Source organism: Yersinia similis (genome assembly GCF_001053095.1).
GTDB lineage: Bacteria > Pseudomonadota > Gammaproteobacteria > Enterobacterales > Enterobacteriaceae > Yersinia > Yersinia similis.
The window spans coordinates 57,672-140,436 of the sequence record NZ_CGBP01000011.1; the positions used below are offsets into that span (position 1 = coordinate 57,672).

An 82,765-nucleotide genomic window follows, 5' to 3' on the forward strand; every position below is an offset into this window, starting at 1 on the left:
GTTAGCAAAGCGAAGCGCCAACAGGTTTAATACCGTTTCTTTCCCTAAATAGTGGTCAATACGGTAAACCTGACATTCGTTGAAATACTCGGCTACCTGATCGTTAATCACCCGTGAGGACGCTAAATCGGTTCCCAGTGGTTTTTCCATTACCACCCGGCTAGGCTCTTTGTTTAACCCGGCTTCTCCCAGCCCTTTGCAAATAGCGCCAAATGTACTCGGCGGCATAGCAAAGTAGTTAATCGTGGTGCGATGTTTTTGATCGAGCATTTTGCCTAATTTAGCGAAATGCTTACTGTCATTCACGTCCAGATTGCAGAAGTCAAGGCGCGAGCTGAGTTTTTGCCATAGCTCGTCATCCAGCGGCTCTTTCATAAAGGTATCGAGGGCTTCCTTTACCACAGCGGTGTACGCATCTTTATCCCACTCAGCACGGCCAACACCGATTATCCGAGTATCTGGGTGGATATGACCCGCTTTTTCTAATTGGTAAAGAGAAGGCAGCAGTTTCCGGCGAGCCAAATCACCTTTAGCGCCGAAAATCACCAGGTCACACGCCTGGGCTACCTGGACTGTATTCATTACTGCCATGCTATTCTCCTCGTTGCAGGATATTTGTAATTTTCTTACATTACTAATGTACTCTCTTTGACTATAGCCAGTAAACCCAGATAAAAATGAGTCAAAAAAGGTCAAAAAACATCCATTCGAGCGTGAAGCCGCGCCAAATCAGGCCAAGCGACGTTAAAATGTAATTTTATGACGTTTTTGATAACCATTTACCATTATGAAAATTAGACACAGGTCATATTATGGTGAAAAAGGCTTACTTCTCACCCTATGCCACTGCCAACGGGTACCAGCTCGTAGTATATTTTCATTAAACCGGCATAGATTTCTCCTTTATATGAAATCGGTAAAACCCATGGGTGGCTCTCGTTATATGAATACGCTGGAAAATATCCAAAATAGTATGGACCTTCTGAGCAAATCAGAAAGGAAAGTCGCCGAGGTGATCCTCGCTTCTCCGCAAACGGCCATCCATTCTAGTATCGCTACACTTGCCAAAATGGCGAATGTCAGCGAACCGACAGTCAACCGTTTTTGCCGTCGTCTGGAGACCAAAGGTTTCCCTGATTTTAAACTGCATTTGGCGCAAAGTCTGGCGAACGGTACCCCCTATGTGAACCGTAACGTCGAAGAAGATGATAGTGTAGCTGCGTACACCGGAAAAATTTTTGAATCGACGATGGCCAGCCTGGACCGCGTAAAAAATAATTTGGATATCGCCGCTATTAACCGGGCTGTCGATTTATTGACTCAAGCGAAAAAAATCTCGTTCTTTGGTTTGGGTTCCTCCGCTGCCGTTGCTCACGATGCGATGAATAAATTTTTCCGCTTTAATATCCCGGTAATTTATTTCGATGATATCGTTATGCAACGCATGAGTTGTATGAACTCAAGTGAAGGCGATGTGGTAGTGTTGATCTCCCACACAGGGCGAACTAAAAGCCTGGTGGAACTGGCACAGTTGGCTCGTGAAAATGATGCTGCCGTGATTGCCATAACTTCATGTGATACGCCACTGGCCAACGAGGCAACCTTATCGCTGTTGCTGGATGTACCGGAAGATACCGATGTGTATATGCCAATGGTGTCACGCATCGCCCAGCTCACTTTGATTGATGTGCTGGCAACGGGCTTCACCCTACGGCGTGGAGCAAAATTCAGGGATAATTTGAAGCGGGTCAAAGATGCATTGAAAGAATCTCGTTTTGATAAGGATTCTTTGCCAGTAAACAACAGTGAATAACATCATGAACGGAAGTCACGTTGTTTTGTGTTAGCGCATCTTTTGTCGTAATAAGTTGACGTATTATTGAGAAATAATCATCGTCATGGCCCAGAGATGATCATCAGGCCAGTAATCGAGAGCAAGAGTTTGCTTTGTTACTCATGTTTTTGTACAGCTGGCTTCCCATAATAAATCGGTTTGTGCAATAGGTCGTTTTTACATCCGCAAGCAAATAACATGCTTGACACGATTTTATCGTAACATTTGTAGATTAATGACATTTTACCATCGGATCCATTATCCGCTGTTTTAACAACACCATGCTTCACTAGTCAACGGAGTAAGAGATGTCCAGACGGCTCAGAAGGACCAAGATTGTTACTACACTGGGGCCGGCTACTGACCGCGATAATAATCTGGAAAAGATTATTGCTGCAGGTGCTAACGTAGTCCGCCTGAATTTTTCCCATGGTAGCGCTGAAGATCATGAATTACGGGCCAATAAAGTCCGTGAAATTGCTGCCAGACTGGGGCGTCATGTAGCTATTCTTGGTGATTTGCAAGGTCCTAAAATCCGGGTATCGACGTTTAAAGAAGGTAAAGTTTTCCTTAATATAAACGATAAATTTCTGCTGGATGCCAATATGGCAAAAGGCGAAGGTGATAAAGACAAAGTGGGTATCGATTACAAAGGACTGCCAGCTGATGTGGTTCCCGGTGATATCTTATTGCTCGATGATGGCCGTGTGCAGCTAAAAGTGATTGAAGTTCAGGGTATGAAAGTCTTCACTGAAGTGACCGTCGGTGGCCCGCTCTCTAACAATAAAGGCATCAACAAGTTAGGTGGCGGGTTATCAGCCGAAGCCCTAACCGAAAAAGATAAAGCCGATATTGTTACCGCTGCAAAAATTGGTGTGGACTTCCTGGCTGTCTCTTTCCCGCGTACTGGTGAAGATCTGCATTATGCACGCCGCCTAGCCCGTGATGCTGGCTGCAATGCACAGATCGTCGCAAAGGTTGAGCGTGCTGAAGCGGTCGCCACTGATGAAGCGATGGATGATATCATTCTGGCCTCTGACGTCGTCATGGTCGCTCGTGGTGATTTGGGTGTTGAAATTGGCGACCCAGAACTCGTTGGTATCCAGAAGAAACTGATCCGCCGTGCCCGCCAGCTAAACCGTGCCGTGATCACGGCAACTCAGATGATGGAATCAATGATCACCAACCCGATGCCAACCCGAGCAGAGGTGATGGATGTTGCCAACGCAGTGCTGGATGGTACCGATGCGGTCATGTTGTCAGCAGAAACGGCAGCGGGCCAGTATCCGGCAGAAACCGTAGCGGCAATGGCGCGTGTCTGTCTGGGCGCGGAAAAAATCCCAAGCATCAATGTGTCAAAACACCGTCTGGATGTGCAATTCGATAACGTCGAAGAAGCTATCGCGATGTCGACCATGTATGCGGCAAACCACCTCAAAGGTATCACCGCGATTATCGCCATGACTGAATCAGGCCGTACGGCTTTGATGATGTCGCGCATCAGTTCTGGTTTACCTATTTTCGCCATGTCGCGCCATGATCATACCTTAAATCTAACCGCCATCTACCGTGGCGTGACTCCGGTATATTGTGACCCCCATACTGACGGTATTCTTGCCGCCACAGAAGCAGTAAAACGCTTGCAAGATAAAGGGTTCCTGGTGTCAGGTGATTTGGTTATCGTTACTCAGGGCGATGTGATGGGCACCATTGGTACTACCAATACCAGTCGTATCATCCGCGTCGAATAAGTTATTTTTAAGATAGGCAAAAAAGCAAAGGCCCGCTATCACTCTCCACTAGCGGGCCTTTTACATTTAACCGCTCGCTTTTGAACGGTTATCGCACCCTAAAGATCTTTGCGCACATAAGGCTCGGTTTCCCCCTCTTTCCGGGTTTTTAACAGCTTTAGGATCCATGTATATTGCTCTGGATTCGGCTTAACCAACAACTCCACTTCCTCATTCATCCTACGGGCAATGTATGCGTCATCGGCATCAGCCAAATCATCCATTGGCGGACGGATATAGATATCAAGACGGTGCTCTCTATAATTATAAACTGGGAACATCGGTACAATGGCCGCCCGGCAGACTTTCATTAAACGACCTATTGCCGGTAAGGTCGCCTTATAGGTCGCGAAGAAATCAACAAATTCACTTTGCTCAGGACCATAATCTTCATCGGGTAAGTAGTAACCCCAGAATCCTTGGCGCACAGAACTGATAAAAGGTTTGATGCCACTTTCTCGGGCATGGATCCGCCCACCAAAATGCAAACGCGCACTGTTCCATAAATAATCCACCAATGGATTACGTTGATGATGGAACATACCTGCAACGGGCTTGCCCTGCTCCGCTAACAGCATAGCCGGAATATCAATGGACCAGGCATGGGGGACCAACAAAATAACATTACGCTCTTGTTGTTGCAGCTCATCCAGTATTTCCTGTCCATGCCAGTGGATGCGGGACAACACTTTTTTCGGATCACGAAAACAAAGCTCTGCCATCATCATTAGCGGTTGAGCGGCGGTAGCAAACATCTGATCAATAATGTGTTCGCGTTCAGACTCTGGTAACTCAGGCATGCAATAAAGAAGATTAATACGAGCACGACGACGGGCACTTTTAGCAAACTTTCCAGTAAAACGCCCTATGCCGGCTAATAAAGGATCACGGTATTTGGGGGGAATATAAGCGAGTGCAGCCATCGCTCCGGCACCTAACCAAACCCCCCAGAAACGCGGATGGAGGAAGGCTTTCTGAAATACCGGAATAAAACCAGCTGCGTCATTTTTCTCTTTGTGCATGGGGAAACTCTTAGAATTGGCAGTGGGCTAATCATCATTACAGAAGACACGTTATACAGACACTCTTTTTGGCAACCTTCATCTTTCCAGGCGACAACGTTTAGTTCAGTGTTTGCAGATAACCGCTTCGCAATTAAAGCCCAATAGCAAAAAACTGATATCAGCCATCTACGATGGGCTGACAGACTGAAACTAAACTGCCAGTGTTCAACTCACTGGCAGTTTAGGGATAAACACACCGACAGGCTAACCTGACGGTATCACCGCTAATCCAGTTGTAACTGCGGAATAACTTGCTTAACAATAGCCAGATACTCGCTGCGATCTTTACCACTCAACCCTTCTGAACGTGGCAATTTAGCTGTCAGTGGATTAACCGCTTGCTGGTTCATCCAAAATTCATAATGCAGATGTGGCCCAGTCGAACGGCCGGTATTACCCGACAACGCGATACGGTCACCACGTTTCACTTTCTGTCCGGGCTTAACCAGCAATTTTTTCAAATGCATGTAATGCGTGGTGTATTGACGACCATGGCGGATAACCACATAGTTACCGGCAGCACCACTGAATTTTGAAATTAAGACTTCGCCATCACCCACGGCTAATACCGGTGTCCCGACAGGCATCGCGAAATCCACGCCTTTATGCGGCGCAATACGCCCAGTCACCGGATTTAACCGACGAGGGTTAAAATTGGATGAGACACGGAATTGTTTCAGCGTAGGGAAACGTAGGAAACCACGTGCGAGGCCAGAGCCCTGCCGATCATAGAATTTGCCATCTTCAGCCCGGATAGCATAATAATCTTTACCTCCAGACCGCATGCGTACCCCAACGAGTTGGCTTTGCTCACTACGGCCATCCAGCATTTCTCGTGACATTAATACCGCGAACTGATCGCCTTTACGCAGCTTACTAAAATCTAATTGCCACTGTAGTGCCTTGGTTACTGCTCTAATTTCAGAGCCTGTTAGCCCTGCTTTTTTCGCACTGGCGACAAAACTACCATCAAGGCGGCCCGTCAGAACACTGTTCTTCCACTCGCCCTTCTGCAGCTCTTTAGTCTCTTTGAAATTGTTACCAACACGATTATACGTCCGGGTTTCACGACGCGACACTTCCCAAGTCAGGCTTTGTAAATCACCGGTGTCATTCACTGTCCAGGAGATTTGCTGCCCGATCTTCAGATTACGTAAGTCACGATTTTGGTTCGCCAATAAGGAAACATCAGAGATATCAATCCCATACTGGGTAAGAATGCTACTCAACGTATCACCCGTTGACACAACATACTCATGGACGCCAGTATCATTGGCATCTTTGGCGTCTAATTCATCTTGTGGGATTGTATCGTCAGGCGTTGGCTGATCGATAGGTTCACTGGCTTCTGGCAATAAAATGCGGGATTGACTGGTATCTAACACCACACTCTTGGCAACGGGTTCATGCTCTGGGTGATAGATAAAAGGCCGCCAAACAGCGACGGCCAGTGTCATTACAGTCAACGACCCCAACATGATGCGATGGGGTCGAGGAAGATTGTTATACGCTAAAGTGATAGTTCTGACTATCTGCTGCACTTATGAGTATCCTTTTAATCTTACTTCAGGCAGCTCACGTATTGGTTCGACAACTGAGACAAAAAGTTCACATAGCTGTCCTTGTCCAATACTATACCGCTCCCCAAAGGATCCAGTGTGCCAGAACGCACGTTAGTTCCTTTGGCAACAGCATTAATGACCGCTGGCCTGAATTGTGGTTCAGCAAAAACGCATACCGCCTTATGCTCAACCAACTGTGTTCGAATTTGATGTAAACGCTGCGCACCAGGTTGTATTTCAGGATTGACTGTAAAATGCCCTAATGGGCTCAAGCCAAAGTGATTTTCAAAGTAGCCAAAGGCGTCATGAAAAACAAAATATCCCTTACCTTGGGCAGGCTTAAGCATAGTAACAATATTTTTTTCATTTTGCGCTAGTTGATCCTCGAATCGACGCAGGTTCGCATCTAGTTTGTCCTTATTTTGTGGCGTAAGTTCCAATAATCTGTCGTGTATAGCGATTGCCGCCTGTTTAGCAATGGCCGGTGACAACCAAATATGCATATTATATTCACCATGATGGTGGCCATCAGTCGGATTATCTTTAGTATGATCATGATGATGACCACTTTCGCCTTCATCAGCCTCATCGTGTTCATCACCCTTCATCAATAATGGTGTAACAGAGGGTAACTGTGATAAAGCGATCTGTTTATTTTCAGCTAGTTGCGTTAATGGTTTCGATAGAAATGCTTCCATTTCCGGCCCGACCCAAATAACCAATTCGGCGCTACGTAACCGCTGGACATCCGATGGACGAAGCGCATAATCGTGGGGAGATGCACCATCAGGTAATAAAACCTCGGTTGGCAGCACTCCATCCGCAATAGCGGCGGCAATAAAACCTAGCGGGCGTATTGATGTAACAACGGCCGCGGAAGCCAGATTAAAGGGATTTGCCAGTAAAAGTGCGCTGGCTAGCATTGCCTGTTTTAGCCATTTATTTTTATGTAACATAATACGAATTCTCGACGTTTTGATGGATAAAGCGTAATATTATAACATTCACTCAATTCTGCAAATATAATCATGATGCCCATATTGGTAACGCTTAATAAAATATCCGTCACTTTTGGCTCTCGCCGGGTACTGAACGATATTTCCCTTTCTTTGCGCTCCGGGAAAATCCTTACGCTACTTGGGCCAAATGGCGCAGGAAAATCCACACTGGTACGGGTGGTCCTTGGCCTCATTCCCCCAAGTAGTGGTTCTCTGGTTCGTGAGCCAGGCTTACGCATCGGTTATGTTCCGCAAAAATTGCATTTAGATGCCACATTACCCCTAACTGTCAGCCGCTTTATGCGGCTAAAGCCGGGGGTGAAAAAAGCCGATATTCTACCCGCACTTACACGGGTGCATGCCGCTCATTTGCTGGATCAACCGATGCAAAAGCTTTCGGGAGGGGAGAATCAGCGTGTGCTGCTGGCCAGAGCATTACTGAACCGGCCACAGTTATTGGTATTGGATGAACCTACGCAAGGGGTCGATGTCAATGGCCAGTTAGCGCTATATGATTTAATCGAACAACTACGAAAAGAGTTAGGTTGTGCCGTGTTAATGGTTTCCCATGATTTGCATTTGGTGATGGCCAAAACTGATGAAGTATTGTGCCTTAATCAACATATCTGTTGTTCCGGCGCTCCAGAAGTGATTTCAACCCACCCTGAGTTTATTGCCATGTTTGGTAATCGTGGCGCTGAACAGTTAGCCGTCTATCGTCATAATCATAATCATCGTCACGACTTGCATGGGAAAATCATTTTGAGAAACAGCGGGAGCCGTGGTGCATGATTGAATTACTGTTACCCGGTTGGTTGGCTGGCGTATTACTGGCAACAGCCGCTGGCCCATTGGGGTCTTTTGTCGTTTGGCGTCGCATGTCCTATTTTGGTGATACATTAGCCCATGCATCATTGCTCGGTGTTGCATTTGGTTTGCTGCTGAATATTAATCCGTTTTATGCTGTCATCGCGATGACAATGGTATTGGCTTTGATTCTGGTTTGGCTTGAGCGTCGCCCACAGCTGGCGGTTGATACCCTACTGGGTATTATGGCTCACAGCGCATTATCTCTGGGCCTGGTGGTGGTAAGTTTGATGTCAAATGTGCGGGTTGATTTGATGGCCTACTTGTTTGGCGACCTGCTTTCAGTGACGCTGAGTGATATCTGGCTTATTGTAGCCGGTGTGGTGGTGGTATTAGCGGTTTTGTTCTGGCAATGGCGGGCGCTGCTTTCTATGACCATCAGCCCAGAACTCGCTCATGTTGATGGCGTTAACTTAGAGCGGGTACGGATGTTACTGATGCTGGTTACCGCACTGACGATAGGGTTATCAATGAAGTTCGTAGGTGCATTAATTATCACCTCACTGTTGATCATCCCGGCTGCAGCAGCCCGTCGCTTTGCCCGTACACCTGAGCAAATGGCCGGAATTGCCGTAGGGATTGGTATCCTTGCTGTTACCGGGGGGCTAACATTCTCCGCCTTCTACGACACGCCAGCGGGGCCTTCCGTTGTGCTCTGTGCTGCCGCCATGTTTGTACTAAGCCTGTCGCAAAAAGCACGAGGATAATCACTCCACTCTATGGGGTTTATGCGCCTAAACCCCATAGAGCAAAATGTATTATTCTTCCCGAGTAATACCAAAATGTTTATACGCGTGATTTGTGGCAATTCGCCCACGAGGAGTACGCTGAATAAAGCCTTGTTGAATCAGATACGGTTCCAGAACATCTTCTATGGTTTCCCGTTCTTCACCAATCGCTGCCGCCAGATTATCCAGCCCTACCGGCCCGCCCATAAATTTATCGATAACAGCTAACAATAATTTACGGTCCATAAAGTCGAACCCTTCAGCATCGACATTAAGCATATCCAGCGCTTTCATTGCGACCTCACCGTTAATGGCACCGTCGGCTCTGACTTCGGCAAAATCACGTACACGGCGCAATAGACGGTTGGTAATACGCGGAGTCCCTCTTGAGCGACGTGCCAACTGGTGTGCCCCTTCCTGCGTGAGCTCCAACCCCAAACACTTAGCACTACGCGAGACAATATGCTCCAAATCTGCCACCTGATAAAACTCCAGCCGCTGCACGATACCAAACCGATCACGCAAAGGTGATGTCAGTGAACCCGCTCGGGTAGTCGCACCAATCAGGGTAAACGGCGGTAAATCAAGTTTGATTGAGCGAGCAGCAGGACCTTCGCCAATCATGATGTCCAGTTGATAATCCTCCATTGCCGGGTAGAGAATCTCTTCTACTACTGGTGACAAACGGTGGATCTCATCAATAAATAGCACATCATGCGGCTCCAGATTGGTCAACATGGCGGCCAAATCACCGGCCTTTTCCAGTACCGGACCGGAGGTCGTACGCAGATTGACTCCCATCTCGTTGGCAATAATGTTCGCCAACGTGGTTTTACCCAAACCCGGAGGGCCAAATATCAGCACGTGATCGAGTGCATCACCGCGTTGTTTTGCTGCCTGAATGAAGATTTCCATCTGTTCACGAACATGAGGTTGCCCAACATATTCAGTCAGTAGCTTAGGGCGGATCGCTCGGTCAATGCTCTCTTCATCATTGATAACTGCGGCCGATATTAGACGGTCTGCTTCAATCATCCCTTACCCCTTCATACCCTTTGAATTTGAAGCCGCAGAGGCTAACTACGCCCCTCACCCGAATCACTAATTGGTTTAAATTCATCGGGATTTGTTTACCTGCTCTACAGAGTCAATAACTTTGGGTATATAACACAATTAACTCTATTAATAGGCAGCGCTATAACGCCGCGCGGAGAGCATCACGGATCAGTGTTTCACAATCGGCACCCGGCTTGGCAATTTTACTCACTAAACGGCTGGCCTCTTGTGGTTTATAACCCAGCGCGACCAGTGCAGAGGCGGCTTCCGCTTCGATATCAGCATCCGAGGTTTGTAACGAAGCCGCTGGTAACGAGATATCACCGGTATTATTAAACAGATCGCCGTTAAGGCCTTTAAAGCGATCTTTCATTTCGACCACTAACCGCTCGGCGGTCTTTTTACCGACACCGGGCAATTTTACTAACGTCGTAATGTCTTCACGTTCGACTGCGCCAACAAATTGCTGTGCAGACATCCCGGAGAGAATGGCTAAAGCCAGTTTTGGCCCGACGCCGTTAACTTTGATCAATTCACGGAACAGCGCCCGCTCTTGCTTATCATTAAAACCATAAAGTAACTGTGCATCTTCGCGTACCACAAACTGGGTGAAGATAATGGCTTCCTGCCCCAGCTCGGGTAACTCATAAAAACAGGTCATCGGCAATTGGACTTCATAGCCAACACCATTTGTTTCCAGCAGCACCAGTGGTGGCTGTTTTTCCAGAATAATACCTCTGAGACGGCCTATCACGTTGATTCTCTCCTTGCCCACAATCCCCTTCGGAGTTGGCGCTAAAGCGTGGTTAGCTGCATTCATTCACCCGAATCACTTACTGGTCGTTGACCTTAAAATATACTGGTCATTTGACCTTAACATAAAGAGATTCATCGGGATTTGTTTGCTGCCTACCGACCCGCAACGCCAATTATTTTGGGGATAAACATTAAGTTCAGCATTGTGTTTATCACTCAAACAGCGCTGTTTATAGCATAAAAAAGGCTGGATGGATATCCAGCCTGTAATAACAGTTAACCTGTTCGCATAAACCTGATCGGTCAGCGTATCCTGCCACGTGATAATGTCATTTGAGCATTACCCAAACGCAACGTATTTTGGCTCAAATGACAATGTGTAATGGCGATAGCTAATGCATCCGCAGCATCCGCTTGTGGGTTCGCTGGTAATTTAAGCAGGGAGCGTACCATGTGCTGGACCTGGCTTTTTTCTGCCGCCCCTGTTCCTACAACCGTTTGTTTTACCTGACGTGCGGCATATTCAGAAACAGTTAAATTGAGATTTACTGCCGCTACAATGGCCGCGCCACGCGCTTGCCCCAGTTTTAATGCCGAGTCCGGATTTTTTGCCATAAAGACTTGTTCGATAGCAAAAAAATCTGGCTGAAACTGCGTAATGATTTCGGTCACACCTGCGTAAATCAACTTCAAGCGAGTAGGCATATCGTCAACCACAGTGCGGATACAACCACTGCCCAGATACGTAAGTTGACGACCTTGCTGGCGGATAACACCATAGCCGGTAACACGAGAACCGGGGTCGATACCTAATACGATCGCCATACTCGTTTATTTACCTTATTCGCTACCTGATTGAGCAGCGATATTGATGATAAAAAGCACCGCACCCGATATTCTCACTATACTTCAAGTTACATGTGCGTTGGCTACGTTCGTTACTCGGCCCGTCCATGGAGGCCGCTGCAAGCAGCGGTCCTGTAACTCGAATTATTTAGAGTATAAACAAGTGTGGTGCCTATATTCTGCAAATTGCGATGCGATGGCGCTTACAGGGTTGCTGCCACTTCATCAGAGATTTCACCATTATGGTAAACCTCTTGCACGTCATCAGAATCTTCCAGCATATCAATCAACCGCAGCAGTTTGGGGGCAGTTTCAGCATCCAATTCCGCTTTGGTTGATGGGATTAATGACACTTCTGCACCTTCAGCAACCAAACCGGTAGCATCCAACGCATCTTTCACCGTGCCCAGAGATTCCCATGCAGTAAACACATCGATCGCACCATCATCGTAAACCACGATATCATCCGCACCCGCTTCTAACGCTGCATCCATCACCGTATCTTCTTCCAAACCCGGCGCATAAGAAATAACGCCTTTTTTGGTAAACAGATAAGAAACAGAACCATCTGTGCCCAGATTCCCCCCTGTTTTGGTGAATGCATGGCGAACTTCAGATACAGTACGGTTACGATTGTCACTCAGGCATTCAACCATTACGGCTGTGCCACCTGGGCCATAACCTTCGTAGATGATGGTTTCCATGTTGTTATCTTCATCACCACCAACACCACGAGCAATGGCCCGGTTTAGGGTGTCGCGTGTCATATTGTTTGACAACGCTTTATCGATAGCCGCACGGAGACGCGGGTTAGCACCGGGATCACCACCACCCAAACGGGCTGCTGTGACTAGCTCACGAATGATTTTAGTGAAAATCTTACCGCGTTTGGCATCCTGTGCCGCTTTGCGGTGTTTTGTGTTGGCCCATTTACTATGACCTGCCATAAGAATCTCCAAAATAGCCTAATGATACCCTCACATCTGACGTTACAGCGTTGGGTCTAGACGGAATAAAGAACATACTCTTCAATCGCTTGTTGATTACTCCAGGACTTGGTCAATACAGCAGCATCTGCCGCATCCAACCACTGGTAGGCGAGATGCTCAGTAATCACGATATCCCGCTCCTCCGGCAACGCCAAACAGAACCAATGTTCTTTGTTACGCGTAATTCCCGGAGCATAGCGACGGCGCAAATGCGCAAAGAGTTCAAACTCCACACAGCGCTGACAGTCGAGCAACACCAGATTTTCACCCAGAATGTCAATGCCGACCTCTTCCTTTACTTCGCGCTGTGCGGTTTGCAACGGAGCCTCCCCCTCTTCCAGACTGCCGGTCACCGACTGCCAAAAATCAGGATCATCGCGCCGTTGCAACATCAACACTCGCCCGCTGGAGTTGGCATAGATGACGACCAGAACCGACTCGGGGCGTTTATAATTCATTACTGATTCTCTTCTGCCCCAGCATCAGCAGAGCCTTTCTTCGCCACCACGCTAATGGACAGCTCTTGCAACGAGGCTGGGTTGGCAAAACTTGGCGCATCGGTCATCAGACAAGCCGCAGCGGTGGTTTTAGGGAAAGCAATCACATCACGGATGTTATCGGTACCGGTCAACAACATGACCAGGCGATCCAAACCAAACGCCAGGCCCGCATGTGGCGGGGTGCCAAATTTCAGTGCATCCAGCAGGAAGCCAAACTTCTCACGCTGTTCATCCTCAGTGATGCCCAAAATACCAAAGACCGTTTGCTGCATTTCAGTGCGATGAATACGCACAGAACCCCCGCCCACTTCATACCCGTTGATCACCATGTCGTAAGCATTGGCGATAGCGGTGGTTGGTGCTGCGGCCAGTTGTTCCGGGCTCATGTCTTTTGGTGCGGTGAATGGATGATGCATGGCCGTCAGGCCGCCTTCGCTATCATCTTCAAACATTGGGAAATCAACCACCCATAACGGTGCCCATGTCCCCAGACGCGTCAACTCGAGATCACGCCCTACTTTCAGACGCAACGCCCCCATCGCATCGGTCACAATCTTGTAACTGTCCGCGCCGAAGAACAGGATATCGCCACTTTCCGCCTGAGTAGCCACCAAAATGGCGTCCAACACTTCAGCACTGAGGAATTTGGCTATCGGGCTTTGTACCCCTTCAAGACCTGCAGCACGGTCATTGACCTTCAGCCATGCCAAGCCTTTCGCACCATAAATCCCGACAAACTGACCATACTCATCAATTTGTTTGCGGCTGAGTTGTGCCCCACCCGGTACACGTAACGCAGCAACACGCCCTTTGGCATCATTGGCCGGGCCGGAGAACACTTTAAACTCAACGTCTTTAACCAGAGGGGCGACATCCACTAATTCCAGTGGGTTACGCAGATCTGGCTTATCGGAACCATAACGACGCATCGCTTCAGCAAAGGTCATTACCGGGAAATCACCCAGATCAACGCCTTTGGTTTCCTGCCACAATTCACGGACCAATTTTTCCATCACTTCACGCACTTGATCTGCGCTCATGAACGAAGTTTCAACATCGATCTGGGTAAATTCAGGCTGACGGTCAGCACGTAAATCTTCGTCACGGAAGCATTTTACGATCTGATAGTAACGGTCAAAGCCAGACATCATCAGCAACTGTTTGAAAAGCTGAGGAGACTGTGGTAAGGCGTAAAATTTGCCTTTATGCACACGGCTTGGCACCAGATAGTCACGGGCGCCTTCCGGTGTCGCTTTGGTCAACATCGGGGTTTCGATATCCAGGAAGCCATGGTTATCCATAAAGCGGCGTACAAAACTGGTAATTTTGGCACGGGACTTCAAGCGGTTAGCCATTTCCGGGCGACGCAGATCCAGATAGCGATATTTCAACCGCTGCTCTTCGCTGTTGATCTGATTGGAGTCTAAAGGCAATGGCTCAGAGCGATTAATGATATTCAGCGCGTTAGCAAAAATTTCCACTTCACCGGTGGACATATCTTTATTGATTTGACTGTCAGGGCGTGCACGCACAGTACCGGTAATCTGAATACAGAATTCATTACGCAACTCAGAAGCTTGTTCAAAAGCAGCTTTATGGTCTGGATCGAAGAATACCTGAACGATGCCTTCGCGATCACGCATATCAATAAAAATCAGGCCACCCAGATCGCGACGACGGTTAACCCAACCACAAAGTGTAACGCTTTGGCCCACGTGGGACAGATTCAACTGCCCGCAATATTCAGTACGCATACAATATCCTTTTACTCAGCCGATGCCGCACGCGTTATGTACTGTCCGTACGGCGGTTTTCTGGTGAACCCTTTATTCTGGTAAACCCAATATTTTGGTAAACCTCTGTGTTCTATTTATTAATGCTTTATTGTTTCAACCTCAGCGAAGGCTCTCTGCTTATCGCCCGGTTTTAAATCTGCCGCATGCCTTTTTGTTGGAAACCGGCCACAGAGATCGGTTCGATGACACGCAGGACATTGAGTCAGTGACGTATCGAAAAATTTCTGCAATTTCTCTAATCGATGGTTGCAAGCGCTATACGCTCTATTTTATCCAAAAGAAACCGTATAAAGGCAGAGGTATTTTGGATTAAAGAGCGTTGAAAAAGGGGGCCATTATAAAGGAAATTCATGGCATAGATAAGAGCGAACGCACAGCTCAGGCACGACAAAATTCCTTTCAGTGAAGTTTTAACGCATCATTTAACAAAATTACCCCCTCTCATAGGCTACCTGATAACCTATGTTGATATTAATGGGTCAACAGATTGCCTATTTCGGGCGATAAATCTGCCAGGGCAGCAAACGAACGCGTCCCGATGAGCTTACATCAGTAAGTGATTCGGGAGAGAGAGCAGCTAACAACGCTGTAGCGTCAAGTTAAAAAGGGGATTACCCAAATTAATTGGCGTTACAGCTAGGCAGCAAACGAACGCGTCCCGATGAGCTTACATCAGTAAGTGATTCGGGTGAGTGAGAGCAGCTAACAACGCTGTAGCGTCAAGTAAGAAGGGTAAAAGATGTATATCGGACTGCCGCAATGGCAACACCCGGCCTGGGGCCGACTGGGTCTTCGAGACTTGGCGGACTATAGCCGCTATTTTAATTGCGTTGAGGGTAATACCACCTTTTATGCATTGCCACGGTCAGAAATTGTGCTGCGCTGGCGTGATATGACGCCTGACAGCTTCCGTTTCTGCTTTAAATTCCCCGCCACGATCAGCCATCAGGCGGCTCTGCGTGAGTGTGATAAAGAACTACAGGCTTTTTATCATTGCCTGGCTCCGCTGAATGACCGCATCGGTCAACTGTGGTTACAACTGCCAGCCGCCTTTGGGCCAAATGAATTGGACCGTTTGTGGCAGTTTGTCGATAAATTACCCGCTGGTTTTCATTATGGTGTGGAAGTCCGTCACCCGGAGTTTTTTGCCAAAGGTGCCGCAGAGTTAGCCCTTAATCAAGGGTTGCATCAGCGATTAATTAACCGGGTGATGCTCGACAGCCGCCCTATTCACACCGCCAAGCCTTTAACCGCCGCCGTTCGTGATGCTCAAAGTAAGAAACCCCGTTTGCCCGTACATGCTGTCGTCACTGGTGGCCAGCCTTTAGTGCGCTTTATTGGTGGCGACCAACTGGATGATAACTTGGCCCTGTTTGCACCCTGGCTACAAAAACTGTCCTTATGGGAACAGCGCTATCAACCTTACGTTTTTATTCACACGCCCGATAATGGCGATTCACCACAGCAAGCTCAAAAAATTTGGCAAAAGTTGGCAGAGGCCATCCCGACATTGCTCACCGCCCCCGATTGGCCAGAGCAAGATACGCTATTTTAGTCACATCAGCGGGTAGCGCTCGCAGTATCATGGGCAGTACTCACATGATCATAAATAGTGCGATTGGCCTTATCTTTTCGCGTTTCAGATTAAGACGCGATAAATGATCAGTTCGCCATTTTTCTAGCGACAGCCACTCGGTAGACGGTTATCATTATTCAGCCAGTCTATGGTTGGGCAATGGAGTTGAAAATGGTTAGCTCTCTTTATGTGGTGTTGGGCGCACTGTTATTAATCAAGCTGTCATTCGATGTAGTTAAATTGAGAAACCAGTACCGGGTAGCTTATGGTGACGGTGGTTTTTATGAATTACAAACTGCCATCCGTGTACACGGCAACGCCGTAGAATACATACCTATCGCTGTCATTTTGCTCATTATGATGGAAATGAACGGCGCACTGACGTGGATGATCCATCTTTGTGGATTAATGCTAATCGTTGGCCGCCTACTACATTATTATGGTTTACGTCATCGCGAAATTCGCTGGCGTCGCTCCGGGATGAGTGCCACCTATGTTTCACTCGTATTAATGATTATTGCGAATATTTACTATTTACCTTGGGATCAGATTTTCAGTTTTACCTGATTCTGCATTAAGACAGTCCCTGTTCCGACAGGAAGATAGCCGGAACAACCGTTAGTCTGGGCGGTTTATCGCCGCCTTCATGTTTATGCCCTTATCACGACACTCGCTTTATCACGCTTATCTGCCAAATTTTCTGTTATAATATGCGCCTTTAATTTCTTGCTTTGTTTATCTCAGAATCTCAGACGCCATGCCAAACCGCGATACTCAATCTCAAAACGATACGCAACGTCATTCTTCAGAGGCGGCAGAACCCCGGCGCGATAGCCTGTTTGCTGCGCCTATTGCTAAGTTAGGTGACTGGACCTTTGACGAGAAAGTCGCTGAAGTGTTCCCCGATATGATCCAGCGCTCGGTTCCCGGCTATTCAAATATTATTTCGATGATCGGCATGTTGGCAGAGCGTTTTGTGCAACCGAACAGCCAGATTTATGATCTCGGTTGTTCGCTGGGTGCCGCCACACTGTCGATGCGCCGTAATATTAAGGCCGATGGCTGCAAAATTATCGCAGTGGATAACTCACCCGCAATGGTTGAACGTTGCCGTCGCCATATTGATGCTTTCCGCGCAGAGACGCCGGTAGACGTGGTTGAAGCCGATATTTTGGATATCAAACTGGAAAATGCATCAATGGTGGTGTTGAACTTCACCTTGCAATTTCTCGAACCCGCCAATCGCCAGCGCCTGCTCAATCAGGTATATCAAGGGCTACGTCCTGGTGGTGCACTCGTATTATCTGAAAAATTCAGTTTTGCAGATCGTGATGTGGGCGAATTATTGTTCAATATGCACCACGATTTTAAACGCGCCAATGGTTACAGTGAACTGGAAATCAGCCAAAAGCGCAGCATGTTGGAAAATGTCATGTTGACCGACTCCGTAGAAACCCACAAAAAACGCCTGCATCAGGCGGGGTTTGAACATGCTGAAGTCTGGTTCCAATGCTTTAATTTTGGTTCACTGATTGCCCTGAAAGCAGGAGAGGCTCAATGATTGAGTTTGGCGATTTTTATCGACTGATTGCCAAAGGCCCATTAAGCCCATGGTTAGATACCCTACCCGCACAACTCAGCGCTTGGCAGCGCGAATCGTTGCACGGTAAATTTAAAACCTGGTTTAACGCCGTGGAACATTTACCACAACTGACGCCCACCACACTGGAGCTACGCTCAGGTGTAAGAGCAGAAATGTCCCCACCCATTTCTGCAGGTCAGCGTGAGGGAATGGAGAATATGCTGCGCGCTCTGATGCCTTGGCGCAAAGGCCCCTTCTCGTTATATGGGTTGGATATCGATACCGAGTGGCGTTCAGACTGGAAATGGCAACGGGTCTTGCCCCATATCAGCCCATTGGCAGGCCGTACCATCCTGGATGTCGGCTGTGGCAGCGGTTATCACCTATGGCGCATGATAGGTGAAGGTGCCCATCTGGCGGTCGGGATTGACCCAATGCAGCTATTTTTATGTCAGTTTGAAGCGATCCGTAAACTTTTAGGTGGCGATCAGCGGGCGCATGTCCTGCCCCTTGGCATTGAACAACTGCCGGAGTTGGCTGCTTTTGATACCGTGTTTTCCATGGGGGTGCTGTATCACCGCCGTTCACCACTGGATCACCTCTATCAACTTAAAAATCAGTTGGTTACTGACGGGGAGCTGGTGCTAGAGACTCTGGTCGTCGAAGGTGATAGCCAACAAGTATTGGTGCCGGGTGATCGTTACGCGCAAATGCGCAATGTGTACTTTATTCCTTCGGCACCCGCCCTAAAAGCCTGGCTGGAAAAATGTGGCTTTGTTGATGTCAGAATAGCGGATATGGCCGTGACCACGACCGAAGAACAGCGTCGTACCGACTGGATGACCAGCGAATCATTAGCCGAGTTCCTTGACCCACACGATCACAATAAAACTGTAGAAGGCTATCCGGCACCACTAAGAGCGGTGTTAATCGCCCGTAAGCCATGAAAAATCCCCCAGCTAACCCTACTGGGGGATCCTATTCGTTCTATCCCAAATAAGTGGTGTTACCGCAGGGCAAAACGCGCGAGTCCCTGAAGATTCAGATAAGTAAGAGCCGCTAATAACCCTGCCACTTCACGTACGAGGGGAGTATCAATATTATGTGCACTAAGCGCGCTTAGAAAGAGGTGACCCCATAACTAATAAACTCTTCATGGCTTCAACGACCTCACCATCAACACAATAGTGAGAAAACTCATCGACATCACTGTCGGCGCACATAGTAACCCCGGCTTTACGGTATCGCATAGTTGATGGCACCGTCCTCCCGGCAGAACTGTGTAGTTCACGAATTCCGACATCAATAAACTTTTGCATATTCGTCAAACGCACCCCGGCCCCGGCCATAATAATCGGGCCTTGATCCTTGGTTGCTGCGACCAAATCTTTCAACAAAGCCAAACCCAACTCAGCATTTTGCTGCTGCCCAGAGGTTAAAATACGCATCACATTAAGTTCAGCCAATTGCTTTAAGGCAATCATCGGATTTTGGCACATATCAAACGCGCGATGGAAGGTTACTGCCAGTGAACCACTTACTGACATAATCTCCCGCATCCGTGGCATATCGATATGCCCATCAATATCCAGTACTCCAACAACGATGCCGGCAAAACCCAAATCACGGATCCGCGCAATATCGTTTTTCATAATGTTAAAATCATTATTGCTGTAACAAAAATCACCACCACGCGGTCGAACTATCGGATGAACCGGTATAGTCACGGTTTCTCTGGCCTGCATTAATGCGCCGACACTCGGCGTCAAGCCTCCTTCAGACTGACCACAGCATAATTCAATCCGGTCGGCTCCTGCCTTTTCTGCTATTTGTGCACAATCAACGCTATAGCAACAAATTTCCAATTTAGTCATTATCTCCCCCGCTTGACAGATTTCACTGCGACAGTGAGTGTAAACCCCCTGAAAATCAATGATTCACTGGCTAATTAACAAAGTGCCGAATATATATCGAACTAAAACAGAATACGATTAACCATGCTGAAGTATTCACTATGACACTCATTTTAGATTTATGAGTAGATGTCAGTCACAGTGATAACTATAAGTGATAGTCGTTATCGAAATAAATAACTCCTATACGTTAGCAACGGTGCTCGCTATCAACGATTTCCCGCAGAGTATACGGATGAAACTTAATGGTTATCTCACCATCACTCACGGCCAGTGTCGGGTTAGATAAACGCTCGTGTACCCCTTGTGGCGAACTGCATTTTACGCTAACCCCTGCGGGCAACACCGCCGGTAATAGTGTTCGGGCGCGGTGCATTAACGTTTGTGGGTCACCCGGTAAAACAAGTTCAATATGTTCCCACCCCTCGTGGGGGTAATGTTTTTTGCCGGGGTACGGTAACTCAACACAATCTATCAACCATGGCCCAACATTCAGCGGTTGTGTCATATCAAACAGACAAATTGGCCGTCCGTTAATCAATGTCTCAGACATCAAATGACCACATTGTTGTAACCCGAAGCGCCAGCGCTCTGCGGTTTCAGCTTGATGGCAACGTAATGAGATATGATCGGCACAAAATTGCGCTAAATCCAAATTCAACTGGGTAGCGAAAACCGCCAACTGTTGCTCAAAGCGCGGCAAATCTGCTAACAAGTCATGTAATTCAATGATCTCTTTCAGACCGTGCATGTGGTTCTCCGTCTGATGGCGTAGGTAGGATGTTGAAGCGGCAACAATTTACCGTTATTTAAGTTAATCAGCCATACATAATCTCCCTCCTCTTTTTATACCCAACGTCACTGGTATTACCGCCAAGCCAACCAGTGAACACATCTCACCGAATTGACATTAAAGATGTGATTCGAGTGAGTGAACACCGCTAGTCCTTATGGCCTCAAGTTCTAAGTAGATGCGAATAAAATCACCACTTAGCCTCTTTGGCGATGAGATTCGCAGCAACCACGGGCCTGGTACTGACGTCGATAGCCAAATATGATATAAATCCTGCCAGTTTATAACTCTCACTCTGTCTGGCTACCATTCGGGTAACACTCAACGAGTGAGAGGTCCAGACTACACTCATGTTTAGCTGACACAAAAATATGCAGCTAATACAAGAGTATGTAACTGACACAGAAAAGAGTCACCGACACAGAAATGTGACTGGCCAAGAATTTTTTGTGCATAATTAATCTGTCTTTCGTATGTAATTAAGGTAACCCGGTGAATATTCAGGCTCTTCTCTCAGATAAAGTCAGCCAGGCGCTGATTGCAGCAGGTGCTCCAGCAGATTGCGAAGCTCAGGTTCGCCAATCTGCCAAAGCTCAATTTGGCGATTATCAAGCTAACGGTGTGATGGCCGTTGCCAAAAAACTTGGCATGCAACCGCGACAGCTGGCAGAAAGAGTTGTTGAATTGCTCGACCTTACAGGTATCGCCAGTAAGATTGAAATTGCAGGCCCCGGTTTTATCAATATTTTTCTGGATCGTCAGTGGGTGGCCGAGAAAGTAGAATATGCTCTGACGGCACCTAAATTGGGCGTCTCACCTGTTGAGCCACAAACTATCGTTGTTGACTATTCAGCGCCTAATGTGGCTAAGCAGATGCACGTTGGTCACCTACGCTCCACCATTATTGGTGATGCCGCAGTACGGACATTAGAGTTTTTGGGCCATAACGTTATCCGTGCCAACCACGTCGGTGATTGGGGTACCCAGTTTGGCATGTTGATCGCCTACCTGGAAAAAATGCAGAACGAAAATGCCAGTGATATGGAGCTATCGGATCTGGAGCTTTTCTATCAACAAGCGAAGAAAACCTACGACGAAGACGAAGAGTTCGCTCTGCGTGCCCGCGCCTATGTCGTAAAACTGCAAAGTGGTGACGAATACTGCCGTCAGATGTGGCGTAAGCTGGTGGATATCACCATGGCGCAGAACCAAATTGCCTATGACCGTCTGAATGTCACGTTGACCAAAGACGACGTGATGGGTGAAAGCCTGTACAACACGATGCTGCCAGAGATTGTCGCGGATTTAAAAGCCAAAGGGCTGGCCGTCGAGAGCGAAGGCGCGACCGTGGTCTATCTGGATGAATATAAGAATAAAGACGGTGAGCCAATGGGCGTCATCATCCAGAAAAAAGATGGCGGCTACCTCTACACCACCACCGATATTGCCTGCGCCAAATACCGTTACGAAACGCTGGGCGCAGACCGGATACTCTATTACATCGATAGCCGCCAGCATCAGCATTTGATGCAAGCCTGGACCATCGTACGTAAAGCTGGTTATGTGCCAGAATCCGTACCACTGGAACACCACATGTTCGGCATGATGTTGGGCAAAGATGGTAAGCCGTTTAAAACCCGTTCCGGCGGTACCGTCAAATTATCCGATTTGCTGGACGAGGCAGTTGAACGTGCTGGCAAGTTAATTGCCGAGAAAAACCCGGATATGCCTGCCGATGAATTGAAGCAAGTGGTCAATGCGGTGGGAATTGGCGCGGTGAAATATGCCGATTTGTCCAAGAGTCGAACCACCGACTATATTTTCGATTGGGATAATATGCTGGCGTTGGATGGCAATACCGCACCTTATATGCAATATGCTTATACTCGCGTGGCTTCAGTATTTAGACGTGCGGGTGTTGATGAAACCAGCCTGACGCTGCCATTAGTGATTACAGAAGATCGCGAAGCCGCCTTGGCTACCCGCCTGTTGCAGTTTGAAGAAGTCATCACCACCGTGGCACGCGAAGGTACACCGCATGTCATGTGTTCTTATCTGTATGATTTAGCAGGCTTGTTCTCCAGCTTCTACGAGCATTGCCAAATCCTGAATGCTGAGAGTGAAGAGATCCGCCAAAGCCGCCTAAAACTGGCGATGCTAACGGCTAAAACGCTGAAGCAAGGTCTGGATACCTTAGGTATTCAAACAGTAGAACGGATGTAAATCGTCAAAAAAAGGCCCCTCGGGCTGAGAGACCCCCAGAAACATCATTTATTTATGGGGAGTCTTCAGCCCAAAGGGCCTTTATATTTCTCGAAAAACAACTTTCGAGTATTTTATTTGTCTGTCTATTTATTATTGGATATTAAGAGTTAACCCCCTACGCCGGTGTGCTTTTTATTCACCACTTGCCCGATAGACTCATCGTCATGAGAAGTGCCATCAGGAATGTTGACATAGGGGAACTCACCGTTAACACCCTGTTTCATTGTCCCCAATAGGGTTGGGGCAACATTAAACCCGCCACCGTTTTTATAATAACTGTTTTTAATAGAACTCAACTCTTGCTTATTCGTCTTCAGGATAACATCTTTACTGCCACTACTTATTTCTGCCCCGTGCAGTTTCGTCGTGCCTTGCACTGTAATCACTACATCACTGTCACCGAAAATACCAGATTGCTCAGCGACAGCATCATTATTGACTAGCTGCACATCCAGCTTCGCATGCCCTTGTGCACCTTCTGGATTGGTGAGAGCCCCTTTAAATTGCTCCCCCATAAAGCGGGCGGTTGCATCACTAAAATTACGCGATTTCGTTTCAGCAGATAATGGTGGAAGGTATACGCTGCCAGACTCTTTACTGAAACCAACCCCGCCCATCGTATCTTTGGGTGGTGATTTTTTGTTATACATCAGCTCACCTTTTTTAATACCTGAATCTATTTTTCCTTTAATATCCTTCTCGAACTTCTTAGTACCAAGCTTCGATAGTTTAGATGTAACACTGCTGCCTTTATCGTTGGTATGGCTCAGGGATAACTCAACATCCACCTTGACGCTATCTACCTTACTTTTGACACTTTCAATTGTTAGATCGCCACCCACATTAATATTAGCCTGTGTGGTCTCAATTCGCGCCCCTTTCATTACCGCATCTTTTTTGGTATTCAGAGAAAAATGTGCCGTATTGATATAAGTATTTTGATGTCTAAATGCATCCTGCAGATCAACCATCACTTTAACTCCCGCCCCCTTATAATTACTTTTACTGGCCTTATCGCTGTCAATCGTTCCATCTGCTTTTTTAGGCGATGCACTTTTCAGTACCAGATCCAGGTCGACCCCGAAATTCCAATTCTCTTTTGGCAATTCACTTAAGGCAGACTCAATAAATACCCCACCATGGCGTGCACTCAAATCGACTTTTGGTGCAATAACTTTTAGCCCTTGTAAATGAATAGCTTGATTGCTGTCACTGTCTGATTTAATAGACACCGTTTTTTTACTGTAAATATGCCCCCCCTGCTGGTCAGAAACAGACTGATTGACTTGATCAACCTTAACGCCGCCTCCTACAACATTTTCCTTTGAGGTACTGTCTGTAGAACGCTTGCCTCCCAGTCGGAAATCAGCCAGCGCGCCATCATTAATATCGACACTACCAAACACCGCTGCCGGCATGTTGACCTGCCCAGCAGCAACCAAAGAAACATTATTTACGTGAACATCCGGACGGCCTATTTGTATACCTTTTGCGGTAAGATCCGCACCAGCCTCAAGTAATACATTGCCCTGAGTATTAATTTGGCTGACCCCAGCCTCGGTTCGCTGACTTTGGCCTTTTTCGTATCCACCACCACCTGCGAGACGGAAACTCTTACCACTCGCATCTTTACCAAGACTGAGTTTCCCATTACCCGAAATTTTTATATTACTGCTGCGTTGGCTATCTTGCACCTGATCAAAATAGAGGTTCTTGCCGGCCTTAATATCAATATCCCCGGCGCCGCCATTAATATCAGTTGCATAATGATAGGTATCTCCGGTAGTACGAATATGAACCCCCTGCTGAGCTTTAATGTTCGCCGATAGCATCCGTTCAGCAGAGATCTCACTCTCGCTGGTTTCAGCCTTAGCCCCCAAGCTGACTTTTATATCTTTAGTGGCAGTGATACCAAGACGTCCCCCCACCTCACCTTTTTCTCCTTGGGTGGTTTGCTTGTCACTATTGACTGCGGCGTTACTGAAATGACGCTCTGCCTTCAATTTCATAGCCCCATGAGTGGCGTGATACTGTGTCCCTTCATCCAACACATCTTTTTTAGCCACCAGCTCAATATCCTGAGCTTTAATCGTGGTAACCAACGCCAGTGAATTACTCTCTGTTGATTTGGTATTGCCGCCCGATGCCTCAAAATCTATGCCCGCAGTTGGATCTGCAATCCCCGGCATGTTCCCTCTTCCACCAATATTATCGAGCGTATTCGCAGGGGTTTTTATTGATTTCTCTATCGGGCGGGTAAATCCACTGTAGTCAATATTAAAACCAATACCTGCATCAACCTGCAATTTATTTGTTTTTGTAATCTCAATATTATGGCTCGCCATATTATTGATATGCGTTGCATCGGCATGATAACTTTTGGCAACCTGATGCTGTGCACCCTGTTGAGTAATATCCCCGCCAGCCTTAATATTCATATTGCCGTTAATATGGGTTTTGACCACAAGATTATTTTCAATATCATGGTGGCTATCACTATCGACATGGGTATATTGCACCCCATTGCCAATTTTATCGATTCCTCCTGTGTAATAGAAACCACCACTATTTTCAACCCTATTTTTATTAATCAGTGCGCGATTTTTGGCACTAAAGAAGCCAATGTTTTTTTCTGTTTTTACAGTAAAATCACCCTCGCTGGTACTAATGGCCGTACCAAAAAACGTAATATCGTCTCCGGCAGTGAGATTAATCTGTTCTGCACTTAATGTTGCAATTTGGTGCTCATCTCTAAGCGTATTTTCAGTGTCTTTTTGATGATTAATGAGAAAGCCCGCACGATACTGTTTATCACTGCTTTCTTTGGCAAACCACTCAATGCTGAGGCGGGTTTTTTCCTCATCTATTTTTTGTTGCTGACGCGCAGCCTGTACGGTCAACTTCTCATTAGCATGAATATCTAGTTTTCCGTTTACATTAATTCGACTACCATCAATATAAAGGTCTTTTTTGCTGAATATTCTGAAATCCCCATCAGAGCTAATTTCGCTGTCGATAAATTTTTCATAGTGATTATCGGCAGTAGAAGTACTCTTGTTGGTATGCATTATACCGCCAGTTTTTTGATCCCTTTTAAAGCTGCGTGTCCCCATCACACCATCAATACTCAGATAATTTTGAGCCGAGATTTCTCCGCCATCTAATCCATTTATTTTTCCACCGAATATTCTGGCATTATTACCCGCAGTGATTTTTATCCGCCCTCCGGCTAAATCTGACTTATTACCGGTATAAACATACTCTTCTATATTGTCTTTTTCCGAACCATGAGCCCCACCCCACTGATCGTAGTTAATATCTTTAAACTCTGAAGTTAACATACTTGCCACTCCAATATAGACGTCGCCCTTGGCATCTATTGATAACTCACCCTCTGAAGCTATTTTGGCACCATGGATATGCGTGTTTTTGCTTTGTATATTAATATCCCCCCTCGCCTTCACATTAAGAGGGGCAAACCTTTCAGTAACGGTTTTTATATTATTATGACCTCGTTTCAAGTCCTCATCATGATTAATGTAGGTAATATTATTTATTGTAGTATTAGTTTCAGTTGAACCATTTAAATTAATATCACCTTCAGAAAATAAATCAATATTACCATAGGCTTGGACATTAGCATTTTTTAATACTAAATCATCCTGCCCATATAACTTAACATTTCCCCGACTAATAATTGAACTGGCTTGTGAAACATGGTCATTATATTCACTTTCTACTTTCTTAGTTGGTGCATCAAGAGGATTCACTTCAGTAACTACCACTCCTGTCGTCGATGAGTATTTAACCAAATGTGAATCAACATGTAAACTCTCTGCGGCAATTGAGAGATCATCATTACTTAAAAGCGCAGCACCTGACAATTTAACATCGCCAACAGCAACAAAATCAATACGTCCAGCATTAATAATGGTGTTATTTATTTTATTTTCTTTTACGTTAAATAATTTAATTTCATCAGAAGTCATGTTTTGGGTGATGTCAATATTATTCGCTGATATATTCATTCCGTTTTTTATGGTTATCCTCTGTGCAGCATCGCCCTTTCCTCTTAATCGCAACGTGCCATAGGTAATCACCTCAACTTCCTCTGCGACCACATCACCAAATAAATTAACGTTATTATCTTCCCTTGTGTCAACTAAATTAATACGGTTAGCAGAAATGCTGCCAAGATAGTAGCCATCAATTGTTTTTATTTCACTATCCCCAGCTACGACATGTGGTGTTTTATCCTTCTCAATATGATACGTATTTTGACCTGTAATGAAATCTGCATCGCCTTTGACTTTAATATGACCACTGGTATTAATAACAGGTGAAATAAGTGCCAATGCATCAGCAATAACAATATCATTCTGACCAGTTGATATATTTAATGAATTAGTATTTCCCAGGGTATTTATACTACGTAAATCACCATTATCTACATTTACTTTACCGACGGCTAATGTGACATTTTTAAATTCTGGCGAAAAACTGCACCCTTGACAGCTAATCCCATTAGCATTTGCCAGAATATAATCTGCTGGCATCCCTACAATATCTTGGTGCCCGGCCAATACTGAAGCATTTATCCCTGCTACTTCATTTAATATCACACGTGCTGGTGAACCATTTAGCTTTTGATTAGCATTGTAGGTTACACCGCCTTTCGTACCGTTTTCAGTTGCGTTATTAAATATCACCCCATACTCGTTAACATTAAATTCAGTATAGTGATTATGAGAGATACCCTGCTCTGAAGGTGCTGTTATTTTTATTTCAGTCGCGGCTCCAGGGACTTGCTGAACCTCTGGAGTCATATTTTCCCTGTCACTAAAAGATACTAAATACCCAGGTATATCATTAGGTGTTGTAGCTACTATTCCTGATGCATAGCTAAATGTTACTGGCGTGATAATCAAAGATAAGATAACCGTCAACTTCCCTGCTGGGGAAAGTTTAAATTTATTTTTTTTCATTTAAATACCTTTATTAAAAGTTTCAATTATGTTGAGTGAGAATTAGAAGGTATAAGCTATACGGCCCAATACCTGTACGGGTTCGTTCTGTTTATTACTCTCGGAATGCCACCAGCCACGACTTGCCTCCACATCAAAAAATGCATTGTGGTAACGCATCGATATCCCAGCACTTGCACCGGTATTACTTTGCCAACCTTGTTGACTGCCTAGCCTTAAAGCACGCCCTGCATCAATGCCAATACGAGGGGTAAAAAGCACATTGCCCATAAAGAAGTGGCGGGATAACGTATTTTTTATATACCAACCGTTATCTGCCGATTGCGAACTACGACTAAATCCTCTAATGGCATTACGTTCAGTCAAACTTATCCATTCAGGAGAAGGTGCGTGACTTTTACTGTATTGCCCGACCAGAGCATGATCAAATTGATACGGAGAATTTAATAGAGAGAAATTGTGATTAAAATTAACCATCAATTTCCCTGTGGTAAATTGCACTGCGTTTATTTTACTTTCCTGACGAGTACCAAACCATGGCATTCCTCTTTTAATTGTCGCATTAATATTCACTGAGCCATGAGGAAGCACACGAAATTGATTGATGCCCAGTTCAATAGCGGTAAACCTGTAACTATTTACGCCTATTTTTGTGTCATAGAGATAATTATCAATTTTCTTATGCTCTAATTGCATACTTAAACTATTGATCTGCCTTTTATTTCTATGAAATGTATAATCAGTACGGAAATTATATTGCTGTGAATTGCCATTGAAATTTACTGTATTAAACCTTAGTTTGTCATTACGTCTATATTCCATATGATTAGCAAGGGCGCTTACAGTCAATGCACCATAGGGAATTGAATAAGAAAGAGTGAAATCATTTTTATACCGTTTCTTAGCATTTTCCAGCGTTCGGTTGGTATTAAAACGGATAGAGTCAGATAGTCCAAATGGGCTATCTAAGGCTAGTGATACTCTCGCTTGCCACTCATCAGAATTTTTATAACCATAATTATCAATGACGGTAGATAAACTCCAGGGTTTATTATTGGAATTATTTATTCTAATAATTGATTTACCGGCCTGACTCCCTGATAAAATATCAACACTCATTCTATTTGAACGCAATCTATTGGCCTGATCAATGCCTTGGTCAAGTTCGGATAATCTAAGGGGATTATTGATAAAATTAGGAAACAAAAAATGGGGATTAGTTCTTTTGTCGCCACCTTCAATTCTTTCAACAATACCTTCAGTCACATTTAATCCCAGTTGCCCCAAGCTATTTAATGGAATGAAATTGACTCTGGCGGCCAAATAACCTTTATCCAGATATGATCTGGTGACTTCCTTAGCTAAGGCATTAATATCACTTTCACTAATACATTCACCAAGGACATCATCTAGCTTATTTAAATCTGGTAATGACAGCAGTGTATTCCCTTGTAGAAACACTCCCGTTATTGGTAAGCATATTTTCTCTGGAGCATTTTTTTCATATGATGCTGCCTCATGACGGTTTGTAGATAAGAAATGTTTCCCGACTTTGTTGCGTTTTTCTTTATATTCATGGCGCGTATCAATATCGGCGTGCGATGCTATATTTTTATTCAATATAATTTGATCGCTTTCCGTTGCCCAAATAACATTACTGAACAAAAAAATAATTATATATTTCTTTCTAAATTCAACATTCATTTATTATAATATCCATGAATACATCTGGCATGTGATAGATTTTAAAAAATAGATTATTAACAACACACTAGATGTGGAGGTTAAACCAAAGTTTAGTTATTAAAAAAAATCATGCATTGAAAGTACACGTTTAAAACAAACAAAAAAATTCATGGTAAGATAATTAAATTGAAATTAATGATTAATAACGCAATAAAGTTAATTCAAATATATTCAATTAGAAACGAAGAATGGTTTATATATCATTGATGGGATTTTTGTTGCAGATATATGTTGTGAATTGTGGATTTGCGTTGTGAATATGTAAATAGCCCAAAATAATCGGGCTATTTAATACATTATTTATTTAGATTACTAATGTTGATTGGTAAGGTCAGCCCGTTCTACGGGCAAAATCACGCACTTTAAAACCTAATAATGCCAACATGGCAAAGTAGGCAATAACACCGGCAACAACAACTGCCGATAAACGTAGCAACCGATACGCCATACCGCCCACATCCCAATCAGGCATGACCCACAGTAACCCCAACAGCACCGCAGACATCGCGATAACACCGATGACCAATTTAGTCAGGAATATTGCCCACCCCGGCTGCGGCTGGAAAATTTTCTGTTTACGTAGCTGCCAATAGAGCAAACTGGCATTCAGGCAAGCTCCCAGACCAATGGACAGTGATAAACCCGCATGTTTAAGCGGCCCAATGAACATCAGGTTCATCACCTGCGTGAGTATCAAGGTAATAATCGCGATTTTTACCGGCGTTTTAATATTCTGACGAGAGTAAAATCCCGGAGCCAGAACCTTCACCACGATAAGCCCCATCAAACCCACAGAATAGGCCACCAGTGCCCGCTGCGTCATCAGGGTATCGAAAGCGCTAAACTTCCCGTATTGGAACAATGAGACGATCAGCGGCTTAGCTAAAATCCCTAATGCTACCGCGCTTGGCAATGCCAGTAAGAAGCAAAGGCGTAACCCCCAATCCATCAATCTGGAATATTCATCATGATTACCACTGGAAAAACTCTTTGCCAGTGATGGCAGCAGGATGGTTCCTAACGCGACTCCTAACACCCCGGATGGAAACTCCATCAGACGGTCAGCGTAGTACATCCAGGAGACTGAACCAGACACCAAAAATGATGCAAAAATCGTATTGATAATCAGGGAGATCTGACTGACTGACACCCCAAGGATCGCTGGCCCCATCTGGCGCATCACCCGCCAAACACCAGTATCACGTAGCGACAAGCGGGGTAATACCAACATGCCGATCTTTTTTAGGTGCGGGAGTTGATAGCCTAATTGTAAGACGCCGCCTACTACCACCGCCCAAGCCAACGCCATCACTGGCGGGTTGAAATAAGGCGCAGCAAACAGTGCAAAACCTATCATGCTGACATTGAGGAGGGTTGGCGCAAAAGCCGGAATAGAAAAACGATTCCAGGTATTAAGGATCGCCCCGACTAACGAGGCCAATGAGATCAGCAAAATATACGGGAAAGTCACCCGTAACAGCGCAGAGGTCAGCGCAAATTTATCCGGTGTGTCAGTAAAGCCGGGGGCAGTAATGAAGATCACCCAAGGCGCGGCCAGCATCCCCGCGACGGTGACGACCGCCAATATCAAGGTTAACAGGCCAGAGACATAAGCCACGAATGTTCGCGTCGCCTCTTCCCCTTGCTGGCTTTTGTATTCAGCCAGAATAGGCACAAAAGCTTGGGAAAATGCGCCTTCAGCAAATATTCGCCGCAGCAAGTTAGGCAATTTAAATGCCACAAAAAAGGCATCCGTCGCCATACCTGCACCAAATACCCGTGCCACGATGGCATCGCGGGCAAAGCCTAGCACGCGGGAAAACATCGTCATGGAACTGACGGCGGCCAGTGATTTCAGTAGATTCATAGTTTTTTTGATCTGTTTTCTAATGTGCTGTAAATACCAACGCCTGCGGTCTGCAGGCGTTGCTTCTACCCAATGGTGGATTCGCCGTCATAACACGGCCCTAAGACGATGGCAAAACTGGCAACAATCTACGTATCGAATCGCGAATAGCCACTGCAAGGTGTAACCAATTACTGGTGCCAATCGGTTTTCACTCTCACCACGTGCTCTTGATCTGATGTCATGCCAACCGATAACCTCATCGTCTATTACTGTAAACATCATCTACTGCTGCAAAATACGCTCAATCATACGTTGTGCAACAATCGCGCCCTCACCTGAGACTTGCGGCCTCGTTTGATTACTAACTGCATCAATGAAATGATGCACGGCCCCGGTAAAACCACGTTGTTCCAATATTGTTTGCCAACCAGGCGCGGGTTGGCTTATCACCTGCCCCGCTGACTCCTGCTGCCATTGGCGCATATCGGTAATGTGATAACAGGCACCGTCACTGACAGCTTGCACACTTTCCCGCTGAGTTCCGGCCTGACGATGCATACTGGTGGTGATCAGGCTGTCACCTTGCTGGAAATGGTGTTCCGCATATAACATCTGTCCCTGAGCATTGACCTGTACCGCCCCGCCGGTCAATATCGCCCCTTCACCACCTAACCACAGCGCCGTATCCACGACATGCAGATAATCATCAAATAAGGTAAAACGCAGATCATGTGGCCCGATACTGTTCTGCCGGTGCTTCTCCATCCGCAGTGATACCGGGCGGGTCGTCTGTTGTTTCAACTGCTGATATAAAGGGGCAAAACGGCGATTAAAACCCACCATCAGCGCTAAATGCTGTTTGTCTGCCAGTGCGATCAATTGCTCTGATTGTTCCAGTGTTTCAGCCAGTGGCTTATCCACATAGACATGGACTCCAGTCTGCAATAAGTCATGCACGACCTGAAAATGGCTGGCCGTACTGCTATGGACAAAAACGGCATCAGTTGCCGCAGCGAGCGTATCCAAGCGTGAGAAATAACGCATACGATAGCTATCACATAGAGGTTGAGCTTTAGCTTGATTGGGTGAAAATGCACCGACCAACTGCCAGCCCTGCGCCTGAGTTAAAATAGGCAGATAAGCCTTTTGCGCAATCCCCCCCAACCCCACGATACCCACTCGTAGTTTTTTCATATCACCCCTATCAATCATCTAGTTGAATCAGCACGTCGTCCAAACGGCGTGACAACTTGATAACCTGCTGTTCAAGCTGGGCAACCCTAGTTTCAAGGGCGATGTTTTCAAGGGCGATGTTTTCAAGGGACTTCGTTTCACGGGAACGAGCTTCTGAGGGGAGGGCTTCAAGAGCACGGTTATTCTCTTCAGCCCCTTCCTCTGCCAACGATGTCGAAGCAACATCCCCACTAAGCAGATGCATAAAGCGACTTTCGCGTTTACCCGGCTCCCGGGCCAAACGCACCACAAATGGCCCGTCTTCACGTAGAGAGAGCTTTTTCAAGGTCTCTTCGGTTTCTGCAACATCAGCAAATTCATACATCCGGTTAGTTCGGGTGCGTAGCTCCCCCGGTGTCTGTGCGCCACGTAATAATAGCAGGGTAATCACCGCGACCTCGGCGGGTGAAAATTTAAGGTCGCCAAATTCAGAATTACAAAAACGATGTTCGTACTTCATTACCCGATTACCACTTTGGCTGCGGATAAGGTGTTTTTTAAGGAGAAAATCTAACGTTTGTTGTACTTGTGATTCGGATAATTCCATCACCGGATCACGGCTAGTTTTTTGGTTACAGGCGAGGGTAAGACCGTTAAGTGACATCGGATATTGTTCCGGTGTTGTGACTTGTTTTTCCAATAAACAACCGATAACGCGGGCTTCATGTGCATTTAAATTGTGTTTCATTCTAACCTCAGCGAGTAGACGCCCACTCTTTGTTAGTTAAGGCCGTCAGCACATGATCGCGCCACTGCCCATCAATCATTAAATAATCTTTCGCATAGCCTTCGCGCTCAAAACCAAGCCGCGCTAACAAATTGCCACTGCGATGATTATGCGGCATGTAATTCGCCATGATACGGTGCATCCGCTCTTGGCGCTGCATATAACGGATCAATGGCTGCAATGCTTCAAACATTAACCCTTGGCCTTGCCAGCGCTCTCCCAAAGAGTAGCCGAGAAAACAAGCATGAAATGAACCGCGTAACACATTGCTAAAATTAGCCACACCACGTACTTCTTTTTCTTCTGGATCTAACAGAATAAAATAGTAAGCGCTGCCCTGTTTTTGCAGTTCCATGATCATTCCCAGCCTCGCCTGCCACCCCGAAGGCATACAATGACTTTGATCTCGCACGGGTTCCCACGGTTTGAGAAACACCTGATTTTCAGCGTAATACTCCGCCAGGCGATAAGCATCGCGCTCATGGACCAACCTCAAGGACATGCGGTCAGTCGTCAGGTGTACTTTGGGTGTTGCTGTATGATAACCGAACATCTGCTCCCCTTAGGCTAGACAGTGTACTCAATTGAATCGCAATCTATATGGTTCAATATACCTGTGATAGGGACATCGCGTAAAAGCACCCTAGCCACCTTTTCGTGACGCCAACCCGCATTATTACGCAACCAAACTGCTGAATAAGCATTTTATTATGAAACCCTTGATGAGGTAATGTATTGACGATAAAAAATATTATCCCGGTAACCTCTATCGTTTATATCAATTTGGGTACAAACTATAAGCCTATTTTTTTTATTCCCTCCTATTTTTAAGTTCTGACGGTGAAGCATGGCTTTGGTATCGCAAGCTCGAAGCTTGGGTAAGTATTTTTTATTGTTTGATAATTTATTAGTTGTGTTGGGATTTTTCGTGGTATTCCCGCTCATTTCTATCCGATTTGTTGATCAATTAGGTTGGGCTGCGTTGGTCGTTGGCCTTGCTTTGGGCCTAAGGCAATTGGTTCAACAGGGGTTGGGGATCTTTGGTGGGGCGATTGCCGACCGGTTCGGTGCCAAACCGATGATTGTCACCGGTATGCTAATGCGGGCCGCCGGTTTTGCGCTGATGGCAATGGCGGATGAACCTTGGATACTTTGGCTAGCCTGTGCGTTGTCAGGGCTAGGCGGCACGCTGTTTGATCCACCACGTACAGCGTTGGTCATCAAGTTGACCCGCCCTCATGAACGTGGCCGTTTTTATTCGCTGTTAATGATGCAGGATAGCGCCGGGGCGGTAATTGGGGCGTTGATTGGCAGTTGGCTGCTGCAATATGACTTCCACTTCGTCTGTTGGACCGGTGCGGCTATTTTTGTGCTGGCAGCCGGTTGGAACGCCTGGTTACTCCCCGCTTACCGTATCTCGACCGTTCGCGCCCCGATGAAAGAGGGCCTGATGCGAGTTTTGCGTGATCGCCGTTTTGTTACCTATGTGCTGACACTCACTGGCTATTATATGCTTGCTGTACAGGTCATGCTGATGCTGCCAATCGTGGTGAATGAACTTGCTGGCTCACCGGCCGCAGTTAAATGGATGTATGCCATTGAAGCCGCGCTTTCTCTGACGTTGCTTTATCCGCTAGCCCGCTGGAGTGAAAAGCGTTTTAGCCTTGAGCAACGCTTAATGGCCGGCTTACTGATCATGACGCTAAGTTTGTTTCCCATCGGGATGATCACTCATCTACAAACATTGTTCATGTTTATCTGCTTCTTCTATATGGGGTCAATCCTCGCTGAACCCGCCCGTGAAACGCTGGGAGCATCGCTAGCTGACTCCCGCGCCCGTGGTAGTTATATGGGTTTTAGTCGCCTTGGATTAGCACTGGGAGGGGCATTAGGTTATACCGGCGGTGGCTGGATGTACGATACCGGTAAAACCCTTGATATGCCTGAGCTACCCTGGTTCTTGTTGGGTATTATTGGACTCATTACATTGGCAGGGCTTTACTGGCAATTCAATCGACGGCGGATTGAATCTGCCATGTTGAGCGACAGCTAACGTTATGTCCCTATCAACCGGAGAAGTTCTGCCTCTCCGGTTGATATTCACATTCCTAACGAATACGGCGCTGTATTCAAGATCATCTGATTGGCAGATGGCATACACTGCCGCACTATTGCGCTCCGACACCTAAACCCGGTACTTACGTCAACGTACCCACCCCAAACCATTGCTGAACGAACACAGTTAATAATGCAAAACCGCCAGTTAACCGGTTACTATTGGGCCTGTTTGGGTGTATTTATATTTTTTAGTCCCTGCATAGGGTGGCTTAAGTACATTCACATTGTGTTGAATAAACCATATTGTGTTAAGTAAACCATATTGTGTTAAGTAAACCATATCGTGTTAAGTAAACCATATTGCGTTGAATAGCGCACATTGGATTGAATAGTCCATATTGTATTAAATAGTGCATATTGCGATGAGGCTTTGATGAAAAAATTAATGTGGGGCGCGGCTGCCCTCGTGGTGACTGCCACACTGGTGGGCTGTAACCAACTGACTCAGTACACACTCAGCGAGCAGGAACTTAATGAATACCTGCAAAAACATAATAATTATGAAAAACAGATCGGTATTCCGGGTCTGGTTGATGCCAATATCACCCTGACTCAGTTACAGAGCAAAATTGGCCGTGCCGAACCCGGTAAAGTGACATTAACCGGTAACGCTAAGGTTGATATCTCCTCCATTCTTGGTCCACAAACAGCCGATATGACGCTGACACTCAAAGCTCAACCAACCTTTGATCGTGAGAAAGGGGCTATTTACCTGAAAGATATGGAATTGACGGATTATACCGTTAAGCCAGAGAAGATGGACTCTGTTATGAAGGCGTTGACGCCTTACCTGAACCAATCGCTGAAATCGTATTTTAATCAGCAACCGGCTTATGTGCTGGATGGCGAAAAGAGTAAGACAGAAGCCATGGCGAAAAAACTGGCGAAAGGGTTAGAAGTTAAACCTGGCCAATTAGTCATCCCATTGACTGACTAACTGGCGCAGGTCATTTCACGCTACAGCCCCGTCTACCCAAAATCATTCGCTTGCAGCAAAGCAGCAAGCGAATGCATCCAAATGAATCTATTCATTTTATGACCAAAAACCAGTCAGTGATGCGGGTAAGTGAGTGCCGCTACCGCAAATTGAAGCAAATAGCGCTGCGGCGTCACGCCAAAAGAGGAATCCCCAAAGTCATTGGCGTTGTAGCAAGGCAGCAAACGAATGCATCCCGATGAACTGACATTAGTCAGTGATTCGGGTAAGTGAGTGCCGCTAACGCTGCTACGGCGTCAAGGACGAAGGGGATTTTCTTCAGATAATTCATCCCACATCGCCTGTAGCGCTTCGCGACTCAACTGTGCCAGCGTACGATAAAAACCTGTCGTCGCATGGGCTTCTACTTTCCCCAGGAAACGACCACACCATGGCAATAAGTAATCGTTAAATAAGGTAATTTGCGCAGCAATCTCATCATCTGCGGCCTGATCTTCTAACCATGATGCAGCCAGCAATAGCCCACCCAAATGGTCTGTTGGGCCATCACCCAATGGCATACCACGCTGTTGCAGGAATGCCCTGACCTCCGCTTCCGGCATCGCGTCATCATAATCAGAGGCGTAAGGTGAAACACTACACGCTGGCCCGACGAACAGCGCGGTATAATCCGCAGCCAATGCATCTGGTTGATAATCTTGCTGTAGACGGGCCAGTAACTCCCCTTGCTCTAGCGGCCAATGCTGTTCCAATTTACCCTGTTCGATCAAGGTAAACAGTGGCGCTAACAGCGGGTCTTGCGGCTGACGATAAAACAGTGACCCGAGGATCCGACACATCAGCGAAAAATCATTCATTTACATCATCCTATTTATTAGGTTTTTTAATATGGCTTACAACTCGGCTAGCTCGGGGATCGCTGGGCGACCACGCAGCTCTAAGTAATCCAGTAAGCGGCGCGGGCTGACATTCAGAATACGCTCTTGTGGAAAATTCACTTCGGCAATAATGCGTTCGCAATGCTCGAAAATTCCCAGAGAGTAAGCAATATGCGAGTCTGAACCCAATGCCAGCCAGCCTCCGGCATCACGAACCGCTTCGGCAATCGCTCGGCAGTTTGCCTCACTCCCCTTACGTGAATGTTCAAACGATGAATTATTCAATTCCAACGCGACATTATATTTTGCCGCCGCTTGTGCAATCGCCGGGATATCAACGGGGTACTTAGGATTACCTGGGTGGCTAATAATATGCACATTACCCTGTGCCATCGTGGCGATCATCGCCTGAGTGTTGGCGGCTTTATCTTGCGGCGGAAACACCGGTTCATGGAAACCCGCAATCAGCAAGTCGACTGCATCAAGCATCGGGCCAGTACAATCGATATCACCGTCCAGATTCTTAATATTGGCTTCAATACCCCGCAAAATACCGACACCATCAACCAACCGTGGCCATACGCGCATATTCATAAAATGCCAGTAATGAGGAGCATCGGCCATGTCAGGGCCATGGTCAGTAATCGCGAACAGTTTGATATTCTTCAGCTTAGCTTCGGCGATATAATCGTGCAGGGTACTGTAAGCATGAGTGCTGGCAACGGTATGCATATGTAAATCAACAGGATACATAACTACTCCACAACATCTTTTAAGGAGAAATGGCTTTTTGCAGGTTGGTTTTTTGCAGATAAAATATAGTCCGCTAATGATAGCAGGAATTCTTCTCATCAGCAGTGCCAAAAACCATGCTTTGCCCGATAACCTATGTATCCCATCGAACTGATTAACCCGCTGAATCAGTACCCACGTACCACATCGACCAACCCTACAGGCTCTCTGCCCGCTTCTATCGCATGAATATTGGCCACGACTTGATCCATCGCAATCTCAGGTAACGTTATTGCGGCGATATGTGGCGTGATGGTGATCCGTGGATGAGTCCAAAACGGATGCATTGAAGGGAGTGGTTCTTTAGCAAACACATCCAATGTCGCCGCAGCTACGTTCCCTGTACTCATCGCCGCCAACAGGTCCTGCTCCTGTAGGTGTGCGCCACGAGCAATATTAATCACATACGCATTGGCGTTTAATTGTGAAAACAGTGATTGGTTGAGGATGCCCGCCGTTTCTGGTGTGTTTGGTAGTAGATTAATTAACAACTGCGTCCCTTGAAGGAAAGCGGGCAATTGATCATTACCAGCAAAACTGGCAACGCCATCAATCTGTTTTGCCGTGCGGCTCCAGCAACGAACATGGAAACCAAACTCAACCAACTTGTGGGCCACACTCTTGCCCAACACCCCCGCCCCAAGAATACCGACAGTGAACTGATCGCGTTGATGAGGCTCCAATGGCTGCCACTGCTTTTGTTGTTGTTGCAGTTGATATTCATCCATGCGGCGAAAGTAACGCAATACGCAGCTCACAGCGTACTCCTGCATTTGTAGTGACATACCCGTATCTTCCAGCCGCACCAACGGCACGCCGGCAGGTAATGTACCAAGGTATCGGCGATCTTGGTCTAAAATGGCATCAACCCCCGCCCCCAGTGCAAATATCCCTTTTAGCTCCGCACGGGTTGCCAGCATCTCATGCGGCGGTTGCCACACCAGCGCATAATCTGCCGGTTGTGTATCGCCACGTCGCCATTGCCTGATAGCGGCATCAGGCAAACGGGATTGAATCCCTGACAACCACTGTTTTGCGTCCAAGAAGGGGTGATAATAAATAATGTTCATTATTTTCCAGTTCCTTGCGAAAGTACTGGGTAGATTTCCGCGATTAATCAACAGATGCAAGCGTTACCATCAATAAATGCCGATGAAATCAGCAAATTGCTATAACTTTAGCTAAACAGTAATAAAGCGTTCATAAGAGGGTTGACGCTGGACAGACTTTTGCCTACATTACGCCGGTCGATAACGTTTAATCGGGTTGACGGTAGTAAACACGGTGAGGTGTCTGAGTGGCTGAAGGAGCACGCCTGGAAAGTGTGTATACGCGTAAGCGTATCGAGGGTTCGAACCCCTCCCTCACCGCCAAACAATAAACCCCGACCTTTATGGTTGGGGTTTTTCTTTTGCATCAATGAATTAGTTAGGCAATTTACTGGTGTTTTGAGCGGTTTCCAGTGCAGGTACAGTCACCGTATTGTTCGAGAAAACGGCGACTGTATCAGCGAATGGCCAAGCTTTTCGTCGAACGCATAAACACCGGTATTGCTTATATCAGGTGTGAACATCACGCTATTAACTCTTGAATACCATCCTATTTATTTGATGGCAGCCCGCTTCCTATTTCCATGCTACAACATTAAATATATTTAAAGTGGGATATATTAATAAGGAGCATGGGATGAAAAATAAAAAATATTATCTTATTTCTCTATTGTTCACTGTTTATTTCACCTCAGCCACTGCCTCGCCACTGATTGTGGCACACAGAGCTGGCACCGCAGATTATCCAGAAAATACGGTACATGCCATTAATATGGCAATAAAAAATCAGGTGGACGTTATTTGGCTTTCCATACAGATTACTCGTGACGGCATTCCAGTATTGTACCGCCCTAGTGATCTTAAAAGCCTTACTAATAGTGAAGGGCTCATTTCAGATCACTCTTTATTGGAAGTAAAAATGTTAGATGCTGCTCATTTTTTTAAGACTGATGGCCAGTATTCTTATCGCGGACGAGGGATTAAAATTCCTTCGTTGCAAGATATCTTTACTCGATTCCCCAAAACTCACTTCATCCTTGACATTAAATCACCCGACGCCGATCCCGTCATCATGGCAAATATATTATCAACGCTGATCACCAGTAATAACATGCTTGATAAGGTTACTCTCTATTCCACAGAAAGAAAGTATTTGGATGCTTTGCCTGATGGCATCAATAAATTTGAAAACCGTCATGTGACACGCAAAATACTGACCAACGCGGTCATGGCAAACGACTGTAAAATCCCCGCTAAACGGGGTAAAACTCAACATCATGCATTTGAATTAAGGCGTGAGGTGAAAGTCGTCGAAAAATTCACCCTCGGCAAAGGGACTTCGCACGCACAATTAGTCTGGAATCAGCAGGCCATGGACTGTTTTAAGAAAAACAGTAACAGCAAGATTCTGCTCATTGGCATAAATTCTGCTGAGGATTATCAGCTTGCCAAGGATCTGGGAGCGGATTATGTGATGGCTGATTCACCCGCTACCGCCAGATATTGGCGTTAAATTCACCTAATCTGGTTGTGACTTACGCTATGTGCATGAGGAATAACCAGATGAATTGAAACGGCTAAATACTGCTTGACCATGAGGCCGCCGCCCCCTATAGTACCGCCCCGTTGCACCGCTATAACGGCGCAACAAAACGGTGAGGTGTCTGAGTGGCTGAAGGAGCACGCCTGGAAAGTGTGTATACGCGTAAGCGTATCGAGGGTTCGAACCCCTCTCTCACCGCCAAATTCAAAAATAGGATTCTGACGAAAGTCAGAGTCTTTTTTTTTGGCTACACCGCCCCCTTCTTTATCAAGGTTGTCCCCCTGTGGACCAAGCGACTAACCAGCCAAGCCAACGGAGTTAGCCTGTTCTTCTTCGTGCAATAACTCACTTTAACCCTTCGCTATACTCGTCATACTTCAAGCTGCATGTGTTGGCTGTTTTCGTTCACTCCAGTCACTTACTTGTCATTGTCGTTGACCTTAAAAATAAATAAGCGCCCAGGGATTAATGAGACTTATCCCTGAGCCTCACCCTACGGGCTAGCATAAATGCTGTTCAAATGGGTTCCCGACTAATTTGTATCTCCCTTCCCGCCTTCCTACAACTCAAATTATTTTGGAGATATATTATCCCTTCCCAATAAAATAAGACTTGCCCCTGAGCAATCTTATTATCAGGTATCCCTTCCCCACCATGTCATAAAAAACCGTCTACTCACTCCATATTCCATCAAAGGCTTCGTTAACTCTTCCTTCAGACTATTTATCTCATTCAGGCTATTCATCTTCATTCAGACTACCTATGTTCATCCGGACTATTTATAGGGTTTCTCACCTTTAGTCTGAAAAAATAGCCGTAATGGCAATAATAATGACTTTCCATTTCTTGGTATCAAGAATTTTATTGCCAGATATAGCACTGGCCATATATATCGCGTCGGAAAATCAGAGTTATCTCAGTTTCCAGCATAGTTTGATATACATCTAGATCTTCATTGTTAAATTGGCGTATCGTTGTTATATGCTACTCGAGACGGACCTCTATTGGCCCGCCATTTATTTTGTCTTTTCCTTATTTGGTTTGAACCTGAGATGAAAACGCACGGAATTAACGGCATTAGGCCGTTCAGCGCAATTATTGACGCTTGCTGGCGAGAAACTTATACACTTCAACGACTTCTCAAAGACATAATTGCCGGTGTCACGGTCGGTATTATTGCCATCCCGTTGGCTATGGCATTGGCGATTGCCAGTGGTGTCCCACCGCAATACGGCTTATATACCTCGGCTATCGCAGGGATCGTTATCGCGGTCAGCGGTGGTTCACGCTACAGCGTATCCGGCCCCACCGCAGCTTTTGTGGTCATTTTGTATCCGGTGTCGCAGCAGTTTGGCCTGGCTGGCTTACTATTGGCGACAATATTATCCGGTATATTTCTGCTCTGTATGGGGTTTGCCCGGCTTGGGCGGTTGATTGAATATATACCTCTATCGGTTACCCTCGGTTTCACCTCAGGAATTGCCATCACCATTGCGACCATGCAAGTGAAGGATTTTTTTGGATTACACCTGATCGCCGTACCAGAGAATTATGTTGGAAAAGTCACAGCTCTCGCACAAGCCATGCCGTCAATTAATATCAGTGATACGTTAATCGCTACCGTCACGTTGCTGGTATTAATCCTTTGGCCGCGGCTGAAACTAAAGTTACCGGGTCACTTACCTGCATTAGTCGCTGGTACTGCGATAATGGGGATGCTCTCACTGTTTGATCAACAGGTTGCGACTATCGGCTCACGCTTTGGTTATCTCTTGGCTGATGGGACTCAGGGCCAAGGCATCCCTCCTATTCTGCCGCAGTTTGTGCTGCCCTGGCAGTTACCTGCCGCAGATGGTCAAGAGTTTGTGCTGAACTGGGCGACACTCTCTGCACTGCTGCCCGCAGCCTTTTCAATGGCGATGTTAGGGGCGATAGAGTCCTTGCTGTGCGCAGTCGTCCTTGATGGTATGACTGGGCAGAAGCACCATTCAAACAGTGAATTGGTCGGTCAAGGGCTAGGCAACATTGTCGCCCCCTTCTTTGGTGGGATTACCGCAACGGCAGCCATCGCCCGTTCTGCTGCTAACGTCCGCGCAGGTGCCACCTCGCCGGTATCCGCGATTATCCACGCGGTGCTGGTGCTACTGGCGTTACTGGTACTGGCACCGATGCTGTCGTACCTGCCACTAGCCGCAATGGCTTCCCTGCTGTTGATTGTCGCCTGGAACATGAGTGAAGCTCATAAGGTTATTGACCTGCTGCGCCGTGCGCCTAAGGACGACATCATCATTATGCTGCTGTGTATGAGCCTCACCGTATTGTTCGACATGGTGATCGCGATAACGGTTGGGATTGTGTTGGCATCATTGTTGTTTATGCGACGTATTGCGCAAATGACACGCCTGAGTGAGATACCTGCGGCGGTTAATGATAAGACATTGGTATTGCGAGTAAACGGCCCGTTGTTCTTCGCTGCCGCTGAACGGATATTCAGTGAGTTGCTCACCCGTTGCGATAATTATGACACTATTATCCTGCAATGGGATGCTGTGCCCGTTCTCGATGCCGGTGGCTTGAATGCTTTCCTGCGCTTTACTGAAGCGTTGACAGAGCAGCAACTGCTGGTTATCACAGATATTCCTTTCCAGCCACTGAAGACGCTGGCCAGAGCCAGGGTGAAGCCAATTTCAGGCAAGTTGAATTTCTATGCTTCTTTACCGGAAGCACTGGCGGCACTACAGAATAACTAGGTGTTTTGATTATCAAAAAAGGCAGCTTAGTTACCTACGCTGCGTGAGGTTATTGACAAAGTGCCCGCGACGGAGAGAACAGGCAGATCGTAAAGACGCCGTAAATACATCCATGTAGGCTCGAGCCGCGCCATCCTTGGCGCGGACGCTTTACTCCTCTGCCTATCCTCACCGTTCAAGATCACGTCATCGGGGTTTGTCAGCAGTCTGAGGCAGCTTAGTTGCCTACGCTGCCTTTTTTATTGCCCTAACCCAACTGAAAAACCATTCGGTGGTTACAAGAACGTCAGGTCAGTGATTCGGGTGAGCGAGTGCCGCTAACAACGCTGTAGCGTTAGGGGGCAGGAGCGCCCCCAAAGTCATTGGTGTTACAGCTAGGCAGCAAACGAACGACAAATTGGTCGGGAACCCATTTGAACAGCATTTATGCTGCCCGTAGGGTGAGCCTCAGGGATGAGGCTCATTAATCCCGATGAGCTGACTCAGGTCAGTGATTCGGGTGAGCGAGTGCCGCTAACAACGCTGTAGCGCCAAGGACGCAGGGGGGGTTACTTACTGGTATCCAGCGCAGGGAAACTCTTCACCAAATCATCGATAGCCTTCATCTGCACTAAGAATGGCTCCAACTTATCCAGTGGTAGTGCTGATGGACCATCACATTTCGCGCTATTCGGCTCTGGATGTGCTTCGATAAATAGCCCTGCCAAACCAACCGCCATACCTGCGCGGGCCAGTTCAGCGACCTGAGCACGACGGCCACCAGATGCCGCGCCAAACGGGTCACGGCATTGTAACGCATGAGTCACATCGAAAATAACCGGGTGACCGCCTGTTGCTTGTACCATTACATTGATACCCAACATATCAACCACCAGATTGTCATAACCAAAGTTACTGCCGCGATCACAGAGGATCACCTGGTCGTTACCCGCTTCTTTAAATTTCTCAACGATATTGCCCATCTGACCGGGGCTAACGAACTGAGGTTTTTTCACGTTGATGACAGCACCGGTACGGGCCATCGCCTCGACCAAATCTGTTTGACGCGCCAAGAATGCAGGCAACTGGATAACATCAACCACTTCAGATACTGGCTGTGCCTGGCTGGCTTCATGCACATCGGTGATCACTTTAACGCCAAACTGTTGCTTCAGCTCTTGAAAGATTTTCATCCCTTCTTCCAGGCCTGGGCCGCGGTAAGAATGAATTGAAGAACGGTTGGCTTTGTCGAACGAGGCTTTAAATACGTAAGGGATGCCGAGCTTTTGAGTCACCGTCACGTAATGCTCGCAGATGCGCATCGCCAGATCGCGTGACTCAAGCACATTCATACCACCAAACAGCACGAAAGGCAGGTCGTTCGCTACGTTGATATCGCCAATGCTAACCACTTTCTGTTTCATACTTATACCTTTATAAAGGGTAAATCGAGATTAATTACAGCGCGTTATGGTATACGAGGGCTATTGCCCTATAAACCGTGGCGCATAAAAAAAGATCAGTGCAATGTCACTCGCTGTTGCTCAATTGAGTGGATCTGCATTTTTATCATTTCAGCAATCGGATCTTCCGGGCACTGCTCGACAAAGTAGCTTAAATCAGAGATGGCAATGTGGTTGCAATCCAATTGCGCATAAATCAGGCCCCGGTCGCGGATTTCATACGGGTCATCGGGGTCGAAAGCCAAAACCGCTTCGCTGGCACGTAATGCCAGTTCCATCTGCTTCTCTTCCATTAATGCCGCTTTCAGCGTATCGAGCATTTTACGTACAATAAGGGTATTCTCTGCCTCTTCCAGATCTTCATCTTCCAGCTCGGCGCTCAACCCCAGATTGCCCTTGATCCACACTTCAAGCACATGCTCGTTCAGCGTTTCACCGTTCAACGGATTAATCAGCCACATCTCTTCATCTAGCCAATCGGCACGAAGAATTAACTGGGTTGGGAAGATAACCGGCATCAGCGGCAAACCCAGTTGATGCGCGATATACAGAAAAATAACCCCCAAAGAAACCGGTGTCCCCTGGCGTTTATCTAACACTTTATCTAACCAGATGGCGTCTGACAGGCGATAGACACCACTTGCACCGCCAAATTTCCATTGACGGTAAAACAGATCGATAAGCACTTCTAATTGCTGATCTTGATTAAGTTCGGCAGGCATAGCAGCCCGCGCATCATCAACAAGCTGCTGCAGTTTGTTACGGACATCAGCCAGCGGAAAAGTCTGTCGAATCTCTTGGGTAACCAGTAACACCCCATCACACAGGGACGCGTTATTAAATTCGAAATCAGCAATGCTACTCATAGATATCCCATCAGCAGTGGTAATTTAGTTGTTGCCAGTTTTACAATTAGATACAGGCAACCCAGTGCGAGTATAAAGGCAAACCAGCGAATATTCTGGCTGCGAGTTCGCTTACCTAATGCAACATAGCCAAGCAGGATGTAGATAATAACGCCAAACAGCTTCTCAGTCAGCCATGTTCCCTGCGGACTGAATGGATAGAATCCAGTAATCAATATCAGCACAATACCACTGATAAACAGCAGCGTATCATTGATGTGCGGCGTTATCTTTACCCAACGCTTTTCAAGCATCGCTGAGCCGCGACATTTCCAGAAGAAACGTAGTACAAACAGAGTAATGCTGATCACCACGGTGAGTAAATGCAAATATTTCATGGCGATGTAATCAACCCACATGACTATCGATTCCTTGTTTTATCTCTTTTTACTTGATGTTGCAGCGCTATTAGCTGCGCGTGGTTACACGGACCATTGCCCCAATGTCACCCGGTCATTATTGCCATAATCTTTACAGGTCATTACCGCACTAAATCCCGAATTTTTAAGCCGTTCTTGCACTGCGTTGGCCTGCTGCCAGCCATGCTCTAGCATGAGCCAACCGCCGGGTTCCAAGTAGCCCGGTGCCTGGCTGACAATCGCGGCCAGATCGGCCATCCCCTCAGCGGCCGCAACCAATGCACTATGCGGCTCATAACGCACATCGCCTTCATTAAGATGAGGGTCATTGGCATCAATATAAGGGGGGTTACTGGCGATAAGCGCAAAACGCCCGCTCACTGGCTCAAACCAACTGCCTTGCAGAAAACACACATTATCTATCGCGAGCTTTTCTGCATTATGGCGGGCCAAAGCGACAGCATCAGCGTTGATATCTACGGCGATGACCGTGCAATCACGCCGTTCATTGGCCAGTGCCAACGCAATCGCACCGGTACCCGTCCCCAGGTCCAAAATACGACAAGGCATTGTGGGCAAACGTGCCAGCGCCTGCTCCACCAGACATTCGGTGTCAGGCCGTGGGATAAGCGTTGCAGAGGAAACACTCAGCGGTAAAGACCAGAACTCGCGCTCCCCAACCAGATAAGCAATGGGTTCACCTTGCTCCCGACGGTTCGCCAGTGTTTCGAGCCACAGTAGTTGTTCTGCCGTTATTTCCGTTTCACCAAAAGCCAACAGATAGGTCCGGGCCTTACCTGTCACAAAACTCAGTAGGATTTCAGCATCGCGCTTAGAGCTGTCACTGTGGGTAAAACGGGCTGCCGCCAACGACAGCCAATGCTGATAATTCATTAGTCTTACTCTGACAGTGCAGAAAGTTGGTCAGCTTGATATTCCTGCACAATTGGCTGGATAAGCATATCCAGTTTACCTTCCATCACCTCATCAAGCCGATACAGCGTCAGGTTGATACGATGGTCAGTAACGCGCCCCTGCGGAAAGTTGTAAGTACGGTTACGGTCAGAACGATCACCGGTACCCAACAAGTTACGGCGCTCTGATGCCTCTGCCAATTGCCGTTTTTGCATTTCAGCAGCACGAATACGCGCGCCCAACACTGACATTGCCTTAGCTTTATTTTTATGCTGCGAACGCTCATCCTGACACTCCACCACGATACCGGTAGGAATATGTGTAATACGGATGGCTGAATCGGTGGTGTTAACATGCTGACCACCCGCACCTGACGAGCGGAACGTATCTATACGCAAGTCACCGGCGTTGATTTCTGGCAACTCAGCCTCTGGGATGGCGGGCATCACTGCAACGGTACAGGCGGAAGTGTGAATGCGGCCTTGAGATTCGGTTTCTGGTACACGCTGAACACGGTGACCACCGGATTCAAACTTCAACTGGCCGAAGACGCCATCGCCAGATATTTTGGCAATAACTTCTTTATAACCGCCATGCTCACCCTCGCTGGCGCTCATGATTTCAACTTTCCAGCGGCGGGTTTCGGCATAACGGCTGTACATACGGAACATATCACCGGCAAAAATAGCGGCTTCATCGCCACCAGTCCCCGCACGGATTTCCAGGAAGCAGTCACGTTCATCATCAGGATCTTTTGGCAACAACAACACTTGTAGCTGCTGCTCGAGCTCTTCGCTGCGCGCTTTGGCAATTTTTAATTCTTCCTGTGCCATTTCACGCATTTCGAGATCGTCCAGCATCATTTCTGCGGCTTCGATATCATCCTGGGCGCTGCGCCACTCTTTAAAACAGCGAGTGACATCCGTCAATTGCGCATACTCACGTGATAGCGCGCGGAAACGGTCTTGATCGGCAATAACGCTGGCATCGCCAAGATATGCCAGAACTTCTTCATGGCGCTCTTGTAACGCTTCCAGTTTGGCAACAATAGAAGACTTCATCCGTGGTTTTAAACCCTGTTAATTAGAGGAAACTAATGCTGATCCAGCCCAAGGCTGTCGCGTAATAATTGCAACCGCTCCATATCGCCATCGCTGGCGGCTTGCTGGAGGGATTTGGTAGGCGCATGAATAAGGCGGTTGGTCAGCTTATAGGCCAACTCATTAATGACCTGTTCCACGTTAGCGCCCTGCTCAATGGCTACCAAGGCTTTAGCGGTCATTTCACTGCGGACCTGTTCAGCTTGAGAACGATAGTCACGGATCGTTTCTACCGCTCCCTGAGCCCGCAGCCAGGTCATAAAGTTCATGCTTTCCTGTTGTACTATCGATTCAGCCTGAACAGCCGCAGCCTGCCGCTGGACCATGTTGTGCTGAATGATCGCCTGCAAATCATCAATACTGTATAAATAGGCGTTCGACAACTTACCGACCTCCGGTTCTATATCACGGGGTACGGCAATATCAACGAATAACATTGGCTGATTACGACGGGTTTTCAATGCCCTCTCGACCATCCCCTTTCCTATAATAGGTAACGGGCTGGCGGTAGAACTGATAATAATATCAGCATCAGCCAGGCGAGCATCAATTTCTGGCAACGTTATCACTTCGGCACCGACCTCGCTTGCCAGGGATTGCGCACGTTCACGGGTGCGGTTGGCAATAATCATATGTTTGACCTGATGTTCACGCAGGTGGCGTGCCACCAATTCAATCGTTTCACCGGCCCCCACCAATAATACATGCAGTTCTGATAATGATTCGAAAATTTGCCGAGCCAAAGAACAGGCAGCAAAAGCGACCGAAACCGCACTGGTACCAATTTCAGTTTCTGTACGCACTCGTTTGGCGACAGAAAAAGATTTCTGGAATAACCGCTCCAGTTCACTCGACAGAGATTGCCCGCGCTGAGATTCAGCAAACGCTTTTTTTACCTGGCCCAATATTTGTGGTTCACCCAAAACTTGGGAGTCCAAGCCACTGGCGACCCGCATCAAATGGCGGACAGCGTCATTGCCATGATGCCAGTACAGGCTTTGTCTTACGTCATCCGGGCTGAGTTTATGATAGTTACACAGCCAGGTAATTAATTGTTCGTGTAGGTTTTCTTGCTGTTCAACGCTGAGATACAGTTCAGTCCGGTTGCACGTGGACAACACGACACCGCCCTGCACCAACGGCTGTTGGAGCAAGCTATTCAGCGCCTGATCCATCGATTCCGGTGAAAACGTCACTCGTTCACGTAACGATACAGGTGCGGTTTTGTGATTAATGCCTAATGCAAGCAGAGTCATGGGAACGGCTTCGAGTAATACTGGTGTTAGTATGGATTCTCGTCTGAAGCGCATTCTACTTGATGCGCGAGATCAATAAAAGTCACACGGCATCATCCTGAGTATTATCCCAAATTATGCACAATAATTGATTATCTGCTGTTCAATATAGAACAAGATATTGACGCTCTGCCCTCAGCCCGTTAGCGTGAGCACCTTAGATGTCTATTTGCAACGAACCAAAACGTGTTGTTTTGCCCTAAATGTTGCCTCATCAAAAACCTGCCGCAGGTGAAAACCAGACGGCTGATAGGATTTGTACCCATATGCCCATGCGTAAAAGACATTTTTATCGCCTGCTGCCTTTAGCCTCTCTGCTGCTGGCGGCCTGTACAATCCCAGTATCAAAGGGACCAGCCACTAGCCCTACGTCGCCACAGTGGCGTCAGCATGAACAACAGTTGCAGCAACTTGGCCAATTTGAAACTCGTGGCGCATTTGCTTACCTGTCTGATAAACAGAAAGTTTACGCCAGATTCTTTTGGCAACAGACCTCTCCCGAGCGTTATCGTTTATTACTGACTAACCCGTTAGGCAGCACTGAGTTAGAGTTGGTTGTCCAACCGGGTGTGACACAACTGACGGATAATCAAGGTAAGCGCTACGTCAGTGATGATCCGCAAGAGATGATTCAAAAGTTGACGGGCATGTCCATCCCACTGGAAAGCCTACGCCAATGGATCCTTGGCTTACCAGGCGATACCCCTGATTTTACCCTTGACGATAAATATCGCCTGAAGAAACTGACTTACCAACAAAATGGGGTGACATGGGTTGTTGATTACCAAGAATACAATACTCAGGTCACGCCCTCCCTGCCCAGCCGCCTGGAGCTAAATCAAGACGGGCAACGGATTAAACTGAAAATGGATAGCTGGACGGTTAAATAACATGGCTACCGCGAATCAACCTATATGTCCGTCACCGGCAAAATGGCCGTCACCAGCAAAATTGAATTTGTTTCTTTACATCACCGGGCAACGCGCCGACGGTTATCATCAATTACAAACGCTATTTCAATTTCTTGATTATGGTGATCAACTAACGATTGAACCGCGCGATGACAACCAAATTCGCTTATTAACCCCCATAGCAGGGGTGGAAAATGAGCAAAACCTGATCGTCCGCGCGGCAAAATTGCTGCAAAAACACCCTGGTAATATCACCGTGCCACGCGGTGCTGATATCAGCATTGATAAATGCTTACCGATGGGCGGTGGGTTGGGGGGCGGTTCGTCTAATGCTGCCACAGTATTGGTGGCACTCAACATACTGTGGCAATGTGGTTTAACTGATGAACAATTAGCCGATCTTGGCCTGACATTAGGAGCAGATGTCCCGGTATTTGTTCGAGGCCATGCCGCCTTCGCAGAGGGTATTGGTGAAAAATTACAGCCAGCAGAGCCTGTAGAGAAGTGGTATTTGGTCGTACACCCCGGTGTAAACATCCCAACACCGATTATTTTTTCTGATCCTGAATTAAAAAGAAATACGCCAATTCGCCCACTGGCGGCGCTTTTAAGCACTCCATACGCAAATGATTGCGAACCGATCGCAAGAAAACGTTTTCGCGAGGTTGAACAGGCTCTTTCATGGCTGTTAGAATACGCCCCGTCACGCCTTACCGGTACCGGCGCTTGTGTGTTCGCAGAATTCGACACGGAATCATCGGCTCGGCAGGTGTTAAGTATTGCCCCTGAGTGGTTACATGGTTTTGTCGCCCGTGGTGTAAATGTTTCACCACTGCATCGTGTACGCTCAGGGAAAATTGAAAGCAGTGAGCGCAGATAACGATTTACAGCGTTATGTAAGGTCGAAGTAATGGCCTCACTGACCTTGGGTTCTGAAAATACCTGTCTCACTTGATTGAAAGCCGGTTCATAATGCTGTTTTATACTTAATATATTTCAAGATGCAGGAAGGCGGTAAACGAGGGAGTCTCGATGAGCTTACATCCGTTAAGTGATTCAGATAAACGAGAGCATTCTGCATACCTGCAACTTGAAAGATCGTGGTTATCACTGTGTTTTGGCTTTAAATACCCGTATGTATATTGCAATCAGTATGTTTAATCGCCCCTGATTACTGATATGACAATATCTTCTCTGGACGCATGCCTGAGGTTCTTCTCGTGCCTGATATGAAGCTTTTTGCTGGTAACGCCACCCCGGAACTAGCACAACGTATTGCCAACCGTTTGTACACCAGCCTTGGTGACGCCGCAGTAGGTCGTTTTAGCGACGGCGAAGTGAGCGTGCAAATCAACGAAAATGTACGCGGTGGTGATATTTTCATCATCCAGTCCACCTGCGCACCCACGAACGATAACCTGATGGAACTGGTTGTCATGGTTGATGCCCTGCGTCGCGCCTCCGCAGGACGTATTACAGCTGTAATTCCTTACTTCGGCTACGCTCGTCAGGATCGCCGTGTGCGTTCTGCCCGTGTGCCTATCACTGCCAAAGTTGTTGCCGATTTTCTCTCAAGTGTTGGGGTTGACCGTGTATTGACAGTGGATCTTCACGCTGAACAGATCCAAGGCTTCTTTGACGTTCCGGTAGATAACGTTTTTGGTAGCCCAATCCTGCTGGAAGATATGTTGCAGCAGAATCTGGAAAACCCAATTGTTGTTTCACCAGATATTGGTGGCGTCGTCCGTGCCAGAGCCATTGCCAAGCTACTGAACGATACTGATATGGCGATTATCGACAAACGCCGCCCACGCGCTAACGTTTCTCAGGTGATGCATATCATCGGGGACGTTGCTGGCCGTGACTGCGTGTTAGTTGACGATATGATTGATACCGGTGGTACCTTGTGTAAAGCAGCTGAAGCCTTGAAAGAGCGTGGTGCCAAGCGTGTCTTTGCGTACGCAACTCACCCAATCTTCTCGGGAAATGCTGTTGATAACATTAGAAATTCTGTTATCGATGAAGTGATTGTTTGCGACACCATTCCGTTGTCCGCTGAAATCAAAGCATTGAAAAACGTGCGTACTCTGACGCTATCCGGCATGTTGGCTGAAGCCATCCGCCGTATCAGCAATGAAGAGTCGATCTCTGCAATGTTTGAACATTAATCAGTATCGGGTTATGGATACACGGCTGCGACGCAATTAGGTTGCAGCTAAACACGGCGGTGCTTTTTGCTGGTATCCCGGCGGTATCCTTAGCCAAATGAGATTGATCAGTGGCTTAATTGAAGCAGATAAAGAAAAACCCGTTGAAGCCTGTGCGACAACGGGTTTTCTGTTTTTGAAGATTCAACCAATTATCCATCCCTATGAGTGACGTTGATTCTTGGTACAACGCTTATCAAAGTGCTTAACCCACCAATAGCGATCAGCAACGGCTTCTCGACCACCGATACGCGCACCGGCTAACCACAGCAATGCACCGACAAAGATACTCATGATGGCACCGTGGGCAAAGAATTGAGGTAAACCAAGTTCGGAGATTTCGGTTAATATTGAATAACCTACTCCAACAACCATTGTGGCTAAACCCAACCCCATCAGCATATTACCCAGTACTGTTGCGCTCTTACGTTTCATATGTCACCTCCACTTCAAGCCGCCAGTCAATAACCCTACTAAACTCGCTGTTTTAAACTGCTTGCATAATACGATTATTCGTGTGCACTTAATGATTCAGTATAGTCAGCCTGGTACTCATGGTGTTGCGGTAGCGATCACAACTGGCAAATGTATTTTGACAAAAACTGACATTATCCAGATATTTAGCCAAGAAGTTGAATGATTCCGAAGGAAAATCATTCAACTATACAATTATTTTTCTACAATCCCCCCTTCTCCTGTATTCCAGTATGAACAAAATGTACTCGAGTTTTGTTATTAGGCACCATGACAGGTAAACTGTGGCACTTTGATTCCTTTAGTCATAGCGAAAGACAACGTGAGTAGCATTAAATTAATCGTTGGGCTGGCAAATCCGGGCGCAGAATATGCCCAAACCCGCCATAATGCGGGAGCCTGGTATGTAGATTTATTGGCTGAACGCCACAATCAGTCCCTGAAAGAAGAGAGTAAATTCTTTGGTTATACCGCACGGTTAAATCTGGCAGGCCAAGATATCCGTTTATTGGTACCCGCCACGTTTATGAATCTCAGTGGTAAAGCCGTCGCGGCGATGGCCAGTTTTTACCGAATTCTGCCGGAAGAGATTCTAGTCGCCCACGATGAGCTGGATATTTTACCGGGGATGGCAAAATTAAAACTGGGAGGAGGCAACGGCGGCCATAATGGTCTGAAAGACATTCAGAACAAATTAGGTAATAACCCTAATTTTTACCGCTTGCGTATCGGTATTGGTCATCCTGGTGATAAAAGCAAAGTCACTGGCTTTGTTTTGGGTAAACCCCCCGCTAGCGAACAAACGTTGATAGACGATGCCATTGACGAGTCTATCCGCTGCACTGAAGTGCTACTCAATGAAGGCATGACCAAAGCAATGAACCGCCTGCACGCTTTTAAGGCCAGCGCATAGCATCATTTATCGAGTCATCCTCTGAGGCTGCCATTACGCACACGGCGAAAGAGCATGATCGTGATAAATCATCATTATGTGTATAATGGCGGCATAAATTTTGATTACATCAATTCGCTAAACTTAACGGGTTGATTTTTAAGTTATTTAAGGTGATATAAACATGGGATTCAAATGCGGTATTGTGGGCCTGCCTAACGTCGGTAAATCCACCCTGTTCAACGCGTTGACACAAGCGGGTATTGAAGCAGCTAACTTCCCGTTCTGCACCATCGAGCCCAACACCGGTGTCGTGCCAATGCCGGACCCGCGTCTGGACCAATTGGCTGAGATTGTTAAGCCGCAACGTATCTTGCCAACAACCATGGAATTCGTGGATATCGCAGGGCTGGTAAAAGGGGCTTCCAAAGGCGAAGGCTTGGGTAACCAGTTCCTGACCAATATCCGTGAAACCGAAGCAATTGGTCACGTGGTGCGTTGTTTTGAAAATGACAACATCATCCATGTCGCCGGGAAAGTTGATCCAGCGGATGACATCGAAACAATCAATACCGAACTTGCCCTCTCCGATTTAGAAACCTGCGAACGTGCCATTCATCGTGTCCAGAAAAAAGCCAAAGGCGGTGATAAAGACGCTAAAGCTGAACTGGAAGCACTGGAGAAATGCCTGCCACATTTAGAGAATGCAGGCATGTTGCGCGCCTTGGATCTGACGGCTGAAGATAAAGCCGCTATCCGCTACCTGAGTTTTCTGACGCTGAAACCGACTATGTACATTGCCAACGTCAATGAAGATGGTTTCGAAAACAACCCGTATCTGGATCAGGTGCGCGCTATTGCGGCGGCGGAAGGTTCGGTTGTCGTTGCGGTTTGTGCTGCGGTTGAGTCTGATATTGCAGAAATGGAAGATGAAGATCGTGCTGAATTTATGGCCGAACTGGGCATTGAAGAGCCGGGGCTGAACCGTGTTATCCGTGCTGGTTATGAATTACTGAATCTACAAACCTACTTCACCGCGGGTGTCAAAGAAGTCCGTGCCTGGACCATCCCCGTGGGTGCCACGGCACCACAGGCCGCAGGTAAGATTCATACCGACTTCGAGAAAGGCTTTATCCGTGCACAAACTATCGCGTTTGATGACTTTATCACCTACAAAGGTGAGCAAGGCGCGAAAGAAGCCGGAAAGATGCGTTCAGAAGGTAAAGAATACATTGTTAAAGATGGTGATGTGATGAACTTCCTGTTCAACGTCTAAACAGCTTCTGTTGTCTCATGAGGTTTCAGTAAGCCTCATAAAGACTGACAAAATCCATAAAATCCACGCACTTGTGTGGATTTTTCTTTTCATGACGTCTCAAATTATTTCATGGAAGCGCAATAAAAAATGAGTACAAAGGTGAGTACAATAAGTTTCCATCTCCGCCTTATGTGAGTACAATAACGGTATAAGAATTATACAAGGATACGTTATGCTCACCGACACCCAATGCCGCATTGCTAAGCCGAAAGAAAAACTCTATCGACTCAATGACTTCAACGGCCTGTACCTCGAAATAAAACCCAACGGCAAGAAAGCATGGCGTTATCGGTTTAAACTCAACGGCAAATCCAGCATGTTTGCGCTGGGTGAATATCCAGCGGTGACACTCGCCGAAGCCAGAGCGAAATGTGAGCAAGCACGTAAGCAAGTCGCCGAGGGAGTAAACCCAGCACAAGCACGTCAATTAGACAAAATTCGCAAGGTCAACGACGCATCCAACACCTTTGAGCTTATCGCCAAAGAGTGGTTGCAGATGAAAGACTGGGCGGAAGTCACCAAAACGCGCCGCCTTGATATGCTGGAGCGCGTAGTATTCCCGTCAATTGGTCGGCTCCCTATCAGGGAAATCACACCCCATCACATTTTGAAAATACTACAGGAAACAGCGAAACGTGGGGCACCTACCGTTGCCGCTGAAGCCAGACGGACCATCTCATCTATTTTTGAGCTGGCTGTAGCTACTCTCAGAGCAGATAGCGATCCCGTTTGGCCTGTACGCAAGGCAATTCCTGCAAATAAAACTCAGCACAAGCAGGCATTAAATCCGCAGCAAATCGGGAAGCTATTAAACAACTTTGATAACAGCCGCGGCACATACCAGGTTAACTATTGTATGTGGTTGATGTGGTGGACGCTGGCGCGCCCCGCAGAAGTCACCGAAGCGGAATGGTCAGAATTCGACTTAGATAAAGCACTATGGATCATCCCGACAACTCGAATGAAAGCCCGGAGAGAGCATGTTATTCCCCTTCCCTCTCAAGCTGTCAAAATGCTCAAAACGCTTTATGGATTAACAGGCCATCGGCAGCATCTCTTTCCGGGGCGTGATAACCCACGCGGCCCAATGACTTCGTATTCATTGCGTCAACTGCTCAAGAGCCTTGGTTGGAGCGGAACATATAGTCCACATGCGACACGAACCACTGGTAGTACACGATTAAACGAAATGGGCTATAGACCTGACGCTATCGAAGCGCAGCTTGCGCATGCCGATACGAATAACGTTCGGCGCACGTATAACCATGCGACCTACCTTGATGAGCGGAAAGTTATGATGCAGGAATGGGCAGATAGGCTTGATGAGTGGTCTGACAATACTAGGTGAAGCTAGGTATAGCTCCGGGCAAAGGAGATGCTACTCTACCAGTAGACATGAATGCCCTCTTCACTGACTGGCTGAAAATAAAATGCCCAGAAGCCTCGAAAGCAAATAGGCAATCCATCTGGAACAAGCACTGAAAACCCCTTTACGATCTTCCGCCTAACAACCTGACCTATCAGCATGTGTACTCGCTGCTCATCGCTCTGGGGCCAACCAATGCGGCACATAGAGCATGCCAGATTGTTCGCGCCATGATGTTATACGCCTTCCAAGCTCATGGTATAGAAGGCCAACCAGGGCAGCCAGTATACGTTCCTCAGAAATTATCTGAAGTACATGATCGAAAAACCGTGGCTGCCGTTATCGGTAAAATTCGTGAAAACTGCCTGAGTACAAAACAGTACCATACTCTCTGGCACAACCTTGGCGATACTCCATCACATGCAGCAATGCGTTTTCTGATGGTCACGGGGGCCAGGAAAAGTGAAGTAACGAAGATGACATGGTCCGAGCTGGATCTGGACGCTCAAATCTGGACTCTGCCCGCCACGAGAACAAAAACCCGGCAAGAACGCATCTACCCTCTTCCTGCGGTGCTGATTGAGTTGTTAAAGGAATGGTCTTGGACTCGAAAAAACAGCGATAGCCTTGTTTGGGGCTACATTGGTGAAACAACGATGGCACATTCAGCAGAACGCTTACGCCCGATTGTTGGCAATGATTTCACGACTCATGATATTCGCCGTAGTGCCGCGTCATTGATGAGTGGTGAGGCAGGTATTGATCCGATGGTTGTTGATCTGCTGTTGGGGCACAGTGTTAAGGCGGTGGCCTAATGAATTCACGCCAACTATCCTCCTTCTCTACTGCCACGTCATACCTATAAGCATCATACAAAATGCTGAACGCTGCGCTATTCCTACGCTTCCTGACGTCACCAAGAGAGTAAATCAGGCTATACATCAGTGTATTTGCCGATCCTTCGTCAATATCAAAGCGCCGCATCACTTTCTCTTTGGTGATTTTCTTCAGACGTACACACTTGAGCCCATATTTCTCAAGTTCATCGCATAGAATAGTCAATTGACTTCTTTCGATATCATAGTTGTAGCCTTCAAAATTATGCCACTTGATAGTAGAAGGCTATCCCAATCAAACACCATTATTACTGACTACTACTCGCATTGGATATTTTAAAAGGGTAGCTTATATAACAACCCACCTTAAATATATCTGTATATACATATCCTCCCATCACACTTCCGCAAAAAATAATATGCTCCATTAGTTTTATGGTAAAATCACTCATCTCTATTAATAACCAAAATAATTATTGCAACAGAAAGTATTAAAAATCCTGAGATAAAAAATGAAAACATAGGGGCTATTGTTTTATTTAACATGGGAAATATTTTCTGAATAATAGGATGCACCACAAACTCAGCTAAAGTTGCTGCACCAACCAAACCAAAAACAAAAGTCAGCCAACGATCTCTCCGACTCCGAACAAAATCTGATTTATATCTTAGTTCATCAAGATGATACCTTGCGACTTCCTTTGCCGAGGGAATTAAAGCTGTAGTACCAAATGATTCGATAATATATGAAAGCGAATCAGATACTTCCCCTGAACAACTACTGTGATGAATTAATTTTTCTGAATTTGCAAGTGTTTCATATGCATGAAGTAGATGTTTATCAGACTGAGGATCGTGAGCCCAAGAACATGCTCTAGCTATGCTCATGTTATAGTATTCTATTTGTTCAGCTCTTGCTTGGCTTTCAAATATTTTCGAGCGTGTATTAGGCTCGTCCCAAACATTGTCTAAAGAACCATTAGGCTTTAACCAAGTCCATAAAAGAATAGACCTATTTGCATGGAAACAATAATCCTCAAACATCCTTAGATCCTGAGGTAAAACAGGAACCTTTTCAGCTACATCAGTTCTAAGCAAGATTTTCATCATTGAATGTGAAAAAGTATGAAAGAGTTCTTTTTTACTTTTTGACTGAGTATCGAAGCGAAGTAAAGAAACCGATGGACGTCCCTGCCATATAAATTCTTTAAAAGAGTCTCTTTTATATTTTCCATCTAACACCAGGATATTGCCTATAGCATTACAGTACATTGAGCGACAGAGATCTAAAGTAGCCTCCCATGAATCATTGTTTTCTGTCCCCGCAATTCGATGTAACGACCAATCACTGCCTCCCAGGCTAAAAATCTCCCCATCAGTTTGTAAAGCATCATCAAGTACTTTTTGACTATCTTTTTTCATTTTATTTATTAATTTATTTACCACCCTTCCCCTAAAATAATTCCCACCAAACGAAAACGTATCTTCAAATGCATGTATCAATTCAACTTCAGCATCTAGGGTTTGAATCTTAGCATCAACCCAGATAGATTTAAAATATCTTTGATAAATATTCACTACATTTGATATGAAATCGCTTTCTTTCATTTTCTCCCACGTTTCATCAAATTGAAAACTAAGAATTGCAATTCCATTTTTATAAACTTTAACTGAAGGAAAAAGAGCAACCTGTTCACTCTCATATTCTAAAACCAAAGGAGGTAAAGATGTTCTAATATAAATATCACTATTAAGTGAAACTCGACTCTCATGGAATGCAATCTCGTATGAGTCTATCAACTCCGCGATAATACGCTCTGGAATTTTAGGGTTAAACTTAATCTCCCAACTTGAATCCCATTGCCGGCCCTCTGGTTTTAATAGATCAATCTGTATCTTTTTTGAATCATCCATATAAATACATTTAAAATCAGAGAAAAAGACAGAATTAGAAATACCTGTTTTCAAGAGATTTGCAGCAGTTTTTACCAAATCAATATTAGCTGATTCGAACCCAATCACATAGTTATAAAACACATTAAACTGATTAATTCGTAACTGTCGTTGAGTTCTATCAAGTTTGAATAGATTCGATAACATAAGGTTCCATCCCGCAAGTCCTGAAGAATTTAATTTCATTAAAACTTGAATTTTCGTTAAAAGCAAATGATGCCTATAAATCCATAGAAATTTCTGTGTATGTAAAGCAATAAATGAAGAATTGAATGTCTGCGACAGCTCATGGTTCTCCACCGTATCCTTGCAAAATAACATTACTGAGTCAGTTGATTAATCCTTCAGCTCCAGCTTGAAACCCTGCCAATCCGGCAATAACAGTTCACGTAGTGCCACCACGCCATCATGATCCAGCATACAAACCACACCAGGGTTGAGCTTCACCACTTCACGGATATACGCTTGCTCTACACCACAGACCATGAACGCCAACAAGCTTTTATCTCTGGCATACTGTTCATAATGCTTTTTTTTCCGGTCGTACTTCTCCCCCTTCAAATCCAGAACCAGCCCCAGATCGTTCTCTATTCGGTGGTAGTTACGTGGTGAGCTACAGGTATCCCGATGGCGTTGATAAATTTTAGCAACTAGCTCCTCCAGGGCTGCCCGTAGTGGCCTGACGTACGCCTTCCACCAACGTAATATTTTCATGGCTGCTTTCTCAGTACCAACCCATTTCAGAATCCGTTTCCCAAGTCCCCCCGCAACGCCAACGGTAACCCGACCAATACGGTAGGTGGTCGAGTGAACCATCTTCTTGCATTGCTTGCGCGTCAGTCCGGTTTTTTTCATCATCATTTCATAGATAGACGACTTCACCCGATAGTCAACGCGGTCTCGCTTGCACAACCGGTTAATGCAAGCGAGACTACATGAGCGGATATCGTAGTTCAAAAGTCCATATCTAAACTTAGATTTCAACACATTAGGCAAGTTTTGGAATGCCCTATCGTAATATCGCCCACCGAAGGTTAGTCGATACGTGTGGTCATATGTAACCAGATCACCCTCAATCTTGGCGTTATATAGGTGGTTTAGGCTGCGGATACCTGCCCGGTAATAGTCATCAGGAACCATTTTTTTCAACTGCCGTAGAAACTTACGGTGCATTCTCCCTCGTGTAACCCCTTTCAACCAAGCCTGCTCCTTCCTCTTCAGCCCAGCCTGCCGCTTACCCAAATTCAACATATGTTTCGGCGCTTTCCCGTTGGCCCGGAGTATCTGCCTAAATGTAAAACTTTCCCCTGTTGCAGCGTCCACCAACCTCAAAGAGCCAACGTCACTTTTGGGGCGTACCGGATTGAATTGCCAAAGGCTGGGCTTCCGCTTATTCACATCCTGACTGGCGCGGCCCTCCTTAAAATGAAAATCAGAGGCGATATCTGGCAGGATGTCTATCAACCGTTTTACCTTCTGGCACTTACCCTGGTGGTTGATCTCACATTTACTCAACAGAGGATGGTACAGGCTACGGATATCCCGTTGGGTGCAGACTACCCAACCTTTATCGTTAGGCTCGGCAAGCCATAAATCGACTAGGAACTGCTGCAAGACACATCGCTGGGTAATGGCTCTCTGACCATCGCCCACTACTACCTGGGTAATGGCGGTAATACGCTTGTACACCCATTCAGGAATCTTCATCTCACTCCCCACTGGTTTGCGGGGGACGGTCGGCGGAACCTCACCGTGTGCTCTTATGGCGCACGGTGTCCACCGCCATCCCCCACCCCATGTTCTTCTCATAGACAACTTTGAGATTCGAAGCTTTGGGTTGGTGACTGGTTGGAGGGGCATGCCCCTAATTTGCTCACCTTCGGTCGCAAATTGTCCCCCATTAGGCTTACGCCTCCACTCACTCGCTTCGCTCGTTCGACACGTTCTCAATTCCCAACTGGTAGTTGGCCCAATGGCTATGGTGGCTCGCTGCTCGCTCCCCCCCATAGTGTGTAGTCAATAGCAATAGCTGATAATCAAAGATGCACTCATGGCGTTAACTCGTCGTTTTAAGGCTTCAACGTGGCTCTGGGGCGCATCTACAAGAACATTGATATAACAGTCAGTTACGTATTTTCTGGTACAGTTAGCTTTTTAAATTGCATTAGTTACCTCCGAAATCAGCATCTGCTATGCACTTTTTCAATTACAAAAGTGCATGCGCCAAATGGAAAACCAATAGGTTCACCGCACTTTCTCAACCAAGCATGATGCAATAAGCCGACCAAATCACCAGCTCAGTGCTGCACGTCATTTCACCTGACCGCCATAATTGAACGTGATTGTTGCAGACCCTAGCTTGTCTAATATCAGTAGGCTTCTTACTAATTCACTGCCCGTTAACGGTTCTGGTATGGCTTTGATCAGACGGTCACTCTCATCATTGAGAGTACAAGTCACCTGATGCCACATAGGATCAAAAACACGCTTAAATTGCTTGATGGGATCTTTGAGCATGACCTTGCTCATCGGGCTATTGATCACAGAAGGGCTGATATACTGGCCCTCACCACGCTCCATGTGCTTTTTCAGACCTTGCAGGAGCGCCTGATCATTGGGAAGCAGAAGACACAACACGGGAAGCCAGAACGCCTCATACTCTCCAGATGGAAACCTATGGTGCAATAAGCTGAAGGTGCCCATTACTGGCTCAGAACAGTTCAACCGATTTAGTGCCCTGCCGATACGCGGTTTAAACTTGTTGATTTGCTTACTGGCCTGTCGCATGTTGCTCCACGGGCGTAGCATGGGAGTCCTTTGGTTGAAAACCAGCATAATGACGACATAGCCCGGTGGAGTTGCCATTAGGGTTCGCCATATTTCCCATTGCAAGAGGTCACGTTCACGCTTGCAGTGAGGACAGGCAACACTTTCACAGGGAGTCTCATTGCGGCATCCTTTCAGTTTTTTTGCAAGCGCGAGTGATACTGGACGTAATTTCCCAAATTTTTGCAGTAAGGCAATACGCTGCTGGTTTTCTCTTTCTGCTGCCTGCTGTGACCCCAATTCAGGGGCTGTTTGGCTTAATATCTCCAGTCTTGAGGGTGCATGACGTATATAGTTTGGATCAAATGTAATAAATTGATGGCAATTGGTTAATTTGCTCATGGCGCAATATTTATCTCATTGATAAAGTTTATAGATAGGAAACATTACCCCTCACTGCAACAAACATGTTCCTCTATATAAAATGGGGAGGCTCCCTCCCCTTATTAAGCTTATACCCAAGTTACTTCAAGTTGCATGTAGGCGGCAACTGAGCGAAGCCCCAGGAGCTTGGTAAACCAAGTGACTGGGGCAACAGGGCGCAGCCAACACCCAAGCAACTTGAAGTATGAAATGTATAGAAAGAAATCAGGTTATTTAGTATTCCCTTTGTAATAGTGTAACCTCACATAGTTAGAAATATAATTCCGTTGACGCACTAAATAATCAGCAAAATCCCCACCACTCAATTGGCGCGCCTCTCCCTTCATGAGTATTTTTTCTGAGGTAACTGTGCAAGGACGCTCATACCATGAACGATCAAACACATAGGCCAGAATTTCCTCTGGGTTTTCAAATGAATACTTGCGTAAGGGAGTGTTCAGAATAGAATCACGAACATACATATTCCCCGATCGCATTAAATAACTTTCCATCCTTTTCATTACACTATCATTATCTTTAATCAATAGTCGTATTTGTGGCACGCAGTAATCCCCTTCCGATGCCATTTCAAAGGAATGATGTTCCATTACGATCCTACCTGCAATAACACCATCAAAGTCCATAGATTTAAATAATGGGTCAATTCTATTTTGAATGTTATTAATAATATATGGAAAACTATCAATACCTTTTGTAATTTTACTTATATTTTTATTCATATCAATACTTATTGCAATATAGTCTTTATCTCTCTCAAATAGCCCCATATATTTCCGCATGTCATTTAATTGCGCCACACCGCCACAAATTGGACATATTGCTAAATAGCAAGGTTGATAATTGCTACATGATAGAAGCCTTGAGGCTAAAATATAATATATACAAGTATGTATAGGTGTCATTTTCTCCGCTAATGCACGTACTCTCCGTACCTTTTCGGCTTCCATTTCATCTTTCCCCATAAAACCAGGTACAAGAATCAAAGCTCTTTTGCTTAACTTATTTAATGATGATGGAATCTGCCTTTGCAAGCATGGATAATCATGAAAAAGTTTTTTCATTTAAATTTCCTTCTTGATAAAATCCAATAAACATCAACTAGGTTCAGCAACTAAAAATACCTCACCACAGTAGTGTAAATATTAGAATAAAATAGGATGCGACATCTTATTTTAACCATCCTTGGTCATGTTCAATCAATAAAGACACAAGTGATTTTTATTTATAAAAATCCCTCCTTATTATGATTAAGCTATGTTCATCTGCAGCACTTGAGTAGGATTTTAAAAATGATTCTTTAGTGTTATAGTCTTTAGGTCTTAGCGAGTACGTGTACGTTCAGAGATCCATGTATCGATCTCGTGTTCATAGAACGCTATAGCGCGCTTCGATAGCAGTACTGGCACTGGAAATCGCTTGTCAGATAGCAGTCTGTAGAGCGTCGAACGGCTAATTGCACAGCGTTTTATCACCTCCTGAATTTTTATCAGTTTTCTCTCTTCCATATATCCTCCCTATCTGGCTAACCAGTTGAGCTACTCTACACCCTCGTTTTTTGCATGAATTAAGTGCTAGATTAGCGGAGAAGATAACTTGAGCATGAGCAACCGATTACGGATAAAAACACAGAAAAACTAACTAGCATTTAACTCTAAAATATTTGTATGTAAGGAATAAAAAACTAGAAATAGCTGTAACTTTGGTCATGCAAAATTGGCAGCTCTATTGCCCAGGGTTGCAGGAAATTCAAACAATCATGAAACAGAACATTAAACCACAAAGATAACAACATTAGGGATAAAAAACCAAATGAAGTCAATAAACGCAAATTTGGGTCAAGATAATTTCGAAAAACTTATTTTTATAAGTAAATCAGCGCATCCTGAATATTTCAATAATCCAACCCTCAGTGGAAAGGTTGTAGACAGCATTGTAAGTTATTGTATAGAAAAGGTTTATAACGATATCTATTCAAAGCTGAATATCAGCGACGCACCACTGCCTCTTATCCCACCTATAACAAAGAAAAGTCAGAAATTGTACAACTTATATCAAGTAGCAAATTCCTTACGAAAAGCAGGGAAAACCAACGCACATATTGTGCACCATATGAATAGTAACCAAGAACCAACGCCTGATGATGTGTTTGATAGAAAACCGCTGAAGGGGAGCAAACCGACTAGATGGAAGAAAGAGGATGTTGAATTTCTTCTGGATGTCAATGTATTGAATGAGTTTCTTGATGCTCTAAATCATCGTTCCCAACGAATTACTACCAGCACCTCAACCGCTGAGAAGCCATGATTTTGGCCTCATCGCCACGGTGATCGTATCGGGCCGTGGTAGATATGTCGCTATGGCCAGCCAACTGACGCACTGTATTGATATCAACTCCCTGCTCCAGCAGTTGAGTTATGAACGTGCGGCGCAAGTCATGGGGTGTAAACTCAGTCACGTTGGCAGTGGTTCTCAGTTGTTCCAAGATCGCCGTCAATCCTGCTGTGGTTAATGCGCCAACTGCCGGTTGACCAGAACGACTCACTTTGGTGAATAGAGCATACCCCTCACCTTTTGCAGCTAGCCATGCGGTCAATGCGTTAGCCACAGCAGGAGCCACATGGATCTCCCTGTATTTTCGCCCCTTCCCTTGTCGGACAATCAATAGACCATTCGAATAGTCGCCCTCCTGAAGTTTGACCAATTCGCCAGCGCGTAATCCAGCCCCGCACAAAGTCAGCAGGATAGCTGTATCTCTACATCTACGAGCGGGTTCACCGTGGCTTTTGGCGGCTTTCAGCAGTAGCCGAACCTCATGCCTACTTAACGCTCTTCCCTGCCGTATCGGATCGCCTTTAACGCGTTTGACAGCCTTGATACGTGCTAGTGTTTCCGCATCTAGCCGATGCAAGTTGAATGCAGTCTGTGCAAGTGATCGCAGTGCTGCCAACGCCATATTGACCGTTGCAACAGCGTAACCGTCATCCAGCAGGCAAGCGCGTATTTTAGCCACCTTGCCATAGTCCAGTTGCTCCCAGGGGTAAGACTGCGAGTTAGATCGTTTGTTGAGTATACGAGCACTATGGTTCAGCAAACTGGTGATACCGCCACGGCCTGATATCGCCAAGGTGTTGATATAAGCATCGAACACCGTGATCTTCGTGTTTCGTTGATTACCAGTCAGTTTAAGCTTGGACATGGCTAACTCTTTATAACGTACATTAAACCAAGTAACTGGGCCGCCTACAGCAGCCCACGCTCTGCCATTGAGACGGTTTGTGTACCGGCAACAATGAAGTGGTCAAGCACCCGCACATCAACCAGTTCCAACGCAGATACCAGCCTTTTGGTGATTGCCAAGTCTGCCTGACTGGGTTCTGGCTCACCACTGGGATGATTGTGGACAAGGATCAACGCCGCTGCGTTATGGTGCAGGCTTAGCTTCACCACTTCGCGAGGGTAGACGTTGACGCCGTTGATTGTGCCCCTGAACAGCTCCTGGTACGAAAGAATGCGTTGTTGGTTATCCAACAGCAGACAACCAAATACTTCGTGTTCCAGCGGAGCCAACTTGACCATGAGGTAATCCCGCACATCCATTACCGATAGCAGTTGTTTCCCCCGGATATAACGGTTTTCGATGATGGTTTGTGCCTGCTGTAGGATCAGGTCTTCATTGCAGCGGTCAATCATGTCAGAACTCCCGTTCAACAAAGTAAATACAGTCTGGGAAAAGTTGGTGTGAACTGTTGCCAGGCTTGAGTGACCAGCTCTTGCGTGGTGATTTTCGTCGACCACTGCTATCGAAGAAGTAGAGGTATTGGCTGTCTATGCGGGTGATGACTGACCAGTGATGTTGATCGCTAATCAGGATGAGGCGAGAGAACTCACTGTGGTTGAGGTATTCGGTCATTGCGGTGAGGATGCTCAGGGTGGTTAATCGCTTAAGTTCTCGGAAGGGCTGGCTGATTTGAGTGGGAAAATGTTTATGGTAGTACCCTTGCCGCAAGACCCGCTCAATCAAGTAATCCATTCGGGGTTCATCAAGGCCGTGGGTTAGCCATTCCTCCAAAGGCCATTCATAGCTGTACTCCCGCAATAGAGCACGCATCAATGGCTTCCTCTTCACCCTGCCATCAAACAGATACCCCATGATATTCACCAAGCTGTACGCCCCGCACAGACAATCCAAGTCGCCCTGTTGGGACGCACTGATCCCTCTATCCTTGACCACAATAGATACCCCAAATGGATTTAATTAACTTAGATTTCCCAAAGGAACTGGACGGTATAAACGTCTAGGTCGTAATACTGAATAAAGTTGGATTGCCATAATTCAAATAGCTCACAACCGGCCTTATGGCCGAGGTCGCCTAATCCAGCATGGAATGCATATTGTTGCGACCAACTAAAGTCAATTTCCTTTTCTAATTCAGGGTAAACCCGCCCCATATAAGCAAAGTCAGTGATGTAATCAAAAAACCAACGTTCTTCTTTTTTGATTAGCCGGATTTCCACTGGATGATAACCACCAAGCTCGGCACTGTAGTCGGTGTCTCTAAAAATAAAAGATGCAGCTTTCAACTTTTGCTTTATTGGCGGGGCTTTGCCCATTTCTTTAAATAATAGTTCAATCAATTTTGGATTAATGGGAAGCCTATAGTCTTCCTGATGGATGATATTCATAACGTTTCCATTTAAGTTAAAATAGTCAACAAGTCGAATTTGAAATGCAGTTGCACCTCCCGTGAAGGATTAATTAAATATTATTGGTTTGAGTGGCTGTAAATAATCACTTTACCACAATGACATTTTATCAAATAATACATGCCATGGCAAATAGTTTCAATGAGAAACTATTAATTAAATAATAACTTGGGAATGGTCTAAATTAACTATTCAGACCGGATTAGGCGTGTGAAATAGAGCTTAAAAGTTGCTGGCGCTGTTCCTCAGAAAGCGTCATCAACTGACGTGCCAACATCATCACTTCTGGCTCCATATTAGTGGTTAACATCAAATCATCGGCTACCTGCTCCAATGCCTGCTTTAACAGCCTGTCGCGGGACTGTGGCTTCATGGTCTTGAACAGTTGCACCCAGAGGTTAAGTTGTTCATCGCTGCCATAGGGCGAGGCTATTTGCGTTTTCTGCTGCTGCTCAACACGCTCACTTTGCAACGACATCCCCGCCGCACGGATATGATACTCAAAGCCCTTATGTCCAGTTCTCTTTCTCTTGATGTCAGGGTGCATAGCCGCCAGTTTTTCCAGACGTAAGCGGCAACCTTTTGCGGTGCCCGGCATACCCGGTTTCCCGACAAATGCGGGTGCTGAGAGCCATTGTTCATTATCAGCATGAGTTTCTTGCGGCAAATTATTTTTCATGAACTTTAATCCAGATATCAATGCGTTAAAAAGAATCGGCAAAACAACCCACAAAAGGAACTTGATAAGTATCTTTTATTCGCATTTAATATCCATGTACTGATACAGAGGAGTTAATATTGTGAATAACCACGTAGCATCGCAAAAAAAGTCCCCTAAGGGAAGTCTGGAAGATTGGCATCGGGCTGACATAGTGGCGGCCTTGCATAAGCGGGGAGTGAGCCTGTCGCAGTTATCACGCGAGCAAGGATTGGCTCCCCGTACACTCAATAATGCATTCAGCCAACACTATCCTAAGGCAGAACGCCTGATAGCCGGGGTATTGGGCATGACACCAGAACAGTTGTGGCCCAGTCGCTATCTCAACAAGGCACCCTCGATTCATGCCAAGAAGGGATAGCAATGGCGACCACCATCACATCGGTAACAGAAAGTTTTGAATACCTCTTCCACTCGCTGTACCGGCAGGAGTTTGTCAAAACACTGCGGTTGAATGAATGTAACGAAAGAGAACTACTCCCCTTGGTGCGTTGCTACCTATTAGGGTACTTTGCTGATGCGGTATCACCCGAGGTTCAGGGGAAGCTACCGGGGACAATAACAGGTAATGGCTACATTGATTTTGTGATTGATGATGTGGCGGTTGAGTTTGCGGTACGCAAACCCACAGCAGCGAAATCCACCGTCTCCGCAACCGTCAACAGCACGGAAATGAAGAAGCTAATGAAGTATCCGGGCAAAGCCTTACTGGTCTTGTTCGACTTCTCAAACACACCCTATACAGAAGCTCAAATAGAGGCTTTCCGTGACTGGCCTTCACTGGGGAAAGGCAACCATAAGAAATCAGCTTTTAATGTGGCTTACTTTTATGTGGAGACACATAAGCCGCTGACACTGGGGAAAATCACTAAAAACATCCGTATCAACTGACAAGGAAGCACAATGAAAAACATGATATTAGCGGTTTTGGCTGGCAGCTTGTTTTGCAATATAGCGGTAGCCGCCAAAATGGAAGGGAAAACATTTATCTACCAGAAACCCAATGGTGAAATCAGGTTGTCAGCAGTACCGGGTAATGGGCAACAGGCAAAGTTCTCCATAAACACCAATGTAGATATGCATGCTTGTGAAGTGGAAGGAATTGCCAATGCCATTGCTGATACGCCGCAACACACCACCTTGCAATGGCGTGATAAAGAGCAATGCTTGATTACTCTGATATGGGGCCAGAATCGCCTTAACGTTAAAGCCACAGATGAGTGCAATAGCTATTGTGGCATGAATACCGAGAACTCACTGTCTGGCGTTTATAAATAAAACTTGAAATGACAGTTTGTAATTCATTACACATATGGGTCACCTTTTATAAGAGGGAGCATGCCAACTGAATTAAATAAAGAGTTACCAATAGACCCACTTTATGACCAAACGCTTAATATGCTCATCAGTGGTGAACTAAAAAATAGCGTAACTGCCGTTCAATATCACTTCAGAATTGGTTATAACCGAGCAACCAATCTGGTTGAGAAAATCAGACAGGATAACATTTCATTAAATAAGGATCTATAATGTCACCCACAAATGAAAATCAGCCTAAAGAAACTGAGCGTAATGATTTGAATGCAGTGAAAGAGAAATTACTGAGTGGCGGCTATGGATTAACAGTAACGTTCTGGCTATGGTGGTTTCTGCCAACGGTACTGATTATTCTGGTAAGAGATCACTTTAACATTCCACCATTTGCAAAAGAGTATTTCTACCTGAATGTGGCAAACATGATTTTAGATGGTTTTATGTGTGTGGCCGTAAAAAACACCATTAACGATAACAACAGAATCATGGGGGTAATTGCCACCGTCATTATAGGTTTTCTGTTTATTACTCGCGGCGGTGACATTTTCGTACATTTATTTAAGTAGCAGGTTTGTAAGATGAATTGAATCACCCTATCTGCATTAACGAGCTTTAACGTATAGGCGGCCATCCAATGGATGGTCGTCAGTTCATTTATACCTGTTCCGCCCACTTATATTGAGAACCACAACATGCAAAATCATCGATTAGAAGATAATATTCGCCATTTTGATTTGTCAGCACGACAATCATTAAATATGCCGCCATTCGAGATTGAAGTAAATATTTTCACCTATGACCCCGCAATAGACGTTAGCAAGTTGCCAGATTTCAATGGTGACGTTTGTTACCATAAAATATCTTCAGCAGAAGAGTGTACGTTGCATAGTCGTTATATCGATTTAAATATTATTATCATAGACAGCAAGGAAAGTGAAAATCTGATTGATATCGCAAAGGCAGCGAGATGCATCACATTTATTCTGGTACATCAGGATTACCATTTGAAGAGGAGCGTATCAAAAGCGTACTATATCCCATGTTGGGATGAGCCGTGGCGTGTATTGCAGCATGTCGTCTGTGCCGTGCTTTCACTGGTATGTTTTACCGACCTTACTGGTCTTGATTATGGTGATACAATAATGGCTATCACCGCGGGTAACCATATACACTTCCATTTTCATGAATCACAGAATGTCGAATCAGTTATGAACCAAGTCATCGCTGACAATGCCAGATTATTAAAAAAGGCGAAAGGATGCTTACTTGTGTTTATTCACAATACTGAAAATGGAAGCGATGAATTTGAATGTGCGAAACGTATGTTAACACCAACCCTTCACAAAAGAGCCGTACTCTCATCGACGATGCTCCGTTCAGCGAAGTCAGGTATATCCATTTCACTGATTGTTTCGTTCAATGCACGTAGAAAATAGATTTACGTCTGGATGACGTAATTCATGTTTTCACCCAGAGACAGGATTACCCTATGAAAATTAAACTTATCGCCGTTGTTGCGATCATCATTATCATTGTTGTTCTTTTCCGGTTTTTCTCGCTCCAAGAGAAAGCAACAGAAACACCACCTAATAGCAATAATACCCTTTACGTTCAATCGAATTCACCGGGCGAATGCAGGGTAATAATTACTCCTATATTGGATGGCGTAATATCAGCACCCAGTGAGATCCCATGCAAAATACAATTGCATTCAAATGACTAACTAATTGCATTTAAATAAAATACAGATGGTTTTTTATGACCACCTGTTTTTGGCGTTTTATTTTAACCGGTCAGATCTATGCTTTTTTATTTTCAAAAAAACCATCTTCCTTGCATCATACGTAATTAGTAAAGAAATAGTCTGCATAAAAAGATAAATGACGAAAAATAAAAACATCACACTAAATATGCCGAATGCCCATCTTTGTTTTTCTATTAAGGAATCGATGTATTCTAATGACCTTTTGCTATTAAAAGATTCGCAAATTATATCTATAGTTTGAGGCGGTAGTTTTATGACTATGTCAGTTTTCTTCTCACATTCTTGTGGTGTTATAACCCAAGAGCTTTCCCTGCCACCTAAAAAGTTATACTCTATTGCCTCTTTTTTATTAAACCAAAACCAGCCTGTATTATTGATGTTTATTAGCCCCGCAGGTTTAATAGCTACAACCAGTGCTGCAAAGAAAAGAAAGAGGGGGATGAATAGAGAGAAAAAAGTTAGTGTTGGTACTGCTTTGTTGATTTTCTTTATTTTCAATGTGTCGATTATAAGGTTTCGTTTAAGTTTTGCGATGATTCTGAAGTTTAACTCATACTTTTTAATCCAATCCTCGAATTTTTCCTTTTGTTTTATCGATACAGCATCAGTATTGTAGTGGTAATTAAATTTTTCTATTTCAATTATGTCATTAATGAAGTCATGCTTGCTTTCTTTTTTATAGCCAAGCCAAAAGGCCCAAAATCTATTTACAATGGAAAAACCTGATTTCGCTTTACGCTTAATGTAATAAAGAGATGAAATCATCATTGTAAAGATGAATGGAAATAAAATGAACTTGTTATCTATTATTGATAATAAAGGGGAGATAAACGTATCGAACTGTGTATTCACAATGCTATATCCTTATATAAGATGAGATGTGGCAATGTTCTAACTCCTCTTGGTTCCAAAACTGGGTAGTGTTGATCGCCCATTCTCTTCAACCAATAGAGTTAACCCTTCGACATGCCATACAGATGTTATCTCGGCCCGATATCTTTTGGAACCTCATTGATAAATGTTCAACGTTGAGGTGTGAGTGTCACTACAATCCCTAGGTAATCAGCGGTCAGACTGCTGGCTACCAGCGCATCCACAACGATCTATGTATCACCAGCAGCGACCTTGAATGCTAAGTGGGGCAATCAGATCTCCTTCACTGTTGAAAGCTGATTGTAACGCAGCCTTGGTCATATCAGCAGTAACTTCATCCAGCGCCCTAGAATCCCATTCCGCAGGTGTTACCAACTCGTTAGACTCTCAAGCCGCGTAGTCAGCCTAAAGAACTCGCTCTGTTGCCGTATATCGTCGCTGCATGAGCGCCATACATACTCGAGATGAGATTTGAGCTTGGCCCCTATACCTTGGCATAAGGCTTTGGGTGAGAAAGGGACTGAGTGGAAAGTCTTCCACAGTCTGCGGGGAATGTTCATCAGCCAGCTTGAGCGCGGTGGTGTTCCAGAAGAGAGAATCGTGCTGATTGTAGGTCACAAGAGGGGGCAAACAGAATCCTTCCACACTTACAGCCAAGGGCCAGCATGAAGGAATTGGCGTGTTACGTTAAGATGGTAAAAAATGAACAAATAACGAACAGCCCCCCATAAATAATCAAAATACACAACACATTCAGGATAAAATGCCAAGAGAGTGAATCACTGTAAATTTATACATAACAGTTTGATGCAAGCATTGTAAAGCGAAGCGGGTAGGATTATCCTAAACACTACATGTAGTATCTTTTACTGGGTGGCAGTGCTACATATAACCTATCAACTTCTGTAAAGGGCTAAAATATGGCTAAGAATCCTAAACAAACGTCAAGTAAAGTCGCTTCTGTTGCTGGTCGAACCTTAAACGATTCGAATGCATCTAAATTACAGAAACAGCTTGCGGCCTCAGCTCTTGCTCAACGAGCTGCATCCAGTCACACCAGCGATAAAATGGAAACTATTGCGGCTAAAGCTCTTGATAACCCACGTTCAGCCGAGCTAACAAAACAGCTTGCTGCTACGGTGTTAGCACAAGCGACAAAATAAGACTGAATCACAGGGGCAGAAGTGCCCCTAAAACAGTCATTAATCTGGCGAGCTAATAAGGTGGATTGCCTTCCAACACAAAAATATTGTTGCAATCCTTGCAGCATCCTCGATTCCCTTACTACAAGCAGCCTTATATGCTTTATTCTGAATAGCTTCCCAATCGAACTTAAAAGCATTCAATTCTGCAAAAGAAACTTTGTAATCATGCTTATGCGCATAATTATTTCTCACTTTGTTGATAGCTTTGAATGCAGAATAATATTGTTCATCAATCACTCCCATAGCTAAAGCCAAATCGACTTTGAGATCAAACGACCGTGTAGACTTGAAAAAAATCTTAGGTTCAACAAGATTTCTTGATATTAAATTTTCAAGAATTTTCTCTATGAATATATGCCCTTTTAGGATAGGGGATAATTCTTCCTCATCAAAAATAAGACGCTCCATAGCATATTGATCAAGCTCCGCATAAGATAACCCTTCAAAATTCAATCTCATCCCCTTTAATATAATTAGGGCACTGCAAACGCGACCACCCAGTACGTCACTGTCCTGCGTAAATCATGTGGCGTCCAGTGAGGAATATCCAACATTTGACCAGCTTCACGCAAACGCCATGCATTTTCAATTAAGTATTTCTGTTGAATCGGCAGTTTGGCAGCCTGAGAAGGGAACAGATATTTGTCGGAGGTTAAACGCAGCACTTTGAGAAACTCGACAGCTTGCGTTAAAGCTGAACGTAACGTTCTATGCCAGTTTTCGTTTTCCTGGGGTAAATGGTGCCCTTATCGAGATCGACATCGTTCCAGGCCATATAGCAGACTCCACCGGTACGGCATCCAACCCATAGGGTTAAGCGCAGAACATTTTGCTTGAAAAACACAATCTATTTTATGCTCGTTCAGCAGCTTTCAACCATGTATTCACCCCATCAACACCTAAAGTCAGCATAGTGTCTTGCAAAGCAACTACTCGATGTAGCATCTCTCCATCATCTGAATCTTCCCGCTCTTCTGCTTGTGAAAATAAACGAGTCAATAGCTGCATTAAATGATTATCATGGTCATGCAAATAGGTTTTTGTTGTACGAACATATTCAAGATAAATCTCTGTAGCCTTCAATGCATACAAAGGATCTATGCATGAAACAATATTTACCCATGCACCAAAATCTAATAAACCAATTCTCGATGCATCAGTACTCATAGATACTAATGAAAAATAACGCTCTAACATTTGCATAGGTAAAATAATAACAGGCTCCTTTTCTCTAAAAATGCTACCCATCGACCCTATTAATGTTGAGGCATATTGATTATCATCACTTAACGCAGTGGACAAATCAGCAAGACATAAATCCTGATGCCGTTGAAAATTCTCACGATGTGTCCAAACATCAATAGCACCTTCCCATGCATCACTATCACTTAATTCTTTTAATTGTTTGATAAAGTCACAATTTTCTATTTTTTCTGACAATACAGCTAATGCAGATATTCTTCCCCATGCTTGCAATCCATCTTTAATACCTTCAGATACAATCTTATTTAACCATGGGGAAACTCTGTCAAACTCATGATGATAGGTATAATAGAGACAACGTTCTGCCATATCCCAAAGTCCTTCACTACCTTTCCGCATTATTAATTCAAAAACCCCCCAACCAACTTCAGGTAAAATATGCTGTAAATGAGGTAAACGACGTAATACTACAGCCCTCACCGCAGGATGATCGTTAGTAGCAAATTGATGTAGTGTCGGTAACAGTAATTCAGGCCAAGAGATATGTTCTTCGTATAATTTTATTGTCAGAACCATAAGAGCATCAGCGATATGCCCTCGAATCATATTAATACCTATGCCAATAAAAGTGACACCATCTCCTGAGATAGGCTCTCTTTCTTCCACTGCTAAATAAGGAATAGATAAAAAAGTTATTCTTTTCGCATTATTGATATCTTTTACTACATGTGAGCATCCTTGTAGCACTTCAGAAGCAGAGCGGTTTTTCCTCCAATAGACAGAATGTCGCTCCAATTCATCTAAAGTATTGCTAACTAAAACATCAATATTAGGTTCATTAATCGGTTTCCAGTCATTATTTGGGCGAAGGTTTCCATAACGATAATTCAAATAATGTGCAATACCATCCATAATATGATTTCGAAACTCTTCATTTATATCCTGCCAGTAAGAAGATAAAAAACTCAAAAATCGTAATGGATCCCTTGAAGATGCCTCACTCAGTTGTTGAGCAACTTGCTCCTCTCCACCAATTAACATGTCGCTAAATGAGTCTCGCCTATATCCATTATAGTGCTCAAGAAGACTGAGAACGCCTTCATTACTAAGCTCATTAAAAACTTCATATGAGAACGGAGCTCTTACAATTCCGCACCACCCATTAACATCTGGTTTATGTTCAAGTGGCCAGTTTGAACGACTATATTCATCTAAAATACTTACACATGACGGTGAACGTAAATGACATGGCATACAAATAATAAACCTGGCCTGATCTTTAAGCATATATTGCCTATACTCAGGAACATCAGCATATCTCTGAGAAAGATCAAGTATTATAATCTGTATTGCATCTTGGGATTCTGAACTCAAATGGATAAAAACTTTCTGAACTAAAGTGCCCAATTCATGAGAAAGCTCAGACTCTAATAAATCCGCTTTCGACAGCAAACGAGAGGATATGTCAAGATTAGTTAGCGGAGAATTAATACATGCTAACAATGCAAAGTAACGAAGTGAACCTTCTAGATTAAAACATAAACGCTCACGATTGTTTTGCCACCACTCAGAATTGATATTAGCATGATGAATAATAGCTACTTCTAAAGCATCCATCAGGACACGTTGACTATCTTTATGCTCAAAATCCCTCATTCTGCGATCATCAGAATGAGAAGTTCCACTTAGAAAACCACTTCGATAATTATTTTCTTCTTCATATCGAGAACTTCGTACTTTGCTCCACTGTTCAATTGTCGATATGGCCAGCTCTAACAAAGTAATAGAATTAATCATTTTATTTGAAAGAAATTTATTATCCTTATCACCAAATTCGTGTGGTCGGCACTTAAGCTTATTTCCAAAACGATAGGATATAATGTCTTCATCTTTAACATCAGCAATGATGTAATCCCAAAGCACCGCATCATCAATACCCCCTACAGCAACACAGCGAGCAAGGGCTCTACCTAAAAAGCTATATTCTTTCTGTGGAAATTTAAATAGCTCCAGCAATAGAGGAGACATCAAATATGCATGATCTTCCTTTATATTCGATATGGAAACAGCAATCTTACTGATCAATTGTGACTTATCTATCCAATCAGATCTTAATATTTCCATCCAAAAATCAACGACACCTGATGGATCTAGATTTAACCAATGAGCTATACGGTAAGTATGAATTCCTATACCATCAACATCACGCGTAGTTTTTAAAACCGGAACAAGATTCCTTAGCCAAAAATAATGCCATTCAACTTGTGAAGTTTTACTATAAATAACTTGGAAAACATCTCGATGCGTATTACGTAAATCACGTAACATTGGCCAATCATCATCTTGAGGTAATTGCTCAGCAAAACACTCGGCAACTAGGCGACGTATATGAAAAGCATAATTTCCGGTAAGCACCGTTCGTAACTGTTTTCTAAACTCTTGTCTTCCTTCATTGACAAGCTGTGCAATAAAGCTACGAATAGATGGGCGGACAAAAGGTACTGGTGGGAGATCCTTTATAAAATCATTTAAAGTCAATCCATGGCGAATCGCTCTACTAATAACTAATACATCAAGTAACGTTTGATGCCCAAATGTTAATTTATTATCCTCAGTTTCATGCAAAAAATTATGACTAAGTAACACTCTACGAATGTCATCTGAAGCAGTAAATCGTTGAGTTGGTATCGACAGGCTACGAAGCTTTAACATTTCCGTGGCCATATTTTCAAGTGCTATTTTCCCTTCATCACCTAGCGATGGATTCGTCAACATAATTGAATCAATATAGCGTTGAGCTAGCGCTTGGCTAGTCACTATATTAAAACTACCATCTCTTTGAGCAAGATTTATAAATAGAGCTAACTCACGTGGATTGCTAATTAAATGTCGCGTTGTGTTATCAATAGCTGATGAGTCGATTGAGAGTTTTTCAAGCAACGGCATGATTTCACCTTCCCAATCTAATGCCTGGCACTTAAACTCTTTATCCCATGAGCGCTGAGATATACGTCTATCGTAATGTCTATCAAACTCTCTGCAAGCCGTAATAACGGTAACATTTGGAATTAATAATAGCTGATCTATTTGAGCTAAAAAATACGTTAGCACCGTATGTTCTCGAGCTATAGCAAGCACATCAAGTGAATCAATTATGACTATTACATGATAGCTGTCAGCTACACGCGCAATCTTTTCAATCCATTGCTCATCTAACCCTAGAGATTGCCGTTCCTGTGCAGTTTCTAAATCAGCAAACTCTCGCGATTGAATAAATAGCGGTAACATAGCACTATCAGATTGCGCCAATTGCTCTAATTTCTCCTGCAATTCAAGTAGAATACACGTTTTCCCTGAACCCGGCCCTCCAGTCACTAATATGGAATGGCTCTTGCTTTTGATAGCCTCAATTAATTCACTAACTAAAAGAGTGTCAATGCGATGACCACCAATATCTCTTTGCCACGAACGACCAATCGATGATGTTTTTCTGAATGAATTAAAAATAGATTGAATGTCTGTTGGAGGAGAAATAACACAACCTGACTGAGAAAGAAGATTTATAAGGTCGGTTTTGGTTAAACGCGAGCAAGATGACAGTTTATTATCTTGCGTATCAGCAACTCGCATCCCTTGGTAATCAAGGCAAGTCCAAAGTGAATTAAAAGCTGCAACAGAATTACTCACCAAATATTGTAAGCGCTCTTCTAGTGTTTCTCTCATTCGCTCATGAATATCGCTAGTAACAAATTTTGTTCTGGATAAAAGCTCATAACTATTAAAATTAGAAGATATTTTTGCAATTAATTCACTGAGCTTTCTATTTGTCGCCTCATGTACCTTTGTCTCTTTTAAAGCAGCATGATAGGCACTTTCATCTGGAAAATTAGTACTAAACTCTTGTAAAGCTGCCAGTTCACCAAAAGGGGTACGGGAGTAGAATCTGACTGTCGTAGTAGGATCTTGTATAAGCGTTTTAATGGCCTTTTCTAGCTCATCATTAAGATCGGTGAACGACCACGCTCGAAATCCTGTTTGATTTTTTTTGCACTGACAACAAATTATTGTACCGTCAGTCCGCCCTATCACAATGTCATCGACCAGCCATTTCACTGAATCTGTCTCTAACCATTGATAGTCAGGATTGGATAACACGGTCAAAGCCCACTCAAACGCTACCAACGTTTGATATCCATCCCCCCTATTAGATTGAATACCAGCTTTACTCAATTGAGAGCTCCTTCTGACAGTGAATAGCGTTAGTCGCCCTATGCAAGAATCTTTGTCCTATACAGCTAGTTACTAGCTTGAGTGCTTGTACATGGTATGATTTTTGAGCATAGAACCATACTATAAACGATACATTCGCACTAATAAAACAATAAGTTAAGCTAAAGTAGCTTATGAATGTCAGCGATAAAAGATATACTCTTGGTAAGAAGAATGGATAAACAGAAGTTGTGATAACTAGCCTCAGTTAACAGCATTAACCAAAGTGAGTACGGGAGTGAGTATAAAAATAACATCAAAAAATAAAAATATTAAATATTAAATATTAAATATCAATATGATAATTAAAAAATCACGGTTCAACGTCTAAACAGCTTCTGTTGTCTCATGAGGTTTCACTGAATCTCGTGATAACTGATCAACGCGATAAAATCCACGCAATTGCGTGGATTTTTGCTTTCATATAAGGATATTCCATGCGTTTCTTTTTTCTGTTTACACTGGCTGGAGTGATTTCTGTTAGTGCTGTAACGAATTCACACGCAGCCAATAGTGCCGAACGTCGCTGTGGCTGGTTTGAAAACCCGACTCCAGCTAATGCTACGCTGACTGATCGTGATGGCATGTGGGAAATAGGCACGCAGGGCGGCTATCAGGCGAAAGGTGACTGGCCTGAATTTAGTCCTGCCCAATGGGTTCGTACCGGGAATGGAAACTATGGTTATGGCTGTGCATGCATCACTACGGATACAGACCCCACGACACAGCGCATGAATAATCTGACTAAAGCAACGGCTCGTCCTCTAAATGCCTGCCGTACTGATAAATCACTCAAAGAACCAGAAAATCCGTTAGCAGAGATGCGACAGATAGCCTCATATCAGGGCAATGGTTTCAGCTTCAGTTATCCAAGTACTTGGTCAGTCAAAAAAGAAAAGCAATGCGTCAACCTCAATCAGCCAGAACGGTTGACTGACGAAGAATACACGTTAAATATTTGTGTTCAGCATGGCACTCTGGAACAGGCGACAGACAGTATGATTTTTTATAACGATAACGGTGTCTGGATGCGGGAAGCGGGAATGGATGCCCCTAGCCCTGTCGATATAATTAAAGGGCAAGGCTGGAAAGGGATGCAGACTACGCAGACGTGTGGCGTCAGCGATGAAGAAACTGGTTTTCACGCCGCGGGTGGCACCTGTTTTATGGCAATTGTTTATGATGTTAAGACACAATTATTGTTTGATACGGTTGGTTTTTACCAGAATTTTGATGTCATCAACATGATTGTTCAGTCTGTTAAATTTACCGAAAAATAATGTTTATTCCGCAATAATAAGTCTTGAAAGCAGAGTGCTGACAAACCCCGATGACTCACTCTTGAACGGTGAGGATAGGCAGAAGAGTAAAGAGTCCGCGCCAAGGATGGCGCGGCTCGAGCCCCCAGGGAAGGCTATTTTTATACAGGGAAGCCGGCGTCTTTACGATCTGCCTGTTCTCTCCGTCGCGGGCACTTTGTCAATAACCTCAAAGTTTTTTTGTTTTCATAACATCTCGGATGGTAAGCGAATCGCCACTCGGCATGAGTAAAAAACTTAGTGTCTAATGGCCCTGATGCTTCTACCGGAACGCATGATCGTTTCTCTTTTATAAATTTTTCCCGTAGAACTGATCCAATTTACCTATAGCCTGATTCACATATTCCGGTTGCCAATAGGTTTCAATGTGGGTCGCACCATCAATCAGAAACAGTTCCTTATCTTTTGCGTTGCTAGCACCTTTAAACGCTGTTTCGCTCATATACAGGGAATCGGCTTTACTGCCTGCCATCATCAGTAGCGGCTTATCGATTAAATCCATATTGCTTGCCGCATCGAATCTCATTAAGTCGAGCAGACTGCTGGCGGTGTATCTGAAGGTTGAATTGGGGTGAGCATGCGTTTTACCGTAGTACTCAAAACCCTGCCGATAAAGGTCAAACGGCAGTTTGGCAATTTGCTCATCAGTCAGTTTGGCATCCCCGACGTAAGTAACCTCTCCACCAGTAGCTTCCTGTGCTCGTGCATCAGAGGCTTGTTTTAAACGTTCTTGTATTGTGGAAAGTTGTGAGTCCTGATAACCGTTGCGTCTTACCAGACCGGAGTCAAACAGGCTCAACGTGGCAATCGCACTGAAGCGCTTGTCGGTTTGCCCTGCTTTCAAGGAGTAGCCCCCACCGCCGCAAATACCCAGCAGGCCTAAACGGACCGTATCCACCCCAGGATATTGGGTAATGAAGTCTGCCATGCCGTGAATATCTTCAATACGGTAAGCCGGTTTGTCAATATTGCGGGGCAAGCCGCCACTCGCGCCTTGATACGCGGCATCCGCAGTAATGGTGATATAGCCTTGTTCTGCTAAACGCTGAGCATACAAGCCAGCGACCTGCTCTTTCACGCCGCCATTGGGGTGAGCCACCACCACGGCCGGGTATTTTTTAGCGGGGTCATAATTCGCGGGGGTATATACGTTGGCAGAAATTTCCAAACCATTTAGCTTATAAGTAACAGGATGAATATTGACTTTGCCTTTTACGTTTTCGGTAATCGCGCCGTCATAAGTCAGTGTAAATGGATTTAATTTATAATCGGCTGACATTGCTCCCCCAGATGAAAGACTGATCACTGCCGCTAACAAGGTGGATTTAAAAACCGATGTCGTTTTAAAAACGGATGTCATTTTAAAAGCATTGTGTTTCATTTAAATAATTCTCCCTATATCCAAAATAAACCACGGATTTCCCCGACACGTCTCTTGACCTTGATTTGCACGGAGTTGGCTTGTAGATAAGTCTAAGGCGGGCAGGCTGACATCAGCATGACGGCCAGATAACATTTCTGTCAGTTAAAGAAATACTTTCCTGACAAAAATGTCAGGAAAATGTCAGCCTGGTGTTGGTCATGAACAGCTAAGATAGGTGAAATGCGATTTTTGTTGCCCTGACGGGTAAAGGGAGAGACAAACATGCGGCTATTGTTGGTAGAAGATGAGGAGAAGACATCTTCGTATATCAATCGCGCCCTCAGCGAGTTGGGCTTTACCGTCGATGTAGCGGCCACCGGGATCGACGGATTATATCTGGCTCTTGAGTATGATTACGATACGATTGTGCTCGATGTCATGTTGCCCGGCATGGATGGTTACAGCGTTCTCGAAGGCCTACGCGCCAGCAAGCAAACCCCGGTTCTGATGTTATCCGCCCGTGGCTCGGTTGATGAACGTGTTAAGGGCCTGCGTCACGGTGCCGACGATTATTTGCCTAAGCCTTTTTCGCTGATTGAACTGGTTGCGCGTATCCAGGCGTTATTGAGGCGGCGTCCCAGTGATGGTGTAGATGTCAGCCAATTGCACATTAATGATCTACATCTCGACCTGCTGGCAAGGCGTGTCACGCGAGCCGGTGAACGTCTTGAACTCACCGCCAAAGAGTTCGCCCTGTTAAGCCTGTTAGCCAGACATCAGGGGGAAATTCTGTCAAAAATGATGATTGCAGAGCAGGTCTGGGACATGAATTTTGACAGCGATGCTAATGTCGTTGAGGTGGCGATAAAACGCCTGCGGGCGAAAATAGATACGCCCTACCCGGTCAAACTGCTGCATACGGTGCGAGGCATGGGGTATGTCCTTGAAACTCGGCCCGATCGCCAGACTGAATAGAGAGAGTGATCATGATCAAGCGTTCTATCTCTGGGCGGCTGGCGCTAATGTTTGCCTTGGCCTCCATACTGATAGTTTCAGCTCTCGGTATTGTACTGCGAAGCTCCTTGCATAACTCATTGCAAAAGCAGATGCATAACGAATTGCAATTCAGGGAGTCGCTGATGGCACCCTGGATCCTCTCTCGTACCACGCTGGACAGCTGGCAAACGTTGGCGACCAAATTCACCGATTTGGCCGCTGCTGAGGGCGGCCGCGTACAATACTGGATCCTCAGTGATGCCCCCCTGTAATGGTCAAGTAAAACCGGACACCGATTTAGGCACATTGTTGTAGTCGTCGTTCGTATTCA

74 protein-coding genes, 2 tRNA genes and 2 pseudogenes (1 of these 78 running past the window's edge) are annotated in these 82,765 nt (G+C 45.3%); 34 read left to right on the plus strand and 44 right to left on the minus strand.

Going from position 1 to position 82,765, the window contains the following annotated elements; genetic code table 11:
• Nucleotides 1-591, minus strand: partial view of a glucose-6-phosphate dehydrogenase gene (zwf, locus tag AC971_RS10190; protein ID WP_025383809.1) — the 5' portion only. The gene continues 894 nt to the left of window position 1, outside the view; only the first 591 of its 1,485 coding nucleotides appear in the window; it begins with the start codon at nucleotides 589-591; its stop codon lies beyond the left edge, outside the window.
• Nucleotides 592-943: 352 nt separating this feature from the next.
• Here zwf and AC971_RS10195 point away from each other — a divergent pair, with 352 nt between their 5' ends.
• Nucleotides 944-1,813, plus strand: coding sequence for a MurR/RpiR family transcriptional regulator (locus tag AC971_RS10195; RefSeq protein WP_048677592.1), 870 nt, complete (start codon nucleotides 944-946; stop codon nucleotides 1,811-1,813).
• 329 nt (nucleotides 1,814-2,142) lie between these two features.
• Nucleotides 2,143-3,585, plus strand: coding sequence for a pyruvate kinase (gene pyk, locus AC971_RS10200; protein ID WP_025383807.1), 1,443 nt, complete (start codon nucleotides 2,143-2,145; stop codon nucleotides 3,583-3,585).
• A gap of 98 nt (nucleotides 3,586-3,683) precedes the next feature.
• Here pyk and lpxM read toward each other — a convergent pair whose 3' ends face one another.
• From lpxM to znuA, 3 genes are all read right to left on the minus strand, one after another.
• A complete protein-coding gene (gene lpxM, locus AC971_RS10205; RefSeq protein ID WP_025383806.1) occupies nucleotides 3,684-4,646 on the minus strand; it encodes a lauroyl-Kdo(2)-lipid IV(A) myristoyltransferase in 963 nt (320 codons plus the stop codon).
• A gap of 266 nt (nucleotides 4,647-4,912) precedes the next feature.
• A complete protein-coding gene (gene mepM / locus AC971_RS10210; protein WP_025383805.1) occupies nucleotides 4,913-6,229 on the minus strand; it encodes a murein DD-endopeptidase MepM in 1,317 nt (438 codons plus the stop codon).
• A 20-nt stretch (nucleotides 6,230-6,249) separates the two neighbouring features.
• Complete coding sequence (znuA, locus tag AC971_RS10215) at nucleotides 6,250-7,206, minus strand: zinc ABC transporter substrate-binding protein ZnuA (RefSeq protein ID WP_025383804.1); 957 nt, start codon at nucleotides 7,204-7,206, stop codon at nucleotides 6,250-6,252.
• A gap of 75 nt (nucleotides 7,207-7,281) precedes the next feature.
• Between znuA and znuC the strand changes: the two genes are divergently transcribed.
• Together znuC and znuB are read left to right on the plus strand one after the other, a co-directional pair.
• Complete coding sequence (gene znuC / locus AC971_RS10220; RefSeq protein ID WP_038402688.1) at nucleotides 7,282-8,040, plus strand: zinc ABC transporter ATP-binding protein ZnuC; 759 nt, start codon at nucleotides 7,282-7,284, stop codon at nucleotides 8,038-8,040.
• Nucleotides 8,037-8,822 (plus strand): zinc ABC transporter permease subunit ZnuB, encoded by a 786-nt coding sequence (gene znuB / locus AC971_RS10225; protein WP_025383802.1) that lies wholly within the window; start codon nucleotides 8,037-8,039, stop codon nucleotides 8,820-8,822. The genes znuC and znuB overlap by 4 nt, the downstream gene beginning before the upstream one ends.
• A gap of 51 nt (nucleotides 8,823-8,873) precedes the next feature.
• Here znuB and ruvB read toward each other — a convergent pair whose 3' ends face one another.
• The 7 genes from ruvB to aspS all read right to left on the minus strand — a co-directional run bounded on the left by ruvB (nucleotide 8,874) and on the right by aspS (nucleotide 14,744).
• Entirely contained in the window at nucleotides 8,874-9,878 is a 1,005-nt protein-coding gene (gene ruvB, locus AC971_RS10230; RefSeq protein ID WP_025383801.1) for a Holliday junction branch migration DNA helicase RuvB, read from the minus strand.
• Between the two features lie 160 nt (nucleotides 9,879-10,038).
• A complete protein-coding gene (ruvA, locus tag AC971_RS10235) occupies nucleotides 10,039-10,653 on the minus strand; it encodes a Holliday junction branch migration protein RuvA (protein WP_025383800.1) in 615 nt (204 codons plus the stop codon).
• Nucleotides 10,654-10,728: 75 nt separating this feature from the next.
• Nucleotides 10,729-10,914 carry a tat protein gene (locus tag AC971_RS25615; protein ID WP_309598769.1) on the minus strand — a complete coding sequence of 62 codons (186 nt, stop codon included), beginning with the start codon at nucleotides 10,912-10,914 and terminating at the stop codon, nucleotides 10,729-10,731.
• A 44-nt stretch (nucleotides 10,915-10,958) separates the two neighbouring features.
• The gene (gene ruvC, locus AC971_RS10240) at nucleotides 10,959-11,480 is read right to left on the minus strand and encodes a crossover junction endodeoxyribonuclease RuvC (RefSeq protein ID WP_025383799.1); all 522 of its coding nucleotides are present in this window, start codon (nucleotides 11,478-11,480) and stop codon (nucleotides 10,959-10,961) included.
• A gap of 224 nt (nucleotides 11,481-11,704) precedes the next feature.
• The gene (locus AC971_RS10245; RefSeq protein WP_025383798.1) at nucleotides 11,705-12,448 is read right to left on the minus strand and encodes a YebC/PmpR family DNA-binding transcriptional regulator; all 744 of its coding nucleotides are present in this window, start codon (nucleotides 12,446-12,448) and stop codon (nucleotides 11,705-11,707) included.
• A gap of 56 nt (nucleotides 12,449-12,504) precedes the next feature.
• Nucleotides 12,505-12,948, minus strand: coding sequence for a dihydroneopterin triphosphate diphosphatase (nudB, locus tag AC971_RS10250; protein ID WP_025383797.1), 444 nt, complete (start codon nucleotides 12,946-12,948; stop codon nucleotides 12,505-12,507).
• Complete coding sequence (gene aspS / locus AC971_RS10255; RefSeq protein ID WP_025383796.1) at nucleotides 12,948-14,744, minus strand: aspartate--tRNA ligase; 1,797 nt, start codon at nucleotides 14,742-14,744, stop codon at nucleotides 12,948-12,950. The genes nudB and aspS overlap by 1 nt, the downstream gene beginning before the upstream one ends.
• A gap of 781 nt (nucleotides 14,745-15,525) precedes the next feature.
• On the opposite strand from aspS, the gene AC971_RS10260 reads away from it, so the two are divergent.
• The 4 genes from AC971_RS10260 to cmoB all read left to right on the plus strand — a co-directional run bounded on the left by AC971_RS10260 (nucleotide 15,526) and on the right by cmoB (nucleotide 18,891).
• Nucleotides 15,526-16,341, plus strand: coding sequence for a DUF72 domain-containing protein (locus AC971_RS10260; RefSeq protein WP_025383795.1), 816 nt, complete (start codon nucleotides 15,526-15,528; stop codon nucleotides 16,339-16,341).
• Nucleotides 16,342-16,533: 192 nt separating this feature from the next.
• A complete protein-coding gene (locus tag AC971_RS10265) occupies nucleotides 16,534-16,929 on the plus strand; it encodes an MAPEG family protein (protein ID WP_025383794.1) in 396 nt (131 codons plus the stop codon).
• A 190-nt stretch (nucleotides 16,930-17,119) separates the two neighbouring features.
• Nucleotides 17,120-17,923, plus strand: coding sequence for a carboxy-S-adenosyl-L-methionine synthase CmoA (cmoA, locus tag AC971_RS10270; protein ID WP_025383793.1), 804 nt, complete (start codon nucleotides 17,120-17,122; stop codon nucleotides 17,921-17,923).
• The gene (cmoB, locus tag AC971_RS10275) at nucleotides 17,920-18,891 is read left to right on the plus strand and encodes a tRNA 5-methoxyuridine(34)/uridine 5-oxyacetic acid(34) synthase CmoB (RefSeq protein WP_025383792.1); all 972 of its coding nucleotides are present in this window, start codon (nucleotides 17,920-17,922) and stop codon (nucleotides 18,889-18,891) included. Before cmoA ends, cmoB begins: the two co-directional genes overlap by 4 nt.
• Nucleotides 18,892-19,053: 162 nt before the next feature.
• Here the strand turns inward: cmoB and cutC are convergent, their stop codons facing one another.
• Nucleotides 19,054-19,818: a copper homeostasis protein CutC gene (gene cutC / locus AC971_RS10280; RefSeq protein ID WP_025383791.1), complete on the minus strand. Its 765-nt coding sequence runs from the start codon at nucleotides 19,816-19,818 to the stop codon at nucleotides 19,054-19,056.
• A gap of 229 nt (nucleotides 19,819-20,047) precedes the next feature.
• Nucleotides 20,048-20,608, minus strand: a complete 561-nt coding sequence (locus AC971_RS10285) for a VOC family protein (RefSeq protein ID WP_025383790.1) — start codon at nucleotides 20,606-20,608, stop codon at nucleotides 20,048-20,050.
• Nucleotides 20,609-21,142: 534 nt separating this feature from the next.
• Here AC971_RS10285 and argS point away from each other — a divergent pair.
• A complete protein-coding gene (gene argS / locus AC971_RS10290) occupies nucleotides 21,143-22,873 on the plus strand; it encodes an arginine--tRNA ligase (protein ID WP_025383789.1) in 1,731 nt (576 codons plus the stop codon).
• A gap of 149 nt (nucleotides 22,874-23,022) precedes the next feature.
• Here the strand turns inward: argS and AC971_RS10295 are convergent, their stop codons facing one another.
• The 6 genes from AC971_RS10295 to rimJ form a co-directional block, all read right to left on the minus strand.
• A complete protein-coding gene (locus AC971_RS10295) occupies nucleotides 23,023-27,900 on the minus strand; it encodes a hemagglutinin repeat-containing protein (RefSeq protein ID WP_038402244.1) in 4,878 nt (1,625 codons plus the stop codon).
• A 42-nt stretch (nucleotides 27,901-27,942) separates the two neighbouring features.
• The gene (locus tag AC971_RS10300) at nucleotides 27,943-29,604 is read right to left on the minus strand and encodes a ShlB/FhaC/HecB family hemolysin secretion/activation protein (RefSeq protein WP_025383787.1); all 1,662 of its coding nucleotides are present in this window, start codon (nucleotides 29,602-29,604) and stop codon (nucleotides 27,943-27,945) included.
• A gap of 373 nt (nucleotides 29,605-29,977) precedes the next feature.
• Nucleotides 29,978-31,513, minus strand: coding sequence for a murein biosynthesis integral membrane protein MurJ (murJ, locus tag AC971_RS10305; RefSeq protein ID WP_025383786.1), 1,536 nt, complete (start codon nucleotides 31,511-31,513; stop codon nucleotides 29,978-29,980).
• 264 nt (nucleotides 31,514-31,777) lie between these two features.
• Nucleotides 31,778-32,689, minus strand: a complete 912-nt coding sequence (locus tag AC971_RS10310; RefSeq protein WP_025383785.1) for a Gfo/Idh/MocA family protein — start codon at nucleotides 32,687-32,689, stop codon at nucleotides 31,778-31,780.
• 10 nt (nucleotides 32,690-32,699) lie between these two features.
• On the minus strand, nucleotides 32,700-33,416 hold the full coding sequence (locus AC971_RS10315; RefSeq protein ID WP_025383784.1) for a DUF480 domain-containing protein: 717 nt from the start codon (nucleotides 33,414-33,416) through the stop codon (nucleotides 32,700-32,702).
• Between the two features lie 7 nt (nucleotides 33,417-33,423).
• Nucleotides 33,424-34,008 (minus strand): ribosomal protein S5-alanine N-acetyltransferase, encoded by a 585-nt coding sequence (gene rimJ / locus AC971_RS10320; protein ID WP_002211216.1) that lies wholly within the window; start codon nucleotides 34,006-34,008, stop codon nucleotides 33,424-33,426.
• A gap of 294 nt (nucleotides 34,009-34,302) precedes the next feature.
• Here rimJ and mdtH point away from each other — a divergent pair, with 294 nt between their 5' ends.
• Entirely contained in the window at nucleotides 34,303-35,508 is a 1,206-nt protein-coding gene (gene mdtH / locus AC971_RS10325; RefSeq protein ID WP_025383783.1) for a multidrug efflux MFS transporter MdtH, read from the plus strand.
• Nucleotides 35,509-35,946: 438 nt separating this feature from the next.
• Nucleotides 35,947-36,510, plus strand: a complete 564-nt coding sequence (locus tag AC971_RS10330) for a lipoprotein (protein ID WP_025383782.1) — start codon at nucleotides 35,947-35,949, stop codon at nucleotides 36,508-36,510.
• Nucleotides 36,511-36,806: 296 nt separating this feature from the next.
• Here AC971_RS10330 and AC971_RS10335 read toward each other — a convergent pair whose 3' ends face one another.
• The 3 genes from AC971_RS10335 to ghrA form a co-directional block, all read right to left on the minus strand.
• A complete protein-coding gene (locus AC971_RS10335; protein ID WP_025383781.1) occupies nucleotides 36,807-37,367 on the minus strand; it encodes a TorD/DmsD family molecular chaperone in 561 nt (186 codons plus the stop codon).
• Nucleotides 37,368-37,403: 36 nt separating this feature from the next.
• A complete protein-coding gene (locus tag AC971_RS10340; RefSeq protein ID WP_025383780.1) occupies nucleotides 37,404-38,141 on the minus strand; it encodes a phosphatase in 738 nt (245 codons plus the stop codon).
• A 167-nt stretch (nucleotides 38,142-38,308) separates the two neighbouring features.
• Nucleotides 38,309-39,250: a glyoxylate/hydroxypyruvate reductase GhrA gene (gene ghrA / locus AC971_RS10345; protein ID WP_025383779.1), complete on the minus strand. Its 942-nt coding sequence runs from the start codon at nucleotides 39,248-39,250 to the stop codon at nucleotides 38,309-38,311.
• A gap of 213 nt (nucleotides 39,251-39,463) precedes the next feature.
• Between ghrA and AC971_RS10350 the strand changes: the two genes are divergently transcribed.
• The 4 genes from AC971_RS10350 to dauA all read left to right on the plus strand — a co-directional run bounded on the left by AC971_RS10350 (nucleotide 39,464) and on the right by dauA (nucleotide 43,522).
• Nucleotides 39,464-39,553 (plus strand) — tRNA-Ser (locus AC971_RS10350).
• 313 nt (nucleotides 39,554-39,866) lie between these two features.
• Complete coding sequence (locus AC971_RS10355) at nucleotides 39,867-40,742, plus strand: glycerophosphodiester phosphodiesterase family protein (protein ID WP_025383778.1); 876 nt, start codon at nucleotides 39,867-39,869, stop codon at nucleotides 40,740-40,742.
• A 141-nt stretch (nucleotides 40,743-40,883) separates the two neighbouring features.
• A tRNA-Ser gene (locus tag AC971_RS10360) sits at nucleotides 40,884-40,973 on the plus strand.
• A gap of 851 nt (nucleotides 40,974-41,824) precedes the next feature.
• A complete protein-coding gene (gene dauA / locus AC971_RS10365; protein WP_025383777.1) occupies nucleotides 41,825-43,522 on the plus strand; it encodes a C4-dicarboxylic acid transporter DauA in 1,698 nt (565 codons plus the stop codon).
• Nucleotides 43,523-44,070: 548 nt separating this feature from the next.
• Here the strand turns inward: dauA and kdsA are convergent.
• From kdsA to hemA, 6 genes are all read right to left on the minus strand, one after another.
• The gene (gene kdsA / locus AC971_RS10370) at nucleotides 44,071-44,925 is read right to left on the minus strand and encodes a 3-deoxy-8-phosphooctulonate synthase (RefSeq protein ID WP_002211232.1); all 855 of its coding nucleotides are present in this window, start codon (nucleotides 44,923-44,925) and stop codon (nucleotides 44,071-44,073) included.
• A gap of 95 nt (nucleotides 44,926-45,020) precedes the next feature.
• Nucleotides 45,021-45,830, minus strand: a complete 810-nt coding sequence (gene sirB1, locus AC971_RS10375) for an invasion regulator SirB1 (protein ID WP_002211233.1) — start codon at nucleotides 45,828-45,830, stop codon at nucleotides 45,021-45,023.
• Entirely contained in the window at nucleotides 45,827-46,228 is a 402-nt protein-coding gene (locus tag AC971_RS10380; protein WP_002211234.1) for a SirB2 family protein, read from the minus strand. Before AC971_RS10380 ends, sirB1 begins: the two co-directional genes overlap by 4 nt.
• Nucleotides 46,229-46,291: 63 nt before the next feature.
• Entirely contained in the window at nucleotides 46,292-47,122 is an 831-nt protein-coding gene (gene prmC, locus AC971_RS10385) for a peptide chain release factor N(5)-glutamine methyltransferase (protein WP_025383776.1), read from the minus strand.
• 5 nt (nucleotides 47,123-47,127) lie between these two features.
• Nucleotides 47,128-48,204, minus strand: coding sequence for a peptide chain release factor 1 (gene prfA / locus AC971_RS10390; protein WP_038402241.1), 1,077 nt, complete (start codon nucleotides 48,202-48,204; stop codon nucleotides 47,128-47,130).
• 32 nt (nucleotides 48,205-48,236) lie between these two features.
• Nucleotides 48,237-49,499 (minus strand): glutamyl-tRNA reductase, encoded by a 1,263-nt coding sequence (gene hemA, locus AC971_RS10395; RefSeq protein ID WP_025383775.1) that lies wholly within the window; start codon nucleotides 49,497-49,499, stop codon nucleotides 48,237-48,239.
• A 305-nt stretch (nucleotides 49,500-49,804) separates the two neighbouring features.
• Between hemA and lolB the strand changes: the two genes are divergently transcribed.
• From lolB to prs, 3 genes are all read left to right on the plus strand, one after another.
• On the plus strand, nucleotides 49,805-50,428 hold the full coding sequence (gene lolB, locus AC971_RS10400) for a lipoprotein insertase outer membrane protein LolB (protein WP_025383774.1): 624 nt from the start codon (nucleotides 49,805-49,807) through the stop codon (nucleotides 50,426-50,428).
• 1 nt (nucleotide 50,429) lies between these two features.
• On the plus strand, nucleotides 50,430-51,329 hold the full coding sequence (gene ispE, locus AC971_RS10405) for a 4-(cytidine 5'-diphospho)-2-C-methyl-D-erythritol kinase (RefSeq protein ID WP_025383773.1): 900 nt from the start codon (nucleotides 50,430-50,432) through the stop codon (nucleotides 51,327-51,329).
• A gap of 340 nt (nucleotides 51,330-51,669) precedes the next feature.
• Entirely contained in the window at nucleotides 51,670-52,617 is a 948-nt protein-coding gene (gene prs / locus AC971_RS10410; RefSeq protein WP_002211240.1) for a ribose-phosphate diphosphokinase, read from the plus strand.
• Nucleotides 52,618-52,818: 201 nt separating this feature from the next.
• On the opposite strand, the gene ychH is transcribed toward prs, so the two are convergent.
• On the minus strand, nucleotides 52,819-53,091 hold the full coding sequence (gene ychH / locus AC971_RS10415) for a stress-induced protein YchH (RefSeq protein WP_002211242.1): 273 nt from the start codon (nucleotides 53,089-53,091) through the stop codon (nucleotides 52,819-52,821).
• A gap of 361 nt (nucleotides 53,092-53,452) precedes the next feature.
• Between ychH and pth the strand changes: the two genes are divergently transcribed.
• The 4 genes from pth (at nucleotide 53,453) to AC971_RS10435 (ending at nucleotide 57,521) form a co-directional block, all read left to right on the plus strand.
• Nucleotides 53,453-54,043 (plus strand): aminoacyl-tRNA hydrolase, encoded by a 591-nt coding sequence (gene pth / locus AC971_RS10420; RefSeq protein WP_002218168.1) that lies wholly within the window; start codon nucleotides 53,453-53,455, stop codon nucleotides 54,041-54,043.
• A 163-nt stretch (nucleotides 54,044-54,206) separates the two neighbouring features.
• Nucleotides 54,207-55,298: a redox-regulated ATPase YchF gene (ychF, locus tag AC971_RS10425; protein WP_002211245.1), complete on the plus strand. Its 1,092-nt coding sequence runs from the start codon at nucleotides 54,207-54,209 to the stop codon at nucleotides 55,296-55,298.
• A 214-nt stretch (nucleotides 55,299-55,512) separates the two neighbouring features.
• Nucleotides 55,513-56,688, plus strand: a complete 1,176-nt coding sequence (locus tag AC971_RS10430; RefSeq protein WP_025383772.1) for a tyrosine-type recombinase/integrase — start codon at nucleotides 55,513-55,515, stop codon at nucleotides 56,686-56,688.
• 248 nt (nucleotides 56,689-56,936) lie between these two features.
• A complete protein-coding gene (locus tag AC971_RS10435) occupies nucleotides 56,937-57,521 on the plus strand; it encodes a tyrosine-type recombinase/integrase (protein WP_025383771.1) in 585 nt (194 codons plus the stop codon).
• A 465-nt stretch (nucleotides 57,522-57,986) separates the two neighbouring features.
• Here the strand turns inward: AC971_RS10435 and AC971_RS10445 are convergent, their stop codons facing one another.
• The 5 genes from AC971_RS10445 to AC971_RS22965 form a co-directional block, all read right to left on the minus strand.
• Nucleotides 57,987-59,681 (minus strand): hypothetical protein, encoded by a 1,695-nt coding sequence (locus AC971_RS10445; protein ID WP_231573006.1) that lies wholly within the window; start codon nucleotides 59,679-59,681, stop codon nucleotides 57,987-57,989.
• 150 nt (nucleotides 59,682-59,831) lie between these two features.
• The gene (locus AC971_RS10450) at nucleotides 59,832-61,202 is read right to left on the minus strand and encodes a hypothetical protein (RefSeq protein ID WP_025383768.1); all 1,371 of its coding nucleotides are present in this window, start codon (nucleotides 61,200-61,202) and stop codon (nucleotides 59,832-59,834) included.
• A gap of 603 nt (nucleotides 61,203-61,805) precedes the next feature.
• Complete coding sequence (locus tag AC971_RS10455) at nucleotides 61,806-62,663, minus strand: hypothetical protein (protein WP_025383767.1); 858 nt, start codon at nucleotides 62,661-62,663, stop codon at nucleotides 61,806-61,808.
• A 251-nt stretch (nucleotides 62,664-62,914) separates the two neighbouring features.
• Nucleotides 62,915-63,766 carry a hypothetical protein gene (locus AC971_RS10460; RefSeq protein ID WP_025383766.1) on the minus strand — a complete coding sequence of 284 codons (852 nt, stop codon included), beginning with the start codon at nucleotides 63,764-63,766 and terminating at the stop codon, nucleotides 62,915-62,917.
• 258 nt (nucleotides 63,767-64,024) lie between these two features.
• Nucleotides 64,025-64,210, minus strand: coding sequence for a helix-turn-helix transcriptional regulator (locus AC971_RS22965; RefSeq protein WP_025383765.1), 186 nt, complete (start codon nucleotides 64,208-64,210; stop codon nucleotides 64,025-64,027).
• A 304-nt stretch (nucleotides 64,211-64,514) separates the two neighbouring features.
• Here AC971_RS22965 and AC971_RS10465 point away from each other — a divergent pair, with 304 nt between their 5' ends.
• Nucleotides 64,515-65,009: a hypothetical protein gene (locus AC971_RS10465; protein ID WP_025383764.1), complete on the plus strand. Its 495-nt coding sequence runs from the start codon at nucleotides 64,515-64,517 to the stop codon at nucleotides 65,007-65,009.
• On the opposite strand, the gene AC971_RS10470 is transcribed toward AC971_RS10465, so the two are convergent.
• The 5 genes from AC971_RS10470 to AC971_RS10490 form a co-directional block, all read right to left on the minus strand.
• Nucleotides 64,978-65,901, minus strand: a complete 924-nt coding sequence (locus AC971_RS10470) for a tyrosine-type recombinase/integrase (RefSeq protein ID WP_025383763.1) — start codon at nucleotides 65,899-65,901, stop codon at nucleotides 64,978-64,980. The genes AC971_RS10465 and AC971_RS10470 overlap by 32 nt on opposite strands.
• A 44-nt stretch (nucleotides 65,902-65,945) precedes the next feature.
• On the minus strand, nucleotides 65,946-66,395 hold the full coding sequence (gene radC / locus AC971_RS10475; protein WP_025383762.1) for a RadC family protein: 450 nt from the start codon (nucleotides 66,393-66,395) through the stop codon (nucleotides 65,946-65,948).
• 1 nt (nucleotide 66,396) lies between these two features.
• Complete coding sequence (locus tag AC971_RS10480; protein WP_048677588.1) at nucleotides 66,397-66,936, minus strand: hypothetical protein; 540 nt, start codon at nucleotides 66,934-66,936, stop codon at nucleotides 66,397-66,399.
• Nucleotides 66,937-66,965: 29 nt separating this feature from the next.
• On the minus strand, nucleotides 66,966-67,388 hold the full coding sequence (locus AC971_RS10485) for a DUF2787 family protein (protein ID WP_025383760.1): 423 nt from the start codon (nucleotides 67,386-67,388) through the stop codon (nucleotides 66,966-66,968).
• 223 nt (nucleotides 67,389-67,611) lie between these two features.
• On the minus strand, nucleotides 67,612-68,088 hold the full coding sequence (locus AC971_RS10490; RefSeq protein ID WP_038402237.1) for a hypothetical protein: 477 nt from the start codon (nucleotides 68,086-68,088) through the stop codon (nucleotides 67,612-67,614).
• A 121-nt stretch (nucleotides 68,089-68,209) separates the two neighbouring features.
• On the opposite strand from AC971_RS10490, the gene AC971_RS10495 reads away from it, so the two are divergent.
• The 6 genes from AC971_RS10495 (at nucleotide 68,210) to AC971_RS10520 (ending at nucleotide 70,877) form a co-directional block, all read left to right on the plus strand.
• Nucleotides 68,210-68,488, plus strand: a complete 279-nt coding sequence (locus tag AC971_RS10495; RefSeq protein ID WP_025383758.1) for a helix-turn-helix domain-containing protein — start codon at nucleotides 68,210-68,212, stop codon at nucleotides 68,486-68,488.
• Between the two features lie 2 nt (nucleotides 68,489-68,490).
• Entirely contained in the window at nucleotides 68,491-69,018 is a 528-nt protein-coding gene (locus AC971_RS10500) for a hypothetical protein (RefSeq protein WP_025383757.1), read from the plus strand.
• 12 nt (nucleotides 69,019-69,030) lie between these two features.
• Entirely contained in the window at nucleotides 69,031-69,405 is a 375-nt protein-coding gene (locus AC971_RS10505; protein WP_025383756.1) for a hypothetical protein, read from the plus strand.
• A 60-nt stretch (nucleotides 69,406-69,465) separates the two neighbouring features.
• Nucleotides 69,466-69,657: a DNA translocase FtsK gene (locus AC971_RS10510; RefSeq protein WP_025383755.1), complete on the plus strand. Its 192-nt coding sequence runs from the start codon at nucleotides 69,466-69,468 to the stop codon at nucleotides 69,655-69,657.
• On the plus strand, nucleotides 69,657-70,007 hold the full coding sequence (locus AC971_RS10515; protein ID WP_025383754.1) for a hypothetical protein: 351 nt from the start codon (nucleotides 69,657-69,659) through the stop codon (nucleotides 70,005-70,007). The genes AC971_RS10510 and AC971_RS10515 overlap by 1 nt, the downstream gene beginning before the upstream one ends.
• A gap of 126 nt (nucleotides 70,008-70,133) precedes the next feature.
• Complete coding sequence (locus AC971_RS10520) at nucleotides 70,134-70,877, plus strand: hypothetical protein (protein ID WP_144236093.1); 744 nt, start codon at nucleotides 70,134-70,136, stop codon at nucleotides 70,875-70,877.
• 344 nt (nucleotides 70,878-71,221) lie between these two features.
• Here AC971_RS10520 and AC971_RS10530 read toward each other — a convergent pair whose 3' ends face one another.
• Entirely contained in the window at nucleotides 71,222-72,058 is an 837-nt protein-coding gene (locus AC971_RS10530; RefSeq protein WP_025383751.1) for a DUF6216 family protein, read from the minus strand.
• Nucleotides 72,059-72,556: 498 nt separating this feature from the next.
• On the opposite strand from AC971_RS10530, the gene AC971_RS22970 reads away from it, so the two are divergent.
• Together AC971_RS22970 and AC971_RS10535 are read left to right on the plus strand one after the other, a co-directional pair.
• Nucleotides 72,557-72,748, plus strand: a complete 192-nt coding sequence (locus tag AC971_RS22970) for a site-specific integrase (RefSeq protein WP_404282646.1) — start codon at nucleotides 72,557-72,559, stop codon at nucleotides 72,746-72,748.
• A gap of 251 nt (nucleotides 72,749-72,999) precedes the next feature.
• Nucleotides 73,000-73,242 carry a hypothetical protein gene (locus AC971_RS10535; RefSeq protein WP_025383750.1) on the plus strand — a complete coding sequence of 81 codons (243 nt, stop codon included), beginning with the start codon at nucleotides 73,000-73,002 and terminating at the stop codon, nucleotides 73,240-73,242.
• Nucleotides 73,243-73,281: 39 nt separating this feature from the next.
• On the opposite strand, the gene AC971_RS10540 is transcribed toward AC971_RS10535, so the two are convergent.
• The 3 genes and pseudogenes from AC971_RS10540 to AC971_RS10550 all read right to left on the minus strand — a co-directional run bounded on the left by AC971_RS10540 (nucleotide 73,282) and on the right by AC971_RS10550 (nucleotide 78,717).
• Entirely contained in the window at nucleotides 73,282-73,737 is a 456-nt protein-coding gene (locus AC971_RS10540; protein WP_072071372.1) for a hypothetical protein, read from the minus strand.
• Between the two features lie 13 nt (nucleotides 73,738-73,750).
• Nucleotides 73,751-74,116, minus strand: a pseudogene (locus AC971_RS22975) (tyrosine-type recombinase/integrase); the annotation flags it as partial.
• A 20-nt stretch (nucleotides 74,117-74,136) separates the two neighbouring features.
• A complete protein-coding gene (locus AC971_RS10550) occupies nucleotides 74,137-78,717 on the minus strand; it encodes an AAA family ATPase (RefSeq protein ID WP_025383747.1) in 4,581 nt (1,526 codons plus the stop codon).
• A gap of 476 nt (nucleotides 78,718-79,193) precedes the next feature.
• Between AC971_RS10550 and AC971_RS10555 the strand changes: the two genes are divergently transcribed.
• On the plus strand, nucleotides 79,194-80,036 hold the full coding sequence (locus tag AC971_RS10555; protein WP_025383746.1) for a DUF4087 domain-containing protein: 843 nt from the start codon (nucleotides 79,194-79,196) through the stop codon (nucleotides 80,034-80,036).
• 328 nt (nucleotides 80,037-80,364) lie between these two features.
• Here the strand turns inward: AC971_RS10555 and AC971_RS10560 are convergent, their stop codons facing one another.
• A complete protein-coding gene (locus AC971_RS10560; protein ID WP_025383745.1) occupies nucleotides 80,365-81,456 on the minus strand; it encodes an alpha/beta hydrolase in 1,092 nt (363 codons plus the stop codon).
• A 264-nt stretch (nucleotides 81,457-81,720) separates the two neighbouring features.
• Here AC971_RS10560 and AC971_RS10565 point away from each other — a divergent pair, with 264 nt between their 5' ends.
• On the plus strand, nucleotides 81,721-82,413 hold the full coding sequence (locus AC971_RS10565) for a heavy metal response regulator transcription factor (protein WP_025383744.1): 693 nt from the start codon (nucleotides 81,721-81,723) through the stop codon (nucleotides 82,411-82,413).
• A gap of 11 nt (nucleotides 82,414-82,424) precedes the next feature.
• A pseudogene (locus AC971_RS10570) lies at nucleotides 82,425-82,700 on the plus strand (heavy metal sensor histidine kinase); the annotation flags it as partial.
• Nucleotides 82,701-82,765 lie beyond the last annotated feature (65 nt).

Excerpts from the sequence above, each read along its gene's own strand:
- AC971_RS10195 (WP_048677592.1), top strand. The coding sequence starts at position 944 with ATGAATACGCTGGAAAATATCCAAAATAGTATGGACCTTCTGAGCAAA.
- pyk (WP_025383807.1), top strand. The coding sequence starts at position 2,143 with ATGTCCAGACGGCTCAGAAGGACCAAGATTGTTACTACACTGGGGCCG.
- lpxM (WP_025383806.1), bottom strand. The coding sequence starts at position 4,646 with ATGCACAAAGAGAAAAATGACGCAGCTGGTTTTATTCCGGTATTTCAG.
- znuA (WP_025383804.1), bottom strand. The coding sequence starts at position 7,206 with ATGTTACATAAAAATAAATGGCTAAAACAGGCAATGCTAGCCAGCGCA.
- znuC (WP_038402688.1), top strand. The coding sequence starts at position 7,282 with ATGCCCATATTGGTAACGCTTAATAAAATATCCGTCACTTTTGGCTCT.
- znuB (WP_025383802.1), top strand. The coding sequence starts at position 8,037 with ATGATTGAATTACTGTTACCCGGTTGGTTGGCTGGCGTATTACTGGCA.
- ruvB (WP_025383801.1), bottom strand. The coding sequence starts at position 9,878 with ATGATTGAAGCAGACCGTCTAATATCGGCCGCAGTTATCAATGATGAA.
- ruvC (WP_025383799.1), bottom strand. The coding sequence starts at position 11,480 with ATGGCGATCGTATTAGGTATCGACCCCGGTTCTCGTGTTACCGGCTAT.
- AC971_RS10245 (WP_025383798.1), bottom strand. The coding sequence starts at position 12,448 with ATGGCAGGTCATAGTAAATGGGCCAACACAAAACACCGCAAAGCGGCA.
- nudB (WP_025383797.1), bottom strand. The coding sequence starts at position 12,948 with ATGAATTATAAACGCCCCGAGTCGGTTCTGGTCGTCATCTATGCCAAC.
- aspS (WP_025383796.1), bottom strand. The coding sequence starts at position 14,744 with ATGCGTACTGAATATTGCGGGCAGTTGAATCTGTCCCACGTGGGCCAA.
- AC971_RS10260 (WP_025383795.1), top strand. The coding sequence starts at position 15,526 with ATGTATATCGGACTGCCGCAATGGCAACACCCGGCCTGGGGCCGACTG.
- AC971_RS10265 (WP_025383794.1), top strand. The coding sequence starts at position 16,534 with ATGGTTAGCTCTCTTTATGTGGTGTTGGGCGCACTGTTATTAATCAAG.
- cmoA (WP_025383793.1), top strand. The coding sequence starts at position 17,120 with ATGCCAAACCGCGATACTCAATCTCAAAACGATACGCAACGTCATTCT.
- cmoB (WP_025383792.1), top strand. The coding sequence starts at position 17,920 with ATGATTGAGTTTGGCGATTTTTATCGACTGATTGCCAAAGGCCCATTA.
- cutC (WP_025383791.1), bottom strand. The coding sequence starts at position 19,818 with ATGACTAAATTGGAAATTTGTTGCTATAGCGTTGATTGTGCACAAATA.
- AC971_RS10285 (WP_025383790.1), bottom strand. The coding sequence starts at position 20,608 with ATGCACGGTCTGAAAGAGATCATTGAATTACATGACTTGTTAGCAGAT.
- AC971_RS10295 (WP_038402244.1), bottom strand. The coding sequence starts at position 27,900 with ATGAAAAAAAATAAATTTAAACTTTCCCCAGCAGGGAAGTTGACGGTT.
- AC971_RS10300 (WP_025383787.1), bottom strand. The coding sequence starts at position 29,604 with ATGAATGTTGAATTTAGAAAGAAATATATAATTATTTTTTTGTTCAGT.
- murJ (WP_025383786.1), bottom strand. The coding sequence starts at position 31,513 with ATGAATCTACTGAAATCACTGGCCGCCGTCAGTTCCATGACGATGTTT.
- AC971_RS10310 (WP_025383785.1), bottom strand. The coding sequence starts at position 32,689 with ATGAAAAAACTACGAGTGGGTATCGTGGGGTTGGGGGGGATTGCGCAA.
- AC971_RS10315 (WP_025383784.1), bottom strand. The coding sequence starts at position 33,416 with ATGAAACACAATTTAAATGCACATGAAGCCCGCGTTATCGGTTGTTTA.
- rimJ (WP_002211216.1), bottom strand. The coding sequence starts at position 34,008 with ATGTTCGGTTATCATACAGCAACACCCAAAGTACACCTGACGACTGAC.
- mdtH (WP_025383783.1), top strand. The coding sequence starts at position 34,303 with ATGGCTTTGGTATCGCAAGCTCGAAGCTTGGGTAAGTATTTTTTATTG.
- AC971_RS10330 (WP_025383782.1), top strand. The coding sequence starts at position 35,947 with ATGAAAAAATTAATGTGGGGCGCGGCTGCCCTCGTGGTGACTGCCACA.
- AC971_RS10335 (WP_025383781.1), bottom strand. The coding sequence starts at position 37,367 with ATGAATGATTTTTCGCTGATGTGTCGGATCCTCGGGTCACTGTTTTAT.
- AC971_RS10340 (WP_025383780.1), bottom strand. The coding sequence starts at position 38,141 with ATGTATCCTGTTGATTTACATATGCATACCGTTGCCAGCACTCATGCT.
- ghrA (WP_025383779.1), bottom strand. The coding sequence starts at position 39,250 with ATGAACATTATTTATTATCACCCCTTCTTGGACGCAAAACAGTGGTTG.
- AC971_RS10355 (WP_025383778.1), top strand. The coding sequence starts at position 39,867 with ATGAAAAATAAAAAATATTATCTTATTTCTCTATTGTTCACTGTTTAT.
- dauA (WP_025383777.1), top strand. The coding sequence starts at position 41,825 with ATGAAAACGCACGGAATTAACGGCATTAGGCCGTTCAGCGCAATTATT.
- kdsA (WP_002211232.1), bottom strand. The coding sequence starts at position 44,925 with ATGAAACAGAAAGTGGTTAGCATTGGCGATATCAACGTAGCGAACGAC.
- sirB1 (WP_002211233.1), bottom strand. The coding sequence starts at position 45,830 with ATGAGTAGCATTGCTGATTTCGAATTTAATAACGCGTCCCTGTGTGAT.
- AC971_RS10380 (WP_002211234.1), bottom strand. The coding sequence starts at position 46,228 with ATGTGGGTTGATTACATCGCCATGAAATATTTGCATTTACTCACCGTG.
- prmC (WP_025383776.1), bottom strand. The coding sequence starts at position 47,122 with ATGAATTATCAGCATTGGCTGTCGTTGGCGGCAGCCCGTTTTACCCAC.
- prfA (WP_038402241.1), bottom strand. The coding sequence starts at position 48,204 with ATGAAGTCTTCTATTGTTGCCAAACTGGAAGCGTTACAAGAGCGCCAT.
- hemA (WP_025383775.1), bottom strand. The coding sequence starts at position 49,499 with ATGACTCTGCTTGCATTAGGCATTAATCACAAAACCGCACCTGTATCG.
- lolB (WP_025383774.1), top strand. The coding sequence starts at position 49,805 with ATGCCCATGCGTAAAAGACATTTTTATCGCCTGCTGCCTTTAGCCTCT.
- ispE (WP_025383773.1), top strand. The coding sequence starts at position 50,430 with ATGGCTACCGCGAATCAACCTATATGTCCGTCACCGGCAAAATGGCCG.
- ychH (WP_002211242.1), bottom strand. The coding sequence starts at position 53,091 with ATGAAACGTAAGAGCGCAACAGTACTGGGTAATATGCTGATGGGGTTG.
- ychF (WP_002211245.1), top strand. The coding sequence starts at position 54,207 with ATGGGATTCAAATGCGGTATTGTGGGCCTGCCTAACGTCGGTAAATCC.
- AC971_RS10430 (WP_025383772.1), top strand. The coding sequence starts at position 55,513 with ATGCTCACCGACACCCAATGCCGCATTGCTAAGCCGAAAGAAAAACTC.
- AC971_RS10435 (WP_025383771.1), top strand. The coding sequence starts at position 56,937 with ATGATGTTATACGCCTTCCAAGCTCATGGTATAGAAGGCCAACCAGGG.
- AC971_RS10445 (WP_231573006.1), bottom strand. The coding sequence starts at position 59,681 with ATGAAATTAAATTCTTCAGGACTTGCGGGATGGAACCTTATGTTATCG.
- AC971_RS10450 (WP_025383768.1), bottom strand. The coding sequence starts at position 61,202 with ATGAAGATTCCTGAATGGGTGTACAAGCGTATTACCGCCATTACCCAG.
- AC971_RS10455 (WP_025383767.1), bottom strand. The coding sequence starts at position 62,663 with ATGAGCAAATTAACCAATTGCCATCAATTTATTACATTTGATCCAAAC.
- AC971_RS10460 (WP_025383766.1), bottom strand. The coding sequence starts at position 63,766 with ATGAAAAAACTTTTTCATGATTATCCATGCTTGCAAAGGCAGATTCCA.
- AC971_RS22965 (WP_025383765.1), bottom strand. The coding sequence starts at position 64,210 with ATGGAAGAGAGAAAACTGATAAAAATTCAGGAGGTGATAAAACGCTGT.
- AC971_RS10465 (WP_025383764.1), top strand. The coding sequence starts at position 64,515 with ATGAAGTCAATAAACGCAAATTTGGGTCAAGATAATTTCGAAAAACTT.
- AC971_RS10470 (WP_025383763.1), bottom strand. The coding sequence starts at position 65,901 with ATGTCCAAGCTTAAACTGACTGGTAATCAACGAAACACGAAGATCACG.
- radC (WP_025383762.1), bottom strand. The coding sequence starts at position 66,395 with ATGATTGACCGCTGCAATGAAGACCTGATCCTACAGCAGGCACAAACC.
- AC971_RS10485 (WP_025383760.1), bottom strand. The coding sequence starts at position 67,388 with ATGAATATCATCCATCAGGAAGACTATAGGCTTCCCATTAATCCAAAA.
- AC971_RS10490 (WP_038402237.1), bottom strand. The coding sequence starts at position 68,088 with ATGAAAAATAATTTGCCGCAAGAAACTCATGCTGATAATGAACAATGG.
- AC971_RS10500 (WP_025383757.1), top strand. The coding sequence starts at position 68,491 with ATGGCGACCACCATCACATCGGTAACAGAAAGTTTTGAATACCTCTTC.
- AC971_RS10505 (WP_025383756.1), top strand. The coding sequence starts at position 69,031 with ATGAAAAACATGATATTAGCGGTTTTGGCTGGCAGCTTGTTTTGCAAT.
- AC971_RS10510 (WP_025383755.1), top strand. The coding sequence starts at position 69,466 with ATGCCAACTGAATTAAATAAAGAGTTACCAATAGACCCACTTTATGAC.
- AC971_RS10515 (WP_025383754.1), top strand. The coding sequence starts at position 69,657 with ATGTCACCCACAAATGAAAATCAGCCTAAAGAAACTGAGCGTAATGAT.
- AC971_RS10520 (WP_144236093.1), top strand. The coding sequence starts at position 70,134 with ATGCAAAATCATCGATTAGAAGATAATATTCGCCATTTTGATTTGTCA.
- AC971_RS10535 (WP_025383750.1), top strand. The coding sequence starts at position 73,000 with ATGGCTAAGAATCCTAAACAAACGTCAAGTAAAGTCGCTTCTGTTGCT.
- AC971_RS10555 (WP_025383746.1), top strand. The coding sequence starts at position 79,194 with ATGCGTTTCTTTTTTCTGTTTACACTGGCTGGAGTGATTTCTGTTAGT.
- AC971_RS10560 (WP_025383745.1), bottom strand. The coding sequence starts at position 81,456 with ATGAAACACAATGCTTTTAAAATGACATCCGTTTTTAAAACGACATCG.
- AC971_RS10565 (WP_025383744.1), top strand. The coding sequence starts at position 81,721 with ATGCGGCTATTGTTGGTAGAAGATGAGGAGAAGACATCTTCGTATATC.